This is a genomic window from Photobacterium sp. SKA34, assembly GCF_000153325.1.
Classification (GTDB): Bacteria; Pseudomonadota; Gammaproteobacteria; order Enterobacterales; family Vibrionaceae; genus Photobacterium.
Genome location: NZ_CH724142.1, coordinates 353152 through 459463, shown reverse-complemented (window position 1 = coordinate 459463; position 106312 = coordinate 353152). Strand labels below are relative to the sequence as shown.

The following is a 106312-nucleotide window of genomic DNA, read 5'->3' as shown; positions in this document are numbered from 1 at the left end:
TTCTAGGAGATAGATAACTAGTGTGAGGATCAACTTCACGCGAGAAAGCATTCATGTACAACTGGAATACATCTTCACTATGCGTTTGAGTTAAACGTTTAACTGCGTTGTTATAACGTTTACCTAGTGTTTCCTGTATTTCATTCCAGTTTTTACCTGCTAGCTTTAGATTCAACGCATCGTATTTAACACGCTTACGCCAAATTTCATTTAACTCTGCTTGATTTTTTGGCCACTCAAGTTCCGAGCGATCAATAACAAAGTCTTCATCTTTATCAAATTTAATCTCCGTATCTAATTGCGAGATCGCAAACTGATAACGGTCAAAACGACGTTGAAGGACTTTATTAAAAATATCAAATGCACCCGATGTATCACCAGATTTCAATTGATCATCAAACTGATTTCGCCAGCGTTCGAATTGCTTTACATCAGAAGCAGTTAGAAAGCTTTTGTTATAGTCGAGCATTTCGATATAACGATCGAATACCTGACTAGAGAATTTATCATCAAGTGAAAAATGCTTGTAGTGAGATCGGGTAAAGCGTGATGCCACCCTCTTACTCGCAGTTGCATGTTGTTGCTCTGGTGCAAGTTGCGGCAAATTACTTAATGAATACTTAGCCTCTAAGGCTTGCGCTGAAGCTGCCAGCATCATGCCGGCAGCTATCAGTGAGAAACGGAATCGACAATTCATGCGTCGCGCATTCTCCCTTTATGAACGCAGGTGCTCCGCTTTAACAGCCATTACTAAGCCGTTATTTAAGCGAACACGCACATCGTCCTTGTTAATTTCAACAATAGTTGCCGGCATGTTACCTGAGCCCATATTCACTTGTACGTTCTTACCAACAATAACTTCGTCAGCTTTTAGTACAGGTGTAGTCTCAACTGGCTTCTTATTAACTTTAGCCGTTTTTGGCTTAATGTTCTTAGGTTTAGCAGTTTTTGCGCGAGTTTTTTTCGCATCGCCTTCTTTAGCAGCTTTAGCGATAGCCTGCTCTTTACGGCGAGTACGTACTTTTGCTTTGCTTTCTTCTAAGGCTTTAAGTGCGTGATCAACGTGTTCTTGCTCAAGTACATCACACTCATTTCCATCAAGATCAACACGACTTACACCAGCTTTAACGCCGTGAAGGTAACGCCAGGAAGATGTGTATTGACGTAATGCTGTACGTAGTTGCGTCTTACTTACTTTTGGGTCATCACTTAAGCGCTCAGCAAGATCTTGAAAAATACCGATCTTAAGTGGTTTAGCTTCACCCTCAATAGTAAAACATTTAGGGAAACGCTCAGCAATATATGCAATAACTTCTTTACTGTTCGTTAACTTTTCAGAGTTTTCCATGGACTTTCCTGACATAAACGAGATTTGCTCGTTATTAGTGCTTTGTTCAAAAAGAAATAGTGGGGGCTATTATAATTACCTAATAAGGAAAAACCACCGAAAGCATGAAATTAGAGTACTTTTTGTAGCTCTGTAACAAAAGAAACTAGACCTTGTTCATCATTTTGGTCAAATCTTGACAAATCTGGGCTATCAATATCCAGCACACCAATACATTTTCCCCCAATATTTAATGGGATAACGATTTCAGACTGACTTACCGCGTCACAAGCAATATGTCCAGGAAACGCATAAACATCATTGATACGCATTACTCGGTTATCTTTTACCGCTGTACCACATACCCCTTTACCAACAGGAATACGAACACAAGCAGGTTTTCCCTGAAATGGACCGAGTACAAGCTCATCATTTTTTAATAAATAAAAGCCAACCCAATTTATGTTCTCTAACTCCATATTCAACAACGCGCTAATATTAGAAAGATTAGCAATGAGATCTGATTCACCTTCAACTATCGCTAAAGCTTGAAGTGTCAGACGGTTATAAAAAGAACCTGTATTTTCCATAGCATACGCCTTACATAATCGTTAAAATGAAAACACTTAACAATAATAGGAATCATTATCACTGTGAAGCATTCATTCCCCACTATGATTAATTGGTCTTGGCTTTTTATTCAAGCAAAAAAACATCGGCCCCGTCTTATCACCGCTAATATTATTGCTGTTATTGCCACGTTGATTAGCGTACCAATTCCATTACTTATGCCATTAATGGTCGATGAAGTATTGCTGCATAAGCCTGCTGAAGGGATCCAATATTTAAACCACCTTCTTCCCGAACAATGGCAATCGCCCACTGGCTATATCTTATTAGTGTTATTTTTAGTTGTCTTAATGCGTACAGTAAGCCAAGCATTGAACATTTTACAAAGCCGTCAGTTCACACTTGTATCAAAAGAAATCACCTTTAATTTACGTCAGCATTTATTGGATAAATTAGGGCGTATTAGCATGCGCCAATACGAAGAAAAAGGCAGCGGTGGTATTACCTCGCACCTTGTAACTGATGTTGAGACTATCGATAAATTTGTCGGAGATACGTTAAGTCGCTTTATTATCGGTTTGCTCACCGTCGTAGGTACGGCAGGTGTTTTACTATGGTTAGATTGGCGACTCGGGTTATTCATTCTTGTCATTAACCCTATTGTTGTTTATGCATCGAAGATGATGGGCAACCGCGTTAAAAACCTAAAGCGTCAAGAAAATCAATCTTATGAAAAATTCCAACAGCGTTTAGTCGAAGTATTAGATGGCATATACCAATTACGCGCATCTAATCGTGAGCGTGAGTTTTTATCCCAACTAAAATCGCAAGCGAATGACATACGCCACAGTGCTGATAAGTTTGCGTGGCAATCAGAGGCTGCAGGACGTATCTCTTTCTTATTGTTCTTAGCCGGTTTTGAAGTGTTTCGCGCCGCAGCAATGTTAATGGTGCTTTTCAGTGGCTTATCTATCGGTGAAATGCTGGCTGTCTTTAGTTACTTATGGTTCATGCTTGGGCCTGTACAAGAGTTATTGGGGATTCAATTTTCTTGGTACAGTGCGTCTGCAGCCATGCAACGTTTGAATACGTTGTTAGCTTTAGAAGAAGAAGTTCGCCCTACCGCTACCGTATATCCTTTTAACAATAATGAAGCTCTAGACATTAAAGTAAGAAATGTACGTTTTTCTTATGACAACGATAAAGAAGTGCTGCGAGGTTTAAATATTGATATCCCGGCTGGAAAACGTGTTGCTCTTGTGGGGGCATCAGGTGGCGGTAAATCAACCTTAATTCAATTGCTGCTTGGAATTTACCAAAAGCAATCAGGTGATATTTTTATTAATGGTCATCCAATTGAAGCGGTCAGTTATGAATCTCTTCGTGAACGTATGGCTGTCGTGCTCCAGCAGCCCGTCTTATTCAACGATACGTTACGTCATAACTTAACATTGGGTGGTGAATATACTGATGATGAACTCTGGAATGCTTTAGACATTGCTCAACTTACAGATATGACAGAGCGTTTAACACACGGCCTTGATACTGAAATTGGTCGGCAAGGTATTCGTTTATCCGGTGGTCAGCGTCAACGTTTAGCGATTGCCCGCATGATCTTATCTAACCCTGACTTTGTTATTTTAGATGAAGCAACATCAGCGTTAGATACTTCAACAGAAGCTGCATTACATAAAGCACTAAATGGTTTTTTAAAGGATAAAACTACCTTGATTGTTGCCCACCGATTATCGGCTGTAAAACAAGCCGATTTAATCTATGTTTTAGAAGATGGACTAGTCAGTCAATCAGGTACACATACTGAGTTAGTGAGCCAACATGGGTTATATCGAACACTTTACGGTTCAATTCAGTCACCTAATAATGATGTTGAACAAACAGATCAACAACTTCCAGTAGCAAGAATCGGTACAAAATAATATAGTATCCTTCCTTGACGCTCATGGGCTATCATTCACTGTATTTTTATAAACGTGTGAATTTTTATTTCGTGAGCGTTTTTATATCTCGCTCTTTTGCAAAGGAAACAACGTACTATGTCGACGGCCAGACGCTGCCCCGGTTGCAATTTACTTGTGCTCCCAGAGGTGGCTCAACAAGGACACAGTGCTTACTGTCCCCGTTGCCAAACACGTTTGTATCGTGGGGGAACAGCAAGATTTAATGCGGAACTAGCGATAGCCGCTGCGGGTTTAATTCTTTTTATTCCAACCATGACTTTACCGTTAATCACAATACGATTATTCGGACAGATGATCCCAGCGACACTCCCATCTGGCACCCTCACACTTTCAGAAAATTTTCCTGGTGTTGCCGCATTAATCTTATTTTGTAGCGTTATTGCCCCACTATTAGTCATAGGATCGGTTTATAGCGCCCAATATTCACTGAAATTTCGTCATTTCGCCCTATTTAAAGCATCAACATGGGTTCTTAACCATTTAAAGCAATGGGTTATGCTCGATGTCTTTTTAGTCAGTCTCGCCATTGCTTGTTTTAAAGTCCAAGAGGTCGCAGAGATTAATATCGGTCTTGGGTTGTACTGTCTAATTACCCTACAGATATTATTTCTAGTCTTACTGACTCGCATCAGTGTTCGTCGGTATTGGGATGCATGGCAACCTGAAGATGAACATATTAGTGATGACTTAGACACCCTTTGTACTACATGTCATTTAACGCAAGAACACCTGACCCATTGCCGCCGCTGTAACAGTGCATTGCATGATCGTATTCCACATTCAATTCAAAAAACATGGGCGTATTTAATTTCAGCGAGTATTTTTATTTTACCTGCTAACCTTTATCCCATTTCAATTTTTATGAATAACGGTAAACGTATTGAAGATACTATTTTTTCAGGTGTCGCTGAACTCGTCAGAACGGGAATGACAGGGATCGCAGCAATAATCTTTATTGCCAGTATTATTGTTCCTGTCGCGAAAATTTTAAGTTTGGCTTATATCCTTTTAGCCATTCAGTTCAAACGAAAAACACATCATCTATTACGCATGCGAGTATTCCGTGCAGTGCACTGGATAGGTAAATGGTCGGTAATGGATCTTTTTGTTATCGCCATCATGGTCACATTAATTGATCGTGGACAAGTTCTTGATTTCACGCCGGGACCAGGGGCAATCGCCTTTGCCGTCGTGGTAGTATTAACAATGTTAGCAGCAGAAAGTTTAGATTCTCGCCTGATATGGGACAATTATGAACAACGATCCAAATAACGAACAACCCAAGAAGGTGAAAATTCGCCGTGATCGGGGTCTATCACCGCTGTGGCTGTTACCGCTATTAGCATTAATACTTGCCAGTTGGTTACTGTATAAATCAGTGAACGAAGCTGGTGAACGTATTCAAATTCACTTTAGCGATGCTGTGGGTTTAGTCGCAGGTAGAACGACAATTCGTTATCAAGGTCTTGAAGTCGGTATTGTAAGAGATGTCAGCCTATCAAAAGATCTTAAGAGTATTTACGTTACTGCCGACATTTATCCTGAAGCGGTAAACATTCTTCGTGAAAACACCCGGTTCTGGCTAGTTAAACCTAAAGCTTCAATAACAGGTATATCAGGCTTAGATACATTAGTTTCAGGAAACTATATCGCTTTACTACCAGGTGATGGTCCAGAAGCGACCAAATTTACTGCATTGGAAAACCAGCCCGCAGATACGCCATTAGAAGATGGTTTAAAGCTGCAATTAAAAGCACCGAATCTTGGTTCGATCAGTATTGGCTCACAAATTTTCTATAAGAAGATCCCTGTCGGTGAGGTTTTCAATTACGCCCTTAGTGATAACAAAAAAGAAGTCATTATTGATGCGTTAATCAAACCTAAGTATGCCAACCTCGTTACAGAAAAAAGCCGTTTCTGGAATGTGAGTGGAATGCGTGCTGATATCGGTTTTAATGGTGTTGATGTCCAGTTTGAAAGCCTATCAGCATTAATTGCAGGTGCTATCGCATTTGATTCGCCTGATAAAGGTAAAGTCATTGAAGCAAATCACCTGTTTAAACTCTACCCTGATATCAATACAGCTGGTCGTGGTATTGCTATCACAATAACCCTGCCAGATAACAGTGATATTAGCGATTCGGGCTCGCCAATCATGTATCGTGGTTTACAGATAGGTAAAATCACCGATGTAAGCCTTGATGAAAAAACTAATAAGATTATCGCACATGCTGCGATTGAGCCTAGCATGCGTGAGTACTTAAATAGCGGCTCTCGTTTATTACTCGAAGAAGCTGAAGTATCACTTAATGGTGTTAAGAATATCGGTAATCTTGTACGAGGTAATTTCTTACGTTTAATACCAGGTAAAGGCGAAAATACACGCAAATTTACAGCAATTACCCGTGACACATTAGAAGAGCAGCAACCAGGCGTAGCAACCTTCAAACTGTATGCTGATAAAAGTTTTGGTATTAAACGTGGCACCAAATTACGCTTTAAGGGATTAGATGTTGGACGAATTACTAACGTTGAGTTATCTGGTGATCGTGTAAGCTTTGATGTATTAGTTCAACCTGAGTACACCAATTTGATCCGAAGCGGTAGCCGCTTTTTCGTTGATGGTGGTGTCGATGCCAGTATTTCAAGCAAAGGTATTGATGTTTCTATTCCGCCAGCCGATCAATTGATCAGCAGTGCGATTAGCTTCACTTCTATCGGCAGCAAAAAAATAAACAAAAGCTATACCCTATTTAAAAGCCGTAATCTTGCCGATCTTGCGGATGAAAAACTTAAAGGCTATAGCAGCATTAGTTTATTTGCTGAAAAGTTACCTCCCATATCAGAAGGTAGTCCCGTACTGTACCGTAACTTACAAGTAGGTGAAGTGAGTGATTTTGCCTTAAAAGATAACGGGGTGAGCATTAAATTAAACATCGAGAAAAAATACCGTCATTTGATAACTAACCACACCGTATTCTGGAACCGTTCAGGTATTGAAGTAGAAGCTGGATTAAATGGTGTTAAGTTAGTCACGGATCCCCTCTCTACACTTATCAAAGGGGGTATTGCCTTTGATAACATCGAGCAAGTGACTAATCGTATAGGCTCTAAATACAAACTTTACCCAAGCTTAAGCTCAGCGCAACATTTCGGACAGCTGATTACTTTAACAGCCAATGATGCACGCTCTGTCTCTAACAATACTGAGATCAAGTTCCAAGGCGTAACCATTGGTAAAATCATTAACATCGAACCCGAATTTCATACAAACAAAGTGAAAATACAGGCTCGTTTATATCCTAAATACGCTCAAAAAATCGCAAAATCAGATAGCTACTTTTGGGTGGTTAAACCGAAGATCAGCTTAAGCGGTAGTGAAAACTTAGATTCATTACTGAGTTCTTACATTGCTGTTCAACCGGGTAAAGGCCACTTTGCTGATACCTTTAAGCTAGGCTCTGCAGAGTTGTTTAACTCCCGTGTCACAATCGTGTTAGAAAGTGAAGAGCGTGATTCAATCAGCGAAGGAACACCACTGCTCTATCGTGATATTCAAGTTGGACAAGTTGTTGATGTTTCACTCGGTGACTTAGCGGACCGTGTCATTATAAAAGCCCAACTTGAGAAGCAATACCGCCATCTAGTGCGTAAAAACACTGTATTTTGGAATACCTCTGGTGTGAATGTTGATATCGGTATTACAGGTGCCAATATAAAAGCAGGCACGTTTGATAGCCTATTACGTGGCGGAATTGCCTTTGCTACACCCGAAAAGCAACCACTTGAACCACAAGTTAAAGCAGGAACACACTTCTTACTACATAAAAAAGCAAACCCTAAATGGTTAGCATGGCGTACTGCTATTCCTGAGCGTTAACAGCTAAATCAAACAAAATAAAGAGCACTTCGGTGCTCTTTTTTATTCAGAAAAGCCTTTATTACGCTTTGTATTAGCAAAAACTGCAATTCATACCAATCTGTTATAAAATCAGCATCATTAGCTAGTTAATAGAGATCCTTCCTTTGCATCCGAATATTCACATCCCTGACGCATTTATCGATTTAATCAAGCAAACCATGCCTGAGCATTTAGATATCGATGAATTTATTGCTTGTTGTAAAACACCTCTTCGTCGCAGCATTCGCGTCAACACACTTAAGATTAGTGTTGAGGATTTCTTAGTGCGTGTTGCAAATCGAGGGTGGACATTAACGCCAGTTCCTTGGTGTGATACCGGCTTTTGGATTGAACGAGAAGATGAAGATACTGTGTCTCTTGGCAATACCGCAGAGCACATGGCAGGACTTTTCTATATTCAAGAAGCAAGCTCGATGATGCCAGTCACCGCGTTGTTAAAAGATAATAACGCATTAGACTGTGTATTAGATATGGCATCAGCACCAGGTTCTAAAACCACCCAAATCGCATCTGCAATGCAAAACCGTGGCGCACTGGTTGCCAACGAGTTGGCCGCAAGCCGTATTAAAGTACTTCATTCAAACTTACAACGCTGTGGTGTTCACAATGCGGCGCTGACCCATTTTGATGGTTGTGTATTTGGCACATGGGCACCTGAATCTTTTGATTCGATCTTATTAGATGCGCCATGCTCTGGTGAAGGTGCAATTCGTAAAGATGAAGATGCGATGGCAAATTGGAGCCTAGCTTCTATTGATGAAATTGCCGAAGTACAACGAAACCTCATTATTAGCGCCTTCCAAGCTCTGAAAACTAGCGGTGTTATGGTGTATTCGACATGTACATTAAACCAAAGTGAAAACCAAGACGTTTGTCATTTCTTAAAAGAAAAATTTGGCGATGCTGTAGAATTTGAACCACTCAATACCTTATTTGATGGCGCTGATAAATCACTCACTGAAGACGGTTTCCTACACGTTTACCCACAGGTTTTTGATAGCGAAGGTTTCTTTGTCGCTCGTATTCGCAAGCTAGCACCTGTTGAAACCGACAGCGTTAAAAAGCGTATGGGTAAATTCCCATTTACTCAGCTAAAAGAAAAAGAACAACAAGAGATTGCCCAACAGCTAAAACAAAATTTAGATATTACCTTACCTGAGCAACACGATGTTTGGTTACGTGATAAAGAAGTTTGGCTATTCCCTTCTCTGCTTCGTACTTTAATTGGTGAGATTCGTTTCCAACGTATTGGTATTAAGCTCGCAGAACAACATAAGAAAGGCTATCGCTGGCAGCATGAAGCAGTGATGACATTGGCAACAGGAAAAGAATCTACAGCTATTGAACTTAATGTTGAACAAGCTAAAGAATGGTTCATGGGACGCGATATTCGCCCAGAAATACCAGCTGGCAAAGGTGAAGTGATTGTTACTTACCGTGATTACCCGATTGGTATTGGTAAATGGGTAAGCAACCGTATTAAAAACGGCTTACCCCGTGAATTAGTTCGCGACACTAACCTGTTTGATATTTAAGATAAAAATATCGTTAATGTCATATAGCATCGTTAATGGTAATTTTATTAAATGCAATAACTGGAAAATAAACATTATTCTACTAACATTGAAAGTGTAATCAAACTCCATTTACTAACCAGTTAGCGCAAGGCTCTTACGAGAGCCATTCCCCTAGGCCCGAGACAGGAGTCGTTTCGGGCTATTTTTTGCCTCAAGTAATATTTCCAATCAGCGATAAAATTTTAAAGCTCAGCACTATAGATATTGTTGTTACTTAAGATAGATATAAAAAAACCGAGCATTACGCTCGGTTTAATTTAACTAATATAAGCATGCTATATCTTTTGCACACTCTCAACTTTTGAGTGCTGAGAATTAGTGTTTATGTGCAACGATTTCAGCTTTCTTCAGCTCTTTTACTGACTTGCTTACTTCACGACGCTCTTTCGAAAGCTCTGCACTGATAATGATATGATCATCAACACGATCTTCGTAATCGCCTTTCATGTTTTCAACAATTTCAACGATTTGATCATGGCTCATATCGGCCTTAATGTAATCCATCAAGTTCTCTAATAACTCAACACGCTTACGGTTATCACGAATCTTACGATCGTTATCTAGAATTTCGCGTTTTAGTTTGTTTTTACGACGTGTTTGACGAACGAGTTCAAGGATGTTGTTCATGTGTAGTCCTTAGTCTGAAAATAAAACCTTGTGAAACTGATTTAATGCAAGGGATAAAATAATGCACTTCCTAGTACATAACCGTCGAGTCTCAGTTTATTACTGAAATCGTTATATCAGAAAGTCATTCGTAAACTCAAGCAATACTCATGATTAAATGCTCAATGATGATTCTATGAACATCAACTTATGTTTCTCGCTTAAATATCGCACAAGCTGATCAACAACTTTTTGATATTTTACAATAAATCGCCTTATTTTTATTAATAATTATGACAATCAGACAATAGATGTAATGTGCAATAACAAAATGGTACCTTTTGTGAAATCTCCCACAAAAAAAAACTTCCTGTATTTGCAAATGGCATATCAACGCCTACTCTTGAGATAGACCAGTACTCGTTTACAACTATGTAATCTGGACAAAGATAACTTCCTAGAAGTGTTCAAGCTCAAATAGCGTAGTAACCCGATATTGGCAACACAGTGTTTGATGTAAAGTTTATCAGGAGAGAACATGTCAAAAGCAACAGGTACCGTTAAGTGGTTTAACGAAGAGAAAGGTTTTGGTTTTATCACTCAGGATAACGGCGGTGCTGACGTATTTGTACACTTCCGTGCGATTACTGGCGACGGTTTCAAAACCCTAACTGAAGGGCAAAAAGTTTCTTACGAAACAGAGCAAGGTCCTAAAGGTCTACAAGCTGCAAATGTTGAAAAAGCATAAACACTTGCTTATCTATCGCTTGCGTTAGTTCACATAGCACTTGATAAAAGGGTCTTCGCGGCCCTTTTTTTTACAAACAATCATCTCCCCACCTTACCCAAATAGATATAATCGACTATTTATTTGTAATTTATCAGTTAAAAACACAAGATTAGAGCACGCTTATAGATATTGATAGCCCTGTTATTATTAAAATTCCTGATAGGTATTAACCACCTTGCTCAATAAGACACCTATTTCATATTATTCTTTGCTTTTATTTTTGTAATACGGCTCACATTATAACGCGATAAATCAGTAACTCACTTGCTCTTTAAAATCGAAAATGGCTTAATATCAACGTCCTGTATAACAGGGCTATTTATGAAACAAAGTGAAAGAAAAACTTCGTTACACTGTTCAAACGTACACAGTTGTCCTGAAGCGCTTCAATATTCTTTTGTACATAAGTAACACATTAATTTATTTTCAGGAGACATAACATGTCTAAAGCAACTGGTATCGTTAAGTGGTTCAACGATGAGAAAGGTTTCGGTTTCATCACTCAAGACAATGGCGGCGCTGACGTATTCGTTCACTTCCGTGCTATCGCTGGTGAAGGCTTCAAATCTCTAGCAGAAGGTCAAAAGGTTTCTTTTGACGTTGAGCAAGGCCAAAAAGGTCCTCAAGCTGCTAACGTTGAGCGCATCTAATCTACAACGAACAGTTGAAGAAGTAAGGGGATCTTAGGATGCCCTTTTTTATTTCCGTAAAAATAATATCAACCTACTTAAACAACATATACCATCTCTTTGCGATTGAAGCCCATATTAATTATTGGTGTGCCACAACCAAGTTAATCCTCTTCTTTCTCTATCTCTACAAAGCCTAGTAACTGATATAACTTCCTTGCAGTGTTCTCTAGATACACACGATTGTAATCAGCTAGCTGCGCTAACGCCTCATTCAACAAGGCTTTTTCGACACCTTTACCTTACACATTATTCGCAACAGCAATACCTAATGTCTACACTTCACGCTCTGTTTCGACTTGCTTATTAAAACTTAGGCTTGCGAGTACATACCCTACTACATGTTCACTTTCAGAAATGGCAACCAATAACCCACTTGGCCAACAATCATATGCTTGGCGAAATAAAACATCGGGATAACAGTGCTCGCCAAATAGCTCACTTCTCTAATGGTATATTGCAGTAAGATCTGATTTTTTGGCTTGTCGTATTTGATATAGCACTACCCATTACTTCGTAACATATTGTACCCAAAAAAAACCAGCCCATCTGCTTAACTAAAAGTCAGCAAAATGTAGACTGGTTATATGCAGTATAGATTATAAGTAATCTATTACTTGTCAGCGCGGCTCATGAATTTTTGCTCAGCCGTGTTAACTTTAATTTTTTCGCCATTCGCGATGTATTCTGGAACTTGAACAACTAGGCCCGTTGAAAGTGTTGCAGGCTTAGTACGTGCACTTGCAGAAGCACCTTTGATTGATGGATCCGTTTCAACGATAGTTAGTTCAACCGTCGCTGGAAGTTCAATAGCAACAGGCGAGCCATCAACAATAAGAACTTCGATACCTTTAGTATCTTCAGTAATGAACAATAGTTCTTCCGCAATAGCTTCTTTGTTGAAAGAATACGGAGTGTAATCTTCATCATCCATAAACACATACTCTTCACCGTCGATGTAAGAGAATGAAGCTTTAGTACGACGGAAGTCTGCTAGAGTAACCATTTCATCAGCTTTAAAGCTAACGTCTGATTTAGTACCAGTAGCTACATCATAAATACGCATTCTGTAAAGACTTGCGCCAGCACGACCACTAGGTGTTAGCTTAGTAATTTCTTTTACAAGAGCTACTTTACCGTTAAGTTCAATAGCAGCAAATTTTTTAATATCGCTAGCCTTTGGCATGATCATAATTCCAAATAAAAATAGTGGTGAGAAATTACACCAAGATACAGATTTATAGCAAGTGTTATAGTAGTACAAATACTAATTTTTTGCGTTTACTCATAGCTTTGCTCAAGGCTTAAACAAGAACATTCAACTTTCAGCTAATACAGGCTTAATACTCAAAACATACTGTAAATCAAACGTAAGCGTGCCATAAACACCGCATTCTAATCACTTTACTCGAAGAATAAGATCAAATCTCCAATCCAAAGGAGATTTAAAATGGCAACACGACGTACCAATCAAGAATGGCAGACTTTGTTTGAGTGCTATGAATCCAGCCAACTCACTCAACGTGCTTTTTGTGAACATCACGGATTAAGTCTTTCCACGTTTCATGCCAAACGCCAACAGTTAACACACCTTCAAACACCACAGACTAACGGCTTCGTCAAAGCAAACGTTGTAGAGCAGACAACACGTTACCATATGACGCAAATACCTACCGCGAATATGACACTTTTTGTCAACGACGTTGAGCTGAGTATTCCTCAAGGCACGCCCGCTGCCTACCTGGCAGAACTCATTGGAGCCTTGTCATGAAACATATGCTAAGTGCACCAGATATTTATCTGTATCGTGAGAGTGTCGATTTTAGAAAGTCCATCAATGGCCTCGCGGCGATTATCGAAAGTGACACCGATTTACCCTTGGGAAGCGGCGCACTATTCCTGTTTACCAATAAACAGCGCGACAAAATCAAAGTGTTGTACTGGGATAAAACAGGCTTTGCACTTTGGTATAAACGCCTTGAAAAAGCCAAGTATAAATGGCCGTCAAAAGAGAAAAATGACGTGTTTACCCTGACTCAATGCGAGCTTGATAGACTGCTTTCTGGCTTCACGATTATCGGCCATAAACCCGTTCAAATAAACGATTTTACAATGACTTAATCGATAATAAAGCTATATCCACCAAGCGTTAACGGCATGACTTTAGTATAATAAATGCCATGAAAAAGACGCCAAATATCAACCCAGAAAGCCAAGATGTTGCCGAGCTACAAGCGATGGTGAAAGAGTTGTTGGCGTTGCAAAACACAGCGAATCTCAGTGGAAACAAGAGCGTCAATCTCTGCTTGAGCAACTCAACTGGCTTTCGACCGCCAGTCGCAAACGCTCGGAGGCGTTAAAGCCCTACGATGAATCTCAAGGTGACCTCTTCAACGAAGCGGAATGTGAAGCCGCTAAGGAAGAAGAGGTTGAGGTTACGACGACCACCACAACCACAACGAAGAAACGCGGTAAGCGTAAGCCTCTTCCAAAGACCTTACCTCGTGAAGTTATCGAACTTGATTTAGACGACCATGAAAAGCAGTGTGCATGCTGCAATCATGACCTGCATAAAATCGGTGAAGACAGCAGTGAAAAGCTGGAGTTTTCGCCAGCCGTACTCAAAGTGCTGGAATATGTTCGCCCTAAATATGCTTGCCGCCAGTGCGAGCAAACTGAAGACAGCAATCACATCGTTCAAAAGCCAGCACCGCAAAGCATTATCCCGAAGAGCTTTGCCACAGAAAGCTTGCTTGCCAACATCATTCTTGGCAAATACCAGTACGCGATGCCACTTTACCGCCAAGAGTCGCTGTTTACCCAGTCGGGAATCGAGCTATCACGAACCACTATGGCCAGATGGGTTATCCAAGTTAGTGAGAAGTTCAAACCACTCTATGCCGCTCTAAAAGAGCACCTACTTCAACAAGTGGTGGTCCAGGCGGATGAAACGCCACTCAATGTTCTCAAGGAAGAAAAACAGTGTTACATGTGGCTCTACTGCTCGGGCGCAGACTCGCCAGAAGCCGCACTCCCCAATGTGAAGAATATTGCCTTGTACGACTATCAAAACAGTCGCGCGAGGGCATGCCCTGTTGCCTTCTTGGGGGATTACAGTGGTTATCTACAAACCGATGGCTATGGTGCCTATGATGGTCTTTATCACGTCACCAATGTTGGCTGCATGGCACATGCACGGCGAAAGTTCATGGAGGCTAAGAAGCTTCAAGGTAAAGGTAAGTCAGGCAAAGCAGATAAAGCGCTGGCCAAAATCCAGAAGCTCTATGGGATAGAATCGCGCTTAAAAGGTGCGACTGTCGAAACACGAAAAGCAGAACGTCAACTGCATAGCAAACCGATACTGGACGAGTTGTACGAGTGGATGACATCTCAACAAGTGATAGCGTCTAGCCCGCTGGGTAAAGCGATAAAATACACGCTCGGCCAATGGCCGAAGGTGATCCGCTATATCGATGACGGTCACTTATCGATAGACAATAACCGCGCTGAACGCGCAATTAAACCGCTGGTCATTGGCAGAAAGAACTGGTTGTTCTCGAACACGCCAAATGGTGCTGATGCGAGTGCGATGCTTTACAGCATCGTCGAGACTGCGAAAGCCAACGGCCTTATCCTCTACGACTACATGGTCAAGTGCATGAAAGAGCTCGCGAAAGCTGAGCCCGATATCGATGCACTCCTACCTTGGAACCTCAAACACTAACAAATATCGCCCCGTGGGTTCATGGGGCGTTTACAGCTTACTCGCCCTTATGACAAACAGCACCCAACGTTAAGCCGAAAGTTTCCGTGGCTAATTTCGTTTTCCTTTGGTTTATTACATGGATTGGGTTTTGCCAGCGCATTAAAAGAAGTAGGATTAAGCCAAACCAGCATTCCGTTAGCCCTCGCCTGTTTTAATATCGGTGTTGAACTCGGGCAATTGATCTTCTTATCGTTTCTTATAATGCTATTGAAATTGTGCGCTAAAGTGCCTGTATTTCATCATAAGTTGTTTCAAAAAACACCTTTATACATTATGGGAATCATGGCGTCTTTTTGGTTTATTCAACGAGCGTACATTATGTTCCATGTTTTATAGTGGTCATTACAGAGAACATAATACGTAAACAAATATTGTATTTTTGCTGCTAGCTTGCATTAGCCAATACTGTAATAGTGGCAAGACAAAAATAAAAACTGAAGTTAATAAAGGAAGTCATCATGTATATAGCAATGAATCGTTTTAAAATCCATTTAGGCTCTGAGCAAGAATTTATCGATATCTGGAAGAACCGCGATACCTACCTAGATACCGTACCGGGTTTTCAATCATTCAACTTGCTTCAAGGTACATCAAACGATGAGTACACGCTGTTTGCATCGCACTCAGTATGGGATTCTCGCCAAGCGTTTGAAGACTGGACACAATCAGAAGCATTCCGTAAAGCTCATGCTAATGCTCGCGGTAATAAAGACATTTATTTAGGCGCACCAAACTTTGAAGGGTTTGAAAGCTGCCTGTAATTTACATTTCTTTTTAAATGAATACCCAAATACGATTTACCTGTGTTTGGGTATTTTTATTACCTAGATACTGAAGATATCTTTAAACATCACAAGATAAAACATCACCGCGATCACTCCTAATAGCCAAGCTAATACAGTAAAAACGATGCCAAAACACATCACTTTCTCGCTAACGAACTTAGAGATCAACTTTACAGAAAGATAAGATGAAACGATAAAACCAGAGACGACTATCAGCAAAACAACATTGATGAGAGGATGGCTAAGACTCTCACCATGAAGCAACATATAAGTACCAGTTGTACCCGCAAAAGACAGTACGGGAATCAGATATAAAATCAGAAATATCGCTGCAGTACTCACATTTACTCCATCTTGGTGTAGGCGTGAAGACAAGTTGCCTGCCATTTAACTTTAAAACAGCACCTTACGCACCTAGTGTCGCAAGGTAAACGTCCCGCAACCATAGATACATATAGTCATGCGTTGTATCGCATCATACACAAGAAAAGAAATAAGCAAATACATTAACTATCACGCTACTATTCCAAAAGTTCATTCACTTCTCCAACAAAAACTTGCCACCATTTAAAGGCAATTAATGGCTTTTAAATTGAATAACTTAAGTGAAATTGTTAACAAATAAAACGGATAATGTACTTTCATCTTAATGATGTTAAAAAAATGATAAATAAATGCTAATATTAAGAAAACTTATTAAAAGTGATATGCCTATTGTGAAGAAAGAATCGATACTTTTATCTGCACATCGCAAATTCAATTTTTTATTGAGTGACCTTGTACTGAGCTCAAAAATTGAACCTTTCCTAGAGCGGATGGTTGATATGGTAGAAAATTTTTTACCAGGCAGTAAAGTATCCATTCTCACTTTAAATCAAGAACAAGGCACTTTACATACAGGGATAAAGAACAACCTGCCTGATTTTTATAATGAGGCGGTTAATGGTATCAAAATCGGAAAAAATGTAGGAAGTTGTGGGGCGGCTGCATTTCTTAACAAAACCGTCATTGCTAGTAATATCAATGAACATCCGAACTGGAAGCCGTTTTTAGCCATTACACAAAAAGCAAATCTACACTCTTGCTGGTCTGTACCTTATACCGATTCAAACTCAAATGTATTAGGCACATTCGCCATTTACCATAATGAACCTAAATCACCTTCGGAAATTGAAGAAGAAATCGTTAATGTGGCAGCACTAATTATATCAGTCGCTTACGAGAAATTAATACTCGAAGAACAACTTCGCTTTAGCGCAACGCATGATGAATTAACCAAACTTCATAATCGAACTTATTTAAATGAAGTAGCGACTAAATTTATATCACTGTGCGAAAGAAAAAATTTAAAGAGCTCACTGTTATTTATCGATTTAGATAAATTTAAATTAGTTAATGATAATCTTGGTCACAAAGTTGGCGATGATCTACTTGTTGTAGTTTCAGATGTTATATCACAACAAGTACGTAGCTGTGATATTGCATCCCGTTTTGGTGGCGATGAGTTTATTATTGTAATGGAAAACACCCATACAAGAGATGGTACTCAAGTCGCAAACCGACTTCACGAAGCTATTATGGCCAAAGTACCATCCAATATATTAGATCTGGGATTTGGTGTAAGCATTGGTGTCGCAACTTCAACGGAAGAAAATCAATCCTTGGATCAACTCATTCAGAAAGCAGACCAAGCAATGTATCATGCAAAGCAGCACCGTTTAGGTGTATATAGCGATACTTCACTTTAACTAAATCAGAAAAAAGTGTTTAGTTAATTCATTGTTGCCAGATTACAGTTCATCATTGAGTGTAATATTGGAATGTCGACTCACCTATCTCAACACCACAATTAATTTATCCGCCTCCCACCTTGCCTATTTGCCCTTAAATACGGGATACTTGATGTTATACGTACTTAGGGTTTTACTCTGAAGCGTTTAACGACTTAAACACAATAAACTGCTGAATTGATAAGCGGTTTTAACAACAAGCCATTGCTTAGATAAAGAGTAATAATAACAACCGTAATGGCTATGGATGATTTATGAACGATAAGAACCAAGCAACACTTTATTGGATTGACTACGAAACGTTTGGCGCAAGCCCTGCCAATGATCGTCCTTGCCAGTTTGCGGGTGTCCGTACTGATATGGACATGAACATTATTGGTGAGCCACTTGTCATTTACTGTAAGCCACCAGCAGATTACTTACCGTCACCTGAAGCGTGTTTAATCACAGGTATTACACCGCAAGAAGCGATGGAAAAAGGCTTATCAGAGCCTGAGTTTATTGAAGCAATTCATGCTGAACTGTCAAAACCCAATACCTGTGTCATTGGTTACAACAACGTTCGTTTTGATGATGAAGTGACGCGCTATACCTTATACCGCAACTTCTTCGACCCATACGGTTGGGCTTGGCAAAATGGTAACTCGCGTTGGGATTTATTAGATATTATGCGTACTTGTTACGCATTGCGCCCAGAGGGTATCAACTGGCCGCTTGATGATGAAGATCGCCCTAGCTTTAAACTTGAAAAACTGTCTGTTGCTAATGGCATTGAACACGCCAATGCCCATGATGCAATGGCTGATGTTTACGCGACAATCGAGCTGGCAAAAATCATTAAAACGAATCAACCGAAGTTGTTTGATTACCTGTTTGATTTACGTCATAAGCGCAAGCTACAAGAATTAATCGATATTGTTAACTTAACGCCGTTAGTGCATATCTCTGGCATGTTTGGTACCGATTGTGGCAATACTAGCTGGATTGTGCCAATGGCATGGCACCCTGACAATAAGAACACCGTTATTACTGTGAACCTTGCGCTTGATCCTACCCCATTAATTGAGCTTAATGCCGACCAACTGCGTAACCGTTTATATACTAAGCGTGTTGATTTAGCGCCAGATGAATTACCAGTGCCCGTTAAAGAAGTGCATTTGAATAAGTGCCCTGTTCTTGCCCCAGCTAAAACATTAAAAGCTGAAGATGCTGCGCGTTTAGGGATTGATAGAGAGCAATGTTTAAAGAACCTTGCCCTAATTAAACAGCACCCTGAAATTCGTGAAAAGTTAATCGAAATGGTTAGTGTTAAACGTGAATATGCAGCTAACGATAATGTTGATGCGATGCTTTACGATGGGTTCTTCTCAACAGCGGATCGTTCAACCATGGATATTATTCGTGAAACAACGCCCGACCAGTTAGCGTCACTTGAAATCAATGTAGATGACAAGCGTATTAAGCCGTTGTTATTCCGCTATCGTGCCCGTAACTTCCCGATGACGTTAAGTTATGAAGAGCAAGTACGCTGGAAGCACCATTGCCAAGATTTCTTTGAAATGAATATGACAAAGTATATGGAAAACTTTGAGGCCGTCGCCTACGAGCATGAATCTGACGAAAGTAAGATGAAAGTTTTACAATCTCTCTATGATTATGTTTCTAAATTGGTTTAAGCCTTTTTACTAATAAGATTGCGATAAAAAAAGCCTATTACGTGACTTTCTTTTGGAATGTCGCGAATAGGCTTCTTTTTTTAAGATTATGATGTAGTGATTTATTTGATGATTACATCATTAACGCTAACAATTAAAGACAGCAATAAGCAGCTCTTTGATTTGAGCTTATCAATATCGGAATAGCGATTATTGATACCGTTACGCACTTGATCTATTAAACGGTAGGTGTGCAGAATGACAACGCAAACCTTATTGAAATGTTATAGCTACGAGAAAATAGATTTTTTTCCTGAAAAGCATCTATTGATATGGAAAGATCATACGCAAACGTTATTAACACGAGAGGAATCTCGGTTATTGGAAGTGTTATGTCTCTTTGCTGGCGAAGTGATTGGGGCCGATTCACTCTATCGTAAAACGTTTACGTCATTAGATGCGTTTGAAGAAACCAGTGATCACAATTATGATTTGAACTTATTGCTGGTATCACTCACAGGTAAGTTACAATGTAATGGACTAATGGCAATACCTATCCATATTGTACCTCACTATGGCTTTCGTGTACCGCTACCGACGAAAACATCACGTCGACTGCCTTTTACTACTCGTCCGCGTCCAACGGCTCCCTCCTCTATAAAAAAGCCATCATTATACAATAAAGCATGGTTTAAATATGTTGTGATTGATTTCATTTGGCTAAAAGTTTCAATTCTTTTGACACTCGCCGCGCTCATTGGTCTATTATTGTGGAGTTAACCACCAACAAATATCTCTTTATCTATATTTTTTTATCAATTATCTAAATGATGCTCTTTTTAGTGTGACAAACAGCGCATTTATTTGTATGATAAATCAAACTCTCTAGCATTACCCTTTTTACTATGGATTACATTCGATCTTTTGCCATTGTTATGTTTTGCTTTTTACTTGGTCAAGGCATACAACATCTGACTCAATTGCCGATTCCAGGCAGCATTATTGGTTTGTTTTTATTATTCTTTGGCCTTGTTACTGGAATATGCAAAACAAAATGGGTCGATAAAACCTGTAATTTACTCATCAAGCATATGGCATTACTATTCGTGCCAGTTGGGGTTGGCTTAATGAACTACCTCGGTTTAATTGAGCACAATGCAACTATCATCTTTGCGAGCACATTAGGTAGCACATTAATTGTATTGCTTGTGATCGGCCTTGCGCTTCACCATAAGGAAAAAGAGTAATGATCTGGTTAGTTGCAACGCTAGTGGTATTTTACAGCATGCGCTATTTAGCGATGAAAATTCGTAATCCACTTTTTAATCCATTACTTATTTCACTGATTATTTTAATTGCTGCACTGCGTTGGTTACAGGTGCCTTATGAAACCTATTTTGCTGATAACGAAATTATTAACTATTTACTAGGTCCTGCGGTGGTGGCATTAGCCTTGCCTTTATATCAGCAACTGCCATTGATTAGACGTAAATGGAAAACCATTTTAAGTGCCTGTTTTGTAGGTAGTATCTTGTCTATGACATTTGGTACGGGTATTGCGTTTTTGATGGGAGCCGATGCCGAACTGGCCGCGAGTATTTTACCTAAATCAATTACTACACCACTAGCAATGGCTGCCTCTCAGCAAATTGGGGGCATTCCTGCTATTACAGCAGCCATGGTGATTATTGTTGGTTTATTTGGTGCAGTGCTCGGTTATCCTGTAATGAAGCTGTTTCGTATTCATCACCCATTAGCAAAAGGGTTATCCATTGGTACGGTATCTCATGCTCTAGGTACGGCAAAAGCTGTCGAAGAAGATTATAAGGAAGGGGCATTTAGTTCATTAGCGTTAGTGATCTGTGGGATCATGACAACGTTATTAGCACCCATCATGTTCCCTATTTTGGAACACCTGTTTTTCCATTAAGTTAAACTTACCTCACGTATATGGGCTTAAACACAAATTCTTATTAGTTTTAAGTTCATAATGCTTTGATGACGATTTACTACATCAAGAATTACATTTATATGTGTGAGTTCGCTCTCGATAATGTATGAAGAACCACATTATCATTATTAATGTGATTCGCATCACACTAGATTGATAGTAATTAACTTAGAATGTTTCTCCATCAACAATACGGAGTAACACCCCAATGCACGCAAAAGTTATGGATGCATTAGGTCAATTACCTAAAGAGCTTGCATCAGCTTTAAGACCAATTATTGAAGATAAAGGTTTCGATTCAACAATTAGTCCTGAACAATTTGAACAGTTAGTTTCCCAAACTAATTTATCTGATACTGATCTTCGCCTTGCTCTCCTTCCTGTCGCTGCTGCTTACGCTGTTGTTCCTATTTCTAATTTCTATGTTGGTGCTATTGTTCGCGGTACATCTGGACGCCTATATTTCGGTGCAAATATGGAATTTGAAGGCGCAAGTATGGCGTGTACGATCCATGCAGAGCAATCTGCAATCAGCCATGCTTGGATCAAAGGTGAAACAGGTATTAAAGACGTAACAATTAATTATAGCCCTTGCGGCCACTGCCGTCAGTTCATGAATGAATTGAATACGGCACAAGATTTAGTTATTCAACTTCCAGAACGTCAACCAATGACGCTGCAACAATACCTTCCTGAATCTTTCGGTCCTGCTGATCTTGGTATTAAAGATGCGCTATTAAGCGACATTAATAATGGTATTACGATTGCAGAGCAATCAGAGCTTGCTGTTGCCGCTTGTGATGCAGCTAACCGCTCTCATGCACCGTACTCTAATAACTTCAGTGGTGTTGCATTAAAAGCTAAAGATGGTCGTGTTTTTGTTGGTATGTATGCTGAAAACGCGGCATTTAATCCAAGCCTTCCTCCGCTACAAGTCGCACTGGTTAATATGAACATGTCAGGCTATAAGCTATCTGAACTTGTCGAAGCGGCATTAGTAGAAAGTGCAGAAAGCCGAATCAGTCAATTAGCGCGTACTCAAGCACTCTTAGAAGCGCTAAATCCTGATATTCAAATGACTTATGTTGCTTACTAACCGTTAGTTATAGCAATATCTGTTGATGTAAGACCGCCATAATAGGCGGTTTTTTATTGCCTAATCCATTCAACTCAATCAGTTATATTGGCTATCTAAAAACAAAAGCGTATTATCTCGCTATGCTTTTTTGATGAAACCAATTTTAATGTCAGATTCACACAACCCAGCTCATAATCCAGTCCAAGGTGCCGGATGGATGCTTTCCGCAGGCCTTGCCTTTGCGATTGTAAATAGCCTTGCACAATTTCTCAGTATTAAACTCCATGTCTCTTCAACCACATTTGCGTTGATCCAATACTTTGTTGCACTGGTGGCTATGCTGCCATGGCTGAGAACCATGGGTATTCGCCGATCACTAAAGACAAAACAATTCTTCCAGCACTGCTTCCGTGTCTTTCTTGCGGTGATTGGTATCCAACTCTGGCTATGGGCACTTGCCTACCCTGTTCCTATTTGGCAAGGTATTGCGCTGCTTATGACTTCACCGTTATTTGCAACCATTGGCTCAGGCGTATTGCTGAAAGAAAAAGTGGGCGCAGCACGTTGGTGTGCAACTCTTGCTGGCTTTATTGGCGCGATGATCATTTTAGAGCCATGGTCTGATTCATTTAGTATTGCTACGTTACTGCCTGTCGGCGCTGCCGTTTTCTGGGCGGGTTATTCTCTAATGGTGAAAAAGCAATCTAATACAGAATCACCAACCACTGTTGTGATGTATTTGCTTATTCTGATCACGCCATTTAACTTGTTACTGGCTCTACCTGATTTTAATATGCCAACGGGCAGCACGACATGGACATTAATAATCGCCGCAGGCTTGTTAACCGCACTTGCACAATGGGCGATAGCGAAAGCCTATGCTGTGGCTGATGCATCATTTGTTCAACCTTTCGACCATGCAAAATTACCACTAAACGTGTTAGGGGGTTGGCTTGTATTTGGTTGGGTTCCACCTGGTCGATTATGGTTAGGTGCAGCGATTATTATTGCTTCTGTGGCCTTTATCACCCAGTGGGAAAAGCGCAAATAGCTTAGTAATAACTGTAACCCATAAAAGATTCATCTAACCGCCTTCTTGGCGGTTTTTTTATTATAAGGTTTAGAGCCTTTCTAATATCTACTATTAAATTCTATTTAAATCCTGACGCAAACGTTTGCTTAAATAAGAAAAAAAGGTATTATCACGCTCAACCAACACTATCCAACATAAATAGTAAGGAATAATAATGTTAGGTACAGCTAATGGTTCAAATGCAACACGTGTTTTACTTTTAGGCTCTGGCGAACTTGGCAAAGAAGTCGCGATTGAATGCCAACGTTTAGGCATTGAAGTGATTGCCGCAGATCGTTACCCCAACGCTCCTGCAATGCAAGTTGCACATCGTAGTCATGTGATTGATATGCTCGATGGCGACGCGCTAAAACACATTATTGAACTAGAAAAGCCCGACTTCGTTGTTCCTGAAATTGAAGCCATTGCCACTGACACGCTTGTAGAATTAGAGCAGCAAGGTGTTAACACCGTTCCTACCGCGAATGCGACGAAACTAACGATGAACCGAGAAGGTATTCGTTGCTTAGCTGCTGAAACCTTATCTATTCCGACATCACCTTATGAATTTGCCGATCAATTCGATAATTTCTCAGCAGCAGTACATCGCGTTGGTATGCCATGTGTCGTAAAGCCAATTATGAGCTCATCAGGTAAAGGTCAAAGCGTGATTAAAACTGCGGCTGATATTGAATCGGCTTGGCAGTACGCACAAGAAGGCGGTCGTGCAGGTGCGGGTCGTGTGATCATTGAAGGCTTTGTCGATTTTGATTACGAAATCACGTTATTAACTGTTCGTGCGGTAGATGGTGTACATTTCTGTGCACCTATTGGTCATCGTCAAGAAGATGGGGATTACCGTGAATCATGGCAGCCTCAACAGATGTCTGAAACGGCATTAAAAGCTGCACAAGATGTAGCTGAGAAAGTGGTTAACGCACTTGGCGGTTTTGGTTTGTTTGGTGTCGAGCTATTTATTAAAGGCGATACGGTATTGTTTAGCGAAGTCTCCCCTCGTCCACATGATACGGGTATGGTCACGCTTATTTCGCAAGAATTGTCTGAGTTTGCACTGCATGTTCGTGCTTTCCTTGGTTTACCCATTCAGCACATCATCCAATATGGCCCATCGGCTTCTGCAGTGATCCTTGCTGAAGGTGTATCATCAAACATCAGTTTCGATAACCTGTTACCTGCACTATCTCGTCCACAAACGCAGATCCGATTATTTGGAAAGCCTGAAATTAATGGTCGTCGTCGTTTAGGTGTAGCACTTACACGCCGAGAAGATATCGATAGCGCAGTAAATGATGCCGTCAATGCTGCTGATGATGTTGAAGTAATTTTCGATTAACCACGCTTAGCCCAGCATATTACAATTTCTCTGTCAGCAAAAAGGCATGTTTTCTAATAACCAGAAACCATGCCTTTATTTTTATTTGTTTTATAGCATAAACTTACACTTCAATTAGCCATACTTCTTCGGCAAATCGCGATAAACCACGTTGGCGACGAGGATGACTTTCATCAGCATCATCACGCTCAAGATGCGTCACTTTACAACCCGCAAATAATGCTTCAACGTCTGCTTTTGGTACAGAGAAAGGAGGCCCAGCTAATTCATCTTGTGGGTAGTCTAACGTTACCAACAAAATACGACCGCCAGTTTTAACCAACGACAATAGTTTTTCGACGTACATTTGTCGCATTTCTTCTGGCATTGCAATTAATGCTGCGCGATCATAAACCACATCAACAGGATCGATATTTAGCGTGAAGTAGTCACCTTGGTAAATCGAAATTTCATCAAATTCGTAAAGATGTTGATGACCAACACCTGTCACTAAAGGTGTATACAGGTTTTCTGCAAAAAAGGCTTTAACTGCAATATCACTCAGCTCAACCCCAATCACGTGGTCATGTTTTTGTGCTAACCACACAAGATCTTCCGACTTGCCACACATAGGGACAAACACGCGATCATCACGTTGTGTATTTAACGCCGACCAATGCTTGATAAGTAACGGGTTAACATCTGATAAGTGAAAACCAATTCGATTTTCTGCCCAGCGTGAGTGCCAAAATTCTGCATCCATTTTATGACTCGACTTTTTCTAATTAAAATAATAATGCTGAAATAATAACATATGTCACTGGCTTTCAAAGACTGCTAACAGTCGCTTTTTATAACAACGCAGTGACTGTCAATCTTGCTATCTTTGCGCTTAAAACGGGATAACGCTGCTAACTTCAGAGCGAGCTAAATCGCGTAATAATGTTAAACCTTGTTGTAACCGTTGCTCAGAATTGATAGCCATCAGTGACAAACGAATATGCTGGGGATCGTCGCCATTTGCATTAAAATAACGCCCACTACTGACAATTAACCCTTGGTTTTTTGCTTCCATCACAAAGCTTTCCTGCGGCCAATGTTGAGGCAATGGCCACCAGATTTGAAAGCCAGTTTCATTACCGTCATGGTTTAAAATATCGCGGGCTAGTTGTTGTCTTTTACAGGCGATTTCACGCTGGTTTTCTGCTAATTCAAAGGCTTCACCACTATCAATTAATTGCGATGCAGCAATATAATTTAGCGGTGACGATAACCAAATATTAGCGCGAATAGTGGCTTGTAAAACCGCGATATGTGATTCAGGTACTTTTAGAAAGCCACAACGTAAAGCAGGACTAAGGGCTTTTGATAGTCCTGAAATATGAAAGCTATACAATGGAATGCGATTACTGATCGCGGCGATAGGATCTGGATTTAAAAAGCCGTAAATATCATCTTCAACTAACCAAATATTATTGTGTTCAATCACTGTTGCAATGGCATCCCGTCTTTCAGGCGGCATGGTGATACCAGTCGGATTTTGATGAGATGGCACGACAATAACTAATTTAGGCTGGTGTTGAGTGATCACCTGTTGCAAATCATCAGGGCACATCCCCTGCTCATCAAGTTTAACCCCTACCACATGGCGGCCTGCTGCTTGAGCGATCGCCATAATACCGGGATAAGTTAAGGCTTCTACCGCGATGGTATCACCAGGCTTAGTTAACGTATGAATAAGTAACGATAAGCCATGCTGCGCGCCATTTGTCAGCAACGTGTTATTGGCGTTTCCCCCTTCTAAACCAAATTTTTTGGCCCATGTTACAGCAGCCAAACGGTGGCTCTCGTGACCTGAATGTTCCGTGTAGCCCATTAAATGACAACTGAGGTGATCTGCTGCATTCATCATGGCATCACGCAGCGGAGACAGGTTTTGAGACAAGCAAGGTTGCAAGATAGAAAAATTAAAATCAGTTTCATCGTCAGCGGGTTGAATGACATCGCTGAGTCTTGACGGTGAGCATACAAATGTCCCACGCCCAACAAACGATTCCACGCGCTTTTTATCTACCAGTAACTGATATGCTTTAGCTATCGTCGCAGGTGTGGTGTTTAATTCATCCGCAAGTACGCGGTGTGTCGGCAATTTAAACCCCTTCGGATATTCATCACTTTCTATGCGTGCCTCTATTGTTTTTGCTATTTGTTTATATTTAGCGACACTCACAGTCTGATCCTATATTTATCATTACCACCAATCACTTAACTAACTTTAACCAAGTTCAATAAAAAATGATACCTTAAACAAACAAATTGACATATGTCAATGTAAGCTCTAGTGTACATAACCATCATGGTTAACCATTTCGCTAACGATTAGGGTAAATGGAAAAAACCATATTTAAAAACATAGTAACAACCCTTAAGAACAAACGTTCAGCTCGCTATCGCTTTATGAATAAAGGCATTGCCTGCTTACAACATATCGCATAATGACATAACTCAATTTTACTGTATTTGGTAAGGAAAAACCTATGACAACAAGTATCGCTTTTATTGGTTTGGGTGTAATGGGCTTCCCAATGGCACGTCACCTGTTTAAAGCAGGTTTCGACACTACGGTGTATAACCGCACTACCTCTAAAGCACAGCAATGGGCATTGGAGTTTTCTGGACAATACAGTGAAACGCCGCGTGAAGCCGCTCAGAACCGAGATGTGGTTGCGCTTTGTGTTGGTAACGATAATGACGTTCGAAGCGTTGTATTTGGCGCTGACGGCATTTTAGCAGGCATGAAAGCAGGCTCTACGCTTGTTGATCATACGACAACCTCTGCGGAACTTGCAGAAGAGTTAGCGAAAACATGCTTAGCTCAAGGTATTAACTTTATTGATGCGCCAGTTTCTGGTGGCCAAGCAGGTGCTGAAAATGGTGCACTGACTATCATGTGCGGTGGCGAACAAGCTGTTTTTGATAGCGTATTACCTATTTTAAACAGCTACGCGAAACAAGCGGTATTGGTTGGCGGTTATGGACAAGGTCAACGCTGTAAAATGGTGAATCAAATTTGTATTGCAGGTGTACTGCAAGGATTGAGTGAGGCATTAACGCTAGCACAAAAATCAAACCTTGATATCGAACAAGTTGTTAGCGTTCTAAAACATGGTGCGGCGGGCTCTTGGCAGATGGAGAATCGCGCTACAACGATGGCTGAAGATAAATTTGATTTTGGCTTTGCTATTGATTGGATGCGTAAAGATCTGGGCTTTTGTTTAGATGAAGCAAAAAAACATGATCTTGAATTACCACTAACGGACGCAGTGGATAAGCGTTATGGGTTATTACAAAACGAAGGACTAGGCAGAATGGATACATCTGTTTTAATTAAAGCTTTCAATAAAACGGTTTAATTTTATCTAAACAACAGTCATTGATACCAAATAGTGACTTTGTTAAAACCGATATTACATAACGCTAGAAAAGCGAAAGGGATACACTCGCATCCCTTTCTACCGATCTCGATAAGCATCAAGATCAAAAATCCGTTTTCCAATTCTACATTGGAGTCATGGAATACCGATTGAATCCATTCAGCTTACGAAATTCTGAATAGTTTAATCGAATCACGACGTACTGTTACACCACGGAAAGTTACAGGCTCTAACAACGTCATTAGTTGCTTAGAAACGAAAAACTTACCACCGTAGCTACGATCGCCACCACGATTAACCCAATCAGCAAATTCATCAGCCAGACTGAACATAGAGTTACCGACTAGTAAAACAAGAACTTTAGCAACTTCGCTATCGTTCTGACGGTTAAACTCAGCGTCACGAACTTTTTTACGATATTCGTCGACAATTCTTTCAAGGCACTCAAATCTGCTCATATACACCACCATAAAAATCGAGGCGTGGATACTACTGCTCTAGCCTATTTAAATCAACCCATCGCCTTATGTTTCTTTAAAAAACTGATACTTTTTTTCAATTTGGTAACAAAGATGATGCTATTCATCATTAAAAACTCGATTTAATTTCATATTCCCCTTCTAAAAACTTAAATTTCATTTTATATGCATATTTGTAGAATTGAAGTCCTAGATAGAATTAATTAAGAAATACAAATCGATGTCTATAAATACTAACTTTAAGCTGCTAGGTAAATTAAATCGTGAATTTTTAACTATTTCAGCAATGATTGAAATTTACTGCTCACATTACCATTACGATAAATATAAAAAAGTTAATTTATGTGAAAACTGTGAATCTTTCAAAAACCACCTAAAACAAAGGCTAGATCGTTGTCCTTATGGTATTGAAAAGCCAACATGTCGACAGTGCCCTATTCATTGCTACAAAGTTCAAGAAAAGGTCAAATCACAAACAATTATGCATTATTCAGGCCCTATAATGATGTATAAACATCCAATAATGGCCATTACACACTTAATTAATGATAAAAGAAAAGTTAAAGCACTAAATCAAGTGATGTCTTCAAACAGAAAAGTAAGAAAGAGTGAATAAACAATAAGTAAAAATTAAATGATGCATACGAGATGTTTTTAATTTTATATTTCATTCACTTTTAAAACAGCCAGATAGCTTGTTTACTTTATAATCACCCCATTTACCACTGTGCAAAAAACACACATTACTGTAATGACAAAAAATACCGATATAAAAAGGAAACTATTGAAAACAGCCCGTATGTGCATAAATATTTCGTTTCATGACTTTTTATAAATAAAACAGACAACATGTGAATTGTAGTAACAAATGGCTGACATTTATTAGTAGAGGTACATGGGTTTTAAATATTTGGTGTATTTCTATCGATAAAAAACAGCGACTGATGATCGCTGCTTTTTGATAACGCGTGAGCTTTATTTAATTTCGTTAATAATCAATCACTTGAATTTTCACAGGCTTATCTGCACTGCTAATATCGACAGTAAATTGATCTTCATCGACAACTTTAGCATTTTTTGCCCCTTCCCCAATCACGTCAACACCTTCAATCTTGGTATATAGCTTGGTGTAATCGTAATGCATCGTTACAGTTGCGGTAACAGGTTTAGACGCCGTTAATTCAAAAGTACAAATACCGGTAGGACAAAATACATCAATATCTTCTGCGGATGTCACCGCGATAGAATCTACATTCTTAATTGGCGTACCGGTGATTTTTGCTTCCCCACAGCCTGTTAGTAATAATGCCGTTGTAACTGCAACAAGGCCAAGTTGGATTTTCTTCACACTGATATCCTCATGTATTCCACTTAACAATGATATTTGTTTACTATAACAAAGAAAGTTTTACGTAGACTATATCAAACATAACAAGTTCAATGAATTAGCATTGCCGAGACAGATCTAATAACTATCAACTAAGAGTAGAGAACAAGTCTGCCATGATTTGTTTTCTTTATTTGAACAAATGACACCGATTTTTTTCACTTCTGTCTATTGGCTAAACGAATGCGTAATTTATTGCTTATTGGTAAGAAATAAAGGTTAATTTTCAATTAACCTTATAGGCATACTATAGATATAATCACCTACAATGTGTGAATAAACTTTCCTTTGTTCACGTTATAGGCGCACCTATTTTTATTCCCACCCTATGGTGTCCCCCAGGTTTCTAGGAGAAATAAATGAGTATCATTATTTTGGTCTGTTTGATCATTATTAATGGATTATTTGCTATGTCTGAGATAGCACTGGTCACAGCAAAGAAAAACCGGTTACAACGATTAGCAGGTGAAGGGAATATCTCTGCTCAAAAAGCAATAGAGCTAGGTGAATCACCGACTCAGTTTCTATCAACAATGCAAATCGGTATCACTGTTATTGGTATTATGAACGGTGTTATTGGCGAAGCTGCCTTAGCTGGCCCTATTTCACATTGGTTAATTGAGTTAGGCTTTCCTTCAAAATCTGTTGGCTTTACTGCTTCAGCAATTGCGGTCATTGTTTTAACGTATGTATCGATTGTTATTGGTGAATTAGTCCCTAAACGATTAGGTCAAGTAAACGCTGTTTCTATTGCGATATTTTTCGCTCGCCCAATTGCAGTTATCGCTTTTATTTCTCGTCCATTTGTATGGCTATTAGCAAATTCTACCGATTTACTGTTGAGTTTACTGGGCAAAGGAAAAGACGACAGTTCAGCACTAACAGAAGATGATATCCGTGCAGTAATCGCGGAAGGCACTCAATCTGGTGTGATTCACCAGCATGAACATAACATGATGCGTAATGTATTTAATTTCGATGACCGAAAAGTATCTTCAATGATGACGCCACGAAATGAAATTGCGTATCTTGATTTAAATTATTCGCCTGAGAGCTATTTACAAAAATTACTCTCAAGCACGCATGCTTGCCTTCCTGTTGGAAATAACGGCTTCAGCGATTTAAAGGGCACATTAAATGCCAAGCAGTTATTACAATTTATCAATGATAATACGGCTGAAAATCCACTATCAATTTTAGATTACTTAACCCCTCCCGTTTTCATTCCAGAAAACTGGACAGGTACATCGCTACTAGAAATGTTCCAAGGATCAGGTATAGATTTTGCCTTCGTGGTTGATGAATATGGTGATATTCAAGGTATCGTGACTTCTCAAGATATTTTAGAGGCATTAGCCGGTAAATTTACCCCTGATAACCCAAAAGATGTTTGGTCAAAGCAAAACCCAGACGGCAGTTGGAATTTAGATGGCATGATGCCAATCACTGTATTTAAAGATTTATTAGATATTAATAAATTGCCAGACGAAGAAGACGGTGGCTATCACACACTGAGCGGAATGTTAGTGTGGCTATTAGATGATTTACCTAAATTGGATGACTGTATTCGCTGGCAAGGTTGGCAATTCCGCATTCTAACATTAGAAAATAACCGTATAGATAGGATATTAGCCCAACGCTACGAATAACCCTTACCGCTATAAGAACGAATACATTACTAAGTAAAGTTAATACTATTTTCGTAAAAAGCCGCATCAAATGCGGCTTTTTTAATAAGAGCTATAAAACATAACTGTTTTGTATAAGTAGTCTCATTAATTGTGATTTTTTAAGCTTGACCTTTGATTGCTGCTTATCAAGCAACTGATCATAAGTTTCACGCTGCTTTTGATGAAAAACACCAACAGGTACAGGGTATTGAGGATAGCTTAAGTTCGCCAACATATAAGCAAGTGATGTGTTACTTGTATTAACTTCATGAACCAATACAGATTTGTCTGAACTATGCGTAATTTCGGGTGTTAGACCTGATAACTTAAGTGCCATGTCTGTTCCATACAACATTGGCTGTTTGTCTTCTAAATATAATAAGTTTTCTTTACGCTGTTTTGGGCCATTATATGGTTCGTGCACTTTATCATTGAAAATAACGCAATTTTGGAGAATTTCGATAACAGCACATCCTTTATGGTTGGCTGCTGCTTCAAAAATTGCAGCCATGTGCTTGGGATCATTATCAGAAGTTCTCGCAATAAAACTGGCATTAGCTGCCGCAGCTATCGTTAAAGGACGCAGTGGATAATCAATACTTCCTTCTGGCGTCGATTTACTCACACAACCTTGTGAACTGGTTGGTGAATATTGTCCTTTTGTTAATCCATATATTTCGTTATTAAACAATAAAATCTTTATGTCTTGATTACGGCGTATTGCATGAATAAAGTGGTTACCTCCAATACTCAATGCATCACCGTCACCGGTAACAACCCATACATCGAGTTCAGGATTAACGCTTTTAATGCCAGTTGCTATTGTTGGTGCCCTTCCGTGAATAGTATGGAAGCCATATGTATCCATATAATATGGAAATCGAGAAGAGCATCCAATACCAGAAACAAATACCGTATTGTGTTTCGTTTTTCCCATTTTAGCTAAGACTGACTGCATGGTTTTTAATACATTAAAATCGCCACAGCCTTGGCACCACTTTACTTCTTGATCTGAAATATAATCTTTACGATTCAACACGCTTAACTCCAGTTTCGATCTCTTTTAACGTCTTTTTAATTGCTGTGGTTAACTCCTCAACTTTGAAGGGTGTTCCATCAGTTTTAGCGAAACCTTCAATAGGTATTGGAACTTGTGATTGAACGTATTGTTTTAGTTGTCCGTTATTTAACTCGACAACTAAAATATGGCTAAAATTGTTCAATAATTCAGAGAAATTACTAGGTAGCGGATTAATGTATTGTAAGTGAGTGTGTGCAATAGAGTAGCCATGTTCTCGAAGCTCATTCACCGCTGTTTTGACTGATCCTAGTGTCCCTCCCCAAGAAATAACCAATAACTCGTCTAATTCAGAACCCAATAAAGGTTGGTTTGGAATAAAGCGGGAAATATTGCTAATTTTTAATGCTCTTTCATTACTCATTTTCTGGTGGTTATTTGGCTCGTAACACACTTCCCCCGTAATACTTTTCTTTTCTAACCCACCAATTCTGTGTTGCTTACCTTCAGTACCCGGTACAACCCATTCTCGAGCCAAAGTGTCATGATCGCGTAAATATGGATAATAAGACCCTGCGACACTCATTTCTGGTTTATCCCAACAAGGAATCTCTTCCTCTGATGGTACTTTCCATGGCTCAGTACCGTTAGCAATATAGCCGTCGGTAAGGAGAACGACTGGAGTCATAAAAGTAGTTGCTAATCGACAAACCTCAATGGCCATCCCATAACAATCACCCGGTGAAGATGCTGCTATTACAGGAAGAGGCGAATCACCATTACGCCCATACAGTGCGAAGAGGAGATCGGATTGCTCTGTCTTGGTCGGAAGTCCCGTTGATGGTCCTCCCCTTTGAACATCAACAACAACCAGAGGTAGCTCTGCCATAACGGCCAAATTGATCATTTCAGATTTTAGGCATAGTCCCGGACCTGATGTCGTGGTAACACCTAAAGCTCCAGTATAAGATGCACCTAATGCTGCCCCTGCAGCTGCAATTTCATCTTCAGCCTGAAAAGTGGTAACACCATATTGATGATATTTCGATAACTGGTGCAAAATATCAGAAGCTGGAGTAATCGGATAAGAACCTAAAAATAAGGGTTTATCAGCAGCATAGGATGCCGTTATTAAGCCCAATGACAATGATTCATTCCCTGACACTGAACGGTATCGTCCAGGTTCAATATTTGCTTTTCCTACCTGCCAACTCTCGCCAAATATTTCTGTCGTATCCGCATAGTTATAACCACTTCTTAATGCTGAAATATTAGCATTTATTATCTGTGGTTGTTCAGAAAATTGATCTTTAATCCAGCTTTCAGCTTCTTCTAGCGTTTGACTAAATATCCATAACGCAATACCTAACATAAAGCAGTTTTTACATCGACGAGCAACTTTTCCAGGAAGTCCTAAACCCTCAAGAGAATGAAGAGTCAGTTGTGTAAAGTCTTCAGCAATTATACGGTAAGCCTTTAATGACCCATCTGCCAGTGGATTAGCATCATAGCCTGCAAGTTTAATTAGCGAATCTCTAAACCCTGCTTTATCGACAATAAGCAGACCACCAACCTTTAAATCAGCAATATTTTTCTTAAGTGCTGCGGCATTCATAGCAATTAAAACACCACACTGATCGCCAGGGGTATAAACATCATGATCAGCGAATTGCAATTGAAAAGACGAAACGCCAGAAACGGTGCCCGCCGGCGCTCGAATCTCAGCGGGATAATCAGGTAGCGTTACAAGCGAATTACCAAACAAACTGACACTACTTGAGAATCTATTTCCAGTAAATTGTATGCCATCGCCAGAGTCACCTGCAAAGCGAATCACTTCTGAATCTAATGACTGCTTTGATGAAGGACTATTAAAGTTCATTATATTATTGACCTCAGTTAAATTTATCTGGCTCTTTTATAATAAGGGGGAATATATTTAAGCCATTTCTAAATTATTTAGCCTAGGATTTCTGATATAGGGTAACCATTATTCTAGTCACCTCACTGTTCATCATACAATCAAAGCGAGAACTGAGTCATGTAAAGATAATATAAATAAAAAAACTAATGAATTACAAAATATAAGCATAAGTAACTGATTTAATTAATAATAATAAAAACCAGATATATTAAGAAAATATTAATATATAAACTATTTTATAAGATAATTTGAAAGTGTTATTTTTGTTTAAATTAAAGGCAGTATTTTACCCTGTTTTTAAATGCAGAACTTAATACATTAATAGAGCTGATATTTACGTTATTTAGGTATGTAACATAAATAAAAATAATTACTCTTTTCTACTAGTCATAAGCTATGACTACTTTTTGTAATGTTGATCTAAATGCCTTGATCATAAAAATCAGATAAAACACTTCAAAAGCAATACCATATAATAATAAGCCGTAGGTATCATGTTTCAAAGAATCAGGAAAAACAAAATACATAAGACCAAAAAATACAAACGTAAATGGAATTAAATAAAAGATTACAACTCGCCACCCTACAACCCAGCTTAACGAAAAGTATTTGAAAAAAAGTTCTTTCCGTTATTTCCGCCATTTGCGATAAATAAAATAATAAAGTTAATTATAATAATGACGTTATCAGCGAGTGATTCTAACGAATCTGTTTCTGGTAAGTAATACGAATACAGCATCATCAAAATAGTCGGAATCAAAACATACAGCGCAGATTCCCGCTCAGTGACATTATTGTGTTTTAAATCAATTAACAAGGCTTTCAAATTGAAAAAATACATATCCCCCTCCCTTATTGTCAATAAGCCTATCCTATGAAGGTGGAGATAGTGATTGTAATAATTGATTAATTAGAGTGAGTTATCAAATTAGGACGTTTTGATAATAGTCATTACAATCGAACGTGACCGTACCAACAATTACTGGTTAATATAACGAAAAGTCAGGTTTATACGTGGCTCATTTACACGTTTAGTTTTAGGTAGTGCATGTTGCCAATGCTGCTGGGTCTCTCCCGCCATTATTAACAAAGATCCCGGTGTTAATTGGAAGGCTATTTTCTCTTTGGTTATTTTATGCTTAAACACAAACTGTCGTGTTGCACCAAAACTTAAAGAAGCAATAACAGGTTGATGACCTAATTCACGCTCATTGTCTTGATGCCACCCCATGTAATCTTCACCATCACGATATAAATTACCAAGCACAGAGTTAAACCTTGTTTGCGCTTGCTGTTCACACTGTGTTTTTAAATCTAATATTGCCGATGTCCAAGGCTGTGGATGCATAGTAAGCCCTGAATAAGTATAAACAGCATCACCGAGCCATGTTTGTAACCTAGGCTGAAGCACTGACTTACCAAATAGTGTTATGTGTTCTTGTTGCCAATTCAATTCGCTTTTCAGTTGCTGAAAATACTGTTCAGACTGCTGTAAATTCAAAAACTGTGGATGCCAATAAAGTAATCCATTGTTGATTTTTATCCACTCACCTTGATCAGCAAACAAATCCATCGCGGTTTCCTAAGTTCATTTAACAACAAACTATACGTTTTTAATGTACAAAAAAGCCACAGTCAACACTATGGCTTTTTAGACGTTAATAGCAACTAAATTACCGTGAAAACACCTCGATAAGACACACAGGTGCACCGACCTTACAACTATAACCTGTTGCTTTAATATCGCCCGTTTCAACATTACGGTGATAGCTACCAATATCGTTAGAATGTTGATTCGCCACCAGCAACCATTCCCCATTTTGGGAAATCACAAAGTCACGAGGGAATGCGCCGCCGCAATCAACAGCGACTAATTGAGTGACATTTTCACCGTCTACATTAAAGCAACTAATCTTGTTTTGCGCACGACAAGAAACATATAAAAAGCGTTCATCTGGTGATAAGTAAATAGCAGATGCCGCTTGTTTATTTTCTTCATCAACAAGCAATGCTTGTTGTGATGCTTGCTCCCAGCAACCATTTTTTTTTGTGATCACCACAAGCGTTTCAGACAGTTCACACACAACATAGCCGATTGATTCATCGAGACTAAAAACAAGATGTCGAGGGCCTGAACCCGCTGGCATGTTCAGCGTTTGATTTAAGGAAAACGTTAACGTGTTTACGTCATAATCGTAGAAATAAATACAATCACTGCCTAAATCAACAACGGCTAACTGATTGGTATGTTTAAGAAATGTAACTTGATGTGCATGAGGAGCTTCTTGACGATCAACATTTGGTCCACAGCCATCAACAAATAAGTCTGCGATACACTCCGTCGGTTGACCTTCTCCATTTAAAACATAAACACTGACATTGCCTGAACCATAAATCGCCACCGCCAAAAGCTTATCTTTTACATCAATATGACAAGGATAATCTCCAGCTATAGCTAAAGAACAACATATTTGATTATCAGAAAAATGAAGCTCTGCACCACTGTGTCGATCAATTTCATTAAAGGTATATAACCCGCTTTGATTCGAAGCAAGATATGATGGATTATGCTGATGTTGCAACGTATCAGGCACTATCTCATTGTTTAACGTTAATGCGCCAGATTGAGGATCAAGGGAAATGCCTACAACACCATGACTATCACTCGGTGCATCGGTATAAGTGCCTACATAAAAATGTAAGGGGGATTGTTTTGTCATTGAAACCTTCATAAATAAATACGTTATCAATCATTAAAATGCCGCCTGAATAAACAGACGGCAACGACTTCGTTTAATGATTTTCTAAAGTGTGAAGTAACTGCTTAGTTGGCGAGACGATAGCAACGATGGTTTCGTCAAATATGACGGCATTTTTATCAATAATTTGATGAAAAGCAGTAATCTCTTGCTCTGATAACTGACTTCCTTGTTTTATTTTATCAATCAGGTTCATACCGAGATCTGCAACCGCTATAACAGCATCAGTCATAGGAATAGTATTTACAGAAGCAATATTGTTAGCAAAGATCAGTTTTGCTTGCTGCGCGGATAACTTAACTGTTAAGTAATGCATATTTAGCGCAGCAAGGGCTGACATATCTCCCTTATTAATACGTGAAACCAGATCGTTCATCTCATACACAGCCAAACTTTCAACAGGCAATGCATCAGCAAAGCGATTTAAACGTTCATACTGGTTATATAAATCGCCTTTCGTTGGTGTCGAATTCCACTTTTCCCAATGACGTGCATAATACTGGGCTGGCTCAACGTACTTGGCTAAGGTTTGTAACGGGCTTGAATCAGCACCGTTAGCAAGACGTTTTAGCATTATGTTTGCATCTGCATGATGGCGTAACCCAACAGATACCTCTGACCACGTATCTATTGCTTTCATCCGCTGATACATGCTGCGCTCATCGGTTAACGTTTGGCTTGACCACAAACGCTCTGCAACGGCGTAACTTCGCGGCCATAAACGCTGTTCAATCGTCATAGAATCGAGGTTTTCGCCCCATATTGTGATTTCACCGCCTAAAATCAATGCTTGTTCTTTTTCAGTTAATTTTGCAGGATAGCCCCCATTAGGTTCTGGGATAAGACTTCCTTTAATATCACTACTTGCAACAAGTTGCCCTGTTGCCGGCCAGCGCACATTACCGATTAACTGATAACTGCTGTCTGCAAGTTTGTCATTGGCAAAATCGTAATTAAATTCGGTATATGACATGAAATTATCGAAATGCCCTCGGAATTTCACGCCTGGCACATACTCAAGAATGTGTACCTCTTCACGAGATTTACCGTTGTAGTCTGTAAACGCACGATAACTACCGTCAACAGCGGTAATAATAGTTAAGTTACCTTTACGAGGACCGCCTTTACCTCTAGGCTTCACCCATTCATAAGTTTCGAATACCTCGCCTTGGTGGAGTTTGTCATCCACAGTGATCCCTTTGGGCATAGGGTCGTTTCGATAGTGATAGCTTGTCGGTTGTGGCTGATCAAGGTAATAACCTGTAGAAAGAATACCTTGATACCCTTTTTTTGCGGCACGACCAATACTGTCATGACCTTGCCAGCTTTGGATCACTATCGATTTGGGTAAGTCTTTATGCCAGATTTCATCCCATCCAGTCATTTTCTTACCGCGCTTAGCCAACATCTGCTCTACTTTAGTATTAAGATAAGACTGTAAACCGCGTTCACCATCAATATGATTATCTTTAATAAATTGCTGAATTTTCGGGTTATCACGCCACTGCTGATAATTAGGCTCATCCCCACCAATATGGAAATACTCATCAGGAAATAGTGAGACAACTTCATCAAACACACTCGCCAGCATTTCATAAAGTTCTGGATTAGTTGGATCCATTAAGGGTTCAAATACCCCCCATCCACGTTGCTGAAGATATTGTTGTTTTCCTATACCAGACATTAATTCAGGATAAGCATGAGCCACCGCAGATGCATGACCCGGTAATGAGATCTCAGGAATAACACGAATACCTAAATTACGCGCATAATCAACAACCTTACGAATCTGATCCTTGGTATAAAAATCACCATCAGTAGTGTCACGCCAAAGTTTTTGGTATTTATCAAGTTGGATCCGTATGCCCTGATCGTCCCATAGATGCCAGTGAAAAACATTGAGTTTGGCTGATGCCATTGCATCTAATTGACGAAGGATCACATCAAGCTCAATGAAATGTCTTGAAGTATCATAAGATACCCCACGCCAAGGAAAACGTGGCTTGTCTTGAATAGAAACAGCGGGAACGAAATAACCAGTAGCGTCAGTAGAAACCATTTGAAGCAGGGTTTCTAGGCCATGAAATGCACCATAAGGGCGCTCTGCATTAATTATTATTTTACCGTTACCAATATCAAGCGTGTAAGACTCGTCACTATCAATATTCTGAACATCAGATTTGGGGCGATTATGAATATTAATCACTAATGTCGCGTCTTGTTCAGATTGTGCTTGCCAATTCAACATGGGCAATCCTGTCTGACGATAAAGTCGCTCCATGGTTCTTTTAGCATTGAATTGAACACGGGGCGAATTATAACCTTTGATATAAATCGAAAAAGATTTATCCAAAGTGACTTTGCCTTGTTTAATCGCCACATCCTGTGGATAAGGCATTAAATTTAAATCGCTATTTGGCGTCATTGCTATCGCTGCCGTTGGAAGAGTGAATATACTAGAAATAAGTAATGCTAATGTCCCTTTATACATGCGTCAGAACCTACTATTTATTTTATTGAACAACTGAAACCGTATTGCATTTTAATGCAACCAATCCGAATTACTGTTTTCACCAATATCAACCAGCGTCTGAAAATTCAGCCACTGACTCAATCACTTCTCGTATTCAAAAGAATAACGTTACTCACTTTTTGAGGGTAAGGTTAAATTTTTCATTGCATTTTCGGGGATAATCGCACCTGAATGTTGGATCACAATCGCCGCTAAAGTATGCCCTAACGTTGCTGAATCTTGATAACTTTGCCCTGTAACTCGCCCAGCTAAATAACCCGCAGCAAAAGAATCACCTGCTGCACAGGTATCAATCACATTACTAACTTGCTCTGCCGCAACATAAGTGTGGTAAACATACTGATCTTGCCGCCAAATAAGCTGGCAAGGTTCACAACCTCGTTTGATCACTATTTCATTGCAGCCCATACGTAGACAACGAGCAGCAACGCTTTCATCATCCCCCCACACCAATACATCATCGTCTTGTGTGATTAACGCGATATCAACAAGCGGTAAGATTTGGCTATACCAATATTTCGCTTCTTGGTTCGACCATAATTTAGGACGATAGTTATTATCGAAGATGATCTTTCCACCTGCTAGCGAGAAAGCTTCAAGCAGGTGTTTAAGTCGCAGGCGGCTTGCTTGGTCTAAAATGGCAAGACTAATACCACTCAGGTAAAAGTAATCGTATTGCTTATCTCGTAATGCAATTTCTAATTTATTCAGCGATGAGGTTGAAAAATAGTTTTTTGCTGGCGAGTTATCTCGCCAATAGAGAAAGCTACGCTCACCAACTTTATCCGTTTGTACCATGTATAAACCGGGTAATTGCTTAGCAAAGGTTTCAACCAAATTAGTGTGGATACCTTCTTGATGCCATGATTCCAGCAGTTCTTGAGATAATGTGTCGACACCTAATCCTGTCGCATAAGAAACATGTACTGCGTGTTGGCGAGTTAATCGTGAAAGATAAAGCGCAGTATTTAATGTATCGCCACCAAAGCTTTTGCGAATAGGATCGCCGCTTAGTTCAATCATACATTCACCAAAAAATGCGATCTTGGTTTCAGCGGAGTTAAACATCAATTGAAAGCTCGATATGTAAATATATAAATAAAAAAAGAGTGCCTAAATAATCGAAGAGATGGCATTTAGGCACTCCAAATAAACATTAAATCCTTAGTTAACGGCGATCTTCTCGGTAACAAGTCACGTCTACTTCGACTTTTACATCAACGACCAAATCGCACACCATGCAAATACGTGCTGGTGGATGTTCGCCAAAGAATTCACGAAACACCTTATTGAAAGATTGGAAATAGCGAGCATCAGTAAGCACAACTTTTACATGCATTACATCGGCAAGGGTATAGCCTGCTTCTTCCATGATATCTATACAATTTTGTATCGCTAAACGCGACTGGTCAACGATTCCACCCTCGACTACCTCACCATCAATCATCGGTGTTTGACCAGAGACATAAAGGAACCCTCCAGCCTCGGTTGCGCGAGCAAATGGCAAATGTTGACCTCCTGTGCCTACCCCACCTTCTACACCATAACGTTTGATTGACATACTACTCTCCACCGGTAATTAGTTATTATTTAAAATATATTTTTTTAATTATTTTGATGGGTGTTATTTCTAAATAAAAATACACCTTTTCTTTTGCCACTGACGTTGCCATTTGAATATGTTAATTGTCCATTTACAAATACGTTTTCTATACCCTTAGCAATAGATATTGGATTTTGGAATGTGGCGGTGTCTTTTATGGTATCAGGATCAAATAAAACTAAATCGGCAAACGCTCCTATTTTTATTTCACCGCGATCTTTTAATTTATATCGATTCGCCGACATTCCCGTCATTTTATGGACGGCTTCTTCCAATGAAAATAGCTGCTCTTCACGGCAGTATTGACCTAATACTCGTGGGAACGCTCCCCATAAACGAGGATGCGGACTAGGATCATTCGGTAATCCATCAGACCCCACCATGGTCAATTTATTAACGTGCTTAGCATCATAACCATCTAATTGACCAATCGCTTGAATACGACCCTGGCAAATGGCGACATCGGCAATAAACGATGCCGCGCCAGTACCATCAACAATGACTGCTTTTTTAATAATGGTATCGCACAGCATTCCAAACACGCTCTAAGTTTTCAAGATGCAGTCATAGTAAAGAAATGCGAATTTTAATCAGTGATAAAACACACAAAAAGGCAATGAAAGTTTGATAGTTTCTAACACATAACTCACGCACCACAAATTTAAACTTTAATTATTAGTCATTTAACTAATGTTAGAAAAAGTACAACATAGATAAAAAAGCTTCATATATGATACAAACTATCATTACGACTGTTTTACAACACCAAATTTTGGTGATAAATCGCAACCGATTTCGACTGAGTCAAATCAGTATTACAGCTTTATTAATGAAGAAATGCGTTACCTGCTGATCAAAGCTTCTTTACTGGATAATAACCTCCAGTGGATGCAACGATTTGCTAATCAACATAACGTGAAATTGGCACCACATGGTAAAACGACCATAACACCAGCCTTCTTCCACCAACAACTTGAACATGGCGCCTGGGGAATCACGATTGCAAGTCCTGCTCAAGCCCAAGTAGCAGTACTTAGTGGCGCAAAAAATATCATTATGGCGAATCAATTAGTCGGTCTTACAAACATGATGATCATCTCACAATTAATCAAACATTATGATGTGAATTTTTATTGTTGTGTCGACTCAAAACGCAATATTGAAGCCTTGGAAGACTTCTTTGCCAGCCATAAGCAAAAACTGAATATACTCATCGAAATGGGTGTTGATGGTGGTCGCTGTGGTTGTCGTACAGAGCAAGAAATGATGACGTTAGCTCAACATATTCACCAAAGCTCCCACTTAAACTTGAAAGGTATTGAAGTCTACGAAGGGTTATTCATGGCGATAACGCAGAGCAAAAAGTTAGAGACTTTCTCAATCGTGCTATTGCAATCACCATCCAATTACAACAAGAACAGCTCATTCAAGAAATACCATTGGTTACAGGGGCTGGCTCTGCTTGGTATGACATTGTTGCTGAATGTTTTAATAAGCAGCAAGAGTTAGAAGCTATTATTCGTCCCGGTTGTTATGCTATCCATGACACGGGGATTTATCTTGATGCGCAAAATCAAGGAATAGCATGTGATTTAGGTGGTGATTTAGCATCAGCACTAGAGCTTTGGGCGTATGTAGTTTCTCGACCAGAGCCCAATAAAGTGATTGTCGGCTTTGGCAAACGTGATGCTGCTTTTGATGCAGGATTACCTATTCTTGAAAGAGCTTATCGTAATGGTAAACCTGTTGCTTTTGATCAGATAAAAACAACGGCAGTGATGGATCAACATGCTTTTCTCTCTGTTTCAAGTGATTGCGACCTACAAGTAGGTGATGTCCTTGTCTTTTCAACTTATCACCCTTGTCTAACCTTTGATAAATGGCGTTCTGTCGCAGTATCTGATGATAACGATCGCGTTACTCACTGGGTAAAAACGTGGTTTTAAACGCTCTAATTAACAAAAGGAACACAATATGAGTGTAGATGTCGATATTATTTCTCAAATCACAGAGCGTTATAATGCCCTTCGTGATGCAGAAAAGAAAGTCGCACAATGGATCATGGATGACATTCAAAGCGCAGCCAATGCCAGTATTAGTGAATTAGCACAAGGCGCTGACGTTAGTGAAGCTTCTATTACTCGTTTTGCTAAAGCGATTGGATGTAAGAACGTGCGTGACATGAAAATTAAACTCGTACAAAGTTTATCTGTCGGTCACCGATTTATTCTAGATCCACCAGATCAAAGTGGTTATCAAGGTATTTATGAATCAATCAAGCAGTCATTAGATGTTAACCGCAGTTTAATTATCGAAAAAGATATCGATACCGCTGCAGACTGGTTACATAACGCTCGGCAGATCATCGCTATTGGAATGGGCGGCGGTTCAACGGTTGCCGCGCTCGAAATGCAGCACCGTTTATTTAGATTAGGCTACCCTGTTGTGGCTTATAACGATGGGCTTTATCACGAATGATAGCTGCAACAGCCGATAACAATGATGTTTTGGTAATGATTTCATCAACGGGTTACACGCCAATGTTAGTAGAAAGCGCGCAGTTAGCCAAAGAGTATGGCTTACAAATTATTGCTATTACCCCGAATAATACCCCACTCGCGGGACTGGCCAGTTTAGTTTTACCAATCAAACATCAAGAAACAGACTTTATTTATAAACCATCAGCATCACGCTATGCCATGCTGGCACTGGTTGATGTCATTTCAATGGCCATTGCGGTTAAAAACAAACGACGTTCAAGAGATAAACTGCGACGGTTAAAAATAGCCCTTGATGCCCATCGAGGTGGCTTAGAGCGACAGCCGCTTGGAGATTAATGAAAATATCCATGAGACTGTTTAAAGCAAATACTGGGTTAACAATCTTTATCTTCAATACCGACAACAGGTGGTTCCCCATCGTAATAATTTACAAAGTAAACGCCACACTGATCGTTATAACTAAAGCCACGAGGAAATATTTTACCGACTTTAGGTGTGGTATTGCCTGCTGGTAATGAGGAAATTTGACCACTAGGTACTGTACGTTGATTACCCAAACCACACCACTCGGTCTGGCATTGGGTATCTCTGCCACTGGTATACGATACATCATTCAAAGTCAGTAAATAGCGCATACTATATGTCCAATGTCCGGTTGGATAACCCATAACAATTTCGATATCAACATCACCTGCATCTATCACTGATTTATTGGGATCATGCTCAACACCAAGAACAATGGCGCGAGTATGAACAAAATCACTTGCCGTTATCAGTGAAGACTTCACACCTTTTAATAAAGTAATACGAGCATCTCTACTGATATTTAAAAACTTAGGGGCGACGAAAACAGCAATAATTCCAACAATAACGATGATGATAATTAGTTCAATAAGACTAAAACCTCTAATTTTCACTATCGTTATCCTTTATGTGCATCAGTTTATTATGGCGTATTTTTATATCCTATTGACTGAGCAATAAATAGCAAACAAAGTGTTGGAAAAACGTTACCAGTATCAATAGATAAAAAAGCACAACATAAATTACATTGTGCTTTCGTATTCTTGCTTTTAAGCACCAAACTGCTGCAAAATGGCCTGACCAATCTGAGCTATTTCTTTATCACGCTCTGGAATACTCGCTTTAGTGCCTGTTAGGTAAATACTGATCACTAAAGGTTGTTTTTGTTCATTCCATACCACCGCAGTAATACCACGAGAGCCATGACCACCAGCACCTGAGCGATCTGCAATCTCCCACCCTTTAGGTAGAACTGATCGCAATAAACCATTCGAGACTTTATTTGCTTCCATCCAGTCTTTCAATTGTTGTTTTGAAGACTTGTTTAAAGCATTACCTAATACTAGATTGGTAATGGTTTTATTCATCGCATAAGGCGTAGTAGTATCACGTTTATCGCCTGGTGTTGCCTCATTGAGTAATGGTTCAATACGATCTAATCTTGTTACGCTGTCACCACTATTAATTAAGAATGTCGTTACGCCTACTGGGCCACCAATGTGACTTAGTACTAAATTTGCAGCTGAATTATCACTGGTCGTCATGGTGGCAAAACATGCCTCTTTTAATGACACTTCAGTCCCGACTTTATCTTTAAATACTGGCGCATAATCTAAAATTGCATCGGCGGTGATCTGATAGGGTTTATCCATCATGCCATTATTAATTTGGTTATCATGTAGCAACTTTGCACAAGCAAGTGTTTTAAAGGTACTCATTAATGGAAAACGTTGATCACTATGATAGCCATACAACTGCTTTCCTTTACCATCTAATACTGAGACACCAATTCTTGCACCTAATTGCTTTTCAGCATGTTCAATCGCTGAATTAACCGTGATGTTTTCCGCTAGGCTTACGCTAGAAAAGCCCAACAGAAAGGCAGTTAATACTGAACCAATAATGTGTTTTGATACTTTTTTTGATAAATAACGCATGTGCACCTCTGATAATAGCTTTCGCATTTTATCAGTAAAAAAATCTATTAAAAGTAACGTTTTCAATATAAAGTTAATTAAAATTGGATAATCACCTATATTTTCATTTACTATTTTACTTTATACATTATTAGTATTAGTTTGATTTAGTATTTACATAATCTATGTAACCATCCATATTTAAACTACTACATAAATATAATGACTATTGAACCTACTACCTTACTTGCGATTACAGCTATCTTTGTCGGATCTTACGTCCAAACAGCTATCGGCTTTGGTCTAGCGATTGTTTCTGCTCCTATTTTAATTGTTTATGCTCCACAATATGTTCCTGCCCCTATTTGCCTTATTGCATTATTTATCTCGTTACTTAACGCCTTAAAACATCGTAGTAGTATTGAACTTGGTGCTTTAAAAATGGCAATTTTAGGGCGAGTACCTGGCTCTATTGCAGGTGCTGCTTTACTCGTTTACGTTTCGGCTCATGTCCTAACATTGTGGATTGGTTTGCTGGTATTACTTGCAGTAGTTGTGAGTGTCTTGCCTTATAGGATTGAACCTACACCTCGTAGAATGGTTATTGCTGGCTTCTTCTCTGGTTTATTCGGTACAAGCTCCGCTATTGGTGGACCACCAATGGCTATATTGTTACAACATCAAGAAGCCAATCAATTACGTGGTAACCTATCTGCTTTCTTTGTCTTTAGTTCTATTGTTTCTTTAGCAGCGCAAATTCCAGTTGGTTTTCTTTCCTTGGATAAACTTTGGATCACTCTTCCATTAATTCCAAGTGCATGGCTTGGATATTGGTTAGCACTCAAAACTACCCAGTCGCTACCGAAAGAAAAAATTCGATACGCTGCTCTAATTTTATGTTTAATCTGCGGCATTATTGCTATTTATGAAAGTATCCACTAGTAAATGTGTATTCAAAATCACATATCACTAAGATTAGTGCCTACAGCATCAAGAAAACTAAACAAAATGATTGACCATTACCGATACAACTTGATAAACATATGTTGAAAACATTGATTTTGATAAGTTATTTAAGGGGTATAATATGGATATTGTTGTTGCCTTAACGAATGGAAAATTCGGTATTGTTGAAGACTGTATTACGACAGATGATATAGAAGGCAGTTGTATTGATTGCTGGGTTGAAAATGACACAGGCTTTACTTACGAAAAAGCGGTTGTCGCATATTGTTTATAGTCTAATTACTTTATATATAAGCATCTAAATAATGGGTGCTTATTGTTCTCATCATATCAATGCGACTCTATTCAATAATTATTATTTTTATTCATATAAAATTATCCTTATAAGTCCTAAAAATTAAACCTCATTACATTCGTATAATACTCTTTATTTAAAATAATATAATTAAAAGACATTAAAAACTAATACTATTTTTATGTTTTATTTTACATTTATATTGTATTTGATAAATATAGTTTTGTTGAATAGCTTAAATTAATCAGTCAGTTATATTTTTCATTCCCATTTATTTTAGCAACGATAAAAGAAAGCCGACAAGGCATATCAATGCCGCATTATACTCATTTCGATTAACACTCCATAGGATCTATTGTTTTATATTTACGCAGCTTTTCGACTCAACCTAATTGTGCGATTGATGAAGATGAGTAACCATCTTCAACATCAGATCCAATCAATGGTCAATGCCATTTTTCAATATCTGTTAGCACACCAAGGTTCATTTTCTAAAAATATAATAGTAATTCAATTCGCAATTATAGATCAGGTAAATGCATAGTAGCCTACCCACCGCATTAGATCTCATTAATCTATAAACTTACACACGAGCCTTTATTGATGCACATAAATGCCATCGCTTGATGATGTGATGCTCATACAAGAAAACCCTTCGATTGTTCAATGCCGTGATAAATGTGTCACAGAGCCATCTTTTATTCTCATTACTACCATTAACCACGATGATTAATCATCTGGAGACAGCCTAAACAGAAAATTAACCGTTTATTACTGTGCCTAGTTTAACCTAACCACTGTACAAAACACTGTATGAGTTACTGTATAAACACCTGTGATATAGCGCAACATTTTAACTAATGATATTTTTCAGTTTTCATGAAATAAAATAACACAAATAAAATAATTTAAATATACACATTAAAATCAACAGTTTAAATTAAAATTAGTTCGAGCTCCCCCTATGAAAATCTACACAGGAGACAAAAAGATCACACAAAAAACACTTGCATCAAGGGATAAATAAAACTACTGTATAGGCATACAGTATGTATGTATAACCACTAGTTGAGGAAAGCAATAATGAACTACCACTCATCAATTACTGCTTCACAAGTATACAAGTCAACATTTGCAGCAGATTCAACCCAACAACCACTTTCGGCCGCAGTCGGACAACCAATTGAAGTGAGTTATAGTGCAGAGCAGCAAACTCAATTAGCATATTTCTTACGACTATTAAAAAAAGCAAATAGTGAAAGTCGTTGGATCATGTTTATAGGTTATGACGCATTAATCGATAAATCATTATTGAAAAATGCAGGTATCGACATCAACAAAGTCTTGCTGTTGAAAACACCGGCCCATCAAAGTAAACATAATTTAATGATTAAGGCATTAGAAATGGGAAATTGCAGTGCCGTTATTGTTGCAGGTGAAATCAAACAGTTTGATACACCCCTTATAAACTCTGCAGCGACAAACGGAAAAGCGATGGCATTTGTTCTAAATAAAAATACAACAACCCATTTAACCGTGCACTGACTTGGACTAAAATCGTAACAAAATGGTTAAATTAACGTGCTTTTAATATGTTTAACGTTAATAAGTTTAAATAACCCCCCCTGTTCTATCCTAAATAAACATACAAACGATCATTTTATTAAGATAATAGTTTTTAGGTACATAAAAAGCTCATATAATCTTATTAATATGATAATTAAAGATTAGGTTACAAATGGATAATAAGCTTGGATTAGGAGCGCTAACAGCACTCGTGATCAGCTCAATGATTGGTGCCGGCGTATTTAGCCTTCCTCAAAATATGGCACTCGTTGCAAGTCCAGCGGCTGTAATGATTGGATGGATTATCACCGGTATTGGTATGATCTTTCTCGCTCTATCATTTCAATACCTTTCAATTCTAAAACCTGAAATTAATAGCGGTGTATTTGGCTACGCGCAAGCTGGTTTTGGTGACTACATCGGATTTTGTTCCGCATGGGGTTACTGGCTTAGTGCAATGCTAGCAAATGTCTCATATTTGGTGATTGTATTTGGCACATTAGGCATGTTTTTCGATAATCCTAATGATGTCATTTTTGGACTTGGTAATACGTGGCAGTCCGTTGTTGGCGCTTCTATTATTTATGGTTAGTCTACTTTTTAATTTTGCGAGGTGTTAAAACAGCAGCAAAAATTAATATGGTAACAACCATCGCTAAATTAGTTCCGCTCTTCTTATTTATTTTCTTCACCATGCTTGCCTTCAAATGGCACACATTCATTTTTGATTTTACCGGTATTGAATTTGGTTCCAAACATGATCTTCTTGATCAAGTAAAATCCACTATGTTAATCACAGTATGGGTATTTATTGGTGTTGAAGGCGCTGTCGTTGTTTCATCACGAGCTCGAGATCGTAAAGATATCGGTCGAGCAACTATTCTCGGTCTATTAACAGCTCTTATTATCTATATTTTTGTAACGCTTCTTTCTATGGGTGTTATCAGCACATCAGATCTCGCTAAGTTACAAAATCCATCAATGGCTAAAGTATTAGAACATATTTTAGGCCAGTGGGGAGCCGTGCTAATAGGCTGTGGCTTACTTATTTCAGTATGTGGTGCTTTCCTTAGCTGGACGGTGTTAGCAACAGAAGCACCTTTCCTTGCCGCTAATAACAATGTATTCCCTAAAATTTATAAGAAACAAAATGAAGCCGGTACTCCTGTTATCTCATTAAAACTCACTACTATTTGTATTCAGGTATCTTTATTTGCGGTGACTTTTGCAGGTGGAACCTACAATAACATTTTGGTCATTGCTTCTGAAATGATTTTAATCCCCTACTTTTTAGTTGCTGCATATACATTAAAAATAGCAATAAAAACTAAAAATAGAGGCACTTTACTTTGGGTTGGTATCTTTGCAACCGTATACGGTATTTGGCTTCTATACGCATCTGGTTTACACCATTTGCTATTATCTGCAATTTTGTATTTACCAGGTCTATTTTTCTATATCAAAGCAAAACGAGAACAAAATAAACCTATTTTTATAGGTAAAGAAATCTATTTTGTTTTATTCCTTATTACCATTTCAGGATTTGGCATCTACTTACTTGCAACAGGAAAATTATTCATCTAATTTGTAAGTTCAAAAAAAGCCGTGTTGATATGATCAACACGGCTTTTTACATCATCTAATTAACTTATAATTGTCGTTCGTTCCAAGCTATCTCAACGCGATTTCTACCTCGCTCCTTAGCCTTCATTAATGCTTCATCAGCACGCTCAATAAAGTGGCAATAATCTTCATTTTCAAGTTCTGCGACACCTAAACTACAAGTCACTTTCATCCCGTTATCCCATACTGCATTCTCAATACATTCACGTATAGATTCAGCTAATTTAGCGGTTGCACCTAAAGGGGTTGCTGGGCAAAAAATTACAAACTCTTCTCCTCCCCAACGAGCAAAAACATCAGATTTTCGAACGCGCTTATTGATCAAACTTGCAAATCGTCTTAATACTTCATCACCCAATCGGTGACCATACTTATCATTCACTTGTTTAAAGTTGTCAATATCGATAAACATCATTGAGAAGGAAATTTTGTTATCAATAGAGTGTGTTGTAAACTCTGCTAACCAATCATTGATCTCATGTCGATTACGGGTACGTGTTAATGGATCAGTAAATGCGAGCTCTTCAAACACCAAGCTTTTCTCGTATAAAACACGGTTAGCGTCACGTAAACGCTGTGTACGTTCTTCCGTTTCTTTAATCTGTTTTCTTAGATAAATACGATCAATAATAATAAAAGATATTGCTGTTATCACCCATAGTGATAGCAATATTTTTACTAACGCTTGTTCACTAATTCTTTCACCATAAAAAATCAGCTTATTTAATTTAATGGAATAATTTGCTTCTTTTACATAACTGCCTGTCGCAACTTCAATGATTGAAATGTTATCAAACTGTCTACTTGATTTATCAACAGGTACTTCGTAATCCGCTATCCACCATGATAAAACTTGAAAAGAACGAAGAGGAAACTTTATGAGTCCTTTATCCTCTCCGGGCGCATACTCAATTGCATTAAACTTTAAAGAAATAGGGTCTGATAACTTTGCGTAAGCTGGATCAAAATTACGTAAATAAATACGAACTCTTTCTCCATCTAAAGGGCTGTCATAATCAATATCAATTCCAACACTATTATAATCACTAAGATTAATGCCTTTATCAACTGAATCTGTCAGTGATATGGCAATCTCACAAAAAGCCATTGCGCTTTATTAACTATATTACACTCAAGTAATGCACCGCTTCTATCTATCGTCAAAGACGACTCTGTTGCACCATTCTGCCCTGTATCATCAATAAGATTGTATGTACTATTTACAGGTGTCACAACGTACTCTTTATTTGCACCGCCAAATATAAACCACACATAAACAATACAGGTGAAAATAATAAGAAAGAATAAAGTGTAACGGACTGGTTTTGTTAAACCTGCCATGAAAACCTCAGAGACAATTAAAGAAAAAATATGCGTATAAGTTAATATTTAAATTAACAAAGCTTAACGATAATAACAATAAGATAACCGTCAATTTATAAGCACAATTATACCTTTAACGCCCAATGTTAACACTAATAAAACAATAAGTTACCTTTAATTTATCATTATCGCTTAGCCGTATGTTATCGACGATTTCTATGCTTACCTCTATTCTGGTGGATTTTACTTTTCGATTTCGCTCGTCGCTTTTCAGCTGCCGCACCACGATGAACAGATTGTGTTTCTATTAATGCCGGATTAGGCTCATAACCTTCTAACCATTGCTGTGGTAAACGGCTATCTAATAACTCTTCAATTGCTTTTAATGCCCACTCTTCATCAAGACTCATCAAAGTAATCGCATGCCCTGTCATTCCGGCTCGACCTGTACGACCAATACGGTGAACATAATCTTCCGCTTTGAAGGGCATATCAAAGTTAACCACATATTCGAGTTGCTCAATATCCAGACCTCTGGCAGCAACATCAGTCGCGACTAATACGCGAGTCTTACCTGATTTGAAATCATCTAATGCACGTTGGCGCGCACCTTGGCTTTTGTCACCATTGATCGATGATGCTTTAATACCATCTAGACCGAGATCTTTAGCTAATTGATCGGAACCCTGTTTGGTTTTGGTGAATACCAGTACCTGTCGCCAATTACGAGAACCAATTAAATATGCAAGTAATTCAGCTTTACGATGTTTATCAACGGGATAAACTATTTGTTCAACGGTTTCAGCGGCAGTATTTGCTGGCGTTACTTCTACCATTTTAGGGTTGGTAAGAATATCAAATGCTAGTTTTTTAACTTGCTTTGAAAATGTCGCAGAGAAAAATAATGTCTGACGCTCAGCCGGCATTCGCTTCATAATACGTTGAATATCAACAATGAAACCCATGTCTAACATACGATCAGCTTCATCTAATACAAACGTTTCAACTTCAGATAAAGAAACAGAACCATTAAAGACGTGATCAAGTAAACGTCCAGGTGTTGCTACTAGAATTTCAGCGCCTGCATTTAAGGCTTTAACTTGTACATTCATACTCGTACCGCCATAAGCAACCGCCACTTTTATCTCAGTATATTTGGCATACGTTGTAATACTATCAAATACTTGTTGAGCTAATTCTCGTGTTGGAGTCAAAATTAAAGCACGAATTTTATTACGTGATTTCTGATTATTTTCGACCGCTGTAGACACCTGCTCTGCTTGCGATGGTAAAGTCATTAAGCGTTGTAATAGTGGAAGTGTAAATGCTGCTGTTTTACCTGTGCCAGTTTGCGCACCAGCCATTACATCGTCACCTTTCAATGCCAATGGAATTGCCTGTTGCTGCACATCTGTAGGTGTTGAATAACCTAAATCAGTCAATGCTTTTAACAAATTGGGATGAAGGTTTAGGGATTGAAACGACATAATGATTTCCTAACAGTAAAAACACTTATAACTTTCGATACAAATAAGAGCCGTGAGTCTACCATAAAAGGAAATAAGCGATCTTTTATCAATTGAAACAATCTATAAAAATCGTCAACAATGCACATTTAAAGAAAGGATGTTATTGGATATAGAGCCGTTTTTTTAGTCTATAAATTCTCAGTTCTCTTATAATAGAAAAAACAAAATTTATAATCACAATGATATACAGGAAAGATGCTTGTAGTGGAGAAGAGTCGAAGCTCACCATAAGATAGCCTAATACACTGAATGAAATTAAATCTAATATCCACCTCAGTGGCGAACCAAATCGTAAACCGTCGCGTTTCTTATCGTAATACACTGAAAAACTGCCTAAGAGAAAACCAAACTTAATGTCTAAACCATAAGATTTTATCTCATAAGGCTGCGAGATTTTTTTTAATTCCTGCTCAAGCTCTGAAATGTCCATATTCATTTCCTTATTGAAGTATATCCATACTAGCAATTTAAAAATAAGAATTTTAAACAGAGGTAAAATTATGAGGCTCGTTTAACAAAAAAGAGCTCTATAAGAGCCCTTTTTGATTGAATCTAAAAATATTATTTAATATTTAAGAATGCCGCACCACGCACGCCACCCGCATCACCATATTTTGCTTTCACTACTTTTGGCGCAACAGCCACAGACAATAAATATTTAGGTAAACGCTTTGGCAACTCATCGTAAATAACATCAAAATTAGATAAACCACCACCAAGTACAACCACGTGCGGATCTAAACCAGTAAAGATATTAGCTAAACAGATAGCAAGCAACTCTAAGAAACGTTCTACATGCTCAACTGCTTTTTCTTCACCTTCACGATAATGACCAATAATTTCAATTGCTTTTAACTTTTCACCGTAATAGTGCTGGTATAACAATTCAAAACCACGACCCGAAAGATAATTATCAATACAGCCTTTTTGACCACATCCACAACCCAGTAACGGTGCATTTTCACCTAAAAACAACCATGCATCTAACGGTAATCGAGCATGACCTAGTTCACCACCTACATGATTTAGGCCAGAAAACACCTTGCCATCAAATACCATACCGCCGCCAACGCCAGTACCAAGGATTAAACCTAGAACTGATGGCGAATCTTTATGTTCATCATCCCACGCTTCAGATAATGCAAAACAATTCGCATCGTTATCAAGTGCCACTTTACGACCCAGTTTCGCTTCTAAGTCTGCACGTAACGTACGCCCTTTTGATGCAGGGATATTAGACGTTAATACAATCCCATTTCGTGCATCTTCAATACCAGGAATACCGATGCCTACCAAGCCTTCACAACCAAATTTTTCATCGGCTTTTTGAACCAAAGTAACAACTATATCGATTAACTTATTGTAATCATCACCTGGTGTTGCCACACGCTCTGTTGCTACACGCTCAAGCTTTTCATTAAATGCCCCAAATTCAATTTTGGTACCGCCGATATCAAAGCCGTAGTACATCCTATAACCTCACAAATAATGCTCAACAACACCCGACCAGTGTACAAAACTTTCACTACTTTGAAAATTATCCACACTAAGCACCGCTCTATCTGTGACTAATAGCAAATTTAGCCTCATGATCAGGTGTAAAGATCTCGTTTAAAGAAAAAATTTAGCTAAATTACATAATCATCATTGGTTAAATGACAACGCCTCTCATTAACAATAGGTGACAATGTAACGTTTATCTTTAATTTCCGTAATCAAACATAAAACTTTTAAGTTTTTTTAAGGCAGAGTCATCAGGCAATAGTCGATTCATTTTACCTGTGATGTAATTTTCACGAAATACATCAAACCATAGGTCTAAAATTTCAGCGTTTTCATGCTCACCAAATAAATCAACAATTTTAGCAGCAACTTCTGCTGTACCTAATTGGTTATCCTTAGACGCCTCACGCATTTTATAACGTGATGGTTTATCAGGGTTTATCGATAAGACAGGGAAATTATTTAAGTAGGGACTTTTACGAAACATTTTTTTTGCTTCAGCCCAACTTCCATCCAGCATGATAAATAATGGACGTTTGCCGTCTGGCAGCTCAACGTTTTCGGCAACACGTTCAGGCTCTGCATATTCAGCAGGAAAAACCACATAAGGTTGCCATTGTGGATCATTAAGCAGTGCTAACATCTCTGTATTCGGCTCAGTACGAGACCAAATATAAGCGAAGGTATCTTCAAAAACATCAGCAATCAAACGGCCTGTATTGCTTGGTTTTAAGATCTCGTCATCGAACATTACAAGTAGAAACGCAGCATTCGATGTTGCTAATGGTCGATACTCACAAATACAGAGATGAGTTCGCAGCATACATTGACGACAACGCTCAACTTTACAACCGCGAGCTAAAAATGGACGAGTCGAACGCGCTAAACGTTCGTCATATAAAGTATGTACAGCATGTATGCGCATGAAGGATAACCTGAGACAAAATGAACTGCCGCATTCTACCGAATACCATGCGCAACATACAAAAATTAACTCTATCCAATTCGTCTCTGATTATTAAGTAGTCGATACTGGCGTTTGAAATGATTCGACGGAATAATTTTCATCCTCTAAATGATAACGGCTCAACATACCTTGTTGTTGTTGCGCGATAACAGCGACACGTTCAGCTTCATCGACAAGCGTATCAAGCTGGTGATTATTTTGTTGGGCACGACTTGCAACCTGCTCCAAATTTTGGGCAACATGTTGTGACGCTCGTTCTTGTTGTTGTGTCGCGACTGCAATCGTCACCATTTGTTGATTGATATCTGAAATAGTATTTTTGATCAAATTTATAGCTTGTTGCACATCACTGCTACGTTCAATAGACGACATCATTTCTTTACGACTCACCAACATCGCTTCATTGACGTCATCTGCCGCTTTATGAAGCGAGGCTATCGTATTACGGATAGACTCTGTTTGTTGATTCGTTTCACTTGCCAATTGACGAACTTCATCTGCAACAACAGCAAAGCCACGTCCTTGTTCTCCAGCTCTTGCTGCTTCGATGGCTGCATTTAAAGCCAGTAAGTTAGTGTTATTCGCGATAGAACTAATAAGCTCAACCACTTCTGTAATTTCTTTTACGTAATTATCTAACTCTTGCATTCGCTTTTCATTAATTGCGAATTGCTCTTCTAGCGCTAATAAGCCTTGGGTACTGCACTCAATGATCCCGACACCATTTAATGCCAGTTGCTGAGCTTTTTGCGCTTGTTTTTCTGACTCAGAGCTACTTTGCGATATCTCTCGAATAGATCCTTCAAGTTGTGTCATCGATGTTGTTACAACAGCCAATTCTTCACTTTGATTTTGTAGTGCAACACGGGAAGTTGTGGAAGCACGCATACTTAATTCAGCCGCACTGGTTAACTCATTACTGTTAGTAATTAACTGTTGTAGTGATTCTCTATCGTGATCGCACAAATCATTGAGCACTTCTGCTAACTGAGCAAATTCATTTGCAGCACTTGTATTTGCCTTAACCGTTAAGTTTCCTTCACTAATTTTATTCACAACATCAGTAATATGTTCAATCGACTTTTTCACTACCCGGCTTATCCACGATCCTGCAAGTACTGAAATAATTAAACCAATGATGCTAAAAATAAGGAACATTTGTCGCGCTTCATTGCTTGCATGTGTAAAACCATTTTCACCGTTTTTAATTAAGCCATGTGATTGCTGGGTGATCACTTGGAGTAAATCCATAATCAAACTTGTTTGGTGTTTAACTTCGGTATATTTAATGCTTTGTTCTTCATCGAGTTTCAATACATTTAAATAACGTTCAATATACCCTTGTTCGGCAAACAACTTTTTTACCATTTCAAAAGGCACTGTGAGGCTTGAAAAATCATTTATCGCATCGTTTTCACGCACCAGTTCACCCCAAGCATATTTCATCCCTGATAAGTTCGTACGTTTAAGATCTTTTACTATTAATCTTGCTTTAACTAAATCAGGTTCTGTTACTAACAACATCAAGTTACCGCTTAACTCAACAGCATGATTTAAAAAGTTAGTGACATTACTCATCGCATACTCGTTATCAGAATATAACGTTATACCGACACGGCTCATTTCTGAACGTACAGATGAAACCGCATAGTTCATCGTTGAACGCTCAGTTGATAGCTTTTCTTTATTTAAAATAATTTCTTTTTGAATAGAATAAATATCAAATGCTAGCTGGTTAATAGACTCAACTTCAGACAAGTATTTTTCTGCATATTGTTTTAACCACTTTATATTATAATTTGTTGCTAATACTTCTAACTCTTTACCTGCATTTTCACCTTGGCTATGCATATTCTTATAAATAGCAAATGTTTGATTCAGTGACTGTTCATTATCACTCATTAACATATCACTTAAACTTTGTTCTACTTCTAATGCACTTGTCACAATGGTGGCATTTTTTAATGATACAGGAACCGCTTGGTTGCTTAATACATCAAACTCTCGGGTCATGTTATTTAAGCCATTATTACCTGAAAAAGAAAGCACAACACTGATTGTTACTAGTATTGCTAAAACAAACTGAATCCTTAAAACAACTGATAATTTTTTTGCGCGATGTACTTGCTTCATGAACCTATCCTCAGAACATTGTTAAGAGAGAAAAGCAATAAGCAAAATGCTAACTACCAATTATTAATTTTATGAATACTCTCTATGGAGCATTAAGGTAATAATTTTTTGTTAAAGAAATATTTCAATTGCTTTATTTGTTAACATTATTATTTGCAAGGATAATCGACATAAATTAAATTACACTTAACTAATATTCCATATGGGGATTTATTTAGGCATTCATTTGAATAGATATAGAATAAAGTTAAAATAAAATGGGATATTAAATACTTCATTCCTTTTATGCATTCACTAAATAGATTAACTACATTAAAATTTATTAATATATTTTTGAAATTGCTGAGTCAAATAAGTTTTTCACTAAACTAATAAAATCTTCTAGGAAACTAATTTGCATATCAGAAGCTTCACATAACCAAATTCCTTCAAGAACTTGATTGAGGTCAGCAAGAACAGCATCGGCTTCTTGCATTAACTGAAAACGAACGTCTTGCTCAATATCAGGATTTTGCGAAAAGACTGTCATCAATTGCGTTGCAATTAAATCAGTAACAACATCTTCGATAGTGATGCTATTTGCAGATACAGATAAACCTTCAAACAAGGTTAAACTTGACGCTAAATATTCAACTAAAGCTTCATATCCTTCTGTATTTACAACCAGATTTTCCACAATACTATCCATATATAATCAGCAAAATTTTATATACTGTACTATTTATTTTTTCATTAACCAATGTTTCTATTGAATTCATTGATATTTTTTACATTTGTCGCTAGTGAGATAAATCTACCATCAGCTTGCATTATTGTCGTTTGATTTCGTCCTTTATTCTTAGATTCATACAGAGCAGAATCTGTTTGTTCTATCCATGATTCATAGCTGGTAATACCGGGATGTAACTGGCAAACACCTAAACTTATAGTGACATTAATTGTCTTACCATCGACAACAACATTCTCCTTTTCAACTTTTTTACGTAATCTTTCAGTAAAGTAGCTGGTCATATCAGCCGTTGTTCCCGGTAGGATCACACCAAACTCTTCCCCCCCATAACGCCCAGCTATATCACTTTGACGTTTGGCTTTTCGAACAATATCGGCCATAGTTTTAATTACTGTATCACCAGCAACATGACCATAAGTATCATTAACCTTTTTAAAATGATCGATATCAAACATAACTAAAGTCATCGGTTGATGCATTTGCTGATAGTGTTCAAATTCTTCAACTAAACAATTCTCCCAGTGCCCACGATTATACAACTGGGTTAATCGATCAGTTATACTTAGATGCGTTAATTGCTCGTTTGACTCCCTGAGGTGATTTTTATTTTTTGCTATGTCCGTTACATCTGTAATCGTTAAACAAATATGAGTATATTCACCAGTCAAAGACTTCAAAGGCGTTAATGTCATGTTTTGATACATGAAATCAGCGCCTCCAGAAATTGGACTGAAATTACTAAATTTAAATACCCAAGGCCTATCTTCCCATACGGAAAAAGATCGCATTCGTAATTTAAATGTTGAAGATATCTTATTTTTTAGCCAATTCTCAGGTAAATTATCTACGACATCAAATAAAGGCTTACCCATTATTTGATCAGTTGATATACCGCTATATGCCTGCATAAATGTATTCCATGCATATACATTATAATCTTTATCCAATATCACAATCCCTGCATCCAAATGGTCAAGGACTTGCATGGTTAAATGAAAATCAGCTAATGAAATATCACTCAATTTAATGTTTCCATAATCTGATGAATAACTTTAGTGGAGTGGCTATCCATCATAAATAGCACTTCACATTCAAGATCCAGTGTTTCAGCTTTATATACGTATTCCACGGTAAAATAATCACTATCTTCATACTCTTTATGGCTCAAATTCATATATTCTTCCAAAATGATTGGTTGCCGAACTGAGAATGGAATACTTATTTGTTCTGATAAAGCAACGAGAAAAGAAGAAACCATGATGTTACTAATATCAATAACAACTTCATTTTTATCTTTATTTGTTTGGCTAAAACCCAATTTTTCGCCAAATAAAAGTATATCTTTACCACGTAAATCAACTAAAGCTTCACCATGAATACCACCACCTACAAACCGTTGAGCAATTGCAATTGATTGATGATCACTTCGAATATCAGCAATTGTCATAGCAAGATCGCTACTTTGCATTGTTGCGACATACGGCAATGGCATTTTAATAAACTCACCAAGATGGTCTGAAATAATTGCAGCACCACGACCGAGTGAGATATTTGCGATCTCCCTAAAACCCTCAATATAATCTATAGATAAAACATTTTCATTCGCGGCTTTATTTGTTAACTCCGTGATGTGTAAGTCCAATAATAATTGTTTGAGCTTTTTCTTTTCAAATGGCTTTGACAAAAAATAATCGGCGCCAAGCATCAAACAACGTCTTGCTGCTTCTTTTTGAACATCAGCAGAAATAATAACGATCGTAGGCTTATAAGCGAGGGCCGGAAGCCGTTTTAATACTTCAAAACCATGCATTATAGGCATAGTAAGATCTAAAAAAACGACATCAATATTATTTTTAGCTATTTTATCAAGACCATCACTACCATTTTCAGCATAATATAAATTTATGTCATAGCTATCCTTCAACAAACGCGTCATTGATTTATGGACTAGCGGTGAATCATCACAAATAAGTATATTTTTAGCCATAACAATAGATTAAGATATTTTTAACATTAATAAAAATATCTTAAAGATATTGCTACAAATATCTATCGTTTGCTTATGAAATTTAGTTGATAAGTGACACTGGTCGAATTTTTGACTTTGGTTCCAAAAATTACATTACAAGAGAGTGATAAGTTTATCGATGATATTCGTATAACTTTCGATTTATACTCGTTTAGTAATGTTGTCGTTGTATAAATAACTATAATTTCGCGGTATTCTAATGCTGTCCATTGGGATGTATGAAAATAAATTAACGCTATATTAATTATGTAAGGTTTGTCAGTATGAAGGTTATTCGCTGGATTCTCGGGCGTATTATTCTTGTTTTAAATTTTATTTTTTCTCCTCGCGGGATAAAACGGTCTTCCGAGCAGCAACATGAGATCAACAAATCAGTCGCTCAACTCAAGCTATATCAATTTGATGCTTGCCCATTTTGTGTAAAGGTACGTCGTGAAGCTAAACGTCTGAGCTTACCGTTAGAAACACGTGATGCAAAAGTATCACTTTGGGAACAAGAATTAATCGAACAAGGAGGTAAGCGTAAAGTGCCTTGTTTACGCATTGAAAAAGCAGACGGTGTTGAATGGATGTATGAGTCTAGCGATATTATTGCCTATCTTCAAAAACGTTTTAATAGCTAGGTTACAGAGTTAAAACTCCCCCAAATAACCTTTCAATAACAACGACTAAAGTTCCCTCTTTTGATGCCGATAAACATCTTGTTATTGTTTATTGGCATCTTCTCCACTTCTAAAGTAACTATTTAGTGGCTGCCTTCAACATCTTGATACAACAGGACGTACAATGAGAAAATTAAAAACCGTCACTACTGATGATATTCTATTAAAACTATGCCAATCTCTTTCCGATGTCTTGTCTAAAGCAACGGAAACTGACGTTTCCTATTCTGCTATGGTACAAAAAATTAATAAAACAAGTTTAAAACCTGATATTGGTTGCTTTGTTCTATTCGATGGCGGTTTTACTGGTTTAGTTGTTACAAACTTTACCAGCCAAGCAGCAATGGAGCTTTATAAAGAATATATGCTACGTATGGGGATTTCTGAAGATGAACTCGCCATACATCATACATCTGATGAGGTTGCGAATATTCTTGGTGAATTAATGAATCAAGTTGTTGGAGATTTTACGGGTAAGATCGGACGTGAGTTAAAAGTCTCAATTACTCAAAACCAACCAAAGATGTTAGCACTCAACAAACAAATCTTATTATCTGTTGATACCAACTTAGATCGTCCTCAAGCTCGACGTGTTAGCTTTACTACCGCTAAAAACAACATTTTCTATCTTGAACTTGCTATGGATAAAACTGAATTTATCCAATTGGAAGAATTTGAACAAGATACCCAAGACACAGACAGCATTTTTGAGTCTGCTAAGCTTGAAAAACAGAAAGAAAATGCTAAAAATCAACTTTTAAAAGATATTAATGACCAAGATATATTTGACCAGCTAGGCATTTAATCCAAAAATATTCAATAAATATTAAAAAGGCAATACAATACTCTCACGTGTTGCCTTTTATCGAAATAAATATCGACATGAGATGTTAGTCACATTCTATATCTATTTCTTCACCTAACTACTCTTTTCTCCTTCTGTTTAATTTACAAAATACACTTTTAAGTTTACCTTCTCTGCGAAATTATTTGATGAGAATGCTGTAATGTCACACAAGCGTATTACTAGTTTTGAATCTGGGCGACTTATTGCTTTACTCGCAATTATCGGCTTACACAGTCAAGTATTTATGAAGACACCGTTGATTTTCGGAGAGCCAATTATTGGGATGTTCTTAAATCAAATGAGTCGTTTTGCTGTGCCGTTATTTTTCATTATTTCGGGTTATTTTTATTACCCCAAATTAGTCGCCAGCACGTCAAAAGATGATGTTTTAGCAAAGTACGCAAAGCCACTTATCATTATGTGGCTAAGTTGGAGTGTAGTTTTTCTAATAATCCCTTTTAATTTTTCGATACTTCTTAGTGACGGTTACTTTGCCGAACGCAGTAATCACTGGAATAATTTACTAGCAAATCCACTAAATACTTTGTTTGAAGGCTCTCTTGTACACTTGTGGTACATACCCGCTCTAATTTGCGCGATAGGTATCATAACGTTGTTACATAAATTTAGCCTTGATAACCTATTATTACCTATTGGTTTTATATTGTTCATTTACGGTTGTGCTGCGGGCAGTTATGTTCCAATTACCAATTTAGAAGCACCAATCTTAACCCGTAACGGTCCCTTTTTTAGTACGTTATTTGTTGTATTAGGCTATGAAATACATCGTCGCCAGATAACATTGAACACCAAGCTAAGCCTTATTATTGCTAGTATTGGTTTTGCTGTATTTTTAATTGAGGCAAATTACCTCTATTTTTTCGCTAATGGTGCCTTTTACCATGATTTCTTATTGAGTTCACCGGTATGGGCTGTAGGGATTTTCTTATTTCTTCAAGAAAAGTCTAACTTTGGAGAGCAGTTAAAGCCAACAGCATTTAGTAAAGATATTTTGGGTATATACCTCTGTCACTTACTTATTGTTATTTACTTTTTTAATTTGGTTTTCATGCTTAATATCAACCCGATATTATCCAGCTTTTTAGCACTACCTTTTGCTTTTATTATTTCATTCCTCTTAGTGAAGCTATTAAGAAAGCTCCCTTTTGGGTATCTATTAGTTCGCTAACAACAAGAAAAAAGCCCTCTCGTTTACACTTGAGGGCTTTGTTCTTTAATATGTTTTTATTTTACTGCTGCATCAAAAACTAGTTTGCCTAATCGATACAATCGTTGAGCTTGCTCTGTATAACCAATACTACCACCATCAATTCTACGACGATTTAGCTGGGTGTTGATGCCCTCTTGATACACCTCTTGAATCTTCTCTTGCAGCACATCTAAGTTATAGGTCAGTTTTTCACTACTAACCGATAATGGAATGATGCTGTCACTTTTCATCAAGTTTTGGTTGTAGTTAACGGCTTCTAAAATGATGCTCCCTTTATCCGTTTGGATATCATTCAAATCATAAGGAGGTAACCACTCATCAATAGGCTTTAGCTTATCAACCTGATTAACAAGAACGATAATCTTTGGTCCTTTACGATGCTGATTTTTCGGTTCAGTATAAAATTCTTCAATCATTTGTTTTAACGTAATATCAGCTTGGCGCGATGATTGATTCGCTTTAAGTACCCACAACACCACATCACTTTGCGTGACTTGTTTTAGCAGCATTTGATTAATACTTTCAGTACCATCAATACCTGGCAGATCAATTAAATTAATCACATCGGTTCCTTCAACTTCACAACGATATGTTGTTGCTTTATCTGTTGAAGGTAAAGCACTAATTTCTGCCGACATCTCCCCTAGTAAACCATTAACAACCGATGATTTACCCGCACTAATTTGTCCTATTACTGCAACACGTAGTGGTTCAATAGGAACCGCTCCTGCCTGTTGATCTTTTTCATGCATTTTACTGTGCGGAACGGAAGCATCATCAAGTTTAAAGTGACCGCTATAAAGGTCGATAGCGACAGACGCGACTTCTTGAAGCAAAGTCGCTTTTAGTTTGGTTTGCACTTCTAGACTGACATCATCAAACAGTTTACCTAAAACTAATCCACGCGCCTCTGCTAACCATCCTGTTGGGGTTGCGATACGAAATAATCGATAGACATCATAGGCAGATTTCGCATAGCCGACTTTATCCTTTAACTGATAACCTTGCTGAAGGCTTTTTAAGGCTATTTTCTCAGCAAATGGCACATGCTCTTGTAAAAAATACCGATAACGGCGACTCACTTCTTCCACCATAAGTAAAAACTCGGGAGCAGAAAATGACAGGCGTTGGGCTGATTTACCTTTATTAAAACGATCCGCTACTTCTGCAACTATGACGTAAGCATGAGCTTGTAATGACTCCCATTCAGGTGAATCACTCAGTTGTTTTTGAATGATTAATGTTACTTCTTGCCACACTTGATTTTCATGTGCTCCCCATTGTGGGTTACCTTCCACATGCAACGGGGCTAAATCATCACTGATCGCCTCACTCACCACTTTTTTACGGCGAATAAGCCAATAAGGGACAAAAACAATCAAACACGATATTGCAATTAAAGCGAAAAAAAGTATCCATTGTCCATTATTAATTAAAGTAACAATACCAAAACCTGATAACACGATAATTGGCAATAATATAGCAACAGCCACCAGCGGGATAAAACCATCTGATAGTTGACTAATGAGTTGATAACTCTTATTTAAGCGTTTCATCGCTATCCTTACTATCAACGTTATTTTGATTAACTTGCTGTTCGGCCACTTTTTTAACTGATTTGAACGCTTGTTGATACGTTGTCTTTAATAACTCTTTCGATACGGTTTCTCCTTTACTCCGGTGGTAAAGGTACATAGCGGCTGCACGACCGATCGCATAAGAAGATGAAAAACTCATTGCGGCAGCCGTCGCACTACCGACAGTTTGCCCGTAAGCGGGAATAAACTTCACTAACTGATTAACGCTTAACTTGGAGATATAATGCAATAAGAAACCAGATCCAAGCATACTAATGAATTCTGCATAGTCCTTCTTATTCCACGTTACACCATATTGATTGGCAAGGCTGTGTAACATTTTTCCTTGAATCGCAGGAACCGTCAATAAGCCAATAGCCGGAATAGCATCACTCGCGCCTGCTGCACCCGCATACCATAAGACTTCTTTACGTAATCGCTCGAAGTTTTGCTCTTCTCTATTACTGTGTGCCTGTTTATTTGAAAGCAAGCTCAACATAGGCAGCGTTTCACAAAGCACAGCATTTAAGATATCTAAGCCGATATACTGTTGATCATCAGGGATAAAATCAACACCAATTGGCTGATAAGTATTTAGTTGCTCGTCCGTATTTTTCGCCTGCCATACGGACTCTTTAATATCCCATACTTCCATAACTCGCTGATGATTATAGAAAATGGCTCGCTCGCGCTCTTGGCTATCAGTCAGGCTATTAATTGCCGTGTGAACAACTAATAAATGTTTAATTTTTCCTGAACGCTTAATAGTTTTTAACGCGTCAAGAACTGATGATTGTTCTGGTTCTTCAGCTTTCATGATAACGATCAGTGCATGGCTTTTACCACTACACATCGTTATGTCCTCAGAAGGATCATAATTAGCTTCTGCCAAACCACGCGTGTCTAGAAAACGGACTAATGGGCTATCTGTTGGATGTTGGTAAACTTCTGCAGTACGTGTACACGGTTGAAAACCATTACCGATCTCAACCGCACTACTGCCTGTAATGGCTTGAATAACCGTCGATTTACCCGCACCGGTTTTACCTAAAAGCCATAATGTTGGAATATGCTTTTGCCATTCATCGAATGCAGGCTCAAGCTCTGAATTAACCGTCGGATTAATATAATCATAAACTTTCTTGAATAAACGATTCATTGTTTATAAATACTCAATAACGTTCAAAAACAACGACTATCGCTTTTATCAAACGATAGTTAACTACTTATCTCGACCTAAATGCTTACTGCCACTAGAGCTGACTAAACTCGATACTACGATTGCCATATAAAATACACCGACAATAGCTTCTAAATATGCGAAGACTTTCGCAATCGGAGTAACCGGTAAAATATCGCCATAACCTAATGTCGTTAAAGTAACAAAACTAAAATACGCCGCATCAGAGAAATTTTCATGCCATGGTCCTGAATTGATACCATGAATTGAATCGGGAAAAACACGGATAAGGATCAAATATGCAATCGCCCACATTAAGCCGAGCAATAAAAATAATGCCATAGAGCCAATGATCTTATTGGTATTTATTGAGCCAGTGAACAAGATCTGACGCATAATAGATTTAAACGTACCAAAGAAGAAAACAAACATTAGCGATAGCATAATAATTTCAATTTCTTCAATACCTAAAAGGATTCTAGCTATCATTGCCATAATCCAGAATCCGACCAAAGATGTTAAAAAACGAAACCATGATCTATCAAAACGTAAACTTAATAAGCAGACAACAAACGTAACGACAGTAAAGACTTCTAACGCATATTGAACAAAGCCATGGGGGATCACTTTCTCGAGTGATGCACTAATTAATAAGCTTATTAAAGCTATCGTCAGAAAAAAGAAATTATTCTGCGAGTTAATCTGTTCTATCTTTTTTTGTAACACAGCGTTCTATCCTCCATGCAATGAACGACCTGGTTAGACTTTTCGTGCTAATCGATGATGCGCTTTAGCAAAATGGCCTGAACAAAAAGCTCCAATAATTGAAAGCTCACCTGCTAAACATAATGCCGCACACACTTCTGCTAATGCTTGCGATTGGCCACTTCCGTATAAACCTAATAACTCTAAACACGCTTTTTGACTCGGAAGGTGTGTTCCTCCACCTACAGTTCCTATCATTAAATTTGGTAATGTTACAGATACACAGAGACCATCTTGTTGATTTAGTTCCATTCGCGTTATGCCAACAGAAGATTCCGCCACACATGCAGCATCTTGCCCACAAGCAATATAGAATGCAGCAAGTGCGTTTGCATAATGTGCATTAACACCGATAGTACCGCTTAATGCACCTCCAACTGTGGTCATTTTACCAAAGTCGACCATTTTCTCTGGGGTAGTATGAAGATATTTCTTCACTAGCTCACGGCTTAAATGTACTTCAGCAGTCACTTTCTTCCCGCGAACTGAACGCAACGTTTGTGCCGTTGCTTTTTTATCACCGGATAAATTACAGTCTAAGAAGGCCTCAACAGGTTTAATCGGCGTATTAGCAAGAATATATTCAAAAACGGCATTGGTTGATATCGTCACCATGTTTTGACCAGATGCGTCACCGGTTAGATATTCAAAGACTAAGTAAACATGATTACCTTCCATGCTCAAATTAATGTCTGATAGCTTACCGTAGCGCGTGGTTGATTCTGCAATCGTTTTAAAAGTATCGTATTGTGTTGTGACCCAAGTAATAAATTTACTCGCCTGCACAAGTGAGTCAAACGCAAAGCCTGGTGCTCGTGTTACGCCTTCATTTAACAATATCGCACTTGCTCCCCCCGCTTCACTGATCAGTAAAGCCCCACGATGATAGGATGCAACTAATGCCGCTTCTGTTGTTGCTAATGGCACAAAATACTCACCGCTAGCAAATAGGCCATTCACTTTTAAAGGCCCTGCAACGCCCAGCGGCAACTTTACTGAGCCAATAAAGTTTTCTATGTTCTTTTCGTAGCAATGCTGTTGTTGCTGGGTTTCGGTATCGTACAAAACAGTTTGAGAGTTAATGTTATTCAAGACTTCCCAGCGTTTGGCTATAATACGATCACTGACATATGGGTTACGTGGTAACTTTTTTGTTAGTGGTGCTACAATAGGATCAAGACGTTGATGTAATTGCGAAGAAGAAAGCTGACCTAACATGGAGGTCACATAATCCGGACGATGTAAGTTAAGTTTTGGCATGAATACAACACATTACTAAATGGAAGCGTATTATATCGCTAAACGCACCATTAACTGCTCATGCCAGATCAGACCTAGATAGAAAGACGAAGTGAAGAGGCTAAAGCACCATTACATGATCGCAGAAAATACGATCCTCTTGGCAAACTAATACCATTTCAGCCATAAACTCACCTTCTGCTTTACTGAAAAATTGCTTCCACACAATAACAACAGAGTCTGGCCTTTTAAACACAGCAACAGGAAAGCGTTCAGTAAAGAAGCCTTTTTCAGATTGGTACTTTTCACATACTTGCTTGAGGTAATCTTTCGTAACAATAGCCTTTAATCGCGGAGTAAAATCGCGAACGTGTGCTGAATGATCTTGTCTTGTTGATGCATCCATTAAGTTATCCATTATAGGTGTTGCTAACAGCAAGATTTCATCACCTTCAATAAAAGTAAAATTCATTAAAATCTCTTTTTAATGGGCTTAGTGTGATTGCTTTGGATAACACGGTACATTTTCAGGTAATTGATACCAGCTCACTTTTTCACTTACCCAAACATGCATTTGTGGCTCAAACATGACATCATCAACGCAAGCAACAGGTTTAAGTTTAGATCTTGTCCACAAATATCAGATAATAAAAAAGCCGAACTAGTCGACTTTTATCAATCTTATTCGTATCCGGTAAGCTCCATAAAGCCTTTTCCTTTATGACTACCACTGACCCGAATAGGACCTTCCCAATAAGGGAAAATAAAGGGTAACCACTGTTCTCGACGAACAACTGTTGTTTCAATTTTTATAGATTGTGATGGTATCTCGATTTCCCATATTAACGGGAACTGCTTTCCTTTAACGGAAAAATATTTAATCGGCTTCATGCGGATCTGATGATTATCAAGTTTAACCACTTTACCGTTTTTCCATGAACGAGAACCAAAAAAGTAAGGCTTTTCACCGTGTTCACGTAATTGAGAAACCATCAATGCACTGCCATCATCAAGGTGAATAGAGAACCAGTCCCATCCCTGCTGCTGCAAGCTAAGCATGCTACTACTCCATTCACGATCAAACCAACCTTTGCCTTTTACACGATAGGTTTCGCCATCAAGCTCTAGCATCCCTTTTACATTCAAAAATGGTGCGCTGTAATAATAAGATGCAATATCTAACAGTGGGTGTTTACGGCTATAACCATTGTCACCTTGTAAAACGATCGCTCCCTCTTGTGTGATATCTAAAATCGCTTTCATATTATCATCAGCAAACTCAAGTCTGCCGGGAAACGGTGAGTTATCTTTTGAACGCCATGTCCAATTATCTAACCACGCTCGAAATGGGCTTAAAATCACCCCTGCTTGGCCGATACCACCACGAGCAAAACGTTCTGCTCGCCATATTTTCTTATCGGTTGTGATCACCGCATGCGCCATATACATTTGCGGCGTTTTCCAACCTTTAGTTTCTTCATCCCCTGTCGCCATTAGGAATAGTGTCCATTGTAACGCTATCTGTTTCCCACTTTCAGATTCTAGGTTAGTGGTGAAATACCACCATTCGGCACGATACTCTGGATGCGAACCATAATCTTTAGGAAACTCTAGCTTGTTACCTTTCACTACAGGCTCAAACACATAATCGGTTGATTGAGTCAGTGATTCTACAGATTTACTGGGTGGTTTTGGGTTATCACAAGCACTTAAAAACAACGCTATCGTTACCACAACCACAACGCGACAGAGCCGTATTAATGATATTCCCATTAGAATGACTCCCTTAAAGACAAGATTGCAGAGCGACGAACCAAACGCCAAACAGGCCACGCTCCAGCCACTAACAAGGCTAATAACGCTGTACCCAATGTCGTAAAATAATCCACAGGGAAATATTGCACTGGCATTGTCCAACCAAAGGAATATTTAAGTACCACATCAATTAATAGCTGAGCAAGAAACAAACCTAGCGGCAATGCTATCAGCGACGTAATCACACCAATAAACAGCAACTGCCCACCACCAAATAACGCCAATTCTCGACCAGTCATTCCCATACAACGTAGCAACGCAAACTGACGTTGACGTGATACTTCCCCTGCTATTGTGGCAAAGAATAAACCACATACCGCAATGAACAAGGTTAAATGTCCTAGTGTTGAGGTAACAACAAAAGTACGATCAAAAACCCCCATCGCCTCTTTCATCAAGGCTGCATTATTACGAATACGTTCCGGTTGCAAACGGAAACGAGCACCCAGATCTGCAAGTAACTTATCTGGATTTACGTTCTTATTAAGGTGAATGGCTAATCCAACTTGCCCTGAATGGGGCCAAAAACGCTGCCACTTAGACTGTGAAATCAATACCTGACCATAAGGATTACCATAGTCATAATAAATACCCGCAATTTCCCAGCCTTTATTCATCGGTGCGGGTAAATTGATGGTATCACCCACATTCCAATGATTTTTAAGTGCTATAGACTCACTCACCATAACCGAGCGGCTTTTGTGCAGTGTTTTCCAATAGTCATAAGCTGTTTGTTTAACGACTAACGCTTTTTTCTCGCCAGAAGTATCACCAATACTCATGACTTGAATAGTACCAGCGTCAGACGGCGTTTCTTTTTGCCAGCTCCACCAAACTTGCGCAACTTCAGGTTGATCTTGTAACCACTTAGAAATACGTGGTGCCATGTTCATGGACGGTCGTATATAAATATCAGCGGCTAACCGTTGCTCTAACCAGCTTTCTGTGGTGTTTCTAAAACTCCCCACCATAGTTTCCATACCAATATTTGACGCTAAAGCCAGCATGAATGCCATTGCTGCCACACCTCGGTAGCTCAAGCTTGCCGCGGCATCATTGAAAAACCATCGCAATTGTGCCGATCGACAAAGCTTGCCAAGCCATAAAAATAATTTCCACATCAGATATGGCATGAATAAACCTGAAGCGATCAAGATAAACGCAATCAGTGCAAAGCCAGCAAGTTGTCCATGAGGCAGTTGATAGATGCCAAAAGCAATCAACATGAAAATACCTGAAAATAATGCTTGCCACGCAAATTCCCGACCACTAAAGCGGATTAAAGACAAATGTGCTGCGAGTCGCGATGGTTGGGATCTAACTAAACGGATCAAAGGCCAAGTACAGGCAAACGCACAACCAAAGAATGCAATAGCCACACTTGCCAGCCCCCACATCCAATGCCACTGAATTTGTAAGTTAACGTTAGCGCTATAAAGATCATTGAGAGATGCTGCGACACTAGGCAGTAATTGCTGAGCTAATAACAAGCCCAGTAAATTACCACCTATAAGCCCTAAAACTATCCAAGTGATTAATTCAAAAATTAGCGCTTTCGCGATTTGCCCACTAGTAACGCCTAATTGACGTAGCACACCAATCAATGGCTGACGCTGAGCAAAGGATAATGACATCGCTTGATAGAAAATAAACAACCCTACCACAAACGATAACATGCCCATTGCAAACAAATTTAAATGAAATGCATTAGTTAAGGGCTCTAGTTTCGCACTTTGTTTACGTTCTAAAGTTAATCCTGGAGGAAGAATATGGGTTAACTTACTTAATTGTTTTCGGCTCATTTCTCCACAAACAACAGCGGTAAAACCAGAACTTGGATTCAATTCTCGCAGCAGTGCAATATCTGCAATCATACGAGGTTGACTCATTGTCTCGTCTTGAATAATCTCGATTGGGCCAATTTTCTTTCCAGAATCTAACGTGATCATACTGCCATCAGACAAACCAATATAATTTGCGAGCTGCTGGCCAATCATGATCGGATATGGTGGGCGCATTAATTCCAGTAGTTTTATTTTACTTTCATCTAATCCATTCGAGCCTGATACAGACATCATTGTAACGGGATCAATACCTAGCAATTGAAAGTCACGTTGCTGATCTGTCACGATGCGAAGTTCTTCCATCGGCGAGCAAGTTTTCAATCCTGCTCGACGCATTTGAATATAAAAACCCTGTGGGACTTTCATCCCTATTTGTACGTGGCGAATGCGATAAGGAAAAGGGTTAGAAAAAAGTTGTTCACCTTCGCGATAACTTTCTTTTGCTTGCTGGTTTACAGCCATAACGCCAACAAGTAAGGCAATACCCAACGTTAGACCTAACCATACGAGAATAATTTGAAACGGGTGACGTCGATAATGCCCCCATAACGCATTAACTACGGGGCGTAACATGAAGCTGCCCTCCCTGCAGACGAACATGACCCTGCATATGTGATGCAACTTTCTTACTGTGTGTTACTACCAGTAAGGTGCAGTGTAGTTTTTTAGTTAGTGATAGAAGTAACCGAATAACGGCTTCAGCATTGCGTTCATCAAGGCTACCTGTTGGCTCATCGGCTAACAGAATCTTAGGTTCCATGTAAATTGCTCGTGCAATCGCGACACGTTGTTGCTGACCTCCTGATATTTCTTCAGGATAACGTTCTAACAACCGCATAAGATCTAATGCAGAGATCAACTGACGCCATAACTTATCATCTGACGTTAACCCCTTAAGCTGACGACAAAATTTGATATTATCAGCAACGGTTAATGTCGGTAATAAATTATATTGCTGAAAAACTAAACCAATATTATCACGCCGAAAGGCCGTTCGTTCTCGCTCTGAAATAGAATGTATAGGTGTATTGCCAAGCCAAACTTCCCCTTCTTCAGGAGTATCTAGCCCAGCAATTAAGTTTAACAACGTACTTTTACCTGAACCACTTTCACCCATTAACGCAACTTGATCACCAGGCTCAAGCTCTAAATTCGTTCCTTGAAGCACAAAATGAAATTCGGAGCCGTCACGGTATCCTTTGCAGAGTCCTGCGAGTCGTAACATTTATATCACCAACACTTGAGATCACATCAATTGCTTATCACTTGAGCAATTAATTAAAATAACTGAATAAATACGTTACGCATTTAGGCGGCAAATTTACAGCAAATAGCACTGTCATTAAAGTTATTTCAATTGTCAAAGTCGCGATAAATGGTATCACTTAACTTAAGTAACATATTATTAATAATCTTAGATTTTTAAAAAAATTCAAACCTAAACTTTGCATTTATAACTATGACTATCATCAATATATTTACTGTTATGTCATCTATTATCATGAATATAAAGATATTCATTCCATATCGTATTTACATATCTATCACCCTTAGTAACATAAATATCCGTCGATGTTTTAAATTACGTTATACTCATCACCTATTTCATAATCAGTAGCTTGCGAATGTATCAATTAACGTTCTCCCTAGAAGAATTTCTAACCAAATATTGGCAAAAAAAACCAACCATCATTAAAGGTGGCTTTAAGCACTTTGTCGATCCTATTAGCCCTGACGAATTAGCAGGGCTCGCGATGGAAGAAGAAGTTGATTCCCGCTACATTGCAAAAAAAGATGACCAATGGGAAGTGCAGCATGGCCCATTAACCTTTGATGATACACCAGAAGATAATTGGTCATTTATCGTACAAGCTGCTAATCATTGGCATGAAGGTGCTGCACAATTAGTCACTCCCTTTCGCCAACTTCCTGGCTGGTTGTTTGACGATTTAATGATTAGCTATTCAACCCCCGGGGGCGGTGTTGGTCCTCATATAGACCAGTATGATGTATTTATTGTTCAAGGCTCAGGTAAACGTCATTGGCGCGTCGGTGAGAAACGCGATGATTATGAGGAAGAATTTCGTCATTCGGCATTACGCCAGATTAAAGGTTTTGAACCGATCATTGATGAAGTGTTAGATACAGGCGATATTTTATATATTCCACCCGGTTTCCCACATGATGGCTATTCTGTGGAAACATCCATGAGCTTTTCTGTCGGTTTCCGTTCACCGAAAAAACAAGAGTTATTAAGCACCTTTGCTGATTTCGTGATCTCAAATGATATTGGTGATGTCCACTACCACAATCCAGCGCTATCGACCCGTGGTTGTAATGGTGCCATTTCAGAGCAAGACTACCATGATCTAGAAGCCATGATGCGCAGCTTACTTGACCACCCGCACTTACTAAAACAATGGATGGGCGAACATTTAAGCCAAAATCGTCACGAGTTAGATATTGTTCCGTCTGAGCCTGAGTGGAGTAATGAAGAAACGTATCAATGCTTAATGAATGGGGATAGCTTTAATCGCATTGGCGGCTTACGCGCATTTTATCATGAAGCAAAACCTGAGATCATCTTTATCAATGGTGAAGAATACGCATTACCCGATGAATGCGCAGATACCGCAAAACAATTTTGTAATGAGCAAGTCGTCACTGCTGAATTACTAGGCAATGCGATTCACCACCCTGCTGTATTAACGCTATTAACACAGCTCATAAATCTTGGATATTGGTACTTAGTAGAATAAATAACGCAATGTTATCACCTAAAAATGGCCTAAATATGTCGGAGTCAATCTCTCCTATTAGGCCATTTTTAAGCCACTAAATTATTAATCCAACGACGTGAATGTACACGAAAAGATGATGTAAACCATTTAATTAGCTCTTCTAAGCCAACTAAAGCATAAACCCACTCTATCGGAAAATGTAAAACAAAAGCACAAAATGCCGTTACGGGAATACCGATCATCCATTGCGCAATAATATCTTGATAGAAGCAAAACTTAATATCACCACCAGCCCGTAAGACACCAACAATCATCACCATTGGAATACTTTTTAATACCAGAATAACTGCAAAAATATCAAAGAAATGACCAGTTAACGCGCGCACATCCTGAGTTAGTCCTGAAAATAAAGTTAATAAAGGTTGTTTAATTAAAAACATCACACATACCGTTAATAAAGCAAAACCTAAGTTAATTAACGAAAATGCCCATGCCTTTAAATAGGCTTCATCATTTTTATTGGCACCGAGTAAATTACCAATAAATACAGCTGACGCATTTGAAATACCGATCAACATTGCAAGTGACAGTGACTCAATCGGTGTGATCACCGACATTGCAGCAAGCCCATTAACACCTAGTTGACCAATAATTGCATGATAAACAAAAATTCCCCCCGCCCATGCAAGGTGATTAAAGGTAATCGGTAGCGATAGTTTAAGAAAGCGCTGAATATCTTTCCTATTGCAAACAGTTACAACCGTTTTAAAGTTAAACGCTAATAAATGTTTGCGTCCATATAAATAAGACGCAAGTAATATCAGTTCAATACCACCACTAAGCAACGTCGCCCATGCCGCACCTTTAATTCCCATTGCTAATTCCCATTGCTGGCAAACCAAATTTACCAAAAATTAATATCCAATTAAGGATCATATTGGTACCAATACCAATCGCACTAAAAAAGGTACTGACGCCGGGCTGGTGTATCGAACGTAAACCTACAGCAATACCAATACCAAATGCAGCACCGAGTAAATTAAATGCCGTAATACGTAAATACTCAGAACCTAACGTGATAACTTTTGGCGATTGAGTCGCAAGACCCATGATCCATTCTGGCGCAAATAAAAATAATGCCGCTGCGACTGAAGCAAAACAACCGCTAATCATCACTGTTAAGGCTGTTGCTTCTCGTACTCCTTGCTTATTATTTGCACCCCAATATTGAGCAGTTAACATCGCACCGCCTGTCGAGACACCAAATAACATAATAATGGCAACAAAAAAGGCTTTACCGGCAATACCAGCAGCAGCTACTTGGGCGTTGCCTAACTGACCTAGCATCAAAATATCAACAAGACTTCGACTCGAAAACAACATTGACTGCAACGCAATAGGTAAAGCAATCCAAAATAACGAACGAAGAAAGCCTCGATCAAATTGCTGAAGAATGAGTGTTGGCATTGCAATTATCCCTAATAACAGCAATCAATAGTGTAATACTCACTATCGAATAACCATTGGTAAAAATTACTGATGACCTATCGTGATAAAAGTAGAATAAATATCTAAAATAAAGCACACAGATAGAGAATCAATTTGACGTGAAATGTTATGCTAATCGCGAAAATAACTTGATGCCATACCTTTTATTCTGAACTTGGTTACAATTAACAAAAATATAATTTTTTATATCTACGACAACTTTTCTTGAGAAACACCATAAGGAAATGGAGCAATGAGGTAATGAAAAAAACAATTTTAGTGGTCGGCGCATCAGGCTATGTTGGTAGTCATTTAGTGCCAGAATTGCTAAATCAAGGTCATCATGTTAAAGCAACTGGGCGCAACTTACAGCTACTAAAAAAGCGCGGCTGGAATGATCTCGATAATCTTGAATTAATTTGCCTCGATCTCAATGATGGAAGTGATCTTACGGATCTCTTTCACGATGTTGATATCGTTTTCTTCCTTGTACATGGTATGAATCATGGTCATGATTTTATTGATTTTGAATTAGACTGCGCGCGCCACTTTAGCCAATATCTAGAAAAGAGTCAGGTTGAGCAAGTTATCTACTTAGGTGCACTACAATCTGAAGACGCAGCTTCAACTCACCTGCTCGCCCGTAAAGAAACAGGCAATATTCTTCGTAGTAGTAGAAAAACTATCGTTGAATTACGAGCTGGAATAATTATAGGCCCTGGCTCTGCCGCTTTTGAAGTAATGCGCGATTTTGTCAGTCACATCCCTGTGATGCTAACACCACAATGGGTGAGTTCTCGCAATTCTCCTATTGCGCTTAGAAACTTGCTATTTTATTTAACTGAGCTGATTAAAAAGCCCAATAATGATAACCTCATTTTTGATGTTGCAGGCCCAGAGCAACTTACCTACCGCGATCAAATGGTGCGCTTAGGTACGCTGCTTAATAAGAAGATTCGAGTTATACCGCTAAAATTCTTAAGTCCTGCGATGGCAGCTTACTGGCTACGCTTTATTACTTCTGTACCCACCAATATTGCGAGAGCATTGATCAACGGATTGCAATATGATTTACCGGCTGATGGTAGCAAGTTACAACAATATATCCCTCAAATCTTAATAAGTTATGATGATGCGGTATCAGAAGCGTTAGAAATGAATGATGAGATCATTGATAGTGAAATTTGGGGATTTGACCCTGATGCATTATCACGCTGGAAACCAGATTATGGCTACTATCCTAAACAAGCTGGCTACACATTAAAAACCGATGCGAGTGCTGAAGATTTATGGCGACAAGTTCAACTGGTTGGTGGAGAAGAAGGCTACTTTTTTGCCAACAGCCTATGGCGTATTCGTGAATGGATGGATTCAATGATTGGTGGTAATGCTTTAGAACGTTATCGTCGGGATCCTCAACAATTACAATTGGGCGATCGCATTGATTCTTGGAAAGTGATCAGTCTTGAAGAAAACCATTTCTTATCACTCCTGTTTGGGATGAAAGCGCCTGGTTTAGGACGATTAGAATTTACCATTAATGATCACGGTGATCACCGCTCTGTTGATATTCGAGCATGGTGGCATCCGAAAGGTTTTAAAGGCCTTTTATACTGGTTCGCGATGATGCCTGCACACTTATTTATTTTTAGGGGCATGACATTGCAGTTAGTCAAACGGTGTAAAGCGAAAGCAAAAGATGGACAGATTGATACGGTATAACTTTCGCTTAGTTGCCATTTCTAACAAATCTGTGGTTGTCATTTGATAATCCGTAATAAAAACGCCCGATAGTGCATGTTATTTCTAACAGCAATATCGGGCGTTTTTCATTTACCGTATGTCACCATCTATGGGTGGTATACCGTATTATGCAGCCACTTGTTTTTTTGCACACGTCATTCTATATGCAGCGATTGGGCCACTGATCAGTGTGAAAGCAATCAAGATAGAAACAGGTACAGCAGTGATCACAATGAACGATTGCAGTGCATTTAAGCCACCGTCACCTGCAAGCAATAATACCGCAGCCACTACACCCATAATGATCGCCCAGAATAAACGATGCTTACTATCAGGTTCATTATCACCAGAAACTACCATCGCAATCGAATATGCCATTGAGTCACCAGTGGTAACAACAAACGTTGTCGTCAGCACAAGAAACGCAGGTAATAAAATACTGCTAAATGGCAAGTTAGACAGTGATGCTAATAATACCGCCGGTAAACCACCGTCATTCAGTGGGCCAGAAATCACACCCGGTGTTTGTAGCTCAAGGAAAATACCTGTACCACCTAATACGGCGAACCAGAAATTCGTCACGATAGGCGCACCAATAGCAACTGCAAGGACTAAACCACGAATGCTACGCCCTTCCGAAATACGTGCAATAAAGATTGCCATCATCGGCGCAAAACCGATAAACCACCCCCAGAAGAACCATGTCCACCATACATTCCAAGAAGGCTTATCATTCGCTAAGCTAAGCTCGCCGAAATGATGAATATAATCACCAAACGCGCTACCAAACTCAGTTAAAATAAATTTAGTGGGACCTAAGAATAGCATTGCAAGTAATAGCCCAAATGCACCAATCACGTTTAAGCGTGATAGCCACTGCAGACCTTTATCCATTCCTGACGCAGCAGAAATAGAATAAATAGACACAACGACGGCAAGGATCATTAACTGAGATTGAACATTATTTTCAAACCCTGTTAATAATTCTAAACTATAGCCTAACTGCGATGCTAAGAAACCAATAGGACCAATTGTACCCGCTGCAACGGCAATAATTGAGCAAGCATCAATAACACTACCTAGCCAATGCTCTTCCAACTTCTTACCAAAGATAGGAAAAAGCAAAGCACGAGGACGAAATTTAACGCCATGTTCATGGTGTGCATACATTAGTACAATAGTTGCTAACGTACCCAATACCGCCCACGCTAAAAAGCCCCAATGCAAGAACGCTTGACCAAGTGCAGGATCGACAGCTTGTTGTGTAGATCCAGCAACACCTCCAAATATCGGCGGTGGTGTAATGAAATGGTAAATTGGCTCAGCGGCAGACCAAAATACGCCACCACCCGCTAATAAAGTACACATGATCATGGCTAACCAACGGAATGTACCAATTGTTGGTTTTGTAACGGTTCCCATCACCTTTTTGCCCAAAGGGCTAAAAGCAATGACTAAAGCAATAAGAAAGTTAACTAGCATTAAGATCTGCCAGCTATAACCAAAAGTATTGGCTGCAGATTCAAAGCTAGTTTGAATTAATGCTGTAAAACTGGACATATCAGCCAGTGCAGCAAAAATGAATAAGGAAATGAAACCAATAGTTAGAATTGGAACTAGTTTTGCCTCAAAACGAGAAGAATCTGAGTTCAAAGATGTGTTGTTACTATCAGCTATTTGACATGCATTACTTGGCATAAATATCTCACGTTGTTTGTGAGGGACGAGAGATTAGCAGCTAAAAATCATAAATACCAGTCAAAAACTCCTTTATTTTCAATTAAAAAACCATGCAACTCTATCATTGTATAGCTTTTTAATTGGTAGATCATGATGTTACAAGTTTTGATTAGCGATAAAAAATTGAATATTTATTATACAAGCCTTGTTGATAGGATAGTAATTATTAAGTATTGAAAGTATTTACTACTCTAACCATTTTTCATTTGATCTTATTTAATACAATAGATAACCATGCAGAAATAGTCGTCTCTTTTGCATGTTAACGACTATCAACATCATTTGTAGTTATAGGCACAATAGTGAGAACAGGCATCACTTTCATTGCTCACCTCCTCGACTAAGTATAATGATATGCGTTTCTATATCACTTAATCGAGAGACGAAGAGGTAAGCAATGAAATAAGTTATATAGAGAAGAAAAGTATCAATCCGAATATGTAAGAGCAGATTAATCGATAATTAGATCGTAGAAAGTCAGTGAGTTAGTATACTCAATATGTAGAATTTGTTGCTTAGTTATTAAAAACCAATCATTCGTTTGCTCTAGTCGTTCAGAAGGCATTGTCACACTATCTGGTTTCTGCTTAATATATATCGTTGGCGCAGTATTATTTGTACTGTAACGCACGATCCAAAAGCTATGACCATCTGAAATACAAATAGTAGCTTATGGCGGCAACTCAACCTCTTTTTCAAGTATTGCCTGTTCTACTTCATACATGGTTTGATTAATAACCGCGATAGGATCGGTTTGTAATCCATTTTTGATCATTATTAAGAAGATAATTTCACAGTCGATAGTCCCTACCCGCTTATTGTAAAGTGCTCCTGTTAATCATCGCTCTATAGTAAATCTGACTTTATCAAAGCCACCGGTTTGACCGTTATGCAGAAACATCCATTGTTCATATATAAAGGATGGCAATTAACATGTGAAACTTCAGCCCAAGGAGAGAAACGTATATGTGCCATGAAACGATGAGAACAAATATGATGTATTAAAGAACGTAAGTTAACATCTGCCCAAGCGGGTGATATTGCATGATAACGACCGAGAGTATCGCTATCCTAATACCAGCCGAGACCGAAACCATCACCGTTCACAAAGTTAACCGCTTTTTGTTCTTCTAACGTTTTATTAATTAACGAGTGCTCTGATTGATAAATCACAATTCAACGAGATAAATCGTTTTTTGTGAAATGTCAGCCAATGAGACATAGCCCCATCCATTTACCATATAAATAAAAAATAGACTATTGATCTTTGATAAAATCAAGTCTAAATCCCTATATGAACACACACCTAAAAAACTTAATCATTAACCCTTTTTTTAATGTACTGCTTAGGTGGTCGCCCCAAGGTTCTCTTAAAGAAAGTAATAAATGCGCTTACCGATTCGTAGCCTAAATCTTCTGATATCCGCTGTACAGGCTCCCCCGATGACAGTTTTTGTAATGCAATTACAATATGAAGCTGTCCACGCCAATTACCAAAGGTTAACCCTAATTCCTGCTTAACCAAACGCGCTAAGGTTCTTTCACACATCGCATATTTACTTGCCCATTCGCCAACTGTACTACGATCACTTGGATTCGAAATTAAAGCTAAGGCGATCTTTTGTAAGCGAGGCTCTTCTGGAATCGGAAAATCAAACTGTTCTGAAGGCATTGTCGATAATTCATAAATTAGAACGTCAACCAATCTCGCAGTATTCCCTTCGTCTTCATAAAACTGATCGAGTTCTGCTAACTTAACTATCAACTCACGTAATAAAGGAGACACTGATAAAGTACAGGCATTTTCAGGTAGACCAATGACATCTGGCTCAATAAATAAATTACAAATATCGATATCATCTGAAATAGTGAGACTATGAGGCACTTGGCTTGGGATCCAAACGGCGCAATTTGTAGGAACCATCCAAATCGCATTCGCAATTTTACATCGAACACAACCACTTAAGGGTAATACCAATTGACCTTTACGATGAGTGTGAAATGGGAGTTCTTCATCGGCATCAGCCCTAGAGAATCTCATTGCCACAGCTTTTTGAGAGTACGAATCTGAATCAAACGTAGGAATACTTTTATTTAAATTCATATTTTTTATCATAACTTAATACAAGAATCTCCTGATGGAATAATTAATAACACTAAAAGCTTAACAAAACATGTATATCACATAAAAATAAAACGTTATACCGAATAGACTTGAAGATGTAGACCTGAAAATTATCATTAACTTGATATGTCAAAGCGCTTGTGCTCTCTGGAAGAGCCACAGCAAACAATTGATCTATCGCCGCTTTAACATCCTGAAGTCAACGCTTTTCCTCGACGCCTCATTCATTATTTGCAATAGCCGCTCTATTGAATAAAGGTTTGGGCAGTAAAGTGGTAAATAATGCAGTTCAATATTAAGGACAAATGCCGCATCTTTGTCTCTGACACTGTGTTGATATCCTTCACCGTTCAAGAGGATATGAAGCTTATAATCTAAAGGATCACTCTATCTTACAGAAAAAGCGGACAATAGTGTCGCTGTGAATGCCGTCATCATCGTCAACAATGCTTGCCCCAATATCCGACAGGTACAGACAGCCAATAATGTTAAGTCTGCTACGATTACCTGTTGTTTCGATCACTTTATCTTGACCAGTTCGTATCCAGCCATGTGACAGTTTTGTTGATAACCTTGGATGAACGGCTTAGATAAGTAGGAACATAGCTTTGGCTTCCGCCACCTTCAAGCTTAAGTTTTTCAGAAAATACGTCGTCGCTGAAGTGACGTGAGAGGCCAGCCAACGAGACATAACACACCGGTTTGCCATACAGGTAAAGAGACAGACTATTTACCTTTAATAAAATCAGGTCTAAGTCCCTAAATAAACAAACAGCTAAAAATTTTAATCATTAATCCGTTTTTTAATATATTGCTTAGGTGGTCGTCCTAAGGTTTTCTTGAAGAAAGTAATAAAGGCGCTTACCGATTCATAGCCTAAATCTTCCGATACCCGCTGCACAGGCTCCCCTGATGACAATTTTTGCAATGCAATCACAATATGAAGCTGTCCACGCCAATTACCAAAAGTTAACCCTAATTCCTGCTTCACCAAACGTGCTAGGGTTCTTTCACTCATCGCATATTTACTTGCCCATTCACCAACAGTACTGCGATCACTAGGATTATTAATAAGCTCTAAGGCAATGCTATGTAATCGACTCTCGCTCGGAATTGGAAAATCAAAATGTTCAGATGGCATGCTCGTTAATTCATCAATCAACACATCCGCTAACCTTGCGGTTTTAGATTCGGGTGTATAGGAGAGATCTGATTCCGTTAAACGAACAATAAGCTCACGTAAAAGTGGAGAAATAGATAATGTACACGCTTTAGAAGGCATTCCAACTACATCTGGATCAACAAATAGCATACAGGTATCGGCATCAGGAGAAACACTATTACTATGAGGCTCTTGACTTGGAATCCAAACAGCGCAATTCGCAGGAACCATCCAGATAGCGTCAGCAATTTTACAGCGAACAAAACCACTTAAAGGAAGAACAAGTTGTCCTTTACGGTGTTGATGGACTGGGATTTCTTCATCCTTCTCTAATCCAGAAAGGCGCAGTGCAACAACCTTTTGTGGGTAAAGATCGGAGTCAAACTCAGGGAAATGGATACTGTATTTCATAACTTGTCCGAATTTAGATATCTACTGTCAATATAACTTAATACAGAAAAAATTAGGAGAGGTATTATGTCATTAAAGATTTAAGGAGAGACCTATGTCACATAAAAACAAAAAAACAGTCCCTAAAGTTGCACGACCAGCATTGGTTATCCTGGGTATTTTACTTATTGCAAGTAACCTACGTGCGCCACTTACAGGATTAGGACCTATTCTAGAGTTCATCTCACAAGATTTAGGTTTAAGTGCAACACAAGCCGGTATGTTAACTACTTTGCCTTTGTTGGCCTTTGCACTATTTTCACCGGTATCATCAGGCCTTGCGCGTAAAATTGGCTTAGAGCCATCTCTTATGATAGCCCTTGTTCTTGTTGGCGGCGGTGTACTTATTCGCTCCGGTGGATCAACCTTAATGCTATTTTTGGGTACCTGTATAATAGGTCTCGGTATAGCAATAGGTAACGTACTATTACCAAGCTTACTAAAAAGAGACTTCCCAACAAAAGTCACTACTTTAACAGCTGTCTATGTATTAATCATGGGTATTGGCTCAACATTAAGCTCAAGTACAGCTATTCCAATGATGAAGCTTGCTGGTTCAATGGGAATTACTGCTATTCCGCATTGGGCATTTGCTTTAGCAACCGTACTGCTCTTCCCAATTATTTCAATTATTGTATGGTTGCCACAATTATCAGGCCATACTCGCCCTTCTGCAGATACTGCTGAGATTGATAGCCACAGTTATCTATGGCGTTCAGCTGCTGCATGGCAAGTAACTATCTTTTTAGGCTTGAACTCTTTCATCATGTACATCTTTATCAGCTGGTTACCAAGTATCCTTATTGATAATGGTTACACAGAGAACCAAGCGGGTTACTTACATGGTGTATTACAGCTTTCAACTGCCATTCCAGCACTAGTGCTTATCCCACTAATGGCAAAAATGAAAGACAAACGCGGCATGAGCTTTGCTATGGCTGTACTGGGCTTCATCGGTATTCTTGGCCTACTTATGATGCCTGAACACGCGTTAATCTGGGTAATTTGCTTTGGCTTTAGCTGTGGTGGTGGTTTTATACTTGGCCTGTCATTTGTTGGTATTCGTACTCATGATGCTCACCAAGCAGCCGCACTATCTGGTATGGCACAATGTATGGGTTACTTACTTGCAGCAACTGGCCCTATAATTTTTGGCTCGCTACATGAATCAACACATAGCTGGGAAGTACCATTATATATGACACTTTCAGTCTGTGTGGTTTGGGGATTTTTAGCACTGTTTGCTGGTCGTTCACACGTTATCGTTCGTAGCGAAAGTGGTAAAGATATCATTATCGACACACCTGTTCATGAAAGTATCCATGAAGAACTTAAACGCTTAAAAAATGAATTAGCGCTAGTGACTGAAGAACGTAACGAACTTAAAAAAGCATTTAACGCAAAATTTTAAAGCTCTCTTTAATTGGCAAGGACGCCAATATCTTATTAATTTCATATCGGCGGGACGCCGATATTTTTTTATCTGCTGAACATACACTTTTGCAATAACAGCCTGTAATAACAATAATTGCCGCTAATAACAGTAAGTTTTATTTCTTATGAGTTAACCACAATGAAACTATCCTATCTTCTGACTAGCGCCGCTCTTTTTCTCCCCTTGTACTAGCAGAATCAACGCAATCAAAGTTACAACAAAACGTATTTTATTTCCTTGCTGTCACCATCATTGTTTCCAAACGCCATGTTACCGCGTAACAAAAAGCAAAACGCGCAAGCATAAACCTGAGATACCATCATTTTTACACCATCTCTTTGGTTTTGTAATCGGCTTTATTTATTTCTATAGCTTATTCTATGTAGTTGGTATTTGTTTTTAATTTCATCATCCATTAATAGACAGATAATTTTTGTCATATACCATCAAATTTGCGCACTATGCTAGTATGTTTACGAGAATCATTATCACTTTTACTCATCATCATCTAACCTAATAATATGAAAGCTACGTGTAATTCATACAATCTGCTGACATAATGTGCTATGAGGTCTATATCCTCAAAGAGTTAGTTTTGCTAACAGCACAATACAGTGCGTCACAGAGGAGATAGTATGAAAGGAATAACCATCGCAAGTGTTTTACTTGCAACCGTATTACTCACTGGGTGTAATCAGCAACACGATCACCAAATCCACGGTACATTAACTCACGTCGGCATTGCCACTGACTTCGAATTAAATAATACCCCAGCTGTCAGTATTATCTTGTCAAAAGATACTGAACATTACTTAACTATTTCACTCAATCAGCACAGTCTTCAAACCTTACTTACACATCAAAATACCCAAAACTTCAATCAAAAAAATAAAAACCTTGATGCTAACTTAACTTGGGATGGGCATTATATTATCGATAAAGCGCGAGCATCCGGTATCGTGTTAAGCCTAGAAAATGTTAATAAAACAACACATAGTGCAAAAATTCACTACACAGCCACACTTGTTAACGCCAAGAAAGAAAGCAATAAAACCATAGAGCTTAGTGACTCATTTACTTTACCTGCTGATGATTGGAAGGTAATCCAAGAACTTAGCCCCAAGCAAACCGATTAACTATATGAAGTAAAAAATTTAATTGTTAATTGATTAAGGATTTTAATAAGGTAATGGGATATTAATGGACATCGTCGCGTGAACACGTATGATCAGCGCCAATCTATTGAATCCCATATTGGAATAGCATTTTGATTAGAGAAAATGTATTTACCTCATACGAAAATTGGACAAAGCCTTTCGTATCAGAAGTCGCTGAAATCATTAACCTACTGAAAGATCATGGCTATGATGCAAAGAAGTTAGCGTTAGTCACTGGTTTGCAAGAGAAAAATGTAAGTAGCTGGACAGCGAAATACAAAAAAGAACCTTTCAATGTGTCGACTATTCCATACCCATGTTGGTGTTTCTTAGCGGCATTAATTGGCAAACAAAGCATTGCAACTAATGGCAAAGTGATCCCAGTTGAGGATATTCGTCGGGTATTACGCTTATTTAAACCATCAGCATTTGTTGCTCGTAATACTTTTATATGTCCAACCAGCGAACAATTTGGCAAGCTAATTGATAGCGGCTTATTTGAAGAAATGACAGCACAGAATATCTGTGAATTATTTAGTTGGAACCCAAGTCAGTTTGTTGAAAGCATCCAATCAGGCAAACTTCCTTTCCTTAATTGGTGTTTAATCATCATGATGTTAGGAATTAATATTCAAAAAATGGTACTTAAAGACTTAGAAGCACCATTAGAGTACGTGCCAGAGTAAACCTCGTTTAGTCTTCAATTTTTAATAAACGACTGTCTTAAGGCAGTCGTTTATTATTCCCCCAAAAAATCAAAAGCTTAATTAACCACATGTTAATTATATAGGTTTATAATCCACCATCAGTTATTACTTGCTACTCTAATGATGCTAGTTTCTGGCGTTATGTGGAGGCGGCGATAATTCGAAGTATTTGGTTATGTATTGTCTGCCGCTGATTATAAAATACAGTGGTTAGGTTCATTAGGTCGTACTAATCACGTTATCTTTTAAATATCTTACCCAACCCACCTAATACAATGGCACTTACAACGACATTTATAGCAAAACCAATGCTTACTAATAAAATAACTAGTGGGTTGCAGATATAACTACTGGTATAGGTACTACAAATTGCGCCAACTTCTATAGTAAAGAAAGACCATGGCAATGCTAAATATAAAAAAACGATATGGTTTTCATAAAAGAAATGATTAAGAGCCGTATTAATAAATAAAGATAAAAACCAAAGTATGCCGTAAATAATAGGCACTATAAATGCGATAAAAAAAATCCGTTTTTTATTCATTAACCGATTCTCCTTTTCATATCATTAACACCAGTTTAGCTCCATATTTTCTATTATGTTATGGTGTAATAGTATGTTTAAATGATTCACTTCAGGTTAAGCTACAACTGATATAGTAATAATACATTACGTATAACCATCGTTATTTCCTCTCCTCTGTTTTATGCTTCTGGCTACTCTGCGCGCGGAATATCGTTACCATTATTGAGGTGACTATGGCGAAACCATCAAAACAACTTACATGGCTACCATGGATTGCGGGGATTGCTTTTTTTATGCAAACCCTTGATGCTACAATAATTAACACCGCAATCCCCTCACTGGTGAAGAGCTTGCACGAATCGCCTTTAACCATGCAGCTAACCATCATTAGCTATACCCTTACTGTTGCGATCTTAATACCCATCAGTGGCTGGCTTGCTGACAGATTTGGCACCCGAGTTATTTTTGGCTGGGCTGTTGGCTTATTTACACTGGGCTCGTTAGCGTGTGGATTATCAGACACATTGACTCAATTGGTTCTATCTCGCATTCTCCAAGGTGTTGGTGGCGCTATGATGGTTCCTGTTGCACGCTTAGCATTATTACGGAGCTATCCTCGTAATGAATTTGTTCACGCGTTGAACCTTGCAACTATGCTGGGATTAATCGGTCCCGTTGTTGGTCCTGTACTTGGTGGTGTATTAGTCACTTATGCAAGTTGGCATTGGATATTCTTAATTAATATCCCTGTCGGTATTATTGGACTATGGATGACCAAACGCTATATGCCTAACTTTACTTCGACTGCTAATAAGTTTGATGGTTGGGGATTTATTCTATTTAGCTCAAGTTTAATTACTCTTTTAAGTGGCATTGAACTTTTAACTAAATCAGAGACTTTTTTGATTCCAGTTATCACTTTATTAATAGGTTTTTCTCTTCTCATCACTTATATTTATTACGCCTCAAAAAAACAAAATGTGCTTATTCCTTTATCACTTTTTAAGACAAGGACTTTTTCTGTAGGTATCGGTGGAAATATATTTTCTCGTTTAGGTACAGGTGCGATTCCTTTTCTTATACCACTTATGTTGCAAGTTGGAATGGGAGCATCAGCCTTGTATGCGGGATTGATGATGGTTCCCTTAGCTTTTGGCGCATTATTAGGTAAATCATATGTCGAAAGAACCCTTAAGCGTCTCGGCTATCGCAAAACATTGTTTTGGGTCACTATTGTTATTGGAATTATTACAGCAGCTTTTGCCCTTATATCAGGCCAGCTATCCCTTTGGTTAGCACTACCATTACTGTTTGCGTTAGGTATTGTTCGCGCAACACAATTTACGGCAATGAACACCATAACATTAGCTGATTTAGATGATAAACATGCAAGTGCTGGTAACAGTATGCTAGCAGTAACACAACTACTTTCAATTAGCTTTGGTCTTGCTATCTGCGCGTGTGTTTTACACTTTTTCTCTACCTATTACGCTGGCAATGATATGTCTCATTTTCACCAGACATTCATTGCTATGGGGCTATTAACCGTTATCTCTGCTTTGTCATTTTTATCATTGCACCGCTCTGATGGTAATAACTTAATACACAGATAACATTCATACCCTCGATGAAATAAATGAGCATCTGTATTAAAAATACTGATGCTCACATCTATATATTAGTAATACACCATGAAGACAAATGAAAAATCATTATATCCTACGGAATAATCACTTTAGTCTTACGACTCTTTAATTTTAAAATCAAAGAACTGGCTTGTGCCATTATCGTTATCAGAGGCTAATACACCTTTGGTGATATTTCCTTCATGGGAAGTAATTGCGATCGATTCTACTTTTGTAATGACTTTCTTACCATCGTGTTCAACAGGCATTGCGTCCTTTGTCAGATCAATCGTTTTACCATTAGCAAGTTGACTTAACGGTAATTCAGCAACAAAGCTTCCTAAAATCTCACCATCTTGATAAGCACCACCTGTTGCTTCAACTGATGAGGTTAAATACAACGTCTTTGTAGCCTCATCATATGTTGCACCAGATAAACCAGATTCAATACCATCGATAGCTGGAAGTTTGACTAAGTAAGCTTCAATCTTATCGATATTATCTTGCTTGCCAGTTATGTAGTTTTCAAATGCTGTTTTATCCACTTCAAACAACATGTTTGGTCCACTGTTGCCGCGATTAAAAATGAAGACCTTATCTTTACTGCTCGCTAAGCCTTCAATATTAATTTCTTGCTTTTCAGTGAAGTGTCCTACTTGGTGAAGTTTCTCATACAAAGGTGCTAAGTCACGCTCAATTTTAAAGCTATTATCTTGCGCAATAACAAATCCTTTTTCTCTCACCTGCTTCTTACTGCCTGAGCCCAAAATCACATAAGCAGGTTTTCCATTAACACGTTGAACATCCATCGATTCAAAATCGGGTTTTACCTTTTTAACGATTCTGCCATCTTTACCTGTTTTATAATGCGCAATCGGTGACTCGCTCATCACTTCAAATTTATCATTCAACGTAAATAATTGTGAACTGTCATCACCCACGGCCAAAATGTGATTGTCATGATTCACTATACCTGATGCAGATGGTAGATTTTGTAACGTTGTCGACGTCGAAACCGTTAAATCACAAGCCAATACAGAACTTGAAACACAAGTTGCGATAACCAACAGAGATAGGTTTTTAAGTTTCATTACTTTTCCTCATTAATCCTTTGGCTTCTTTCTACTGGTAAATAAGAGATAACTCAAAAACACAACGTAGTTAATTACAATAGTCTGAATAAGAATCACTTTCAGTTGCATAACTTTGCTTTTTAGCTGTAATTGTTAAAAATTAATTTCAAAACTTAACGATAGTGTTTGCCAATTACCCCAAGAGAATTAGAATAGCGCGCACATTCACTGGGAGAATAAGATGCGCAAACAACATCGCACGGCTCAACAGCTGCCCTTATTTACGCTTATAACGCTATACATCATTATTTTTCTTGGGTCTGCCGGATTTTTTATTACGATCCCTGCATACGTTAGCTTATTTTTAACTGATCATTCATTGGAATTTGCTAAGAGTATGCCAATTGAACAACGTCGCATGTTGTTTGGTACAGTAATGTCTGCCGCCCCATTTATTTCGATGTTCTTTACCCCTTTTATTGCCCGCTTTGCTGACAAGTTCAGCCGTAAGACCGTGATTGCCATTTGTTTGATGATCGCAGCAATAGGGTTTGCATTACCTATTTATGCGATTATCGTTAGCTCGGTGATCATTTTGTTTGTAGGAAATATGATCAACAGCTTAGGCTCTGCAAGCCAGCCTATTGCACAAGCGATTTTAGCGGATAACAGCGAAGGGAAAAACAAAGCAACCTTGATGAGTTTGGTCGCTGTGGTAATGACGGCAGCAATGTCTTTTGGTCCTGCGCTTGGCAGTAAATTATCTGCTAGTTATGGTGCTCAAGCACCATTCTATGCTTGTTTGCTGATTGCTATCGTTAGCTTAGCTTTGCTGTTTATTGTTCGTTTACCTATTCAAAATACGGTAAAAGAAGAAAACCCGTTCTCATTTGCTAAACCATTAAAGCGTAGCCAAAAAGGTTTGCTGAACTGTCTATTTATTGTGTTTATCTGTCAGTTTAGCTGGAGCCTCTATTTCCAAAACATTGCATTTATCTTCCCGCAGAAATGGAATATTTCGGTAGAAAGTGAATTCTACCAATACTTTATGATAGGTATTGGTATCGTAATGATTTTCTCTTTGCTATTACTCCCTCGCCTGATATTAAAACGTTTTTCTGTGTCTTCTGCACTCAGAGTAACAACAGCACTTTCAGCAATTGGTATGTTGCTTCTAGCCACAACGCCGACACCAACCAGCCATGTATTAGCGATGATCTTTACTGCAACCATGGTGGCACTGTGTTTCCCTCTTTACATCACAGCCCTTTCAGACAGAGCAAGTGATATCGACCAAGGTTGGGCAATGGCGCTTTCAAGTGCAATGGTTGGCTTGGCGTGGACATTAACCGGTTATTTAACTGCTATGATGGTCAATGTGCACTTATTATTACCAACAGGCATCGCGATTATTGGCTACCTAGCGGCAATGATAATGGTGCCAACTCAAAATACGACTACAGAGAAGAAAACACCATCAGAATTGGATGCAGCATGACAAACAGCAAAACATCATTAGAACAAGTCCTTAAAGCCCATGACTTTCACCCTGTTGTACCGAAAGAATTACAATTTGGTAAAGGATATATTGTCGATTTAACACCAAGTAGTGATTTATGGAGTACGGTTACCGCAGAGCATAGCTTTGCTGATGAAATTGTAAACCGTGCTGTTGCAGATAATGCTATGGTAGTGATTAGTCGTTATGCTGAACATCGTTTGATCTATCAAGATAAAGCTAACTTTACCGATTCTCCTGATCGTACTGTTCATATGGCTATTGATTTAGGTTTACCTGCTGGCATACCTGTTTATGCCCCACTTGATGGTGAAGTCTTTGGTATTGCTAACCACACCGCTGACGGTGACTATGGTCCAACCGTGATTCTAAAACATCAGTTAGAAGGCCATGTTTTTTATACTCTGTATGGACATTGCGCCACTGAGTTTTTATCAACGCTTACAGTTGGACAGAAAATAACAGCAGGTCAGCAATTTACAGCAATAGGTAAAATGGAAGAAAATGGTGGTTGGGCGCCCCATCTGCATATTCAGATCATCAAAGACATGGGTAATTACAATAATGATTATCCTGGTGTGATTGATCCGGAGCATTTGGATTTTTACCAAGATAACTGCCCAAACCCTAATCTGATCCTAAAACGAAGCGATTTAGATTAATCTGTATACATAAAAACGCCTATCAGCTTTTAAGCCAATAGGCGCTTTTTATTTACGCTTTTGCCAATACGACAGAATTATCATTCCACCAGCGTTGTACGGAAATATTCACTAACGCCATGGAAATGAATACACATGCCATCTCCCACTCAACACTTGCTAAATGGCTAACTATAAAGGTTAACGTAAAGATCCCAACCATTTGTAATGAACCAAATAGCGCACCCGTTTGTCCTTTATACTTAGGGAATAAGTAAAGCGCACTGACCGCTACGACTGAGGTTGTTAACCCTGCACCAAAACAGTAGATTCCCATACCGATAATGATCGTCGCCATGCTGTGAAACACCGCATTCGATAATATCGTCAACGCCCCTAGCAACATAATACAGCTTGCCGCTTTAATGATTCGCCCCTCTGTTGTGGTATATTTTAGAAAGCGAATATAAACAATACGCGCGCACAAACTACAACCGATTAGCAACAATGAAGACATACCAAAATATTGCACGGGTAAATGGTATTGCTCTTTTGCTATAAACGCGCCCATCAAATAGAACACCAGCGCACCACTATTGGCCATCACCATCATGATTAAATAGCGTAAAAACTGTTGATTAGTTGCAATCATGGTGTAATCACGAGCAAAAACCCTTGGTTTCGTTGCATGAATATTCTTTTCTAAGTGGGTTTCTTTTAAACCTAAGACAATAACTACAAATAGTAGTACTGCTAACCCCAACATAAACCAGAAGCTACTATGCCAGCCAAAATGGCTTTCTAAATAGCCACCAATTGCAGGTGTCGACGCGGGTAAACACATAAATAAAATACTAAACCATGACATCACATCCACTAACTGCTCTTTAGTCAATGAGTCTTGCAATATGGTTCGGCATAATAAAAACAACGCCCCAACACCAATACCTTGTACGGCACGTCCAATAATTAAACCTGATAGTTGATCAACATATAAACAAAGCGCTGAACCGGTAATAAATATCACCGCGCCTAAGATCGCGATAGGACGACGGCCAAAGCGTTCTGCGACAGAACCACACACTAATTGGCTTAAACCTAACGCAATAAAAAACGCGCTCACCGTTTGTTGTACTGATGTCGATGACACATTCAATGCTTCAGACATCACAGGTAAGCTAGGTGCATACATATCAGAAGCAAAGAAATAGCTGCACGCCATTAATAAACTGATAGAGAGTAAACGTAGTAAAGACATGACAACAACCTCCTTAGTTGATGTCTTTAGCTTAAAGAAGTACGTTTACTCTTGTTGTTGAACTGACGTCAACGGGTTGTGATTTTTCGCCAACTTCTGACTAGCTTTGTCTTGTTTGAAACGATTAAAGGCATGGGAAAAGGCAGATAAGCTGTTGTAACCTAGATCTAATGCAATATCTGTATGTGCGACACCCGCTCGACTCAATTGCCATGCTTTTTCCATTACCAATTGTTGTCTTATCTCACGGAAGGGCTTATCAAACGTACTGATAAATAAACGGTTGAGAGTGCGAGAAGATGCACCACAATGCTCAGCAAAGCACTCTAAAGATAGTTTGATATCAGGCTGTAAAGTTAAAGTTTCAATGATCGGCAATAGTCGTTTATCAATATCATCGTTACTTTGATAAGCATCGTTTTGGTAGCTTTGCTTCTTAAGTTGATCGAGAAATACTGCTAAGTAATGGTGTTGAATATCGCAGTTACTGTCAGGATCTTGCACACGGCTAATATCATTCGACTCAATCTCTGCCATCACCTGTACCATTAAGCGATTGGTTGAAATAATCCCCATCTTGTCATGGAAACATGGGATATCGTCTGGAGATACATGGATAATACTTAAACAGGAATCCTTTAGCACTTTTAAATGATGGCGATGATTCAGCGGCACCCAAATAAGCTGTCCACTAACAGCCAGTATGCTTTTATCCTCTGTTCTAGCAATACCACAGCCTTGGTGGATATAAAAGAGTTGTACAAAATCGTCGTGAGAATGCGGCGCTTTTTCTTCTGTTGGTGCGTAACGTTTTATCGAATGAAGTAACCGCATTTCTTTCCTTTGAGAATAAACCGATAAATTCAACCGGTATTATGGCTTAACTGACTTAATACTGTCTAACCAACCATATACCGCTTCAAGTGTTTCAGTGGATGGCATACGGCTATTTCGGGCTTGAATTTGATCTACAGTATACGTCTCACTACATCGTCCATTAACGACGTAATGTCTTTTCAAACCTATCGTAACACGCTCTGGCATGAACATTTTATAAACCAAATATTCGCCTTTAATGATCCGATTGTGGTAAATCGCAACACAATGGTTTTGTTCAACTCCCTCTAGCTCTAGTTCTTGATAGTTACGAATAGGCACAATGTTGTTATTACCTTCAAAAGGGATCACGTAAGGCTTATTTGAATTAGCATCGGGGATAAAATTGATCCTGTGTTGCGCGACCACCCACCTGTCGTGTAACACTCTTAACTCTTCATAAGAAGTAACAGCATGAATGCGCTTGATTGAATCAACATCTAATACGCGATAACCAAGTTGGAATACATCAGATAAAATCTGATTGATTTGGAAACGTTCACGCTGATTGGTTTGTGCTAGATGTCGTCCAAGAGGCGTACCTGTTAACGTTGGCCATTGTAGATAGATCTGCAAGGTTAAATTAGTGATCGTTTTATAATGTTTGAACAATTTAAACGACATCACTTCAGGATCGAGCAAACGGTGAATAATAATCACAATCGAACGGGTTGAAAAATCCCCTTCTATCCGATCAAGAAAGCGCAATGCTGAACGACTCGAAGCCAAGCCAAGTTGAGCAAGGATCTTACGTTGACCTAATTCGCACAGTGCTAACACTTCATCTTGATCTAACGGATATTGTTCGCATGCCAAATACAATAAGGTAGGACGTTGAAGTAATAGATCTCGGGCTTTCTGGCTCAATGCAGCAACCTTAAGCATGTACACCCCAAGATCAGCATACCCTCGGGCTTTTTCAACTAATCCAGTAGGAATGCTATCTATCCATGCTTTCCCCCCTTCTAATGATTCAATATGCTCAATATAGAATGAACAACTGCCCTCTAATGGTTCTCGATGCCCATCTGGGTAAGCACGATACATAGCAAGGCAATCATGCCAGTCATAAAATTCAAGCTGAAAAGGAAAAAAGGTTAAGGCTTCATCAAATGATAAAACTAACGGGGTTGAGTGATGAAACTCTTTGCGCTCAGCACAACAAGCAAGCATAAATATCCATATATATCTGTTAGCCTTGAATGATTATTATCGTTATCTACTCAGTTAATTTTGACATAAAACACAATAACAACTGATAAATATATCATGCCTTAGCGAAGTGAAGATTCAACTGAAAAACGGCAAGGATGAGAACCTAGTACGAAAAATATATTAAACAATAGATAAAAAAAACAACTGTTTGCTGGTCGTTATTCTTTAGCTAAAATAATGTCAAATTTGTATTAATATCAAACAATAAACTTCGTAGCTTGAATATTAGCCTTTCTGTTTACGCATAAGATTTGCTTGGGTAAACCTAGTACAATCGAAACTCATTACTTATGTTCAGTAATAAAATTAGAGGGTGTAACACCAGCCTTATCATGAAAAAAACGAATAAAAGCACTATCACTTGAAAAATCTAGCCGGTGAGCAATATCAGTAACTCGCCAATTTGACGACAGCAATTCAATTGCAGCTAATAAACGCCACTGCTGGCGCCAACTTTGATATGGCATACCCACTTCTTTATTAAAAATACGGGTGATAGTTTTTGCACTCGCCCCAACGATAAGGCTGAGTTCAGCTAATGATGGAGCAACAAACGCCTCATCATCAATATCTGCTAACCATGAGGATAAACGAGGATCTGCTGGAATAGGTAAATTCAAGTGACTATCTTTCGCAAGATTTAACTCTTCAATCAATAGATTCACCGAATTAACTTGCTCATTATTTGGTTTATCAAACGCCCAAAACGCCATACGTTCCATTAATGCCGACATTAAAGGGTTAATATCAAATATTTTTAATACTCTCGGCAATTGCGGTTGTAAATCTTGGTCAAAATACAAAGAACGATAATGCGTCACATTCGATGTTTGTGCTTTGTGCTCTACTCCTGCAGGGATCCAAGCTGCACGCATTGGCGGCAACACACATTTCACACCATCTAAACTGATCACCATACAGCCATGGTGAGAGAATAATAACTGATCTTTATTATGAGTATGGAAACCCGAGTCATGCTCCGCTAAGTCAGCAGCAAGCCCGATAACTAACCCATAGTAATCATCAGCACAAAACTGATCTTCCATTCGAATATAAGCCATATTATGAGCCTTTTTTACAACGTGTCCTTAAAAGGGTATTTATTGTTCTTATATTAATATTACACCAATTATGTTCACTATATACTTATCATCATTGAAATAACAGTCACGTACATCACGAAATAGCGATGGCAGTAATACTCATCATCCACTGTTTTATATCGTTTGCTAGTCTTTTGTCGGTGGATGATAAAGCGTCAAAGAGGAAGTCATGAATAAAAAAACAATATCAACATTATTAGCTGTTTCGCTATTAATGTTTCCACAGCTCATAGAAACGATGTATAGCCCAGCGCTAACATCGATTAAAAATCATTTTTCAGTAACAACATCAGAAGCAGCACAAGCTTTATCACTCTTCTTTATGGTTTTTGCGGTAGGCGTTGTATTCTGGGGCACCATGTGTGACGTGATTGGACGTCGTTTATCAACACTTTTAGGCATAGCTATTTGTATTGCTTCGGCGATATTTTGTTATTACGCGCCAACATTCCAAGGCTTACTTTATGGTTTTGGTACGTGTGCCTTTGGTGCTGCTGTTGGCTCTGTATGTACTCAAACTATTTTACGTGACAGCTTTGAAGGTGCGAGTTTAATAAGAATTTTTTCAATTGCTTCAACAAGTATTGGCCTAAGCCCTGTGATTGGTATGTTACTTGGTAGCTGGTTGACGACTCACGGTGGCTACGCTTGGGTTTTCGCTGCTATGGTGATCATGCTATCACTACTATTACTTTGGGGTGGCATTGCATTACCAGAGACAAAACCAAACCACATTAAACGTGATAGCTTATTCTTAGTGGCAAATAAGATGGTACGTGATGGTCATATTTGGTACATCTGCTTAATGGTAGGACTGGCAAATATCGCCCTATTCTCTTATTACAGCATCGCACCATTTATGTTTGAACACTTAGGGGCTAGCGTAAAGTTTTTTGGTAATACGAGCTTTGTTTTAGCTGCTGGTTCTATTTTAGGCTCACTGCTAAACATTCGCTTGATACGTAAACATATTCGCGGCGATATCATCGTAATGTTATCGACATTAATGATGCTGGCAGCTGGTTTAGGTGTTTACTTACTGCAAGAAACTGTTTGGTTCTTTATTCCAATGGCATTGGTATCACTGTCTTTTGGTTTAGCATTACCTAACTTGTTTAGTACTGCTTTAATCAATTACCGAAACCACTTAGGAACAGCTGGTGCATTACTTGGCTTGTTTTATTACTTAATTATCGGTTTTGGTATTGATCATGCCTCTCATGTCGGCAATCTAGCATTAACGTTACTCGTTTGTGGTGGTGGTTCATTTGTACTTGTACTACTGAAATTGATCACCGCGAAAACCAATAAACAAACCAGTGAAAATGCAACAACAAGTTAACTAACAAGTGAGTTAAAACTCACCGCATAATTAACTTCTATTAATAAAAAAGCCGCATGAGATACTCTATTTGTAGAGAAGCTCATGCGGCTTTTTTCGATTATGTCCTTATAGTGATATTTGTTGTTCTTATGTTAATACCATACCTATCTTTGATAAATGTATACTCAGCATCATTGAAATATCAGTCTCGTATTTCACATAAAAGTAATGGCTGTAATACGTATCATCTACTGATTTATATCGTTTGCCAGTCTTTCATCGGTGGATAATCAAGCGTCAAAGAGGAAGTCATGAATAAAAAAACAATATCGACATTATTGGCGATTTCGCTGTTAATGTTTCCACAGCTCATAGAGACAATGTATAGCCCAGCACTAACATCTATTAAGAATCACTTTTCAGTAACCACATCAGAAGCAGCTCAAGCGCTATCGATCTTCTTTATGGTCTTTGCCGTTGGCGTCGTATTCTGGGGAACCATGTGTGATGTGATTGGACGACGTTTATCAACCCTATTAGGTATAGCAGTTTGTATTGCTGCCGCGCTATTTTGTTACTTTACACCAACATTTCAGGGGTTACTTTTCGGTTTTGGTGCGTGTGCTTTTGGTGCAGCTGTTGGCTCTGTATGTACTCAAACCATTTTACGAGATAGCTTTGAAGGGGCAAGTTTAGCAAGAATCTTCTCTATTGCCTCAACAAGTATTGGCCTAAGCCCTGTGATTGGTATGTTACTTGGTAGCTGGTTGACGGCTCACGGTGGATATACTTGGGTTTTCGCTGCTATGGTGATAATGCTATCGCTACTATTACTTTGGGGTGGTATTGCATTACCAGAGACAAAACCAAACCACATTAAACGTGATAGTTTATTCTTAGTAGCAAACAAGATGGTACGTGATGGTCATATTTGGTACATCTGCTTAATGGTAGGACTGGCAAATATCGCCCTATTCTCTTATTACAGCATCGCACCATTTATGTTTGAACACTTAGGGGCTAGCGTAAAGTTTTTTGGTAATACGAGCTTTGTTTTAGCTGCTGGTTCTATTTTAGGCTCACTGCTAAACATTCGCTTGATACGTAAACATATTCGCGGCGATATCATCGTAATGATATCAACGTTTATGATGCTGGGATCAGGCTTAGGTGTTTATCTATTACAGGAAACTGTTTGGTTCTTTATTCCAATGGCTTTGGTATCACTGTCTTTTCGTTTAACATTACCTAACTTGTTAAGTACTGCTTTAGTAAATTACCGAAACCACTTAGGAACAGCAGGTGCATTACTTGGCTTGTTCTATTACTTAATCATCGGTTTTGGTCTAGATCATGTTGCGCATATCGGCAATCTAGCATTAACATTACTCGTTTGTGGTGGTGGTTCATTTGTACTTGTACTATTAAAATTGATCGCTGCGAAAACCAATAAACAAACCAGTGAAAACGCAACAGCAAGTTAATCGACAAGTGAGTTGAAACTCAGCGTATAGTTAACTTCTATATAACAAAAAAAGCCGCATAAGGTAACCTTTTTAAAAGGGTCTTATGCGGCTTTTCTTTGTTTGCTGTAAACGATTAATTTGTAACAGTTGGTAATTCAGGTAAATGTGTACCTGTATTATCAGGATAAATCACATACTCACCATGGAATTTCACTTTAGATTTGTAGTCGGTGATTTTAAACAGCAAGAGACCTTGCTGATAAGCCAAATCGATAAACTGCTGTGCATTACCACGAATATAAAAAGAAAGTGGTTTTATTAATGTACCCTGCTCATTCATAGCAGACTTGTATTGCGCAGCACAAACCACTAATGATGCTTGACCATCTGTATGGTGAGACACTTTGCGGTTAACTTCATACTCTTTAGTCACTAACCAATCTGCGACTTCTAAAGCATTATAGAAATCAGCTATTAGTTCAGCGGTAATAACCGTTGAATGACCATCAGCATCATTTAACCCGCTAAGGGTATTTTTAATACGCTCAAATTGTACTTTAAGCTGCGCATTTTTCCCCATTGTGCGAGATTGCTTCTGCCATTGCAGTAATGTCTTAGATACACAGTGATCAAAACATTGTTGCTTGATCATCTTCGTCACCCACGCGCTTAAAAAAACCGTCTCACTGACTGGATTTTTCTGGGCTTTACCAGACTCTTGCGCAGTAACCAGTGTTGATAACCCTTCCGTTACCACATGTAGAATTTCGTTATAAAAAGAAGTCATAATTTTAGAAAATCAAAAATAAATACGGCTAAAAGCAAGCTTACGAATTTTTAACCAAGAACCAACGTTCCAGTTAGAAATGTCCACTTATCGTACGCTACTGTCAGGTGAGATAGGTGCCAATAATAACGAGTTATACCCTAATAAAAAAGTAGGAATGTATTGAAAATTCAAACTGGTTTCATCTATCAAATAGAATGAAATTAACCACCAAAAACAGAATATTAATCTACAAAAAAACATCATATGTACGATTAATCCGGTTTATTATAATAAATAAAAATTTAAAATTGCAATATAACATTACTTCAAAAGAAAAAAGCTTTGTGACATCCATTCGGGCGGTGAATGCATATTTGTGAATAATAAGTGTAAACGTTTTCAATTAACAAGGAATAAGGTTCATAGATGAAATACACTCTTTTAGCCGCTTTAATTGCTGCCACATCACTAACCGCATGTAACAGTAGTAGCAACTCTTCGGATGACTATAGTGGATATGTTGCTCAGGAACCAAAACCTGCAAAAATTACAGAGTTTCGTAATGTGGTATATGCGAGCTATATGAAAGATGCCAATGATCAGTGGTTTGATAATCCGCATTCAAATGAAATCAGTGATCTAAATATTGCCTTCATGAACCCTAGTGCCAATATGGATGAAGATGGTATATATCACCCCGATGGACACGTTGCAGCGCTATCAACTGATAGAATAAATAAGCTTACTTCCACCATTCGAAAATTTAAAGATCAGAACCCTGATGGAAGAGTATTCATTTCATTTGGTGGCTGGCGAGATAGCGAGAAAAATGAAAGTGACGATAACATCATTGGCCGTGACATTGTTTATGAAAAAGTAGCCGCTTCGCCAGAATACCGAGAAAACCTTATCAACGACATGATGGATGTTGTAAATACCTACGGTTTTGACGGTGTTGATCTTGATTGGGAGTACCCTCAAATTGGTGATGGTGCTAATCAATATGCTGATTTTGTAAACCGTTTAGCAGATAGGCTTCATGCTGAAGGTAAATATTTCACCGCAGCGATCATTGGCAGTAAAGACAAACCTAATGACGATGGAAAAGGTGCTGGCTATCTCGATGTTGCATTAAATGCCTTTGATACTGTCCATTTAATGACTTATGACATGCAAAATGAAGATCACTCAAGCTATAAAGATTCAGTCAATGCCTTAAATTACTGGTTAATAGAGCGCCACTTAGATCCACAACGTATTACCTTAGGGTTACCCGCCTACCCTCGTCATGCCCCCACTTACGGCGCATTAGTTAAGGAAAATAAACATTATGCTTGTCGAGATACTGTAACAAAGAATAACACAACACATTATTATAATGGTTTGCCAACGATCCGCTCAAAAGTTCATTTAGCTAAAGATGACTATCATTTAGGTGGTGTCATGTTATGGGAATTGCCTTGCGATGATATTAACCCAGAAGATAAGGACCTTTCTATTATAGAAACCATCAGTGCCACCATTAAACAGGACAGTTCTTATCGCAACATTTGCGATAAAAATAAAGACGATACAGACTGGATTGTTTACCGTGAAGATGATCCAATGAAGCATTACGATTGGTAAATTAAAACAGTGTTTAAAGTTACCATTTGCCTTCTTTAATTACGAAAAAAGTACGCCAGAGAATTACCTCTGGCGTACTTTTTTCAGCAATACCTGTAGAAATAGAAAAATTTTTTATGCGTTTCTTGCTAAGAACCAGTAAAAACCAGCAGACAATACTGCACAAACAGCCATCGTTCCTGCCATTGGCCATGCCGTACTATCTGGCATTAAGGCAACAATACTTCCGACAATGGATGCAACACCAAAACGGAATGTGCCACCTAATGAAGAAGCAGTACCAGCCATTTGAGGATAACGCGCTAGTAGACAAGCCATAGCGTTACTACCAATAATCGATAGAACACCAACAAACAACATAACAGGGATTACAACGCCCCAAAGTCCAAAATCGAGCCACTGACCAATAACAATTAACGCACCGGCAAACAGCTGAATGACTAATCCAAGTCGTAACATCCAATGGGTGCCTTTCTTCCTTACAAAACGCCCATTTATACTGGTCATTAGAATTAAGCAAATGATATTTAAACCAAAGTAAAAACCAAAGTTTTCAACACTCACACCATAAAGATCAATGTAAACAAACGAACCCGCCGTTAAGAAAGTGAACATGCCTGAAAATGAAAATCCGCTACACAGTATCAAACCGAGTACTACTGGATTAGACAGTAGTTTTATATAATTACGGATAATGGATAAAAAGTGGAAAGGTATACGTTTTTCTTTTGGTAATGTTTCTTTAATTTTAAAAACAATGGAAAGTAATACAATAACGGCAAAAATAGCCAAAAACCAAAATACTGCTCGCCAGCCAAACCATACCGATAAATGACCACCAATCATAGGTGCAAGTAGCGGTGCCACTGTCATTACCAAAGTAACAAACGACATGGTACGAGAGAATTCTTCGCGCTCGAACATGTCACGAACTAATGCACTAATGATGACGGCTGCGGCAGCACCAGCAAAACCTTGTAAAACACGAATAACGGTAAGTTCTGTAATACTCGTACTCAATGCACCTAACACTGTTAAAACAGTAAAACTGATAGTACCGAGTAACAACATTGGACGCCGTCCATAGCTGTCTGCCAGAGGCCCATGAATCAATTGACCAAAGGCAAAACCTCCGGTGAATACGGTTAATGTAACCTGAACTAAACTAGGAGAAACTAAAAAGTCTTTGGCAATGTTCGGCATTGCGGGCAGGTACATATCAATCGCTAAAGGCGTAAGCGCAGCTATTGCGCCAAGGATCAATATCAATTGCAGGCTCAACCTTGGGCTGTCTTGCTGGTTCATAGCACCTCTTATGAGCTAATATTTCATATTAAGCTTATATTTTATGATAAAACACTTATACAGAACCTTTCTAATATGGAAAAAAGCGATTTCCTTATCAGTGGACCGTTTGCTATACGTGTATTGTATTTATCAGATAAAATAAAAGGCATAAACACTGAAGACTAAAACAAGTCTTTATATTTACGCCTCTCATTACAGCACAGAATTTATAAAATTAACATCACAAGCTAATTATTTTAGAAATGATGCAATTTCTTCTGCTGTTAATAGTCGGTACTCACCAGGAGCAAGATCTTCATCAAGCTCAACCGTACCGATACGCTCACGGTGTAAGCCAACAACTCGATTACCCATCGCTGCGAACATACGTTTTACTTGATGGTACTTACCTTCAGATATTGTCAGCAATGCTTCACGCTCGCTAAGAATTTCTAATTTGGCAGGGCGTGTTAATTCTTTCTCACTACGAAGTTGTACACCTGCTTCAAATTGCTTGATGTAATCTTCAGTGATTGGATCGGCCGCTTCAACAAAATAGGTCTTTGAACATAAATGACGTGGCGAAGTGATACGGTGAGACCATTGGCCATCATCTGTCACCAACACTAAACCTGTTGTATCGCCATCTAAACGACCTGCTACGTGCATTTTCTCTGGGCTTACTTCATCAAACAAAACAAAAACAGTTGGGTTGAAGTCATCAACATGAGAGCACACAAAGCCTTCCGGCTTATTAAGCATAAAGTAACGAGGACCTTGCAGCTTTAGCGGGCGACCGTTAAATTCCACATCGTTATCGTCACTGACTGCAAACGAAGCACTACGGACGATTTCGCCATCAACTTCAATCATTTTATCTCGAAGAAGTTTACTGGCTTCTCTACGGGTGATACCTAATGTGGTACCTAAGAATTTATCAAGCCTCATTAACTGGCTCCGCTCATTGCTACAAAAGAGCGGTATTATAAGAACCAAACCACAAATATGCATCAAAAAATTACGACTTAAACCACTAATCTAAAATAAATGAGCATTATTGCATATGGTAGTGTTAAACATAGAAGGATATTTTTGATTTGAACTCTCATCCGGGAATACTTAAATTAAAGTATAAATATGACTACCTAATATATTTTTCTCAAAAATAAATCTTGTTTTCATTAAAAATGAGTTGGAAACCCAACTCATTAATATATTTTCAGAAAATTATAATTATTATATTTAGAAGTAGTAATTAACCCCCATAGCTAATGTTTGATCATCATTCTGTGTTAATTTATTACCATCTTCATCATACTTATGGTCTTTAAGATGGACATTATAATGATAGCCAACTTCAAAACCAAATTGTTGATAACGATATTCGACTCCAACTTGCGCACCAACAACTGGACCATTAAACATTACCTTCTCATCTTTATGACTTGCAAATTGATAGCCAGCAGTAGCTCCTGCTAGTAAATTAATGTTTTTATTAAGTGGTAATATATAATCATATTGAGTAAATAATGTATTTGTGTGTTCGTAATTACTGTGTTGATCTTCACCACGTATTTTAAAGTCACCAAAAGTATAGCCAAATTTAACACGGTGATGTTGCTGTAAAATCACACCACTACCTATTGTATACTGGTTTGCTGTATGGCCATAAAGTGTATCTGTAGAACCAGAGCCATAATCAACCTTAAATGCAGGGTTATCAAGATAAGTAGCATAACTACCAAAAATAAATTGTTGCGGTGTATCTTCGCTCGCATGAGCAGCACATGTCGCTAGTAATAATAAAGGTAGAGCATATTTAATTGACATCTTCAATTCCTATTTTATTTTTCTAATATTAATCATTTAATAATTAAGATAGTCGCCATTCAAATTCATTTTAAATAATGTATATATATGTAATGTAAATATTTACATCATTTAATAGCAACCGCCGATAAAAACCCTACGTCATTATTTTATCGTTAAATGTCAATAAAAGTAAAATCCATGTTATTTCCATGTCAAATATGAATAAATTACAATCAAAGCATTGCGCTATTATACTTCTCCTTAATTACTCCTTAATAATAACTAAATTATATAATTAAAAAATAAAAGTTTATTTTTTCATTATAGTAAATAAAATAAAAACACCTTTAATAAAGCAATCTAATTTAAACTTAAAGAATGAATAATATTTCATAGGGATTGAATTTTTAAGCCAAATAACTCACTTAAAAAAAATCTTTGGAAATATGTCTGATTATTTCCTGTAGTGGACACTCTGTTTCTCAAAGGTTTGATCTCTACACTTGTTACACGATTGTATCCAAAATAGAATATAACTAGCTCAGCTAAACGATTGCTATAAATAAAAAGATACAGTTGGAGAATCATGTCAATGAAACTGGAAGCGGTAGATTACACAGCAGAAAATGCAAAGCAGCTTTTTGTCGAATCATTAAGAGAGACAGGCTTTGGGGTACTAAAAAATCACCCTATCCAACAAAACTTAGTCCAAAAAATCTATGATAAGTGGTATGACTTTTTTAATAGTGAAGAAAAAACTGCTTTTCATTTTAATGTAGAAACCCAAGACGGACTCTTTCCTACCGAAGTTTCAGAAACCGCTAAGGGACATACCCAAAAGGATATTAAAGAATACTTCCACTACTACCCTTGGGGTCAGTGCCCAGCTGAACTAAAACAAGATATTCAACAGTACTACCAAGAAGCCAATGAGCTTGCGACAGAATTATTAAGTTGGGTTGAACAATATTCACCTAATGATGTTTCCGCCAAATACACTCAATCACTATCAAGTATGATTGAAGGCAGTGAGAAAACATTACTTCGCATCCTGCATTACCCTCCGCTACAAGGCGACGAAGAGCTAGGTGCAATTCGTGCTGGAGCCCATGAAGATATTAACTTATTAACCATTTTGCCTGCAGCTAATGAGCCAGGACTACAAGTACAAGCCAAAGATGGCAGTTGGATTGATGTGCCTTGTGATTTCGGTCATCTAATTATTAATATCGGAGATATGCTTCAAGAAGCTTCCGGCGGTTATTTCCCATCAACAACTCACCGTGTGATAAACCCAGAAGGCGCAGATAAAACAAAATCGCGTATTTCATTACCTCTGTTTTTACACCCTAAACCAGACGTTGTACTTTCAGAAAAATACACCGCACATGAGTATTTAATGGAACGTTTACGTGAACTTGGTGTTATCTAATTTCTAGAAATAAAGCACTAAAAATAGAAAAATGACTCTCGGCTTTGAAC

The 106312-nt window shown here is 38.5% G+C and carries 89 protein-coding genes and 9 pseudogenes; 43 read left to right on the top strand and 55 right to left on the bottom strand.

Features of this window, described 5'->3' with window-relative positions; translation table 11 throughout:
* From SKA34_RS11085 to SKA34_RS11075, 3 genes and pseudogenes are all read right to left on the bottom strand, one after another.
* Window positions 1-697, bottom strand: a pseudogene (locus SKA34_RS11085) (tail-specific protease); the annotation flags it as partial.
* 18 nt (window positions 698-715) lie between these two features.
* Complete coding sequence (gene proQ, locus SKA34_RS11080; protein ID WP_005367900.1) at window positions 716-1348, bottom strand: RNA chaperone ProQ; 633 nt, start codon at window positions 1346-1348, stop codon at window positions 716-718.
* A gap of 110 nt (window positions 1349-1458) precedes the next feature.
* The gene (locus SKA34_RS11075) at window positions 1459-1917 is read right to left on the bottom strand and encodes a GAF domain-containing protein (protein ID WP_006645621.1); all 459 of its coding nucleotides are present in this window, start codon (window positions 1915-1917) and stop codon (window positions 1459-1461) included.
* 84 nt (window positions 1918-2001) lie between these two features.
* Here SKA34_RS11075 and SKA34_RS11070 point away from each other — a divergent pair, with 84 nt between their 5' ends.
* From SKA34_RS11070 to rsmF, 4 genes are all read left to right on the top strand, one after another.
* The gene (locus SKA34_RS11070; RefSeq protein WP_006645620.1) at window positions 2002-3834 is read left to right on the top strand and encodes an ABC transporter ATP-binding protein; all 1833 of its coding nucleotides are present in this window, start codon (window positions 2002-2004) and stop codon (window positions 3832-3834) included.
* 117 nt (window positions 3835-3951) lie between these two features.
* The gene (locus SKA34_RS11065; RefSeq protein WP_006645619.1) at window positions 3952-5148 is read left to right on the top strand and encodes a paraquat-inducible protein A; all 1197 of its coding nucleotides are present in this window, start codon (window positions 3952-3954) and stop codon (window positions 5146-5148) included.
* A complete protein-coding gene (locus SKA34_RS11060; protein WP_006645618.1) occupies window positions 5129-7756 on the top strand; it encodes a PqiB family protein in 2628 nt (875 codons plus the stop codon). Before SKA34_RS11065 ends, SKA34_RS11060 begins: the two co-directional genes overlap by 20 nt.
* A gap of 146 nt (window positions 7757-7902) precedes the next feature.
* A complete protein-coding gene (gene rsmF / locus SKA34_RS11055) occupies window positions 7903-9333 on the top strand; it encodes a 16S rRNA (cytosine(1407)-C(5))-methyltransferase RsmF (RefSeq protein ID WP_006645617.1) in 1431 nt (476 codons plus the stop codon).
* A 357-nt stretch (window positions 9334-9690) separates the two neighbouring features.
* On the opposite strand, the gene SKA34_RS11050 is transcribed toward rsmF, so the two are convergent.
* Complete coding sequence (locus SKA34_RS11050) at window positions 9691-10002, bottom strand: DUF496 family protein (protein ID WP_005367912.1); 312 nt, start codon at window positions 10000-10002, stop codon at window positions 9691-9693.
* A 517-nt stretch (window positions 10003-10519) separates the two neighbouring features.
* Between SKA34_RS11050 and SKA34_RS11045 the strand changes: the two genes are divergently transcribed.
* Window positions 10520-10729, top strand: coding sequence for a cold-shock protein (locus SKA34_RS11045; RefSeq protein WP_005367915.1), 210 nt, complete (start codon window positions 10520-10522; stop codon window positions 10727-10729).
* Between the two features lie 482 nt (window positions 10730-11211).
* Window positions 11212-11421, top strand: a complete 210-nt coding sequence (locus SKA34_RS11040) for a cold-shock protein (protein WP_005367917.1) — start codon at window positions 11212-11214, stop codon at window positions 11419-11421.
* 652 nt (window positions 11422-12073) lie between these two features.
* Here the strand turns inward: SKA34_RS11040 and yeiP are convergent.
* Window positions 12074-12646, bottom strand: a complete 573-nt coding sequence (gene yeiP, locus SKA34_RS11035) for an elongation factor P-like protein YeiP (RefSeq protein ID WP_006645616.1) — start codon at window positions 12644-12646, stop codon at window positions 12074-12076.
* A gap of 264 nt (window positions 12647-12910) precedes the next feature.
* On the opposite strand from yeiP, the gene SKA34_RS11030 reads away from it, so the two are divergent.
* The 5 genes and pseudogenes from SKA34_RS11030 to SKA34_RS11010 all read left to right on the top strand — a co-directional run bounded on the left by SKA34_RS11030 (window position 12911) and on the right by SKA34_RS11010 (window position 15987).
* A complete protein-coding gene (locus SKA34_RS11030) occupies window positions 12911-13231 on the top strand; it encodes a hypothetical protein (protein WP_004998436.1) in 321 nt (106 codons plus the stop codon).
* Window positions 13228-13581 (top strand): IS66 family insertion sequence element accessory protein TnpB, encoded by a 354-nt coding sequence (gene tnpB / locus SKA34_RS11025; protein WP_006643801.1) that lies wholly within the window; start codon window positions 13228-13230, stop codon window positions 13579-13581. The genes SKA34_RS11030 and tnpB overlap by 4 nt, the downstream gene beginning before the upstream one ends.
* A 59-nt stretch (window positions 13582-13640) precedes the next feature.
* Window positions 13641-15184: pseudogene (locus SKA34_RS11020) on the top strand (IS66 family transposase).
* A 21-nt stretch (window positions 15185-15205) separates the two neighbouring features.
* Window positions 15206-15562 carry a HupE/UreJ family protein gene (locus SKA34_RS11015; protein ID WP_006645615.1) on the top strand — a complete coding sequence of 119 codons (357 nt, stop codon included), beginning with the start codon at window positions 15206-15208 and terminating at the stop codon, window positions 15560-15562.
* A 122-nt stretch (window positions 15563-15684) separates the two neighbouring features.
* Complete coding sequence (locus SKA34_RS11010) at window positions 15685-15987, top strand: antibiotic biosynthesis monooxygenase (protein WP_006645614.1); 303 nt, start codon at window positions 15685-15687, stop codon at window positions 15985-15987.
* 63 nt (window positions 15988-16050) lie between these two features.
* Here the strand turns inward: SKA34_RS11010 and SKA34_RS11005 are convergent, their stop codons facing one another.
* Window positions 16051-16353 (bottom strand): hypothetical protein, encoded by a 303-nt coding sequence (locus tag SKA34_RS11005; RefSeq protein ID WP_157044484.1) that lies wholly within the window; start codon window positions 16351-16353, stop codon window positions 16051-16053.
* 332 nt (window positions 16354-16685) lie between these two features.
* Here SKA34_RS11005 and SKA34_RS11000 point away from each other — a divergent pair, with 332 nt between their 5' ends.
* The 8 genes from SKA34_RS11000 to purT all read left to right on the top strand — a co-directional run bounded on the left by SKA34_RS11000 (window position 16686) and on the right by purT (window position 24911).
* Window positions 16686-17759 (top strand): sensor domain-containing diguanylate cyclase, encoded by a 1074-nt coding sequence (locus SKA34_RS11000; protein WP_006645612.1) that lies wholly within the window; start codon window positions 16686-16688, stop codon window positions 17757-17759.
* A 296-nt stretch (window positions 17760-18055) separates the two neighbouring features.
* Window positions 18056-19477 (top strand): exodeoxyribonuclease I, encoded by a 1422-nt coding sequence (sbcB, locus tag SKA34_RS10995; RefSeq protein WP_006645611.1) that lies wholly within the window; start codon window positions 18056-18058, stop codon window positions 19475-19477.
* A gap of 237 nt (window positions 19478-19714) precedes the next feature.
* On the top strand, window positions 19715-20236 hold the full coding sequence (locus SKA34_RS10990; protein ID WP_006645610.1) for a hypothetical protein: 522 nt from the start codon (window positions 19715-19717) through the stop codon (window positions 20234-20236).
* Window positions 20237-20361: 125 nt separating this feature from the next.
* The gene (locus SKA34_RS10985; RefSeq protein WP_006645609.1) at window positions 20362-20703 is read left to right on the top strand and encodes a CidA/LrgA family protein; all 342 of its coding nucleotides are present in this window, start codon (window positions 20362-20364) and stop codon (window positions 20701-20703) included.
* Window positions 20703-21386 (top strand): CidB/LrgB family autolysis modulator, encoded by a 684-nt coding sequence (locus SKA34_RS10980; protein WP_006645608.1) that lies wholly within the window; start codon window positions 20703-20705, stop codon window positions 21384-21386. The genes SKA34_RS10985 and SKA34_RS10980 overlap by 1 nt, the downstream gene beginning before the upstream one ends.
* A gap of 229 nt (window positions 21387-21615) precedes the next feature.
* The gene (gene cdd, locus SKA34_RS10975; protein ID WP_006645607.1) at window positions 21616-22503 is read left to right on the top strand and encodes a cytidine deaminase; all 888 of its coding nucleotides are present in this window, start codon (window positions 21616-21618) and stop codon (window positions 22501-22503) included.
* 148 nt (window positions 22504-22651) lie between these two features.
* Window positions 22652-23536: a DMT family transporter gene (locus tag SKA34_RS10970; protein ID WP_039860408.1), complete on the top strand. Its 885-nt coding sequence runs from the start codon at window positions 22652-22654 to the stop codon at window positions 23534-23536.
* Window positions 23537-23732: 196 nt separating this feature from the next.
* On the top strand, window positions 23733-24911 hold the full coding sequence (gene purT, locus SKA34_RS10965) for a formate-dependent phosphoribosylglycinamide formyltransferase (RefSeq protein ID WP_006645605.1): 1179 nt from the start codon (window positions 23733-23735) through the stop codon (window positions 24909-24911).
* 103 nt (window positions 24912-25014) lie between these two features.
* On the opposite strand, the gene SKA34_RS10960 is transcribed toward purT, so the two are convergent.
* Together SKA34_RS10960 and SKA34_RS10955 are read right to left on the bottom strand one after the other, a co-directional pair.
* Window positions 25015-25653: a thiopurine S-methyltransferase gene (locus SKA34_RS10960; protein WP_006645604.1), complete on the bottom strand. Its 639-nt coding sequence runs from the start codon at window positions 25651-25653 to the stop codon at window positions 25015-25017.
* A gap of 129 nt (window positions 25654-25782) precedes the next feature.
* Window positions 25783-27120, bottom strand: a complete 1338-nt coding sequence (locus tag SKA34_RS10955; protein WP_006645603.1) for a PLP-dependent aminotransferase family protein — start codon at window positions 27118-27120, stop codon at window positions 25783-25785.
* A gap of 307 nt (window positions 27121-27427) precedes the next feature.
* Here SKA34_RS10955 and SKA34_RS10950 point away from each other — a divergent pair, with 307 nt between their 5' ends.
* Window positions 27428-28303 (top strand): NAD(P)-dependent oxidoreductase, encoded by an 876-nt coding sequence (locus tag SKA34_RS10950; RefSeq protein WP_006645602.1) that lies wholly within the window; start codon window positions 27428-27430, stop codon window positions 28301-28303.
* Between the two features lie 185 nt (window positions 28304-28488).
* Here SKA34_RS10950 and SKA34_RS10945 read toward each other — a convergent pair whose 3' ends face one another.
* Entirely contained in the window at window positions 28489-28782 is a 294-nt protein-coding gene (locus SKA34_RS10945) for a hypothetical protein (protein WP_005367981.1), read from the bottom strand.
* 241 nt (window positions 28783-29023) lie between these two features.
* On the opposite strand from SKA34_RS10945, the gene SKA34_RS10940 reads away from it, so the two are divergent.
* The gene (locus SKA34_RS10940; protein WP_006645601.1) at window positions 29024-29419 is read left to right on the top strand and encodes a nitrous oxide-stimulated promoter family protein; all 396 of its coding nucleotides are present in this window, start codon (window positions 29024-29026) and stop codon (window positions 29417-29419) included.
* Window positions 29420-29791: 372 nt separating this feature from the next.
* On the opposite strand, the gene SKA34_RS10935 is transcribed toward SKA34_RS10940, so the two are convergent.
* Window positions 29792-30151, bottom strand: coding sequence for a hypothetical protein (locus SKA34_RS10935; protein WP_006645600.1), 360 nt, complete (start codon window positions 30149-30151; stop codon window positions 29792-29794).
* Window positions 30152-30549: 398 nt separating this feature from the next.
* Here SKA34_RS10935 and SKA34_RS10930 point away from each other — a divergent pair, with 398 nt between their 5' ends.
* Window positions 30550-31839 (top strand): hemolysin family protein, encoded by a 1290-nt coding sequence (locus SKA34_RS10930; protein WP_006645599.1) that lies wholly within the window; start codon window positions 30550-30552, stop codon window positions 31837-31839.
* A gap of 91 nt (window positions 31840-31930) precedes the next feature.
* Here the strand turns inward: SKA34_RS10930 and SKA34_RS10925 are convergent, their stop codons facing one another.
* The 9 genes and pseudogenes from SKA34_RS10925 to SKA34_RS10885 form a co-directional block, all read right to left on the bottom strand.
* Entirely contained in the window at window positions 31931-32899 is a 969-nt protein-coding gene (locus SKA34_RS10925) for a 2-oxoacid:ferredoxin oxidoreductase subunit beta (protein ID WP_006645598.1), read from the bottom strand.
* On the bottom strand, window positions 32886-34760 hold the full coding sequence (locus tag SKA34_RS10920; protein WP_006645597.1) for a 2-oxoacid:acceptor oxidoreductase subunit alpha: 1875 nt from the start codon (window positions 34758-34760) through the stop codon (window positions 32886-32888). Before SKA34_RS10920 ends, SKA34_RS10925 begins: the two co-directional genes overlap by 14 nt.
* 637 nt (window positions 34761-35397) lie before the next feature.
* The gene (locus tag SKA34_RS23630) at window positions 35398-35643 is read right to left on the bottom strand and encodes a hypothetical protein (RefSeq protein WP_006645596.1); all 246 of its coding nucleotides are present in this window, start codon (window positions 35641-35643) and stop codon (window positions 35398-35400) included.
* Window positions 35644-35781: 138 nt separating this feature from the next.
* Window positions 35782-36375, bottom strand: a complete 594-nt coding sequence (locus SKA34_RS10910) for an alpha-ketoglutarate-dependent dioxygenase AlkB (protein ID WP_006645595.1) — start codon at window positions 36373-36375, stop codon at window positions 35782-35784.
* A gap of 100 nt (window positions 36376-36475) precedes the next feature.
* The gene (locus SKA34_RS10905; RefSeq protein ID WP_006645594.1) at window positions 36476-37522 is read right to left on the bottom strand and encodes a lactonase family protein; all 1047 of its coding nucleotides are present in this window, start codon (window positions 37520-37522) and stop codon (window positions 36476-36478) included.
* A gap of 73 nt (window positions 37523-37595) precedes the next feature.
* Window positions 37596-40052 carry a family 20 glycosylhydrolase gene (locus tag SKA34_RS10900; protein WP_006645593.1) on the bottom strand — a complete coding sequence of 819 codons (2457 nt, stop codon included), beginning with the start codon at window positions 40050-40052 and terminating at the stop codon, window positions 37596-37598.
* A 150-nt stretch (window positions 40053-40202) separates the two neighbouring features.
* A complete protein-coding gene (locus SKA34_RS10895) occupies window positions 40203-41162 on the bottom strand; it encodes a sugar kinase (RefSeq protein WP_006645592.1) in 960 nt (319 codons plus the stop codon).
* Between the two features lie 100 nt (window positions 41163-41262).
* Window positions 41263-41655, bottom strand: a complete 393-nt coding sequence (locus SKA34_RS10890; RefSeq protein ID WP_006645591.1) for a RidA family protein — start codon at window positions 41653-41655, stop codon at window positions 41263-41265.
* A 44-nt stretch (window positions 41656-41699) separates the two neighbouring features.
* Window positions 41700-42119 (bottom strand): annotated as a pseudogene (locus SKA34_RS10885) (amidohydrolase family protein); the annotation flags it as partial.
* Between the two features lie 304 nt (window positions 42120-42423).
* On the opposite strand from SKA34_RS10885, the pseudogene SKA34_RS10880 reads away from it, so the two are divergent.
* Both SKA34_RS10880 and SKA34_RS10875 read left to right on the top strand, forming a co-directional pair.
* Window positions 42424-43643 (top strand): annotated as a pseudogene (locus tag SKA34_RS10880) (amino acid deaminase).
* Window positions 43644-43671: 28 nt separating this feature from the next.
* A pseudogene (locus SKA34_RS10875) lies at window positions 43672-44534 on the top strand (MurR/RpiR family transcriptional regulator).
* A gap of 38 nt (window positions 44535-44572) precedes the next feature.
* Here the strand turns inward: SKA34_RS10875 and SKA34_RS10870 are convergent.
* Both SKA34_RS10870 and bla read right to left on the bottom strand, forming a co-directional pair.
* Window positions 44573-45115: a prepilin-type N-terminal cleavage/methylation domain-containing protein gene (locus tag SKA34_RS10870; protein ID WP_006645585.1), complete on the bottom strand. Its 543-nt coding sequence runs from the start codon at window positions 45113-45115 to the stop codon at window positions 44573-44575.
* A gap of 156 nt (window positions 45116-45271) precedes the next feature.
* Window positions 45272-46159 carry a class A beta-lactamase gene (gene bla, locus SKA34_RS10865; RefSeq protein WP_006645584.1) on the bottom strand — a complete coding sequence of 296 codons (888 nt, stop codon included), beginning with the start codon at window positions 46157-46159 and terminating at the stop codon, window positions 45272-45274.
* 201 nt (window positions 46160-46360) lie between these two features.
* Here bla and SKA34_RS10860 point away from each other — a divergent pair, with 201 nt between their 5' ends.
* From SKA34_RS10860 to SKA34_RS10850, 4 genes and pseudogenes are all read left to right on the top strand, one after another.
* A complete protein-coding gene (locus SKA34_RS10860) occupies window positions 46361-47080 on the top strand; it encodes a sulfite exporter TauE/SafE family protein (RefSeq protein ID WP_006645583.1) in 720 nt (239 codons plus the stop codon).
* A 145-nt stretch (window positions 47081-47225) separates the two neighbouring features.
* Window positions 47226-47378 (top strand): hypothetical protein, encoded by a 153-nt coding sequence (locus SKA34_RS23350; RefSeq protein ID WP_006645582.1) that lies wholly within the window; start codon window positions 47226-47228, stop codon window positions 47376-47378.
* Window positions 47379-48482: 1104 nt separating this feature from the next.
* A complete protein-coding gene (locus tag SKA34_RS10855; RefSeq protein WP_006645581.1) occupies window positions 48483-48944 on the top strand; it encodes a cell division inhibitor SulA in 462 nt (153 codons plus the stop codon).
* Between the two features lie 193 nt (window positions 48945-49137).
* Window positions 49138-50549 (top strand): annotated as a pseudogene (locus tag SKA34_RS10850) (basic amino acid/polyamine antiporter).
* Window positions 50550-50613: 64 nt separating this feature from the next.
* On the opposite strand, the gene SKA34_RS10845 reads toward SKA34_RS10850, so the two are convergent.
* The 10 genes from SKA34_RS10845 to SKA34_RS10800 form a co-directional block, all read right to left on the bottom strand.
* The gene (locus tag SKA34_RS10845; protein WP_006645578.1) at window positions 50614-51696 is read right to left on the bottom strand and encodes a GGDEF domain-containing protein; all 1083 of its coding nucleotides are present in this window, start codon (window positions 51694-51696) and stop codon (window positions 50614-50616) included.
* A complete protein-coding gene (locus tag SKA34_RS23625) occupies window positions 51666-51929 on the bottom strand; it encodes a hypothetical protein (RefSeq protein WP_006645577.1) in 264 nt (87 codons plus the stop codon). The genes SKA34_RS10845 and SKA34_RS23625 overlap by 31 nt, the downstream gene beginning before the upstream one ends.
* A gap of 185 nt (window positions 51930-52114) precedes the next feature.
* Complete coding sequence (locus tag SKA34_RS10835; RefSeq protein ID WP_006645576.1) at window positions 52115-53398, bottom strand: DEAD/DEAH box helicase; 1284 nt, start codon at window positions 53396-53398, stop codon at window positions 52115-52117.
* Window positions 53399-53540: 142 nt separating this feature from the next.
* The gene (locus SKA34_RS10830) at window positions 53541-53870 is read right to left on the bottom strand and encodes a hypothetical protein (protein ID WP_006645575.1); all 330 of its coding nucleotides are present in this window, start codon (window positions 53868-53870) and stop codon (window positions 53541-53543) included.
* 131 nt (window positions 53871-54001) lie between these two features.
* Window positions 54002-54910, bottom strand: a complete 909-nt coding sequence (nagK, locus tag SKA34_RS10825; protein ID WP_006645574.1) for an N-acetylglucosamine kinase — start codon at window positions 54908-54910, stop codon at window positions 54002-54004.
* A gap of 232 nt (window positions 54911-55142) precedes the next feature.
* The gene (locus tag SKA34_RS10820; RefSeq protein WP_006645573.1) at window positions 55143-55868 is read right to left on the bottom strand and encodes a tRNA-uridine aminocarboxypropyltransferase; all 726 of its coding nucleotides are present in this window, start codon (window positions 55866-55868) and stop codon (window positions 55143-55145) included.
* Window positions 55869-55961: 93 nt separating this feature from the next.
* Window positions 55962-58043, bottom strand: coding sequence for a methyl-accepting chemotaxis protein (locus SKA34_RS10815; RefSeq protein ID WP_006645572.1), 2082 nt, complete (start codon window positions 58041-58043; stop codon window positions 55962-55964).
* Window positions 58044-58365: 322 nt separating this feature from the next.
* On the bottom strand, window positions 58366-58710 hold the full coding sequence (locus SKA34_RS10810; protein ID WP_039860401.1) for a DUF3802 family protein: 345 nt from the start codon (window positions 58708-58710) through the stop codon (window positions 58366-58368).
* A gap of 65 nt (window positions 58711-58775) precedes the next feature.
* Window positions 58776-59795 (bottom strand): diguanylate cyclase, encoded by a 1020-nt coding sequence (locus SKA34_RS10805; protein ID WP_006645570.1) that lies wholly within the window; start codon window positions 59793-59795, stop codon window positions 58776-58778.
* Window positions 59792-60760: a response regulator gene (locus tag SKA34_RS10800; protein WP_006645569.1), complete on the bottom strand. Its 969-nt coding sequence runs from the start codon at window positions 60758-60760 to the stop codon at window positions 59792-59794. Before SKA34_RS10800 ends, SKA34_RS10805 begins: the two co-directional genes overlap by 4 nt.
* Before the next feature lie 305 nt (window positions 60761-61065).
* On the opposite strand from SKA34_RS10800, the gene SKA34_RS10795 reads away from it, so the two are divergent.
* The 3 genes from SKA34_RS10795 (at window position 61066) to SKA34_RS10785 (ending at window position 63500) form a co-directional block, all read left to right on the top strand.
* Window positions 61066-61425, top strand: coding sequence for a glutathione S-transferase N-terminal domain-containing protein (locus tag SKA34_RS10795; RefSeq protein WP_006645568.1), 360 nt, complete (start codon window positions 61066-61068; stop codon window positions 61423-61425).
* A gap of 163 nt (window positions 61426-61588) precedes the next feature.
* Window positions 61589-62269 carry a DUF3334 family protein gene (locus SKA34_RS10790; RefSeq protein WP_006645567.1) on the top strand — a complete coding sequence of 227 codons (681 nt, stop codon included), beginning with the start codon at window positions 61589-61591 and terminating at the stop codon, window positions 62267-62269.
* 202 nt (window positions 62270-62471) lie between these two features.
* Window positions 62472-63500, top strand: a complete 1029-nt coding sequence (locus SKA34_RS10785; RefSeq protein ID WP_006645566.1) for an acyltransferase — start codon at window positions 62472-62474, stop codon at window positions 63498-63500.
* A gap of 56 nt (window positions 63501-63556) precedes the next feature.
* On the opposite strand, the gene SKA34_RS10780 is transcribed toward SKA34_RS10785, so the two are convergent.
* The 8 genes from SKA34_RS10780 to SKA34_RS10745 form a co-directional block, all read right to left on the bottom strand.
* The gene (locus tag SKA34_RS10780) at window positions 63557-65098 is read right to left on the bottom strand and encodes a GTPase family protein (RefSeq protein WP_006645565.1); all 1542 of its coding nucleotides are present in this window, start codon (window positions 65096-65098) and stop codon (window positions 63557-63559) included.
* Window positions 65082-66278 (bottom strand): YcjF family protein, encoded by a 1197-nt coding sequence (locus SKA34_RS10775; protein ID WP_006645564.1) that lies wholly within the window; start codon window positions 66276-66278, stop codon window positions 65082-65084. The genes SKA34_RS10780 and SKA34_RS10775 overlap by 17 nt, the downstream gene beginning before the upstream one ends.
* Window positions 66279-66341: 63 nt before the next feature.
* Window positions 66342-67025 carry a potassium channel family protein gene (locus SKA34_RS10770; protein ID WP_006645563.1) on the bottom strand — a complete coding sequence of 228 codons (684 nt, stop codon included), beginning with the start codon at window positions 67023-67025 and terminating at the stop codon, window positions 66342-66344.
* Between the two features lie 33 nt (window positions 67026-67058).
* The gene (locus tag SKA34_RS10765) at window positions 67059-68324 is read right to left on the bottom strand and encodes a hydroxymethylglutaryl-CoA reductase (protein WP_006645562.1); all 1266 of its coding nucleotides are present in this window, start codon (window positions 68322-68324) and stop codon (window positions 67059-67061) included.
* Between the two features lie 100 nt (window positions 68325-68424).
* Window positions 68425-68775 carry a hypothetical protein gene (locus tag SKA34_RS10760; protein WP_006645561.1) on the bottom strand — a complete coding sequence of 117 codons (351 nt, stop codon included), beginning with the start codon at window positions 68773-68775 and terminating at the stop codon, window positions 68425-68427.
* Window positions 68776-68984: 209 nt separating this feature from the next.
* Complete coding sequence (locus tag SKA34_RS10755; RefSeq protein ID WP_006645559.1) at window positions 68985-70076, bottom strand: lipocalin-like domain-containing protein; 1092 nt, start codon at window positions 70074-70076, stop codon at window positions 68985-68987.
* On the bottom strand, window positions 70076-72535 hold the full coding sequence (locus SKA34_RS10750; protein WP_006645558.1) for an ABC transporter permease: 2460 nt from the start codon (window positions 72533-72535) through the stop codon (window positions 70076-70078). The genes SKA34_RS10755 and SKA34_RS10750 overlap by 1 nt, the downstream gene beginning before the upstream one ends.
* Window positions 72516-73187, bottom strand: a complete 672-nt coding sequence (locus tag SKA34_RS10745) for an ABC transporter ATP-binding protein (RefSeq protein ID WP_006645557.1) — start codon at window positions 73185-73187, stop codon at window positions 72516-72518. Before SKA34_RS10745 ends, SKA34_RS10750 begins: the two co-directional genes overlap by 20 nt.
* Window positions 73188-73587: 400 nt before the next feature.
* Here SKA34_RS10745 and SKA34_RS10740 point away from each other — a divergent pair, with 400 nt between their 5' ends.
* Window positions 73588-74721, top strand: a complete 1134-nt coding sequence (locus SKA34_RS10740) for a cupin domain-containing protein (protein ID WP_006645556.1) — start codon at window positions 73588-73590, stop codon at window positions 74719-74721.
* A 68-nt stretch (window positions 74722-74789) separates the two neighbouring features.
* On the opposite strand, the pseudogene SKA34_RS10735 reads toward SKA34_RS10740, so the two are convergent.
* Window positions 74790-76170, bottom strand: a pseudogene (locus SKA34_RS10735) (MATE family efflux transporter).
* Window positions 76171-76452: 282 nt separating this feature from the next.
* On the opposite strand from SKA34_RS10735, the gene SKA34_RS10730 reads away from it, so the two are divergent.
* Complete coding sequence (locus SKA34_RS10730) at window positions 76453-77913, top strand: SDR family oxidoreductase (protein ID WP_006645553.1); 1461 nt, start codon at window positions 76453-76455, stop codon at window positions 77911-77913.
* Between the two features lie 147 nt (window positions 77914-78060).
* Here SKA34_RS10730 and SKA34_RS10725 read toward each other — a convergent pair whose 3' ends face one another.
* From SKA34_RS10725 to SKA34_RS10710, 5 genes and pseudogenes are all read right to left on the bottom strand, one after another.
* Window positions 78061-79632 (bottom strand): BCCT family transporter, encoded by a 1572-nt coding sequence (locus SKA34_RS10725; RefSeq protein ID WP_006645552.1) that lies wholly within the window; start codon window positions 79630-79632, stop codon window positions 78061-78063.
* A 493-nt stretch (window positions 79633-80125) separates the two neighbouring features.
* Window positions 80126-80850: pseudogene (locus SKA34_RS10720) on the bottom strand (class II glutamine amidotransferase).
* A gap of 139 nt (window positions 80851-80989) precedes the next feature.
* Complete coding sequence (locus SKA34_RS10715; RefSeq protein ID WP_006645548.1) at window positions 80990-81790, bottom strand: helix-turn-helix domain-containing protein; 801 nt, start codon at window positions 81788-81790, stop codon at window positions 80990-80992.
* 40 nt (window positions 81791-81830) lie between these two features.
* Window positions 81831-82385 (bottom strand): annotated as a pseudogene (locus SKA34_RS23620) (transposase); the annotation flags it as partial.
* Between the two features lie 198 nt (window positions 82386-82583).
* A complete protein-coding gene (locus SKA34_RS10710; RefSeq protein WP_006645545.1) occupies window positions 82584-83372 on the bottom strand; it encodes a helix-turn-helix domain-containing protein in 789 nt (262 codons plus the stop codon).
* A gap of 94 nt (window positions 83373-83466) precedes the next feature.
* Here SKA34_RS10710 and SKA34_RS10705 point away from each other — a divergent pair, with 94 nt between their 5' ends.
* The 3 genes from SKA34_RS10705 to SKA34_RS10695 all read left to right on the top strand — a co-directional run bounded on the left by SKA34_RS10705 (window position 83467) and on the right by SKA34_RS10695 (window position 86689).
* Window positions 83467-84822 (top strand): CynX/NimT family MFS transporter, encoded by a 1356-nt coding sequence (locus SKA34_RS10705; protein WP_006645544.1) that lies wholly within the window; start codon window positions 83467-83469, stop codon window positions 84820-84822.
* A gap of 659 nt (window positions 84823-85481) precedes the next feature.
* Complete coding sequence (locus tag SKA34_RS10700; RefSeq protein ID WP_006645543.1) at window positions 85482-85982, top strand: hypothetical protein; 501 nt, start codon at window positions 85482-85484, stop codon at window positions 85980-85982.
* A 131-nt stretch (window positions 85983-86113) separates the two neighbouring features.
* Window positions 86114-86689 carry a hypothetical protein gene (locus SKA34_RS10695; protein ID WP_006645542.1) on the top strand — a complete coding sequence of 192 codons (576 nt, stop codon included), beginning with the start codon at window positions 86114-86116 and terminating at the stop codon, window positions 86687-86689.
* A 259-nt stretch (window positions 86690-86948) separates the two neighbouring features.
* On the opposite strand, the gene SKA34_RS10690 is transcribed toward SKA34_RS10695, so the two are convergent.
* Window positions 86949-87254 carry a hypothetical protein gene (locus SKA34_RS10690; protein ID WP_006645541.1) on the bottom strand — a complete coding sequence of 102 codons (306 nt, stop codon included), beginning with the start codon at window positions 87252-87254 and terminating at the stop codon, window positions 86949-86951.
* Window positions 87255-87469: 215 nt separating this feature from the next.
* Between SKA34_RS10690 and SKA34_RS10685 the strand changes: the two genes are divergently transcribed.
* Complete coding sequence (locus tag SKA34_RS10685; RefSeq protein WP_006645540.1) at window positions 87470-88849, top strand: MFS transporter; 1380 nt, start codon at window positions 87470-87472, stop codon at window positions 88847-88849.
* 128 nt (window positions 88850-88977) lie between these two features.
* Here the strand turns inward: SKA34_RS10685 and SKA34_RS10680 are convergent, their stop codons facing one another.
* Window positions 88978-89952: a hypothetical protein gene (locus tag SKA34_RS10680; RefSeq protein ID WP_006645539.1), complete on the bottom strand. Its 975-nt coding sequence runs from the start codon at window positions 89950-89952 to the stop codon at window positions 88978-88980.
* Window positions 89953-90175: 223 nt separating this feature from the next.
* Here SKA34_RS10680 and SKA34_RS10675 point away from each other — a divergent pair, with 223 nt between their 5' ends.
* The gene (locus SKA34_RS10675; RefSeq protein WP_006645538.1) at window positions 90176-91432 is read left to right on the top strand and encodes an MFS transporter; all 1257 of its coding nucleotides are present in this window, start codon (window positions 90176-90178) and stop codon (window positions 91430-91432) included.
* Window positions 91429-92115 carry a peptidoglycan DD-metalloendopeptidase family protein gene (locus SKA34_RS10670; RefSeq protein WP_006645537.1) on the top strand — a complete coding sequence of 229 codons (687 nt, stop codon included), beginning with the start codon at window positions 91429-91431 and terminating at the stop codon, window positions 92113-92115. The genes SKA34_RS10675 and SKA34_RS10670 overlap by 4 nt, the downstream gene beginning before the upstream one ends.
* 52 nt (window positions 92116-92167) lie before the next feature.
* Here the strand turns inward: SKA34_RS10670 and SKA34_RS10665 are convergent, their stop codons facing one another.
* The 4 genes from SKA34_RS10665 to SKA34_RS10650 form a co-directional block, all read right to left on the bottom strand.
* Window positions 92168-93352, bottom strand: a complete 1185-nt coding sequence (locus tag SKA34_RS10665) for an MFS transporter (protein ID WP_006645536.1) — start codon at window positions 93350-93352, stop codon at window positions 92168-92170.
* Between the two features lie 45 nt (window positions 93353-93397).
* Window positions 93398-94186, bottom strand: a complete 789-nt coding sequence (locus SKA34_RS10660; protein WP_006645535.1) for an AraC family transcriptional regulator — start codon at window positions 94184-94186, stop codon at window positions 93398-93400.
* A 39-nt stretch (window positions 94187-94225) separates the two neighbouring features.
* On the bottom strand, window positions 94226-95401 hold the full coding sequence (locus tag SKA34_RS10655) for a PcfJ domain-containing protein (RefSeq protein WP_006645534.1): 1176 nt from the start codon (window positions 95399-95401) through the stop codon (window positions 94226-94228).
* 326 nt (window positions 95402-95727) lie between these two features.
* Window positions 95728-96504 (bottom strand): helix-turn-helix domain-containing protein, encoded by a 777-nt coding sequence (locus SKA34_RS10650; protein ID WP_006645533.1) that lies wholly within the window; start codon window positions 96502-96504, stop codon window positions 95728-95730.
* A gap of 211 nt (window positions 96505-96715) precedes the next feature.
* On the opposite strand from SKA34_RS10650, the gene SKA34_RS10645 reads away from it, so the two are divergent.
* Together SKA34_RS10645 and SKA34_RS10640 are read left to right on the top strand one after the other, a co-directional pair.
* A complete protein-coding gene (locus SKA34_RS10645) occupies window positions 96716-97888 on the top strand; it encodes an MFS transporter (protein ID WP_006645531.1) in 1173 nt (390 codons plus the stop codon).
* Window positions 97889-98181: 293 nt separating this feature from the next.
* Window positions 98182-99354 carry an MFS transporter gene (locus tag SKA34_RS10640; RefSeq protein ID WP_006645530.1) on the top strand — a complete coding sequence of 391 codons (1173 nt, stop codon included), beginning with the start codon at window positions 98182-98184 and terminating at the stop codon, window positions 99352-99354.
* 115 nt (window positions 99355-99469) lie between these two features.
* Here SKA34_RS10640 and SKA34_RS10635 read toward each other — a convergent pair whose 3' ends face one another.
* A complete protein-coding gene (locus SKA34_RS10635) occupies window positions 99470-100123 on the bottom strand; it encodes a DUF2913 family protein (protein ID WP_006645529.1) in 654 nt (217 codons plus the stop codon).
* 408 nt (window positions 100124-100531) lie between these two features.
* Here SKA34_RS10635 and SKA34_RS10630 point away from each other — a divergent pair, with 408 nt between their 5' ends.
* Window positions 100532-101731 carry a glycosyl hydrolase family 18 protein gene (locus SKA34_RS10630; RefSeq protein ID WP_006645528.1) on the top strand — a complete coding sequence of 400 codons (1200 nt, stop codon included), beginning with the start codon at window positions 100532-100534 and terminating at the stop codon, window positions 101729-101731.
* 114 nt (window positions 101732-101845) lie between these two features.
* Here SKA34_RS10630 and SKA34_RS10625 read toward each other — a convergent pair whose 3' ends face one another.
* The 3 genes from SKA34_RS10625 to SKA34_RS10615 form a co-directional block, all read right to left on the bottom strand.
* Entirely contained in the window at window positions 101846-103036 is a 1191-nt protein-coding gene (locus tag SKA34_RS10625; protein ID WP_039860253.1) for a Bcr/CflA family multidrug efflux MFS transporter, read from the bottom strand.
* A gap of 234 nt (window positions 103037-103270) precedes the next feature.
* Window positions 103271-103966, bottom strand: coding sequence for a 16S rRNA pseudouridine(516) synthase RsuA (rsuA, locus tag SKA34_RS10620; protein WP_006645525.1), 696 nt, complete (start codon window positions 103964-103966; stop codon window positions 103271-103273).
* 294 nt (window positions 103967-104260) lie between these two features.
* Window positions 104261-104848, bottom strand: coding sequence for an outer membrane beta-barrel protein (locus tag SKA34_RS10615; RefSeq protein WP_006645524.1), 588 nt, complete (start codon window positions 104846-104848; stop codon window positions 104261-104263).
* Between the two features lie 574 nt (window positions 104849-105422).
* Here SKA34_RS10615 and SKA34_RS10610 point away from each other — a divergent pair.
* A complete protein-coding gene (locus tag SKA34_RS10610) occupies window positions 105423-106262 on the top strand; it encodes an isopenicillin N synthase family oxygenase (RefSeq protein WP_006645523.1) in 840 nt (279 codons plus the stop codon).
* Window positions 106263-106312: the final 50 nt, after the last annotated feature.

Bases quoted from the DNA above. Each gene is read 5' to 3' on its own strand.
- SKA34_RS10920 (WP_006645597.1), bottom strand. From the start codon at position 34,760: ATGAACTTTAATAGTCCTTCATCAAAGCAGTCATTAGATTCAGAAGTG.
- SKA34_RS11050 (WP_005367912.1), bottom strand. From the start codon at position 10,002: ATGAACAACATCCTTGAACTCGTTCGTCAAACACGTCGTAAAAACAAA.
- SKA34_RS11065 (WP_006645619.1), top strand. From the start codon at position 3,952: ATGTCGACGGCCAGACGCTGCCCCGGTTGCAATTTACTTGTGCTCCCA.
- SKA34_RS10985 (WP_006645609.1), top strand. From the start codon at position 20,362: ATGGATTACATTCGATCTTTTGCCATTGTTATGTTTTGCTTTTTACTT.
- SKA34_RS10635 (WP_006645529.1), bottom strand. From the start codon at position 100,123: ATGACTTCTTTTTATAACGAAATTCTACATGTGGTAACGGAAGGGTTA.
- SKA34_RS10760 (WP_006645561.1), bottom strand. From the start codon at position 68,775: ATGAATTTTACTTTTATTGAAGGTGATGAAATCTTGCTGTTAGCAACA.
- SKA34_RS10745 (WP_006645557.1), bottom strand. From the start codon at position 73,187: ATGTTACGACTCGCAGGACTCTGCAAAGGATACCGTGACGGCTCCGAA.
- SKA34_RS10665 (WP_006645536.1), bottom strand. From the start codon at position 93,352: ATGTCTTTACTACGTTTACTCTCTATCAGTTTATTAATGGCGTGCAGC.
- SKA34_RS10740 (WP_006645556.1), top strand. From the start codon at position 73,588: ATGTATCAATTAACGTTCTCCCTAGAAGAATTTCTAACCAAATATTGG.
- SKA34_RS10830 (WP_006645575.1), bottom strand. From the start codon at position 53,870: ATGGACATTTCAGAGCTTGAGCAGGAATTAAAAAAAATCTCGCAGCCT.
- SKA34_RS11010 (WP_006645614.1), top strand. From the start codon at position 15,685: ATGTATATAGCAATGAATCGTTTTAAAATCCATTTAGGCTCTGAGCAA.
- SKA34_RS10905 (WP_006645594.1), bottom strand. From the start codon at position 37,522: ATGACAAAACAATCCCCCTTACATTTTTATGTAGGCACTTATACCGAT.
- SKA34_RS11000 (WP_006645612.1), top strand. From the start codon at position 16,686: ATGCTAATATTAAGAAAACTTATTAAAAGTGATATGCCTATTGTGAAG.
- SKA34_RS23625 (WP_006645577.1), bottom strand. From the start codon at position 51,929: ATGGCAGGTTTAACAAAACCAGTCCGTTACACTTTATTCTTTCTTATT.
- SKA34_RS11030 (WP_004998436.1), top strand. From the start codon at position 12,911: ATGGCAACACGACGTACCAATCAAGAATGGCAGACTTTGTTTGAGTGC.
- SKA34_RS10640 (WP_006645530.1), top strand. From the start codon at position 98,182: ATGAATAAAAAAACAATATCGACATTATTGGCGATTTCGCTGTTAATG.
- SKA34_RS10895 (WP_006645592.1), bottom strand. From the start codon at position 41,162: ATGTTTAACTCCGCTGAAACCAAGATCGCATTTTTTGGTGAATGTATG.
- SKA34_RS10615 (WP_006645524.1), bottom strand. From the start codon at position 104,848: ATGTCAATTAAATATGCTCTACCTTTATTATTACTAGCGACATGTGCT.
- SKA34_RS10980 (WP_006645608.1), top strand. From the start codon at position 20,703: ATGATCTGGTTAGTTGCAACGCTAGTGGTATTTTACAGCATGCGCTAT.
- SKA34_RS10900 (WP_006645593.1), bottom strand. From the start codon at position 40,052: ATGTATAAAGGGACATTAGCATTACTTATTTCTAGTATATTCACTCTT.
- SKA34_RS10820 (WP_006645573.1), bottom strand. From the start codon at position 55,868: ATGCGCATACATGCTGTACATACTTTATATGACGAACGTTTAGCGCGT.
- SKA34_RS23350 (WP_006645582.1), top strand. From the start codon at position 47,226: ATGGATATTGTTGTTGCCTTAACGAATGGAAAATTCGGTATTGTTGAA.
- SKA34_RS10945 (WP_005367981.1), bottom strand. From the start codon at position 28,782: ATGAGCAGATTTGAGTGCCTTGAAAGAATTGTCGACGAATATCGTAAA.
- bla (WP_006645584.1), bottom strand. From the start codon at position 46,159: ATGCGTTATTTATCAAAAAAAGTATCAAAACACATTATTGGTTCAGTA.
- SKA34_RS10650 (WP_006645533.1), bottom strand. From the start codon at position 96,504: ATGGCTTATATTCGAATGGAAGATCAGTTTTGTGCTGATGATTACTAT.
- rsuA (WP_006645525.1), bottom strand. From the start codon at position 103,966: ATGAGGCTTGATAAATTCTTAGGTACCACATTAGGTATCACCCGTAGA.
- SKA34_RS10715 (WP_006645548.1), bottom strand. From the start codon at position 81,790: ATGATAAAAAATATGAATTTAAATAAAAGTATTCCTACGTTTGATTCA.
- SKA34_RS10785 (WP_006645566.1), top strand. From the start codon at position 62,472: ATGTCACACAAGCGTATTACTAGTTTTGAATCTGGGCGACTTATTGCT.
- SKA34_RS10855 (WP_006645581.1), top strand. From the start codon at position 48,483: ATGAACTACCACTCATCAATTACTGCTTCACAAGTATACAAGTCAACA.
- SKA34_RS10950 (WP_006645602.1), top strand. From the start codon at position 27,428: ATGACAACAAGTATCGCTTTTATTGGTTTGGGTGTAATGGGCTTCCCA.
- SKA34_RS10960 (WP_006645604.1), bottom strand. From the start codon at position 25,653: ATGGATGCAGAATTTTGGCACTCACGCTGGGCAGAAAATCGAATTGGT.
- SKA34_RS10790 (WP_006645567.1), top strand. From the start codon at position 61,589: ATGAGAAAATTAAAAACCGTCACTACTGATGATATTCTATTAAAACTA.
- tnpB (WP_006643801.1), top strand. From the start codon at position 13,228: ATGAAACATATGCTAAGTGCACCAGATATTTATCTGTATCGTGAGAGT.
- SKA34_RS10690 (WP_006645541.1), bottom strand. From the start codon at position 87,254: ATGAATAAAAAACGGATTTTTTTTATCGCATTTATAGTGCCTATTATT.
- SKA34_RS10700 (WP_006645543.1), top strand. From the start codon at position 85,482: ATGAAAGGAATAACCATCGCAAGTGTTTTACTTGCAACCGTATTACTC.
- SKA34_RS11040 (WP_005367917.1), top strand. From the start codon at position 11,212: ATGTCTAAAGCAACTGGTATCGTTAAGTGGTTCAACGATGAGAAAGGT.
- SKA34_RS10670 (WP_006645537.1), top strand. From the start codon at position 91,429: ATGACAAACAGCAAAACATCATTAGAACAAGTCCTTAAAGCCCATGAC.
- SKA34_RS10860 (WP_006645583.1), top strand. From the start codon at position 46,361: ATGACTATTGAACCTACTACCTTACTTGCGATTACAGCTATCTTTGTC.
- SKA34_RS10625 (WP_039860253.1), bottom strand. From the start codon at position 103,036: ATGAACCAGCAAGACAGCCCAAGGTTGAGCCTGCAATTGATATTGATC.
- cdd (WP_006645607.1), top strand. From the start codon at position 21,616: ATGCACGCAAAAGTTATGGATGCATTAGGTCAATTACCTAAAGAGCTT.
- SKA34_RS10660 (WP_006645535.1), bottom strand. From the start codon at position 94,186: ATGCGGTTACTTCATTCGATAAAACGTTACGCACCAACAGAAGAAAAA.
- SKA34_RS10610 (WP_006645523.1), top strand. From the start codon at position 105,423: ATGAAACTGGAAGCGGTAGATTACACAGCAGAAAATGCAAAGCAGCTT.
- SKA34_RS10795 (WP_006645568.1), top strand. From the start codon at position 61,066: ATGAAGGTTATTCGCTGGATTCTCGGGCGTATTATTCTTGTTTTAAAT.
- SKA34_RS10750 (WP_006645558.1), bottom strand. From the start codon at position 72,535: ATGTTACGCCCCGTAGTTAATGCGTTATGGGGGCATTATCGACGTCAC.
- SKA34_RS10725 (WP_006645552.1), bottom strand. From the start codon at position 79,632: ATGCCAAGTAATGCATGTCAAATAGCTGATAGTAACAACACATCTTTG.
- SKA34_RS10910 (WP_006645595.1), bottom strand. From the start codon at position 36,375: ATGGATTTGTTTGCTGATCAAGGTGAGTGGATAAAAATCAACAATGGA.
- sbcB (WP_006645611.1), top strand. From the start codon at position 18,056: ATGAACGATAAGAACCAAGCAACACTTTATTGGATTGACTACGAAACG.
- SKA34_RS11060 (WP_006645618.1), top strand. From the start codon at position 5,129: ATGAACAACGATCCAAATAACGAACAACCCAAGAAGGTGAAAATTCGC.
- proQ (WP_005367900.1), bottom strand. From the start codon at position 1,348: ATGGAAAACTCTGAAAAGTTAACGAACAGTAAAGAAGTTATTGCATAT.
- SKA34_RS10890 (WP_006645591.1), bottom strand. From the start codon at position 41,655: ATGTCAATCAAACGTTATGGTGTAGAAGGTGGGGTAGGCACAGGAGGT.
- SKA34_RS10630 (WP_006645528.1), top strand. From the start codon at position 100,532: ATGAAATACACTCTTTTAGCCGCTTTAATTGCTGCCACATCACTAACC.
- SKA34_RS11075 (WP_006645621.1), bottom strand. From the start codon at position 1,917: ATGGAAAATACAGGTTCTTTTTATAACCGTCTGACACTTCAAGCTTTA.
- nagK (WP_006645574.1), bottom strand. From the start codon at position 54,910: ATGTACTACGGCTTTGATATCGGCGGTACCAAAATTGAATTTGGGGCA.
- SKA34_RS10645 (WP_006645531.1), top strand. From the start codon at position 96,716: ATGAATAAAAAAACAATATCAACATTATTAGCTGTTTCGCTATTAATG.
- SKA34_RS11070 (WP_006645620.1), top strand. From the start codon at position 2,002: ATGATTAATTGGTCTTGGCTTTTTATTCAAGCAAAAAAACATCGGCCC.
- SKA34_RS10775 (WP_006645564.1), bottom strand. From the start codon at position 66,278: ATGAATCGTTTATTCAAGAAAGTTTATGATTATATTAATCCGACGGTT.
- SKA34_RS10800 (WP_006645569.1), bottom strand. From the start codon at position 60,760: ATGGCTAAAAATATACTTATTTGTGATGATTCACCGCTAGTCCATAAA.
- SKA34_RS10655 (WP_006645534.1), bottom strand. From the start codon at position 95,401: ATGCTTGCTTGTTGTGCTGAGCGCAAAGAGTTTCATCACTCAACCCCG.
- SKA34_RS11015 (WP_006645615.1), top strand. From the start codon at position 15,206: ATGGGGCGTTTACAGCTTACTCGCCCTTATGACAAACAGCACCCAACG.
- SKA34_RS10710 (WP_006645545.1), bottom strand. From the start codon at position 83,372: ATGAAATACAGTATCCATTTCCCTGAGTTTGACTCCGATCTTTACCCA.
- SKA34_RS10940 (WP_006645601.1), top strand. From the start codon at position 29,024: ATGTCTATAAATACTAACTTTAAGCTGCTAGGTAAATTAAATCGTGAA.
- SKA34_RS11045 (WP_005367915.1), top strand. From the start codon at position 10,520: ATGTCAAAAGCAACAGGTACCGTTAAGTGGTTTAACGAAGAGAAAGGT.
- SKA34_RS10675 (WP_006645538.1), top strand. From the start codon at position 90,176: ATGCGCAAACAACATCGCACGGCTCAACAGCTGCCCTTATTTACGCTT.
- SKA34_RS10845 (WP_006645578.1), bottom strand. From the start codon at position 51,696: ATGGCTTTTTGTGAGATTGCCATATCACTGACAGATTCAGTTGATAAA.
- SKA34_RS10680 (WP_006645539.1), bottom strand. From the start codon at position 89,952: ATGAAACTTAAAAACCTATCTCTGTTGGTTATCGCAACTTGTGTTTCA.
- SKA34_RS10990 (WP_006645610.1), top strand. From the start codon at position 19,715: ATGACAACGCAAACCTTATTGAAATGTTATAGCTACGAGAAAATAGAT.
- SKA34_RS23630 (WP_006645596.1), bottom strand. From the start codon at position 35,643: ATGTATTTTTTCAATTTGAAAGCCTTGTTAATTGATTTAAAACACAAT.
- SKA34_RS10930 (WP_006645599.1), top strand. From the start codon at position 30,550: ATGAGTATCATTATTTTGGTCTGTTTGATCATTATTAATGGATTATTT.
- SKA34_RS10815 (WP_006645572.1), bottom strand. From the start codon at position 58,043: ATGAAGCAAGTACATCGCGCAAAAAAATTATCAGTTGTTTTAAGGATT.
- purT (WP_006645605.1), top strand. From the start codon at position 23,733: ATGTTAGGTACAGCTAATGGTTCAAATGCAACACGTGTTTTACTTTTA.
- SKA34_RS10705 (WP_006645544.1), top strand. From the start codon at position 83,467: ATGTCACATAAAAACAAAAAAACAGTCCCTAAAGTTGCACGACCAGCA.
- SKA34_RS10755 (WP_006645559.1), bottom strand. From the start codon at position 70,076: ATGGGAATATCATTAATACGGCTCTGTCGCGTTGTGGTTGTGGTAACG.
- SKA34_RS10765 (WP_006645562.1), bottom strand. From the start codon at position 68,324: ATGCCAAAACTTAACTTACATCGTCCGGATTATGTGACCTCCATGTTA.
- SKA34_RS10835 (WP_006645576.1), bottom strand. From the start codon at position 53,398: ATGTCGTTTCAATCCCTAAACCTTCATCCCAATTTGTTAAAAGCATTG.
- SKA34_RS10780 (WP_006645565.1), bottom strand. From the start codon at position 65,098: ATGAAACGCTTAAATAAGAGTTATCAACTCATTAGTCAACTATCAGAT.
- SKA34_RS10730 (WP_006645553.1), top strand. From the start codon at position 76,453: ATGAAAAAAACAATTTTAGTGGTCGGCGCATCAGGCTATGTTGGTAGT.
- yeiP (WP_006645616.1), bottom strand. From the start codon at position 12,646: ATGCCAAAGGCTAGCGATATTAAAAAATTTGCTGCTATTGAACTTAAC.
- SKA34_RS10970 (WP_039860408.1), top strand. From the start codon at position 22,652: ATGTCAGATTCACACAACCCAGCTCATAATCCAGTCCAAGGTGCCGGA.
- SKA34_RS10685 (WP_006645540.1), top strand. From the start codon at position 87,470: ATGGCGAAACCATCAAAACAACTTACATGGCTACCATGGATTGCGGGG.